Origin of the sequence: Aliidiomarina celeris, assembly GCF_003316875.1 — a bacterium.
In the GTDB taxonomy this organism is placed as follows: domain Bacteria; phylum Pseudomonadota; class Gammaproteobacteria; order Enterobacterales; family Alteromonadaceae; genus Aliidiomarina; species Aliidiomarina celeris.
Window position 1 is genome coordinate 691184 of the sequence record NZ_QMIL01000001.1, and the last position, 115343, is coordinate 806526.

General features: G+C 50.4%; 109 protein-coding genes, 11 tRNA genes, 1 other RNA gene and 1 pseudogene (2 of these 122 running past the window's edge). 39 read left to right on the top strand and 83 right to left on the bottom strand.

The genetic code is table 11. The features are described 5' to 3' along the window. The 6 genes from DQW12_RS03205 to ffh all read right to left on the bottom strand — a co-directional run. Positions 1 to 929 carry the start of a S8 family serine peptidase gene (locus tag DQW12_RS03205; RefSeq protein WP_113906402.1) on the bottom strand. It extends 3136 nt beyond the left edge of the window, so 929 of the gene's 4065 nt are visible here — the first part of the coding sequence; it begins with the start codon at positions 927 to 929; the stop codon falls past the left edge of the window. A gap of 178 nt (positions 930 to 1107) precedes the next feature. Next, entirely contained in the window at positions 1108 to 1467 is a 360-nt protein-coding gene (gene rplS, locus DQW12_RS03210) for a 50S ribosomal protein L19 (RefSeq protein WP_113906403.1), read from the bottom strand. A gap of 13 nt (positions 1468 to 1480) precedes the next feature. Further along, positions 1481 to 2263: a tRNA (guanosine(37)-N1)-methyltransferase TrmD gene (trmD, locus tag DQW12_RS03215; protein WP_113906404.1), complete on the bottom strand. Its 783-nt coding sequence runs from the start codon at positions 2261 to 2263 to the stop codon at positions 1481 to 1483. Further along, entirely contained in the window at positions 2263 to 2805 is a 543-nt protein-coding gene (gene rimM, locus DQW12_RS03220; protein ID WP_113906405.1) for a ribosome maturation factor RimM, read from the bottom strand. Before rimM ends, trmD begins: the two co-directional genes overlap by 1 nt. Before the next feature lie 14 nt (positions 2806 to 2819). After that, the gene (rpsP, locus tag DQW12_RS03225) at positions 2820 to 3068 is read right to left on the bottom strand and encodes a 30S ribosomal protein S16 (RefSeq protein ID WP_113906406.1); all 249 of its coding nucleotides are present in this window, start codon (positions 3066 to 3068) and stop codon (positions 2820 to 2822) included. A 113-nt stretch (positions 3069 to 3181) separates the two neighbouring features. Next, positions 3182 to 4549: a signal recognition particle protein gene (gene ffh / locus DQW12_RS03230; RefSeq protein ID WP_113906407.1), complete on the bottom strand. Its 1368-nt coding sequence runs from the start codon at positions 4547 to 4549 to the stop codon at positions 3182 to 3184. Positions 4550 to 4684: 135 nt separating this feature from the next. Between ffh and DQW12_RS03235 the strand changes: the two genes are divergently transcribed. Beyond that, on the top strand, positions 4685 to 5479 hold the full coding sequence (locus DQW12_RS03235; protein ID WP_157957838.1) for a cytochrome C assembly family protein: 795 nt from the start codon (positions 4685 to 4687) through the stop codon (positions 5477 to 5479). Positions 5480 to 5572: 93 nt separating this feature from the next. Beyond that, on the top strand, positions 5573 to 6880 hold the full coding sequence (locus tag DQW12_RS03240) for an HlyC/CorC family transporter (protein ID WP_113906409.1): 1308 nt from the start codon (positions 5573 to 5575) through the stop codon (positions 6878 to 6880). On the opposite strand, the gene DQW12_RS03245 is transcribed toward DQW12_RS03240, so the two are convergent. Together DQW12_RS03245 and gshA are read right to left on the bottom strand one after the other, a co-directional pair. Beyond that, positions 6857 to 7480: a transglycosylase SLT domain-containing protein gene (locus DQW12_RS03245; protein WP_113906410.1), complete on the bottom strand. Its 624-nt coding sequence runs from the start codon at positions 7478 to 7480 to the stop codon at positions 6857 to 6859. The two genes, DQW12_RS03240 and DQW12_RS03245, sit on opposite strands and share 24 nt — an antisense overlap. A gap of 96 nt (positions 7481 to 7576) precedes the next feature. After that, positions 7577 to 9178: a glutamate--cysteine ligase gene (gshA, locus tag DQW12_RS03250; protein WP_113906411.1), complete on the bottom strand. Its 1602-nt coding sequence runs from the start codon at positions 9176 to 9178 to the stop codon at positions 7577 to 7579. Between the two features lie 78 nt (positions 9179 to 9256). On the opposite strand from gshA, the gene DQW12_RS03255 reads away from it, so the two are divergent. Together DQW12_RS03255 and DQW12_RS13540 are read left to right on the top strand one after the other, a co-directional pair. Continuing rightward, positions 9257 to 11884, top strand: coding sequence for a response regulator (locus DQW12_RS03255; RefSeq protein WP_232819866.1), 2628 nt, complete (start codon positions 9257 to 9259; stop codon positions 11882 to 11884). Between the two features lie 45 nt (positions 11885 to 11929). Next, positions 11930 to 12100 (top strand): hypothetical protein, encoded by a 171-nt coding sequence (locus tag DQW12_RS13540; RefSeq protein ID WP_198683884.1) that lies wholly within the window; start codon positions 11930 to 11932, stop codon positions 12098 to 12100. Here DQW12_RS13540 and DQW12_RS03260 read toward each other — a convergent pair. The 15 genes from DQW12_RS03260 to DQW12_RS03330 form a co-directional block, all read right to left on the bottom strand. Beyond that, positions 12097 to 13227: a sodium ion-translocating decarboxylase subunit beta gene (locus DQW12_RS03260; RefSeq protein WP_113906412.1), complete on the bottom strand. Its 1131-nt coding sequence runs from the start codon at positions 13225 to 13227 to the stop codon at positions 12097 to 12099. The genes DQW12_RS13540 and DQW12_RS03260 overlap by 4 nt on opposite strands. A gap of 4 nt (positions 13228 to 13231) precedes the next feature. Then, a complete protein-coding gene (oadA, locus tag DQW12_RS03265) occupies positions 13232 to 15040 on the bottom strand; it encodes a sodium-extruding oxaloacetate decarboxylase subunit alpha (RefSeq protein WP_113906413.1) in 1809 nt (602 codons plus the stop codon). Further along, positions 15040 to 15330: an OadG family transporter subunit gene (locus tag DQW12_RS03270; protein ID WP_113906414.1), complete on the bottom strand. Its 291-nt coding sequence runs from the start codon at positions 15328 to 15330 to the stop codon at positions 15040 to 15042. The genes oadA and DQW12_RS03270 overlap by 1 nt, the downstream gene beginning before the upstream one ends. Before the next feature lie 159 nt (positions 15331 to 15489). Beyond that, positions 15490 to 15566 (bottom strand) — tRNA-Arg (locus DQW12_RS03275). 31 nt (positions 15567 to 15597) lie between these two features. Next, positions 15598 to 15674 (bottom strand) — tRNA-Arg (locus tag DQW12_RS03280). Between the two features lie 22 nt (positions 15675 to 15696). Continuing rightward, a tRNA-Ser gene (locus DQW12_RS03285) sits at positions 15697 to 15789 on the bottom strand. Between the two features lie 159 nt (positions 15790 to 15948). Further along, the gene (csrA, locus tag DQW12_RS03290) at positions 15949 to 16140 is read right to left on the bottom strand and encodes a carbon storage regulator CsrA (protein ID WP_113906415.1); all 192 of its coding nucleotides are present in this window, start codon (positions 16138 to 16140) and stop codon (positions 15949 to 15951) included. Positions 16141 to 16345: 205 nt separating this feature from the next. Further along, entirely contained in the window at positions 16346 to 18955 is a 2610-nt protein-coding gene (gene alaS, locus DQW12_RS03295) for an alanine--tRNA ligase (protein ID WP_113906416.1), read from the bottom strand. 84 nt (positions 18956 to 19039) lie between these two features. After that, on the bottom strand, positions 19040 to 19543 hold the full coding sequence (locus DQW12_RS03300) for a regulatory protein RecX (RefSeq protein WP_113906417.1): 504 nt from the start codon (positions 19541 to 19543) through the stop codon (positions 19040 to 19042). A 6-nt stretch (positions 19544 to 19549) separates the two neighbouring features. Continuing rightward, positions 19550 to 20638 (bottom strand): agmatine deiminase family protein, encoded by a 1089-nt coding sequence (locus DQW12_RS03305; protein WP_113906418.1) that lies wholly within the window; start codon positions 20636 to 20638, stop codon positions 19550 to 19552. Beyond that, a complete protein-coding gene (gene rluB / locus DQW12_RS03310; RefSeq protein WP_113906419.1) occupies positions 20635 to 21468 on the bottom strand; it encodes a 23S rRNA pseudouridine(2605) synthase RluB in 834 nt (277 codons plus the stop codon). The genes DQW12_RS03305 and rluB overlap by 4 nt, the downstream gene beginning before the upstream one ends. Beyond that, on the bottom strand, positions 21455 to 22033 hold the full coding sequence (gene scpB, locus DQW12_RS03315) for an SMC-Scp complex subunit ScpB (RefSeq protein WP_113906420.1): 579 nt from the start codon (positions 22031 to 22033) through the stop codon (positions 21455 to 21457). Before scpB ends, rluB begins: the two co-directional genes overlap by 14 nt. Then, positions 22030 to 22896 (bottom strand): segregation and condensation protein A, encoded by an 867-nt coding sequence (locus DQW12_RS03320; RefSeq protein WP_113906421.1) that lies wholly within the window; start codon positions 22894 to 22896, stop codon positions 22030 to 22032. Before DQW12_RS03320 ends, scpB begins: the two co-directional genes overlap by 4 nt. 5 nt (positions 22897 to 22901) lie before the next feature. Continuing rightward, on the bottom strand, positions 22902 to 23525 hold the full coding sequence (locus tag DQW12_RS03325) for an L-threonylcarbamoyladenylate synthase (RefSeq protein WP_113906422.1): 624 nt from the start codon (positions 23523 to 23525) through the stop codon (positions 22902 to 22904). A gap of 46 nt (positions 23526 to 23571) precedes the next feature. Next, positions 23572 to 24459 carry a PHP domain-containing protein gene (locus DQW12_RS03330; protein WP_113906423.1) on the bottom strand — a complete coding sequence of 296 codons (888 nt, stop codon included), beginning with the start codon at positions 24457 to 24459 and terminating at the stop codon, positions 23572 to 23574. A 374-nt stretch (positions 24460 to 24833) separates the two neighbouring features. Here DQW12_RS03330 and DQW12_RS03340 point away from each other — a divergent pair, with 374 nt between their 5' ends. The 7 genes from DQW12_RS03340 (at position 24834) to DQW12_RS03370 (ending at position 32340) form a co-directional block, all read left to right on the top strand. Continuing rightward, the gene (locus tag DQW12_RS03340; protein ID WP_232819867.1) at positions 24834 to 26474 is read left to right on the top strand and encodes an anthranilate synthase component 1; all 1641 of its coding nucleotides are present in this window, start codon (positions 24834 to 24836) and stop codon (positions 26472 to 26474) included. Then, positions 26471 to 27079: an aminodeoxychorismate/anthranilate synthase component II gene (locus tag DQW12_RS03345; protein WP_113906425.1), complete on the top strand. Its 609-nt coding sequence runs from the start codon at positions 26471 to 26473 to the stop codon at positions 27077 to 27079. Before DQW12_RS03340 ends, DQW12_RS03345 begins: the two co-directional genes overlap by 4 nt. After that, complete coding sequence (gene trpD, locus DQW12_RS03350; protein ID WP_113906426.1) at positions 27072 to 28076, top strand: anthranilate phosphoribosyltransferase; 1005 nt, start codon at positions 27072 to 27074, stop codon at positions 28074 to 28076. Before DQW12_RS03345 ends, trpD begins: the two co-directional genes overlap by 8 nt. After that, entirely contained in the window at positions 28073 to 29515 is a 1443-nt protein-coding gene (trpCF, locus tag DQW12_RS03355) for a bifunctional indole-3-glycerol-phosphate synthase TrpC/phosphoribosylanthranilate isomerase TrpF (protein ID WP_113906427.1), read from the top strand. The genes trpD and trpCF overlap by 4 nt, the downstream gene beginning before the upstream one ends. Then, positions 29512 to 30699 (top strand): tryptophan synthase subunit beta, encoded by a 1188-nt coding sequence (gene trpB, locus DQW12_RS03360; protein WP_113906428.1) that lies wholly within the window; start codon positions 29512 to 29514, stop codon positions 30697 to 30699. The genes trpCF and trpB overlap by 4 nt, the downstream gene beginning before the upstream one ends. Further along, positions 30699 to 31529 (top strand): tryptophan synthase subunit alpha, encoded by an 831-nt coding sequence (gene trpA / locus DQW12_RS03365; protein ID WP_113906429.1) that lies wholly within the window; start codon positions 30699 to 30701, stop codon positions 31527 to 31529. Before trpB ends, trpA begins: the two co-directional genes overlap by 1 nt. A 145-nt stretch (positions 31530 to 31674) precedes the next feature. Next, positions 31675 to 32340: a response regulator gene (locus DQW12_RS03370; RefSeq protein ID WP_113906430.1), complete on the top strand. Its 666-nt coding sequence runs from the start codon at positions 31675 to 31677 to the stop codon at positions 32338 to 32340. Here DQW12_RS03370 and DQW12_RS03375 read toward each other — a convergent pair. From DQW12_RS03375 to DQW12_RS03395, 5 genes are all read right to left on the bottom strand, one after another. Continuing rightward, positions 32314 to 34125, bottom strand: coding sequence for a hybrid sensor histidine kinase/response regulator (locus DQW12_RS03375; RefSeq protein WP_113906431.1), 1812 nt, complete (start codon positions 34123 to 34125; stop codon positions 32314 to 32316). The genes DQW12_RS03370 and DQW12_RS03375 overlap by 27 nt on opposite strands. 11 nt (positions 34126 to 34136) lie before the next feature. Beyond that, complete coding sequence (nosP, locus tag DQW12_RS03380; RefSeq protein WP_113906432.1) at positions 34137 to 35306, bottom strand: nitric oxide-sensing protein NosP; 1170 nt, start codon at positions 35304 to 35306, stop codon at positions 34137 to 34139. An 80-nt stretch (positions 35307 to 35386) separates the two neighbouring features. Next, positions 35387 to 36907 carry an acetaldehyde dehydrogenase ExaC gene (gene exaC / locus DQW12_RS03385; protein ID WP_113906433.1) on the bottom strand — a complete coding sequence of 507 codons (1521 nt, stop codon included), beginning with the start codon at positions 36905 to 36907 and terminating at the stop codon, positions 35387 to 35389. 112 nt (positions 36908 to 37019) lie between these two features. Continuing rightward, positions 37020 to 37271, bottom strand: coding sequence for a hypothetical protein (locus DQW12_RS03390; RefSeq protein WP_113906434.1), 252 nt, complete (start codon positions 37269 to 37271; stop codon positions 37020 to 37022). A 13-nt stretch (positions 37272 to 37284) separates the two neighbouring features. After that, a complete protein-coding gene (locus tag DQW12_RS03395) occupies positions 37285 to 38349 on the bottom strand; it encodes an AI-2E family transporter (protein WP_113906435.1) in 1065 nt (354 codons plus the stop codon). A gap of 144 nt (positions 38350 to 38493) precedes the next feature. Between DQW12_RS03395 and DQW12_RS03400 the strand changes: the two genes are divergently transcribed. After that, positions 38494 to 39396, top strand: a complete 903-nt coding sequence (locus DQW12_RS03400; protein ID WP_113906436.1) for a TIGR01777 family oxidoreductase — start codon at positions 38494 to 38496, stop codon at positions 39394 to 39396. 105 nt (positions 39397 to 39501) lie between these two features. Here DQW12_RS03400 and DQW12_RS03405 read toward each other — a convergent pair whose 3' ends face one another. The 3 genes from DQW12_RS03405 to DQW12_RS03415 form a co-directional block, all read right to left on the bottom strand. Further along, positions 39502 to 40353 (bottom strand): hypothetical protein, encoded by an 852-nt coding sequence (locus DQW12_RS03405; protein WP_113906437.1) that lies wholly within the window; start codon positions 40351 to 40353, stop codon positions 39502 to 39504. A gap of 190 nt (positions 40354 to 40543) precedes the next feature. Further along, entirely contained in the window at positions 40544 to 43048 is a 2505-nt protein-coding gene (locus DQW12_RS03410; RefSeq protein WP_113906438.1) for an ABC transporter permease, read from the bottom strand. Then, on the bottom strand, positions 43041 to 43718 hold the full coding sequence (locus DQW12_RS03415; protein ID WP_113906439.1) for an ABC transporter ATP-binding protein: 678 nt from the start codon (positions 43716 to 43718) through the stop codon (positions 43041 to 43043). The genes DQW12_RS03410 and DQW12_RS03415 overlap by 8 nt, the downstream gene beginning before the upstream one ends. Here DQW12_RS03415 and DQW12_RS03420 point away from each other — a divergent pair. Beyond that, complete coding sequence (locus tag DQW12_RS03420) at positions 43683 to 44348, top strand: arylesterase (protein ID WP_232819868.1); 666 nt, start codon at positions 43683 to 43685, stop codon at positions 44346 to 44348. The two genes, DQW12_RS03415 and DQW12_RS03420, sit on opposite strands and share 36 nt — an antisense overlap. Then, positions 44348 to 44794 carry a 2-amino-4-hydroxy-6-hydroxymethyldihydropteridine diphosphokinase gene (locus DQW12_RS03425; protein ID WP_113906441.1) on the top strand — a complete coding sequence of 149 codons (447 nt, stop codon included), beginning with the start codon at positions 44348 to 44350 and terminating at the stop codon, positions 44792 to 44794. The genes DQW12_RS03420 and DQW12_RS03425 overlap by 1 nt, the downstream gene beginning before the upstream one ends. Positions 44795 to 45095: 301 nt before the next feature. Here DQW12_RS03425 and DQW12_RS03430 read toward each other — a convergent pair. The 10 genes from DQW12_RS03430 to DQW12_RS03475 all read right to left on the bottom strand — a co-directional run bounded on the left by DQW12_RS03430 (position 45096) and on the right by DQW12_RS03475 (position 51846). Beyond that, a tRNA-Glu gene (locus DQW12_RS03430) sits at positions 45096 to 45171 on the bottom strand. 86 nt (positions 45172 to 45257) lie between these two features. Beyond that, positions 45258 to 45333, bottom strand: a tRNA-Glu gene (locus tag DQW12_RS03435). A gap of 76 nt (positions 45334 to 45409) precedes the next feature. Next, a tRNA-Glu gene (locus DQW12_RS03440) sits at positions 45410 to 45485 on the bottom strand. 23 nt (positions 45486 to 45508) lie between these two features. Then, positions 45509 to 45584 (bottom strand) — tRNA-Ala (locus DQW12_RS03445). Between the two features lie 152 nt (positions 45585 to 45736). Further along, positions 45737 to 46384, bottom strand: a complete 648-nt coding sequence (gene can, locus DQW12_RS03450; RefSeq protein ID WP_113906442.1) for a carbonate dehydratase — start codon at positions 46382 to 46384, stop codon at positions 45737 to 45739. Positions 46385 to 46460: 76 nt separating this feature from the next. Next, positions 46461 to 47882, bottom strand: coding sequence for a glutamate--tRNA ligase (gltX, locus tag DQW12_RS03455; protein WP_113906443.1), 1422 nt, complete (start codon positions 47880 to 47882; stop codon positions 46461 to 46463). A 130-nt stretch (positions 47883 to 48012) separates the two neighbouring features. Continuing rightward, positions 48013 to 48088: transfer RNA gene (locus DQW12_RS03460), tRNA-Val, on the bottom strand. A gap of 59 nt (positions 48089 to 48147) precedes the next feature. Next, a tRNA-Val gene (locus DQW12_RS03465) sits at positions 48148 to 48223 on the bottom strand. 162 nt (positions 48224 to 48385) lie between these two features. After that, on the bottom strand, positions 48386 to 50458 hold the full coding sequence (uvrB, locus tag DQW12_RS03470) for an excinuclease ABC subunit UvrB (RefSeq protein ID WP_370444346.1): 2073 nt from the start codon (positions 50456 to 50458) through the stop codon (positions 48386 to 48388). Next, a complete protein-coding gene (locus DQW12_RS03475; RefSeq protein ID WP_113906445.1) occupies positions 50455 to 51846 on the bottom strand; it encodes an MATE family efflux transporter in 1392 nt (463 codons plus the stop codon). The genes uvrB and DQW12_RS03475 overlap by 4 nt, the downstream gene beginning before the upstream one ends. Before the next feature lie 254 nt (positions 51847 to 52100). Between DQW12_RS03475 and DQW12_RS03485 the strand changes: the two genes are divergently transcribed. The 3 genes from DQW12_RS03485 to DQW12_RS03495 all read left to right on the top strand — a co-directional run bounded on the left by DQW12_RS03485 (position 52101) and on the right by DQW12_RS03495 (position 54262). Then, a complete protein-coding gene (locus DQW12_RS03485) occupies positions 52101 to 53285 on the top strand; it encodes a pyridoxal phosphate-dependent aminotransferase (protein WP_113906447.1) in 1185 nt (394 codons plus the stop codon). Between the two features lie 794 nt (positions 53286 to 54079). Beyond that, positions 54080 to 54156 (top strand) — tRNA-Asn (locus tag DQW12_RS03490). Positions 54157 to 54185: 29 nt separating this feature from the next. Then, positions 54186 to 54262, top strand: a tRNA-Asn gene (locus DQW12_RS03495). 50 nt (positions 54263 to 54312) lie between these two features. On the opposite strand, the gene DQW12_RS03500 is transcribed toward DQW12_RS03495, so the two are convergent. Next, complete coding sequence (locus DQW12_RS03500; RefSeq protein WP_157957839.1) at positions 54313 to 54660, bottom strand: phosphatase PAP2 family protein; 348 nt, start codon at positions 54658 to 54660, stop codon at positions 54313 to 54315. 341 nt (positions 54661 to 55001) lie between these two features. On the opposite strand from DQW12_RS03500, the gene rsxA reads away from it, so the two are divergent. Genes rsxA through nth form a run of 7 tightly spaced genes read left to right on the top strand, consistent with a single transcriptional unit; the run spans position 55002 to position 60929 of the window. Further along, positions 55002 to 55586, top strand: coding sequence for an electron transport complex subunit RsxA (gene rsxA, locus DQW12_RS03505; RefSeq protein ID WP_113906449.1), 585 nt, complete (start codon positions 55002 to 55004; stop codon positions 55584 to 55586). Continuing rightward, positions 55583 to 56200: an electron transport complex subunit RsxB gene (rsxB, locus tag DQW12_RS03510; RefSeq protein WP_198683885.1), complete on the top strand. Its 618-nt coding sequence runs from the start codon at positions 55583 to 55585 to the stop codon at positions 56198 to 56200. Before rsxA ends, rsxB begins: the two co-directional genes overlap by 4 nt. Further along, entirely contained in the window at positions 56197 to 57852 is a 1656-nt protein-coding gene (gene rsxC, locus DQW12_RS03515; RefSeq protein WP_113906451.1) for an electron transport complex subunit RsxC, read from the top strand. Before rsxB ends, rsxC begins: the two co-directional genes overlap by 4 nt. Beyond that, positions 57849 to 58925 (top strand): electron transport complex subunit RsxD, encoded by a 1077-nt coding sequence (rsxD, locus tag DQW12_RS03520; protein ID WP_113906452.1) that lies wholly within the window; start codon positions 57849 to 57851, stop codon positions 58923 to 58925. Before rsxC ends, rsxD begins: the two co-directional genes overlap by 4 nt. Continuing rightward, positions 58922 to 59578, top strand: coding sequence for an electron transport complex subunit RsxG (gene rsxG, locus DQW12_RS03525; protein ID WP_113906453.1), 657 nt, complete (start codon positions 58922 to 58924; stop codon positions 59576 to 59578). Before rsxD ends, rsxG begins: the two co-directional genes overlap by 4 nt. A 1-nt stretch (position 59579) precedes the next feature. After that, complete coding sequence (locus tag DQW12_RS03530) at positions 59580 to 60272, top strand: electron transport complex subunit E (RefSeq protein WP_113906609.1); 693 nt, start codon at positions 59580 to 59582, stop codon at positions 60270 to 60272. 21 nt (positions 60273 to 60293) lie between these two features. Then, positions 60294 to 60929 (top strand): endonuclease III, encoded by a 636-nt coding sequence (gene nth / locus DQW12_RS03535; protein ID WP_113906454.1) that lies wholly within the window; start codon positions 60294 to 60296, stop codon positions 60927 to 60929. Here the strand turns inward: nth and DQW12_RS03540 are convergent. From DQW12_RS03540 to DQW12_RS03555, 4 genes are all read right to left on the bottom strand, one after another. Further along, on the bottom strand, positions 60926 to 62170 hold the full coding sequence (locus DQW12_RS03540; RefSeq protein WP_113906455.1) for a sensor histidine kinase: 1245 nt from the start codon (positions 62168 to 62170) through the stop codon (positions 60926 to 60928). The two genes, nth and DQW12_RS03540, sit on opposite strands and share 4 nt — an antisense overlap. Before the next feature lie 2 nt (positions 62171 to 62172). Next, complete coding sequence (locus DQW12_RS03545) at positions 62173 to 62874, bottom strand: response regulator transcription factor (RefSeq protein WP_440582355.1); 702 nt, start codon at positions 62872 to 62874, stop codon at positions 62173 to 62175. 13 nt (positions 62875 to 62887) lie between these two features. Further along, the gene (locus DQW12_RS03550) at positions 62888 to 65302 is read right to left on the bottom strand and encodes a TonB-dependent receptor (RefSeq protein WP_113906456.1); all 2415 of its coding nucleotides are present in this window, start codon (positions 65300 to 65302) and stop codon (positions 62888 to 62890) included. A 174-nt stretch (positions 65303 to 65476) separates the two neighbouring features. Next, on the bottom strand, positions 65477 to 66388 hold the full coding sequence (locus DQW12_RS03555) for a flagellar protein MotY (protein WP_113906457.1): 912 nt from the start codon (positions 66386 to 66388) through the stop codon (positions 65477 to 65479). 123 nt (positions 66389 to 66511) lie between these two features. Between DQW12_RS03555 and rnt the strand changes: the two genes are divergently transcribed. Then, positions 66512 to 67135 carry a ribonuclease T gene (gene rnt, locus DQW12_RS03560; protein ID WP_113906458.1) on the top strand — a complete coding sequence of 208 codons (624 nt, stop codon included), beginning with the start codon at positions 66512 to 66514 and terminating at the stop codon, positions 67133 to 67135. 96 nt (positions 67136 to 67231) lie between these two features. Here rnt and DQW12_RS03565 read toward each other — a convergent pair whose 3' ends face one another. Together DQW12_RS03565 and grxD are read right to left on the bottom strand one after the other, a co-directional pair. Beyond that, entirely contained in the window at positions 67232 to 67837 is a 606-nt protein-coding gene (locus tag DQW12_RS03565; protein WP_113906459.1) for a peroxiredoxin, read from the bottom strand. A gap of 148 nt (positions 67838 to 67985) precedes the next feature. Next, on the bottom strand, positions 67986 to 68348 hold the full coding sequence (gene grxD / locus DQW12_RS03570) for a Grx4 family monothiol glutaredoxin (RefSeq protein ID WP_113906460.1): 363 nt from the start codon (positions 68346 to 68348) through the stop codon (positions 67986 to 67988). Positions 68349 to 68552: 204 nt separating this feature from the next. Here grxD and sodB point away from each other — a divergent pair, with 204 nt between their 5' ends. Continuing rightward, on the top strand, positions 68553 to 69134 hold the full coding sequence (sodB, locus tag DQW12_RS03575) for a superoxide dismutase [Fe] (RefSeq protein WP_113906461.1): 582 nt from the start codon (positions 68553 to 68555) through the stop codon (positions 69132 to 69134). 58 nt (positions 69135 to 69192) lie between these two features. Here the strand turns inward: sodB and fadR are convergent, their stop codons facing one another. After that, positions 69193 to 69903: a fatty acid metabolism transcriptional regulator FadR gene (fadR, locus tag DQW12_RS03580; RefSeq protein ID WP_113906462.1), complete on the bottom strand. Its 711-nt coding sequence runs from the start codon at positions 69901 to 69903 to the stop codon at positions 69193 to 69195. Positions 69904 to 70061: 158 nt separating this feature from the next. Between fadR and dsbB the strand changes: the two genes are divergently transcribed. Then, positions 70062 to 70613 carry a disulfide bond formation protein DsbB gene (dsbB, locus tag DQW12_RS03585; RefSeq protein ID WP_113906463.1) on the top strand — a complete coding sequence of 184 codons (552 nt, stop codon included), beginning with the start codon at positions 70062 to 70064 and terminating at the stop codon, positions 70611 to 70613. On the opposite strand, the gene DQW12_RS03590 is transcribed toward dsbB, so the two are convergent. From DQW12_RS03590 to yoaA, 10 genes are all read right to left on the bottom strand, one after another. Further along, entirely contained in the window at positions 70585 to 71070 is a 486-nt protein-coding gene (locus DQW12_RS03590) for a YcgN family cysteine cluster protein (protein WP_113906611.1), read from the bottom strand. The two genes, dsbB and DQW12_RS03590, sit on opposite strands and share 29 nt — an antisense overlap. A gap of 8 nt (positions 71071 to 71078) precedes the next feature. Further along, positions 71079 to 72056, bottom strand: coding sequence for a lytic murein transglycosylase (locus DQW12_RS03595; protein WP_113906464.1), 978 nt, complete (start codon positions 72054 to 72056; stop codon positions 71079 to 71081). An 11-nt stretch (positions 72057 to 72067) separates the two neighbouring features. Continuing rightward, on the bottom strand, positions 72068 to 72313 hold the full coding sequence (locus DQW12_RS03600) for a YcgL domain-containing protein (protein WP_113906465.1): 246 nt from the start codon (positions 72311 to 72313) through the stop codon (positions 72068 to 72070). A gap of 15 nt (positions 72314 to 72328) precedes the next feature. Next, entirely contained in the window at positions 72329 to 73480 is a 1152-nt protein-coding gene (gene rnd, locus DQW12_RS03605; RefSeq protein ID WP_113906466.1) for a ribonuclease D, read from the bottom strand. Beyond that, positions 73480 to 75141 carry a long-chain-fatty-acid--CoA ligase FadD gene (fadD, locus tag DQW12_RS03610; RefSeq protein ID WP_113906467.1) on the bottom strand — a complete coding sequence of 554 codons (1662 nt, stop codon included), beginning with the start codon at positions 75139 to 75141 and terminating at the stop codon, positions 73480 to 73482. Before fadD ends, rnd begins: the two co-directional genes overlap by 1 nt. A gap of 133 nt (positions 75142 to 75274) precedes the next feature. After that, positions 75275 to 76174, bottom strand: a complete 900-nt coding sequence (locus DQW12_RS03615; RefSeq protein WP_113906468.1) for an alpha/beta fold hydrolase — start codon at positions 76172 to 76174, stop codon at positions 75275 to 75277. After that, positions 76174 to 76830: a Slp family lipoprotein gene (locus DQW12_RS03620; protein ID WP_113906469.1), complete on the bottom strand. Its 657-nt coding sequence runs from the start codon at positions 76828 to 76830 to the stop codon at positions 76174 to 76176. Before DQW12_RS03620 ends, DQW12_RS03615 begins: the two co-directional genes overlap by 1 nt. A gap of 41 nt (positions 76831 to 76871) precedes the next feature. Next, positions 76872 to 77171, bottom strand: coding sequence for a hypothetical protein (locus tag DQW12_RS03625; RefSeq protein ID WP_157957840.1), 300 nt, complete (start codon positions 77169 to 77171; stop codon positions 76872 to 76874). A 21-nt stretch (positions 77172 to 77192) separates the two neighbouring features. Further along, on the bottom strand, positions 77193 to 77897 hold the full coding sequence (gene tsaB / locus DQW12_RS03630; RefSeq protein ID WP_113906471.1) for a tRNA (adenosine(37)-N6)-threonylcarbamoyltransferase complex dimerization subunit type 1 TsaB: 705 nt from the start codon (positions 77895 to 77897) through the stop codon (positions 77193 to 77195). A 54-nt stretch (positions 77898 to 77951) separates the two neighbouring features. Further along, a complete protein-coding gene (gene yoaA / locus DQW12_RS03635) occupies positions 77952 to 79880 on the bottom strand; it encodes a DNA repair helicase YoaA (protein WP_113906472.1) in 1929 nt (642 codons plus the stop codon). 56 nt (positions 79881 to 79936) lie between these two features. Here yoaA and DQW12_RS03640 point away from each other — a divergent pair, with 56 nt between their 5' ends. Further along, a complete protein-coding gene (locus tag DQW12_RS03640) occupies positions 79937 to 81925 on the top strand; it encodes a YfiR/HmsC family protein (protein ID WP_113906473.1) in 1989 nt (662 codons plus the stop codon). 32 nt (positions 81926 to 81957) lie between these two features. Here DQW12_RS03640 and DQW12_RS03645 read toward each other — a convergent pair whose 3' ends face one another. Next, positions 81958 to 82230, bottom strand: coding sequence for a hypothetical protein (locus DQW12_RS03645; RefSeq protein WP_113906474.1), 273 nt, complete (start codon positions 82228 to 82230; stop codon positions 81958 to 81960). Between the two features lie 376 nt (positions 82231 to 82606). Between DQW12_RS03645 and hisG the strand changes: the two genes are divergently transcribed. From hisG to hisIE, 8 genes and pseudogenes are all read left to right on the top strand, one after another. After that, positions 82607 to 83506, top strand: a complete 900-nt coding sequence (hisG, locus tag DQW12_RS03650; protein WP_113906475.1) for an ATP phosphoribosyltransferase — start codon at positions 82607 to 82609, stop codon at positions 83504 to 83506. Positions 83507 to 83508: 2 nt separating this feature from the next. Next, positions 83509 to 84816: pseudogene (gene hisD / locus DQW12_RS13545) on the top strand (histidinol dehydrogenase); the annotation flags it as partial. Positions 84817 to 84885: 69 nt separating this feature from the next. Then, positions 84886 to 85950: a histidinol-phosphate transaminase gene (gene hisC / locus DQW12_RS13550; protein WP_269800921.1), complete on the top strand. Its 1065-nt coding sequence runs from the start codon at positions 84886 to 84888 to the stop codon at positions 85948 to 85950. Continuing rightward, positions 85947 to 87020, top strand: a complete 1074-nt coding sequence (hisB, locus tag DQW12_RS03660; RefSeq protein WP_113906477.1) for a bifunctional histidinol-phosphatase/imidazoleglycerol-phosphate dehydratase HisB — start codon at positions 85947 to 85949, stop codon at positions 87018 to 87020. Before hisC ends, hisB begins: the two co-directional genes overlap by 4 nt. Positions 87021 to 87022: 2 nt before the next feature. Beyond that, positions 87023 to 87622, top strand: coding sequence for an imidazole glycerol phosphate synthase subunit HisH (gene hisH, locus DQW12_RS03665; RefSeq protein ID WP_113906478.1), 600 nt, complete (start codon positions 87023 to 87025; stop codon positions 87620 to 87622). After that, complete coding sequence (gene hisA / locus DQW12_RS03670; protein WP_113906479.1) at positions 87616 to 88362, top strand: 1-(5-phosphoribosyl)-5-[(5-phosphoribosylamino)methylideneamino]imidazole-4-carboxamide isomerase; 747 nt, start codon at positions 87616 to 87618, stop codon at positions 88360 to 88362. The genes hisH and hisA overlap by 7 nt, the downstream gene beginning before the upstream one ends. A gap of 1 nt (position 88363) precedes the next feature. After that, on the top strand, positions 88364 to 89158 hold the full coding sequence (hisF, locus tag DQW12_RS03675) for an imidazole glycerol phosphate synthase subunit HisF (protein ID WP_113906480.1): 795 nt from the start codon (positions 88364 to 88366) through the stop codon (positions 89156 to 89158). Positions 89159 to 89169: 11 nt separating this feature from the next. Next, on the top strand, positions 89170 to 89787 hold the full coding sequence (gene hisIE, locus DQW12_RS03680) for a bifunctional phosphoribosyl-AMP cyclohydrolase/phosphoribosyl-ATP diphosphatase HisIE (protein WP_113906481.1): 618 nt from the start codon (positions 89170 to 89172) through the stop codon (positions 89785 to 89787). On the opposite strand, the gene DQW12_RS03685 is transcribed toward hisIE, so the two are convergent. The 19 genes from DQW12_RS03685 to DQW12_RS03775 all read right to left on the bottom strand — a co-directional run bounded on the left by DQW12_RS03685 (position 89784) and on the right by DQW12_RS03775 (position 110460). After that, positions 89784 to 90299, bottom strand: coding sequence for a DUF6436 domain-containing protein (locus DQW12_RS03685; RefSeq protein WP_113906482.1), 516 nt, complete (start codon positions 90297 to 90299; stop codon positions 89784 to 89786). The two genes, hisIE and DQW12_RS03685, sit on opposite strands and share 4 nt — an antisense overlap. A 6-nt stretch (positions 90300 to 90305) precedes the next feature. Further along, positions 90306 to 91838: a methyl-accepting chemotaxis protein gene (locus DQW12_RS03690; protein ID WP_113906483.1), complete on the bottom strand. Its 1533-nt coding sequence runs from the start codon at positions 91836 to 91838 to the stop codon at positions 90306 to 90308. Positions 91839 to 91949: 111 nt separating this feature from the next. Continuing rightward, entirely contained in the window at positions 91950 to 93305 is a 1356-nt protein-coding gene (locus DQW12_RS03695) for an MATE family efflux transporter (protein WP_113906484.1), read from the bottom strand. Beyond that, a complete protein-coding gene (locus DQW12_RS03700) occupies positions 93302 to 94045 on the bottom strand; it encodes an alpha/beta fold hydrolase (protein WP_113906485.1) in 744 nt (247 codons plus the stop codon). The genes DQW12_RS03695 and DQW12_RS03700 overlap by 4 nt, the downstream gene beginning before the upstream one ends. A gap of 25 nt (positions 94046 to 94070) precedes the next feature. After that, positions 94071 to 94472: an MAPEG family protein gene (locus DQW12_RS03705; protein ID WP_113906486.1), complete on the bottom strand. Its 402-nt coding sequence runs from the start codon at positions 94470 to 94472 to the stop codon at positions 94071 to 94073. Positions 94473 to 94502: 30 nt separating this feature from the next. Continuing rightward, on the bottom strand, positions 94503 to 95147 hold the full coding sequence (gene adk, locus DQW12_RS03710) for an adenylate kinase (protein ID WP_113906487.1): 645 nt from the start codon (positions 95145 to 95147) through the stop codon (positions 94503 to 94505). 356 nt (positions 95148 to 95503) lie between these two features. Further along, positions 95504 to 97423, bottom strand: a complete 1920-nt coding sequence (htpG, locus tag DQW12_RS03715; protein ID WP_113906488.1) for a molecular chaperone HtpG — start codon at positions 97421 to 97423, stop codon at positions 95504 to 95506. An 86-nt stretch (positions 97424 to 97509) separates the two neighbouring features. Then, complete coding sequence (recR, locus tag DQW12_RS03720) at positions 97510 to 98115, bottom strand: recombination mediator RecR (RefSeq protein ID WP_113906489.1); 606 nt, start codon at positions 98113 to 98115, stop codon at positions 97510 to 97512. Positions 98116 to 98130: 15 nt separating this feature from the next. Next, positions 98131 to 98463 carry a YbaB/EbfC family nucleoid-associated protein gene (locus tag DQW12_RS03725; protein WP_113906490.1) on the bottom strand — a complete coding sequence of 111 codons (333 nt, stop codon included), beginning with the start codon at positions 98461 to 98463 and terminating at the stop codon, positions 98131 to 98133. A gap of 58 nt (positions 98464 to 98521) precedes the next feature. Next, a complete protein-coding gene (gene dnaX / locus DQW12_RS03730) occupies positions 98522 to 100825 on the bottom strand; it encodes a DNA polymerase III subunit gamma/tau (RefSeq protein WP_113906491.1) in 2304 nt (767 codons plus the stop codon). A gap of 83 nt (positions 100826 to 100908) precedes the next feature. Continuing rightward, positions 100909 to 101463 carry an adenine phosphoribosyltransferase gene (locus tag DQW12_RS03735; protein ID WP_113906492.1) on the bottom strand — a complete coding sequence of 185 codons (555 nt, stop codon included), beginning with the start codon at positions 101461 to 101463 and terminating at the stop codon, positions 100909 to 100911. After that, positions 101463 to 101837: a response regulator gene (locus DQW12_RS03740; RefSeq protein ID WP_113906493.1), complete on the bottom strand. Its 375-nt coding sequence runs from the start codon at positions 101835 to 101837 to the stop codon at positions 101463 to 101465. The genes DQW12_RS03735 and DQW12_RS03740 overlap by 1 nt, the downstream gene beginning before the upstream one ends. Before the next feature lie 410 nt (positions 101838 to 102247). Then, positions 102248 to 103573: a tetratricopeptide repeat protein gene (locus DQW12_RS03745; protein WP_113906494.1), complete on the bottom strand. Its 1326-nt coding sequence runs from the start codon at positions 103571 to 103573 to the stop codon at positions 102248 to 102250. Positions 103574 to 103576: 3 nt separating this feature from the next. Continuing rightward, complete coding sequence (locus tag DQW12_RS03750) at positions 103577 to 104188, bottom strand: TonB family protein (protein ID WP_113906495.1); 612 nt, start codon at positions 104186 to 104188, stop codon at positions 103577 to 103579. A gap of 2 nt (positions 104189 to 104190) precedes the next feature. After that, a complete protein-coding gene (locus tag DQW12_RS03755; protein ID WP_113906496.1) occupies positions 104191 to 104592 on the bottom strand; it encodes an ExbD/TolR family protein in 402 nt (133 codons plus the stop codon). 12 nt (positions 104593 to 104604) lie between these two features. After that, positions 104605 to 105132 carry a MotA/TolQ/ExbB proton channel family protein gene (locus DQW12_RS03760; RefSeq protein ID WP_113906497.1) on the bottom strand — a complete coding sequence of 176 codons (528 nt, stop codon included), beginning with the start codon at positions 105130 to 105132 and terminating at the stop codon, positions 104605 to 104607. Between the two features lie 3 nt (positions 105133 to 105135). Continuing rightward, entirely contained in the window at positions 105136 to 106524 is a 1389-nt protein-coding gene (locus tag DQW12_RS03765; RefSeq protein WP_113906498.1) for a MotA/TolQ/ExbB proton channel family protein, read from the bottom strand. Continuing rightward, complete coding sequence (locus tag DQW12_RS03770) at positions 106521 to 107309, bottom strand: DUF3450 domain-containing protein (RefSeq protein ID WP_113906499.1); 789 nt, start codon at positions 107307 to 107309, stop codon at positions 106521 to 106523. The genes DQW12_RS03765 and DQW12_RS03770 overlap by 4 nt, the downstream gene beginning before the upstream one ends. A 361-nt stretch (positions 107310 to 107670) precedes the next feature. Next, entirely contained in the window at positions 107671 to 110460 is a 2790-nt protein-coding gene (locus DQW12_RS03775) for a TonB-dependent receptor (protein ID WP_113906500.1), read from the bottom strand. A gap of 521 nt (positions 110461 to 110981) precedes the next feature. Here DQW12_RS03775 and priC point away from each other — a divergent pair. Next, entirely contained in the window at positions 110982 to 111518 is a 537-nt protein-coding gene (priC, locus tag DQW12_RS03780) for a primosomal replication protein PriC (RefSeq protein ID WP_113906501.1), read from the top strand. Here the strand turns inward: priC and DQW12_RS03785 are convergent. Beyond that, positions 111515 to 112603 carry a tryptophan 2,3-dioxygenase family protein gene (locus DQW12_RS03785; protein ID WP_113906502.1) on the bottom strand — a complete coding sequence of 363 codons (1089 nt, stop codon included), beginning with the start codon at positions 112601 to 112603 and terminating at the stop codon, positions 111515 to 111517. The genes priC and DQW12_RS03785 overlap by 4 nt on opposite strands. Before the next feature lie 83 nt (positions 112604 to 112686). Next, positions 112687 to 113445: an enoyl-CoA hydratase-related protein gene (locus DQW12_RS03790; RefSeq protein ID WP_113906503.1), complete on the bottom strand. Its 759-nt coding sequence runs from the start codon at positions 113443 to 113445 to the stop codon at positions 112687 to 112689. A gap of 200 nt (positions 113446 to 113645) precedes the next feature. Between DQW12_RS03790 and ffs the strand changes: the two genes are divergently transcribed. Then, positions 113646 to 113742: signal recognition particle sRNA small type (gene ffs, locus DQW12_RS03795), an RNA gene on the top strand. A 24-nt stretch (positions 113743 to 113766) separates the two neighbouring features. On the opposite strand, the gene DQW12_RS03800 is transcribed toward ffs, so the two are convergent. Beyond that, entirely contained in the window at positions 113767 to 114057 is a 291-nt protein-coding gene (locus DQW12_RS03800; RefSeq protein ID WP_113906504.1) for a late competence development ComFB family protein, read from the bottom strand. Between the two features lie 66 nt (positions 114058 to 114123). After that, a complete protein-coding gene (locus tag DQW12_RS03805) occupies positions 114124 to 115212 on the bottom strand; it encodes a ketoacyl-ACP synthase III (RefSeq protein ID WP_113906505.1) in 1089 nt (362 codons plus the stop codon). A gap of 96 nt (positions 115213 to 115308) precedes the next feature. Between DQW12_RS03805 and DQW12_RS03810 the strand changes: the two genes are divergently transcribed. Beyond that, positions 115309 to 115343: the 5' portion of a YajG family lipoprotein gene (locus tag DQW12_RS03810; RefSeq protein WP_157957841.1), read on the top strand. It continues 583 nt past the right edge of the window; only the first 35 of its 618 coding nucleotides appear in the window; the start codon lies at positions 115309 to 115311; its stop codon lies beyond the right edge, outside the window.

The window sequence follows — 115343 nt, forward strand, 5'->3', positions numbered from 1 at the left end:
ACAACGTTCCCAACCGGCTCTTCTGTTAATAAATGCGCTTCTACCTCGCCGTATTGTTCAGGAATATCGGAAAGTACGAGTTCTATTGCAGTTAATTCAGGAAAAACCGGAGTAATAGTTAAGATTACCGTGTCTGAATGCTCCGCTCCGTCGTTGTCGGTTACCGTAAGCTGGAACACTAAGCTGGTATCTTCGCTCACTTCAGGAGCCGTAAAACGAAGTATAGAATCGGAGGCATCGGCCACGTTTACACTGGTGCCGCTCACTTGCTCCCAAAACCAGTCAACAATTTCTCCGTCTTCGTCGGTAGCAGAGCCTGCTTGTTCTACTTCACTACCACTAGGGAATTCTTGGTCGGCGCCAGCATTCGCCACAGGCGCTTGATTTTCCTCCAGAGCGGCTTCAACTTCACAAGCGGACGTGATTGGGCCCGTTTCATACAAGGGTGCATCAAAGCTACCGGCACAGCCACTCACCGACAGAACTCGATATTCGGCAGGAACCCAAGCCAAGCTAAATTCAGCTGTGTCACCATGCACCACATTAGCGCTTTCAGGCGTCCATGTACCGCCCATGTTCACGCGAGTTGTAACAGTGTAAACGCGTGCCTCAAAGGTGGCGGTAACGGTACACGCGGAGGTAATCGCACCGGTTGTATAGGTTGAGCCGCTGAGCGAACCATTGCAGCCGCTTACTTGATCAATGTCGAAACCCTCATTTGGGGTAACGGTAAAGGTTGTTGTTTGCCCTTCGGTAACCGTACGTTCCGACGGCGAGATACTACCGCCACTTTCAGCATTTGCAGATACCGTATAGGTTGCAGGAGGTGTAGATCCACCAGAGTCGTTGTCTGAGCTACCGCCGCAGCCCACTAAAATAATAGCCGAGATGGCTAAAATGCTTAGACGGGAAAATGTTAATGAGTTCATCGCTAATCCTTACATTTGTAATCCATAGATTACAAAAATTAGCACAAAAACCTAACACATCAAGAAAAACGCTCAAATAACAACCAACCCCATGACTTATAGTATAGTTTTCTTGTGTTTGACTATGTATAAAAAAACCCAGCCGAAGCTGGGTTTGAGGTCTGTTGCGAACAAGCGCTTAAGACAGCTTTTCTTTAATACGTGCAGACTTACCGCTACGCTCACGTAGGTAGTAAAGTTTCGCACGACGAACCGCACCACGGCGTTTCACGGTAATGCTGTCGATTAATGGGCTGTGCGTTTGGAATGTACGCTCAACACCTTCACCGCTTGAAATCTTACGCACAGTAAATGCACTGTGAAGACCACGGTTACGCTTACGAATTACAACGCCTTCAAAGGCCTGTACCCGCTCACGGTTACCTTCTTTTACTTTAACATTGACGATAATGGTATCACCCGGAGCAAACTCCGGAAGATCACTTTTCAACTGCTCGTCTTCGAGCTGCTGAAGAATAGACTTATTAACTTTAGCCATTGCTTTTCTCCTCCTAGGATACACTACCCGAATCGTTTGCTTGCTTCGCGAGTATCTCGCTGAGCAATGCTTGCTGTTCGTCAGTCAGAGCTAGGTTATTTAGTAAATCGGGCCGCCGCTGCTGTGTTCTTAATAACGACTGCTGCAAGCGCCACCGCCTAATATCTTCATGGTGACCACTCAATAACACTGAGGGCACCGCTTTGTTGTCGAGAACTTCAGGGCGCGTGTAATGCGGACAATCCAACAGTCCGTCAGCGAAAGAGTCTTCCGCCGCAGAGTTTACATGCCCAAGCACACCCGGCACTTGCCTTGCTAACGTATCGATCAAAACCATGGCGGGCAATTCTCCTCCGGAAAGAACAAAATCACCAATCGACCACTCTTCGTCGATATCACTCTCAATCACCCGCTCGTCAATGCCTTCATAGCGCCCTGCTACCAGAACCAATGAAGCCGACTGACTCAGTTGCGCTACACCTTCATGATCCAATTTGCGCCCTTGCGGAGACAAATAAATCACTTTCGGTGTAACCCCACTTCTCGCGGCCACTGCACGTTTTGCGTCAGCAATTGCAGCCCTTAAAGGTGCAACCATCATCAGCATTCCAGGCCCCCCGCCATAAGGGCGGTCGTCTACCGTGCGGTGTTTGTCTTGCGTGTAATCACGAGGATTCCACGTGTCGACCGAGAGCACCCCTTCCTGCACTGCACGCCGTGTCACTCCATAGTCCGTAATCGCACTTAGCATTTCCGGAAATAAAGTAACAACACCAACGGTTAGCTTTTCTGCCATTAGAAATCAGCAGGCCAGTCGACCGTTATCACACCTGCTTCCCTGTCTACCGCAACCACATACTGCGATTGAATAAACGGAATCAAGCGCTCGCGCTTGCCGAAAGCGTCTTTCGCATTCGCAGTAACAACTAATACATCGTTTGCTACGGTTGCCAAAAGATGATCCACAACACCCATGTCATACCCTTCGGTATTTACTACACGCAGGCCTTGTAAATCACGCCAGTAAAACTCGTTCTCGTCTAGTTCCGGCAACAAATGTGCTGGAACCGCGATTTCCATGCCCGTGAGCAGCGCTGCTGCGTCGCGGTCATCGACATTCGCAAATTTTGCAACTAAGCCTTTATTATGCCAGCGCCATTGGCTGACTTCGGCTGGTTGCCAACTCTCGCCCTTGCCTATATACCAAGGAGCGTAGTCGAATATTCCTGAAGCTTCTTCAGTGTAAGCATTAATACGAAGCCAGCCTTTAATACCGTATACAGCACCAATGGTGCCCAGTATCACTCGCTCTGTTGTGCTTACCGCTGCTGAAGTCATAATGTTCAATGAACTCAGGCAGCTTTACGCGCGTCTTTAACCAGTTTCGCAACGCGATCAGAGAGCTGTGCGCCCTGTCCGACCCAATGCTCAACTCGGTCTAAATCAACACGTAGAGTTTCTTCCTGGCCACGTGCCAGTGGGTTAAAGAAGCCGACTTTCTCGATAAAACGCCCGTCACGAGCGTTACGACTGTCGGCAACAACCACTTGGTAGAATGGACGCTTTTTCGCGCCACCCCGTTGTAAACGAATGGTTACCATTACCGTCCTCAATCTATTTCAATGTTTCAAAGTTAAAGTAAAGCTTCCCAACCTAGATCGGGAAGCCGCGTAAGTTTACGGATTTTGAGCCGAATTGCAAGGTAAAAAGGCGGCTATCGCCCTCCGGGGAACATTCCAGGGGGCATCTTGCCCCCCATTTGTCTGAGCATTTTCGCCATACCGCCGCCTTTCATCTTCTTCATCATTTTTTGCATCTGGGTGAATTGCTTCAGCAACTTGTTTACATCTTGTACTTGAACCCCAGAGCCAGCGGCAATTCTGCGCTTGCGCGACCCTTTGATAATGTCTGGGTGCTCACGCTCTTGCGGCGTCATAGAGCTAATAATCGCTTCCATACGCACCGTTAACTTGTCGTCCATTTGCCCTTGCACTTTACCGGCCATTTGCCCCATACCCGGAATTTTATCCATGAGCCCCATCATACCGCCCATATTGCGCATTTGTTCTAGCTGTTCACGAAAGTCTTCCAAGCTGAACTTACCGCTTTTCATTACCTTTTTAGCGACTTTCTCGGCTTTCTCGCGGTCAACCTTCGCTTCCACCTCTTCAATAAGCGAAAGCACGTCGCCCATACCCAGAATACGGCCAGCAATACGGTCGGGGTAAAAAGGCTCAAGCGCCGTGTTTTTTTCACCCACGCCCAAAAACTTAATCGGCTTACCGGTAATATGGCGAATGGATAGTGCAGCACCGCCGCGCGCATCGCCATCTATTTTGGTTAGAATAATACCGGTGAGCGGCAAGGCTTCATTAAAGGCTTTTGCGGTATTTGCTGCGTCTTGTCCGGTCATGGCGTCAACCACGAACAAGGTTTCTATGGGGTTAATCTCAGCATGCAGGCGCTGAATTTCCGCCATCATTTCTTCGTCTACCGCTAAGCGACCAGCGGTGTCCACGAGTACCACGTCGAGAAACTTCTTGCGCGCATGGGCAATGGCGGCTTGCGCAATGGCAACGGGATCTTGCTCTACGGTGGACGGGAAAAATTCAACCTCAACTTCTTCGGCTAACCGTTCAAGCTGAGCAATTGCTGCGGGCCGATAAATATCGGCACTCACCACCAACACTTTTTTCTTTTGCTTTTCCTTCAAGTAACGCGCGAGCTTACCGACAGAAGTCGTTTTACCCGCCCCTTGCAAACCCGCCATTAACATGACTGCCGGCGGCTGAGTAGCAAGGTCGAGCGGTACATGAGCGTCGCCCATGGCCAGTTCGAGTTCGTTGCGAACAATTTTTACGAATACTTGGCCGGGGTTTAAATTCTTATTCACCTCAACGCCGAGTGCGCGTTCTTTTACTTTCGCAATAAAGGCTTTCACTACGGGTAAAGCAACATCGGCCTCTAACAACGCCATGCGAACTTCGCGTAACGTGTCTTTAATGTTGTCTTCTGTTAAACGCCCGCGGCCACTGATATTGCGTAAACTTTGCGAAAGGCGTTCACTTAAATTCTCAAACATGACTTCTTCCTGTCGGGAAACTTTGCGCTATTATACGTAAACCTGTTGGGTTTGGCGATGCAAGCCCGTATACTGATTTCAAGCGAGCAACTGTTAATTCTATTGCACTTCCTTACCGAAAGAGAGCTTACATCCATGCTAGTACAGTCACTTACAGCCCTCTGTATTCTACTGTATATTGCGGCCATTCTGTTTTTGAATCGCCGCCTGAGTGCCCCCAACACCTACACCAAACGGGTTTGGCTGTCGAACATTGCAGCTATTGTGGGCCATGGAGTGCTTATCGCCCTCTATTTATCGCAACACGGCTTTGAGCAACTTAATTTCTTGTCGGCGCTCACCATTATTGCTTGGTTGCTCGGGCTGTTTTCCGTAAGCCGAGGCAGCCAACTAGCCAGCCTTATGCTGCGCCCTGCCATTTTTGGCTTTGCTACGGTAAGTATTGCACTGCTGCAGGTTCTGCCCAGCTCGCAGCCCGTGAGTGGTAACATGACCGTAGAACTTGCCATTCACATTGTGTTGTCGTTATTGGCGTTCAGTTTGCTCACACTCGCCGCTTTATATGCGGGCCAAATTTTGTATCTCAACCGCGTGTTAAAACAAAGAACAGCACGTGTACTCGACGAACATCTGCCACCATTAATGGCGGTGGAACAATATTTCTTCCGTTTGTTAAGTGCCGGAACCTTACTACTCACACTCGCGCTTATTGCCGGTATGCTGTTTGTCGACGGCATGTTTGCGAAAGAACAACTGCATAAAACTATTCTATCTTTTACCGCTTGGTTCTGTTTTGGGCTCATTACCCTTCTTCATTACACCCGTGGTTTGCGAGGCCGCCCTATGGTATTGCTGACACTTGTCGCTTCGGTGCTGCTCACCCTCGGTTATTTTGGTAGCCGCATTGTGCGCGATATCCTGCTGAGTTAAGTAAAAAACCAATCACTCAGTTCTTATGGACACTTGAACATCTGAATAACACACCCTACATTAAAAGCCTTGCGGCATAAATAGGACACACTTTTGGACGAATTACCTCTGAGTACGCTGTTTATCGCCCTAGGCGTACTCCTACTGATCTCGGCTTATTTTTCCGGGTCAGAAACGGGCATGATGTCGGTCAATCGTTATAAATTACGTCACGACGCGCAAAGTGGGCATAAAGCAGCGAAACGCGTTAGCTATTTACTTGACCGGCCCGATCGGCTTATCGGCCTTATTCTTATTGGAAACAACTTGGTTAATATTGCCGCGTCGGCAATTGCAACCATTATTGGCATGCGCCTTTATGGCGACTACGGGATCGCACTTGCAACCGTAGCACTCACCCTCGTCGTGCTTATTTTTGCTGAGGTTACCCCGAAAACCATTGCCGCCATGCATCCTGAACGCATCGCTTACCCCAGCTCTTTAATTCTAAAGCCGCTCCTGAAGTTGCTTTATCCTGTTGTTGCCGCGGTAAACTTTATTACCAACAACCTCATGCGTTTACTGGGAATTCGGCCCGACGGGGCCAACCGCGACTCATTATCAGCGGAAGAACTACGCACTGTGGTGCATGAAGCGGGCTCCATGATTCCGTCTCGCCACCAAGAAATGTTGCTCAGTATTCTCGACCTTGAAAAAGTAACGGTCGACGACATTATGATTCCGCGCAATGAAATTACGGCGATTGATATTAACGCTGACTGGCAACAAATTATTCGAGCGCTGATGAACATGCAAAATACGTTAATTTTGCTCTACCGCGGCGAAATAGACGACGCCATCGGTTTTCTACATGCCCGCGATATTCTTCGGCTCATTCCCAAAATTGAAGATGAGCCCGACAAGCCTTCGTTGGTAAGGGCCGTGCGCGACATTTATTATATTCCGGAAGGAACACCACTTAGCGTTCAGCTGATTAAGTTTCAACACAACAAAGAGCGCATTGGCTTGGTGGTAGACGAATACGGGGACATTCAAGGCCTTGTAACACTTGAAGACATTCTCGAAGAAATTGTCGGTGAATTTACCACCACTATTACGGGGCAAGGCACCGACAATATGACACGCGAAGACGACGGCAGCGTTATTGTTGAAGGTACCGCGAACTTGCGGGAGCTCAACAAAGAACTGAAAATGAACTTCCCCACCGACGGGCCGAAAACCTTAAACGGGCTGTTAACCGAATTTATTGGCGATATTCCCGAGAACCCGCTGTGTGCCAAAATTTCAGGTCACGCTATCGAAATTATTGAAGTGTCCGACAGCGTGATCAAAACAGTGCGGTTATTACCTAAACCGCGCAAAAAGTCGTTATTAAGCTCAACCAAAAAGAAGGCGTCTTAACCAACCTCGGTTAAGGCGTTTTTCACAGCCTCTCAATTGTTCGGCATAACGTGTGGACCGTGCGTCTACTCGGCGCGACGTTTGCACAAGCCATTGTTTTTGGTTGTAAGTGCCACGCCGATAGCCACCCCACCCTTCGTGGTAATTCAAATACTGGCCGTAAGCGTCCCACTTTGAAACACCATTCACGCTATGGGTTTTGTCCATAAACCAGCCCATAAAGTCAATTGCGTCTTCAAAATTGTCGCGGCGCGCGCGCCGATTGCCGGTTTCGCGAACATAATCGTCCCAGGTCATGGTTTTCGCTTGCGCATACCCATAGGCGTCGCTGACTCGGCCCCACGGAATAAAGCCGAGTAAATACCGGCGCGGAGGCTGTGCGCGCGCCCGAAATGAACTTTCCTGATACATCATGGCCATAGGCACATGAATAGGAGAGCCCCACTTTTTATTCATTTTTTTCGCGTCTTTCCACCAATCTCTACGCTCTTCAAAAATATTACAAATATTCTCTGGATCCTGCGGTGGCGCTGTTGTACAGCCACTTAAAAGTGTGAGTAGACACAACGCGGTTAAACTAATCTTTAATTTTTTTTCCATACTCAGTGAACCTTTTCATGTTCCCTTACTCTGATGTTATGAAAGGTTGATGTTGAACCTTCATCCCCTGGAATCAAATGTTGTATTATTGCGCGCTTATTCAGCGCGCATTTTTTTTATCTGTGCTTGGGTAAAATAGTCGGCAATAAATTGCTCAAAGCTACCTTTAGAGCCTTCCTCAATATCCTTTTTCTTCGCTAACGATTCTTTTCGCATGCGCTCAAAGTCATCTTCGCTGTAATATTCGAAGGCCGAGTTCAAAAGCTGATCACGGTATTGATCCGCCCACACCATACCGGGGTTATTAGCAGCGCAGCTCGCGTTATTAAAGTGCTTCAACAGCTGCCCCGACAAAGTTTGCTCAGGATCGTTGATCGCCGGTTTAAGTTCAGCTAATGCGTGCTGATACACGTTTGAGTCTTCACCCGTGTCAAGCACTTGCGCAATGGGCAGCAACGCCTCAAACAATGCCGCTAAACGCTCAACAAGCGAGCGTACGCCCGAACTGTCCGTAAGGCACAAGCCCGGCTCTCGCCCACGTAATACCACTGTACTGAGCTGTTTTTCTGTGGCCACTTGGCCCTCAAAATCTAATTCAGGGCTCTCAGACAACAAACAATAAAGTAAGAACAGGTCAATAAAACGCATCTGCGTTTCCGTTATGCCCACTTCACTGAACGGATTAACATCGAGCGAACGCACCTCAATATATTCAACCCCACCGCGCTCAAGGGCTTGTGTGGGCGTTTCACCCGAGTTGGCAATTTGCTTTGGCCGAATCGGCGCATAGAATTCATTTTCTATCTGTAAAATATTCGCGCTCAACTGTCGCCAATTATCGTTTTCATGCACCCCTAACGACGCAAACTTCTTCGAAGGGGTAAATACCGCGCGTCGTAATCCGGCCACATAATCGTCGAGCGAATTGTACGTAATACCGAGTTCTGCCTGCTCACGGTTGGTATATCCCAAGTCACTCATGCGCAGCGACGTTGCATAAGGCAAACCTACTAACCCATTGCCCATGGGCTGTAAATTCAAATCCACGTCGGAATGGCGAATAAAGGAACTGCAGAGAATTGGCGACGCTCCGAAAAAGTAAGGAATAACCCAAGCGAAGCGCTTAAAGTTTCGAATCAGTGCAAAATATTGAGCAGAACGAAAGTCGACAGTATTGCGCTCTCCATAATACGCCGCCAAGGCTGGCCATAACGCGTCGTTAACCGAAAAATTATAGTGCACCCCAGCGATGGTTTGCATTACGGCACCATAGCGCAGCGTAAGCCCTTGCCGATATACCCGTTTCATGCGGCCGATGTGTGAATTCCCGTACTGAGCTAAGCGAATGTCGCTCACCTCATTCACGTAGCAAGGCATACTCAGAGGCCAAAGTCGCTCGGACCCGATAGCACCATAGGTGACGCGGTGCACGTCCCGCAGCTGCGCTAAGGTTTCTTGTACCGAGCGCGACACAGGTGTGATAAATTCAAGCAAGGCTTCGGCGTAATCGGTCGTAATAAGCGGATGCGTTAGGGTGGCACCTAGCGTTTGTTCGGGGTGCATGGCAACAGACAGTCGCCCTTCCTTCGTAATACGCAGCGCCTCTCTCTCGATTCCGCGCTGCACACGGGGTAAAGCGGAGCGTATTTCTGCGTGCCCCAAAATGGCTTGAATCTGTTGGCTCTGACCTAGCTGCATGGCGTCTCTTAAAATCTCTGATATGATGCCGCGTAGTTTGCCACAGTCTTGACAAAAATACAGTGAAAGGAGTGCTCGTTGAACCAATCTAATCGGCCAAAAATTTGGGCCATTTTGCAACACAGTTACTGGCTCTTTAATGCGCTGGGCTTAATCGCCGTTTTTGTTTTACCAAGAACCCCGGCTGTTGCGCTGCTTGTGCTGATGTTACTTACGGCCCTTCTTTATGGTTGGCGCACTTGGTTTGGTTGGCGCGAAAGCACACTGCATACGGGTACTGCGTCACCCGCATTTTTTGCGCCCGGCAGCACTCAGTTATTGCAGCAAGTGTTTAACGACCTGCCCAACCGGGTGTATTGGCGCGATCGAGAATTACGTTTTATGGGTGCAAATCAAGCCTTTCTGCGTGACTTCGGGCTTGATGATCCCGAACAGCTGATTGGCAAAACCGACACAGATTTACCAGAACTCAACAAGAACAAAACGCTTTTTGCTCGCGACCAGCTCACCTTTGAACAAGAATCGGCGAGTGGCCACCAAGAGGTGTCACTGCAAATGCGCGACGCACAAGACACCCCACGTTGGGTCGAACATTCCTCGGTGCCGCTTTATGACGAGTTTGGCGACGTCATAGGCGTGCTCGGCAGTTACTACGACATTAGTGGCGTTAAAGCCGCAACCGAGCAAATGGCGCGTGCTAAAGAAGCTGCAGAACAAGCAAAAGAAGAAGCCGAACAAGCCAACCAAGCAAAAAGTAACTTTTTGGCCAACATGAGCCATGAAATTCGAACGCCGATTAACGCGATTGTCGGCATGGCCAGCTTAACACTTAAAACCGACCTCAGTGACAAACAAAAGCGCTACATTAAAGTGATCGACAGCTCCTCGAAAGCACTACTGGGTGTTATTAACGACATTCTCGACTTCTCAAAAATTGAAGCCAACAAGCTCACAATAGAACGCATTCCTTTTGATCTCGACGAAGTACTCGCCACCCTCGCCGACATGTTTGCCTACCGCGCATACGACAAAGACTTAGAATTTATTATCAACTTGCCGGCCAATATTCCAACCATGTTAGTCGGTGACCCAATGCGCCTCAGCCAAGTGCTTATTAATTTGGTGAGCAACGCAATTAAATTTACCGAAGAAGGTGAAATCAACGTCACCTGCACCTTACTGGAACAAACAGAAGAGAAAATATACTTACGTATTTCGGTTACCGACACCGGCATTGGCATGAGTGAAGAGCAGCGTGCGAATTTGTTCCAAGCCTTTACGCAAGCAGACGCTTCAACTACCCGCAAATTTGGCGGCACAGGTTTAGGCTTAACCATTTCTAAACGGCTTATTAACCTAATGCAAGGTGACATGGGCATGACCAGCTCGTTAGGCCAAGGCTCAACATTCTATATCGAGCTGGCTTTACCCATTCAGCAGGCACAAGACATATCGCATCACCAGTTTTTACTGGAAAAGCTCAAAGGAACGCGCATTTTAGCGGTTGACGACAACCTCAGTACACGCGAAATGCTTTACGAAACGCTACGTAGTTACGGTATGGACGCCAAAGTAAGCCGCAGCGGTGAGCAAGCGCTCACCATTATTGAAGAGGCAGTGGCGCAGCAAAAACCTTATCAGGTAATGTTAATCGACTGGCGTTTACCGGGCATGGACGGCTTAACGCTAGTGGAGCGAATCAACCAAGAAATTCCAGAGCCCATGCGCCCACAAATGATACTTGCTACTGGCTATTACGCCGAGGAATTAGCGGAACGTGCCACGCAAGTTGGAGCCCGCGACTTTATTACCAAGCCGTATACTACCAGTACCTTAGCTCGGGTTATTTCAAGCGCAGTGTTTCGCACGCAAAACGCGTCCTCTGAACAGGGAACTCAAAAAACCGACTGCATTGACGAGCTTCGCAACGCCCCTGTTTTGGTGGTCGAAGACAACGAAATTAACCAACATGTGGCACGAGAAATGCTTGAGAGCCACGGCTTTCAAATCGACATTGCGGCACATGGCGAAGAAGCGGTACGGATGGTACAAAAAAAGCCGTATGCCATTGTACTGATGGACATTCAAATGCCGATTATGGACGGCTACCAGGCTGCTGAGCGTATTCGCCAGCAATATAGCTACCAACAGCTTCCTATTTTAGCGATGACCGCTAACGCCATGAGTGGCGACGTAGAACGCTCCCTCGCAGCGGGCATGCAAGGGCATATTCCAAAACCTATCGATGAAGACTTCCTCATTGCTCAGATAAACAAATGGGCTATTCATGGACCCTATGAGCGCACAGAAAATAGTGCCCCTGCGCCTAAACCGAAAAAGAAATCGCAGCGCTACCCGCAGGTACGCGGCGTCGACTTCGACGACGCTTTGGCACGGCTTAATAACAACATTGAACTTTATGTGCGCTTAGTGAATCAATTAGTGCAGCAATATCGCCAAAGCGCCATGAAGGTGGCAGACTTTATTGCGAAAGGAAAATACGACGAAGCAAAACGTTACTTTCATACCCTCAAGGGGGCCTCTGCGAATCTCGGCTTAACCGCACTGCGAAAGAAAGCCGAAGCACTGGAAAAAGCAGTTATTGAGGGCGATACCGGCGCCATGGCCGACCAAATTATGGGTCTTGAAGGCTTATTAGACATTGCAGAGCAAGCTGCACAAGACATCTCTTTGGTGCAACCCTAGTGAACAAACAGCCTGCATGATACGGAATTGAACTGGAGAACTTGAATGATACGACTACTTTTTCTAATCCCCGTGCTGCTTTGCCTTGCTTGGGCGCTCTACTTAACCAGTAGAGGTTTTAGCCTCAAGCAAGGAAAGCAAGGTTTTGCTTATATTCTTGGCTTTAGTGGGGTTATCGCTGCTTTTTATACGCTCATGTGGTTTGTCACCAATTAGCCGACCAGCGCCAACAACACACCAGCTGCGACCGCAGAACCCAGTACGCCAGCCACATTCGGTCCCATGGCGTGCATTAATAAGAAGTTCTGTGGATCGGCGGCCAAGCCTTCTTTGTTCACCACGCGCGCGGCCATGGGTACCGCAGACACCCCCGCCGCACCAATAAGCGGGTTAATAGGCACTTTGCTCACCGCATTCATCAGCTTTGCCATTAACACTCCCGCCGCCGTACCTAACACAAACGCCGCAGCCCCAAGCATTAAAATACCCAAAGTTTGCGTGGTTAAGAACGATCCGGCCGACAACTGCGCACCAACCGCTAAACCGAGGAAAATAGTAACGAGGTTAATTAACTCGTTTTGCGCAGTTTTGGTAAGGCGATCAACCACACCACTCTCGCGCATTAAATTACCCAAGCAGAACATGCCGACTAAAGGAGCGGCGGTAGGCAGCAGCAAGGCAGTGAGCAACAAAACTAAAATAGGAAACAGAATGCGCGCCCGCTTCGACACAGGTTTGAGCTGCACCATTTTAATTTGGCGCTCCTTTTTCGAGGTTAATGCGCGCATTACCGGCGGTTGAATAATAGGCACCAAAGCCATGTACGAATACGCGGCAACGGCAATCGGTCCCAATAATTCCGGCGCTAATTGCGACGAGAGATAAATGGCGGTCGGCCCGTCTGCTCCCCCTATAATGGCGATAGCTGCAGCCTGCGCTAGGGTAAAATCTAAACCTGGAACCCAATTTAACGCAATGGCACCAATTAAAGTGGCAAAAATACCGAATTGTGCCGCAGCTCCCAACAGCAGCATGCGCGGGTTCGCTAATAAGGCGCTGAAGTCTGTGAGCGCACCCACCCCCAAAAATATCAGTAACGGAAACACTCCAGACTTAATACCGACGGTATAAAATGCATCCAGTATGCCGCCCGGCTCATTCATACCAGCCAGCGGAATATTACTCAGAATGGCACCAAAGCCAATGGGCAACAGTAACAAGGGCTCAAACTTGCGAACAACCGCGAGATAAATAAGCACCATACCCACTGCAATCATGAGCAGTTCACCCGGGGTAAGCGCCACAATACCTGTGGTGTTCCAAAGCGTTGTAAGCATTTCCACGGCGTTACGCTCCTTTTAGCTCAATCAGCACGTCACCGGTGTTTACACTTGCACCTTCTGCAATTTTTACTTCGGTTACGGTTCCCGAACAATGGCTGCGTACCTCTGTTTCCATTTTCATAGCTTCCAGAATCATCACCACGTCGTCTTCGGCCACGGAGTCGCCGGCTTTCACCATCACCTTCCAAACATTACCTGAAAGGGGCGCTTTAACTTGTGCCGAAGCTCCATGTGCAGCTTCTTTAGGTTCTGTTTGTGATGATGCTTTGCTGGCGTTACTTGAACTTGCCGCTGAAACACTATTGAGTGAACCGTCTGGGCCCACCTCTACCCTAAATACTTGGCCGTCCACCCGTACGTCGTAGCATTCCACACCGGCTTCGCTTGGCTGCGCGGCGCTCTGCTCTTTATCGCCTGTTGTTTCTGTTTGAGGCTCAGGCTCAAAGGCGTCTGGGTTACCGCGATTTTGTAAAAACCGCAGCCCAATTTGAGGAAACAAGGCGTAGGTTAATACATCGTCCTCCACGGCCTCAGCTAAAGTAATTTGCTCTTCTTTCGCTTTACGCTGAAGGCTTTCACTCAAACTATCAAATTCATCGTCGAGTAAGTCCGCCGGCCGGCAGGTAATAGCCTCTTCACCATTCAGCACTTTCGCTTGCAGCTCCGCATTTACCGGCGCTGCCGTCGCACCATACTCGCCTTTCAACACACCCGCGGTTTCGCGTGAAATCGACTTATATCGTTCACCCGTTAACACATTGAGTACCGCTTGCGTTCCCACAATTTGCGAGGTTGGCGTTACTAAAGGGATAAATCCAAGATCTTCACGCACACGCGGAATTTCTTGCAACACTTCGTCAAATTTTTCACTGGCACCCTGCTCACGTAATTGGTTTTCCATATTGGTAAGCATGCCGCCCGGTACCTGTGCGAGCAAAATGCGGGCATCGACACCCTTTAAAGACCCCTCAAACTGCGCATATTTTTTGCGCACCTCGCGAAAATGGGTGGCAATGGGCTCAAGTCCTTCTAAATCTATACCTGTGTCGCGATCCGTACCCTCAACCATCGCCACTAAGGTTTCTGTTGCAGAGTGTCCATAGGTCATGCTCATCGGTGATATCGCCGTGTCGAGCATATCAATACCAGCGTCTATGGCTTTCATGTAGGTTGCCGTACTCAATCCGGTGGTGGCATGACACTGCATTGCAATGGGTACCGACACACGTTTTTTCAGTGCAGAAATAAGCTCAAAGGCGTCGTAGGGGCGTAATAAACCTGCCATGTCCTTAATACAAATGGAATGGCACCCTAAATCTTCCATTTCAGCCGCCATATCGAGCCACTTTTCTAAGGTATGAACTGGGCTCACCGTATACGACAAAGTGCCCTGTGCATGGCCATCATTTGCAATCGTTGCGGCAATCGCAGTTTTCAAGTTACGCACGTCGTTCATCGCGTCAAAAATGCGAAATACATCAACACCGTTTATTCGTGCACGCTCAACAAAGCGCTTTACCACGTCGTCTGCATAATGGCGATAACCGAGCAAATTCTGCCCGCGCAATAGCATTTGCTGTTTGGTGTTCGGCATGGCTTGCTTTATTTTCCGCAAACGTTCCCACGGGTCCTCACCCAAATAGCGAATACAACTGTCGAAGGTAGCACCGCCCCAGCTTTCTAATGACCAAAACCCTGCTTTATCGAGTGCTTCTGCCACGGGTAACATATCGTCGATCCGAAAACGGGTGGCGAGTATCGACTGGTGTGCATCTCTTAATACAAGCTCGGTAAGCTTTAATGGCTGGCTCATTAGGAATCTCCCTGATTATTATCATTTGTTTTGTGGGCGTTTGCCGCCACGTTTTTTGCACTGCGCTTTGCAGACGCACGAAAACGCTGAACCGCAACACCAATTGCGGCCACTTGGGCGGGTGTTGCTGAAGTTGAACGAGGCGACGCTGCCTCCACCTCCGAAGCCTCACGCTCCGGACAAAGAAAAACGAGAAGGTAGGTAACAAGAGTAAGTAAAACAAGAAAAACAAAAACCACCCCTAAGCCCACAAGCATAAGCTCAGCAGCGTTTGTTAGTAAGTCCTGCATAATGGCGCTCCGACGTCCTTTTACACGAATAGTTTAAGACTAAACCCTAGTGTAATGAACGTACAGAAATATGCGAGCAAATGCCCGATTTGATTGAAAATACTTGGTATAAATAAGGGTAATAGCAAACAAGAGGGAAAAGCAATAAAGCGAACAAAATGGCGCGCTCGGGAGGATTCGAACCTCCGACCGCCTGGTTCGTAGCCAGGTACTCTATCCAGCTGAGCTACGAGCGCGCTGTTTTGTTCTTTTTGCAAATTTGGAAAATGGCGCGCTCGGGAGGATTCGAACCTCCGACCGCCTGGTTCGTAGCCAGGTACTCTATCCAGCTGAGCTACGAGCGCGTTGCAATTCCAAATGTGTAACTGGCGGTGAGGGAGGGATTCGAACCCTCGATAGGGCTACAAACCCTATACTCCCTTAGCAGGGGAGCGCCTTCAGCCTCTCGGCCACCTCACCGCAACTTGTGGGCGTGAATTCTAGAGATTTTCACGCGTATGTCAACGGTTTTTATGAATCCCAGAATCAACTGCGGGATTATTGTTCAAATTGGTGATTTTGCCAGCGAATAATTGAAAAAACCGGCACAACGCCGGTTTTAACAGCATGGTTCAGCGTTTAGTCGTTTGACTCAGAAGAGTCGCCCTTTTCCTGCTGAATACGCATATAGATCTCTTCCCGATGTACCGAGACATCCTTCGGCGCATTGACACCAATACGCACCTGGTTTCCCTTTACACCCAGAACTGTCACGGTAACGTTGTCACCGATCATGAGTGTTTCACCAACCCGGCGGGTTAAGATTAACATTGATGTACTCCTTCAATACCGATTTACGACAAAACCCGCATACACGCATTTTGCCTTTCGCATAGTATCAATCTGAACACAAATGACACTATTACAGAGCTCATAACTTTCGTTCAAATGCAGGGGCTAAACTATAACATTACTCATCCAACAAATAGCATAGCACAGCAAAAAAAAAACGAAAGCCCGTTTGGGTGCATCCTTATCAGCTATTCAGTATGTCCGTTAACCACTGTTTTGCAGCCGCCAGTGCATTGTCCAACTGTTCAGGTTGAGTGCCTCCAGCTTGTGCCATATCTGGTCTACCGCCGCCTTTACCGCCAACAACTGCGGCAGCTACGTTTACCAGTTCGCCGGCTTTCAAACGGCTTGTTAAGCCTTTTGTTACACCGGCAATTAAACTTACTTTACCTTCGTCACGCATTGCGAGAAGCACTACCGCTTCTTGCAAACGCGTTTTTATGTCGTCTACGAGGTCACGCAATCCTTTCGGATCGCCGCTTGTCATTTCCGCCACAATAATCTTAACGCCACCCACAATTTCTGGATTAGCAGCTAATTCGGCCCCTACATTGGCCGACAACTTGCGCAATAACTCTTGGTTTTCACGCTCTAACTGTTTCTGCTTTTCCAGTATAGACTCAATACGGTCTACTACACCGGTTTGATCACTCTTCACTAACTGAGCAATTCCACGTAGTTGCTCGTGTTGGCTCTGTGTGAACGCTAATGCATTCGCTCCTGTAACCGCTTCAATGCGGCGCACGCCAGAAGCAATGCCAGCCTCACTGGTGATTCGGAACAAGCCAATGTCACCGGTACGCGCAACGTGGGTTCCACCGCACAGCTCCATGGAGTAGGTTCCCATGCGAACAACCCGCACATCGTCGTCGTATTTCTCACCAAAAAGTGCCATCGCACCGGCCGCTTTCGCTTTCTCAATCGGCATTACTGCGGTTTCTAATTCCCAGTTCTTGAGAATCTCGCAGTTCACTTCCCGCTCAATTTCAGTTAACTCTTGCACCGAAACGGCTTGAGCATGAGAGAAATCGAAGCGCAAACGCTGTTCATCTACCAACGAGCCTTTCTGCATCACATGCTCGCCTAAATGGTTGCGTAATGCTGCATGAATCAGATGTGTGGCTGAATGATTACGGCGAATCGCATTTCTACGCTCCGAATCAACCACAGCTTCAACTCGATCAGCTAAGCTAAGCTTCTGATTCGCCTTGCCAATATGCCCAATACCCTTGCCTAGATAGCGAGTGTCAGACACCGCAAATGCAACGACACCTGCTTTGCTGAAAAAGCCGGTGTCACCCACTTGGCCGCCACTTTCTGCATAAAACGGAGTACGTTGCAGTACTAAAGTAGCCTCCTCACCCGCCGCTACTTCGTGCACAGACTCACCATTCACATAGATTTCGACAATTTCCGACTCATCGATGTCGTGGGTGTAACCTTTGAATTCCGTTACCGTTGCAGCGGTAACTTGGGCATTATAGTCCACCCCAAATTGTGAAGCCTGTTGCGCACGCTGGCGTTGCTCGGCCATTGCCGCATCAAAGCCAGTTTGATCAATACCAACACCCCGCTCGCGCGTTATGTCTGCTGTTAAATCGTAAGGAAAACCATAGGTGTCATAAAGCTTAAACGCCACATCGCCCGCTAAGGTATCGCCTTCTTTTAGGTCCTGCATTGCCTCGTCGAGCAGTGCTAAACCGCGTTGAACGGTGCGTGCAAATTGCTCTTCTTCCTGCTGCAATGCTTTTACAATTCGCGTTTCTGCGGCTTTCAGCTCTGGGAAAGCGTTACCCATAAGGCGCACAAGCTCTGCAACTAACTTATAAAAGAATGCGTCGGTCGCCCCTAATTTATGCCCGTGGCGAACAGCGCGGCGAATAATACGGCGCAATACATAACCGCGCCCTTCGTTTGAAGGCGTAACACCGTCGGTAATTAAAAACGCACAACTGCGAATGTGGTCGGCAATAACACGCAGCGACTGAGCAGTGAGGTCATTGGTTCCCACTACTTTTGCGGCCTGTTCAATAAGCGCTACAAAGGTATCGGTTTCGTAATTTGAATGCACGTGTTGCATCACGGCGGCAATGCGCTCGAGCCCCATGCCGGTGTCTACCGACGGTTTAGGCAACGGCTCTAAGGTACCGTCTTTTTGCCGGTTATATTGCATGAAAACGAGGTTCCATATTTCAATATAACGGTCACCGTCTTCTTCAGGCGTACCAGGAGGTCCACCCCACACATCTTCACCATGATCATAGAAAATTTCCGAGCATGGGCCGCAAGGGCCGGTATCGCCCATTTGCCAAAAATTATCTTTCGCGCCAATTCGGCTTATGCGGTCAACCGGTACGCCAATTTCCTTTGCCCAGATGTCGAACGCTTCGTCGTCTTCTTCAAACACCGTTACCCACAGTTTTTCTTTTGGCAGCTGTAAGGTTTCGGTCAGAAATTGCCAAGCATACTGAATAGCCTCGCGTTTAAAGTAGTCGCCAAAGCTAAAATTACCGAGCATTTCAAAAAAAGTGTGATGGCGTGCTGTATAGCCAACATTTTCTAAATCATTGTGCTTGCCGCCTGCGCGAACACAGCGCTGAGAACTGGTTGCTCGCGTATAGCCGCGCTGCTCCGTACCTAAGAATACGTCTTTAAACGGCACCATACCGGCATTGGTAAAAAGCAAAGTTGCGTCGTTACCGGGAATTAATGAGCTACTGGGCACTATTTCGTGCCCACGGTCTGCGAAAAACTGCAAAAATGCAGAGCGAATTTCAGCGCTAGTCATACTCATGAAATGCTTTCCTGCTTCTAAATTCGAAAAATGAAATGGGATCAATAGGGTCATGAATGGTCAAAATATTACCACGGGCACAGCTCAAAAAATAGCGTCGTCCGGGTCGAAATCATCGCTTTCGAGCCACTCCATAGCTGCGCGAATATGCGCCATCGAAAACCCACGCGACGCTAAAAAACGTTGCCGGCGGGCTCGCTCCTTCGGGTCGGTGCCAGCCGGCACTTTAAACTTTCGGTACAGGGCTTCACGCGCGAGCGCAAACCAGTCTATATTTTGCGCTTCTAATTCCGCTTGTACCGCTTCGCCTTGCACGCCGCGCTCGCTCAACTGCGCGAGAATTTTACGCGGCCCTTGGCGTTGTTGCGACTTTTGCCGAATAAAGCTACTCGAGAAACGCGCATCGGACTGCCAGTTGCGCGCCTCGAGTTGCTCAAGAACCTGCGCGACAGCGTCTGGTTCGAAGCCCTTTTGCGTCAACTTGCGCTGCAGCTCCATCCGACTATGTTCGCGGCGGCTAAGGAGATAAACCGCGCGCTCTTCTATTGCTTTTGGGTCGGCCGGCTGTTCAGGAAGCTTTCGCACCATAACCCTTTACTCACTCGACGCAGTTGAACTAAGTTCTGGCTCAACCCAACTAGCACAATGCAGTCCGCCGCCACCTGCCAGCAATGCGCGCGCGGGCGATTGGCGCACGTCCACGTGCGGCAACGCCTGTTGCATAATGGCTAACGCCTGTTGGTCTTCGGCAATTCCAAATGTGGGCAGCACAACAAGATTACCGGCGCGAATAAAGTTCAAATAGCTCGCCATGAGAGGCATTCCCGCTATGCGCCGACGTACACCTGCTCGCGCTGCAATCGAAGTTGCCTCCGAATTCGACAGCCGCAATGGCGTTGGCAATGGCAACGCTACACACTGATAAGCCCGCTCTTTCGCGTCGCGCGCCTCGGTTAAATAACGCTCCACCCGTTTACAGGTGGCATAATCAGCATGCCCAGGTTTGGCCATGGCATAGGCTATTACACCCGGCGCTAAAAAGCTGGCCACGTTATCCGCATGGCCACCGGTTTCGTCGGCGCTAAATTTGCCCGGTAACCAATGGATGCGCTCAATCCCTAAGCGTTCACGTAATTCAGTCTCAAAGGCTTTTACCGACCACTCGCTATTGGCAGCACGAAACAAGGTACCGCCGGCACATGCCAAGCCTGTGCCTTCGCCATCGGTGTACAGTGCCCCACCTTCTAACACAATATCGTGCGCAGAAACCTTGGCCTGTAAATACTGCGACAGCCAATCACGCGCATCGACGTCTTTTTGCCATTGATCATCGACGCCGCTCCAGCCGTCGAAACCAAAGTGTTGGTGCAGCCCATTGGCGCAAACGAAAGGCGCACAGTCGCGCAACCAAATATCGGCATATTCAACCTCGTGGAGCTGAACCCGCTGCGCGGCGCTCCCACCAAGAGTTGCCTCGAGCTTTTCCGTTGCCGCCGACAGAGCCGCTTTAGGAACCATCAAATGCAATTCCAACGCTGTGTCGTTTAAGGTCGACAACAATGCCAGAATGTCGCCTTGCGCGGCGTCACCGGCCATCGGCCAAATGTCACTTCGGTAAGGCCAACGCAGCCAAATACCCTTAGCCGCATGCCATTCCGGCAGCCATTGTTGCTGTTCCGTCATGACCGCTTACGCCCTTTATTTGCCCGCCGAGCGCGTTTCAATTGGCGCTCTTTATCGTCTTTACTCAATACCGGTGCCGATTCCAACTTCGGCAGCTGCACCAGCTCGCGAAAGTAATTAGTGTCGGTCATATCAAGGTCAACCCAACCGCCTTGCACTAAGCCTTTTGGTAAGGTTTGTTTGCCGTAACGAATTCGAATAAGTCGGCTCACCGTTAAGCCTTGCGAATCCCAAAGTCGACGCACTTCGCGGTTACGCCCTTCGGTGAGGGTAACATGGAACCATTGGTTCATACCCTCGCCGCCTTGGCGCTTAATTTTCTTGAACTGAGCAAAGCCGTCTTCGAGCTTCACCCCCTTACGCAGCTTCTGAATATGAGCGTCGGTTACTTCACCAAAAACCCTAACTGCGTATTCACGCTCTACTTCGTATTTCGGGTGCATTAAGCGGTTCGCTAGCTCGCCGTCGGTGGTAAACATAAGTAACCCAGACGTATTAATGTCGAGCCGACCAATCGCTATCCAGCGCGCTCCTTTCAAGTACGGCAAACGGTCGTATACAGTAGGGCGCCCTTCCGGATCTTTACGGGTCACCACTTCGCCCTCGGGTTTGTGATACACAATAACTCGGCATGGAATACTTTCTTCCGACTGCACTTTTACGCGGTGTCCGTCCACCCGAATATCCGCCTCTGCGGTTACACGCTCGCCTAAATGCGCCACATGATCATTCACGCGAATACGCCCCGCGCTGATCATCGCTTCAATTTCACGGCGCGAGCCCACTCCAGAACGCGCTAAGATTTTTTGTAACTTTTCACTCGTGTCCACTTTCACTTACCTCTTTATTGTCACGCTCCCGCGTGTCGGATTCAGGCGGCTCTGCAAGCGCAGGAATATCAACCACCGACTGAATAGAAAAATAGTCTAAAAATGCTTTGGTAGTTGCATATAGAGCCGGCCTACCCGGCACTTCTTTATGCCCAACCACTTTCACCCAGCCTCGTTCTTGCAGGGTTTTCATAATTTGCGTGCTTACCGACACCCCACGCACAGCTTCAATTTCGCCACGGGTAACAGGTTGCCGCCACGCGATCATGGCCAATGTTTCCAATAATGCCGGTGAATACCGCGGTGCGCGTTCCGACCACATATGGGCTAGTGCCGGCCCAAGTTCAGCACGTGTTTGAAAGCGAAAACCAGACGCCACCTCTACTAATTGCACGCCACGCTCTTTGTAGTCTTCTTGTAATTGGTCCAATACCTGCCGAAGGCGCGGTTTATTCATTGAAAAATTTGCAAGCACACCGGTAAGAAGTTGGTCTAAGGTTACCGGCGCTTCTGCAGTAAAAATAGCCGCTTCAACCAGTTGCTTGAGTTGCTTTTCGTTGATCATCTTAGTGTGGCCTCGCCTGGCTGCGAAACTTCCGACTTCGCACTAATATAAATACCGGAATACGCTTCGGCTTGCGTTAGTACCAGCAATCCTTCTTTGTTTAACTCCAAGATCGCTAAAAAACTGACCACGACTCCCGCTTTACCCTCGCTCAAGTCAAACAGCTCAACAAAATCCAAACGCGCACACTGCGACAGTTTTTCGAGTATTCGGCTCATGCGCTCGCGTGTGGACAACGCTTCTCGCTTAATTTGGTGATGCGCCTGCACATTGACCAGTTGCATTACGCGTGACAACGCCAAACTCAACTCGGCCAGTGATACGTCGGGCGGCGCTTGCTCTGCCCATGTTCTAGCGTCGGTCGCGGCACTCGCCACAAAATAATCACGATACTGCTGCGGTTGGTCGTCTAATTGGCGAGCACCCTCACGCACTACCTCATAGGCTTGCAGCCGACGAATTAACTCGGCGCGCGGGTCCAATTCTTCCTCGTCTTCACTCGGTGCTTTGGGTAACAACAAACGGCTTTTTATCTCCGCCAACATAGCGGCCATAACCAGATAGTCGGCGGCGAGCTCTAACTTGAGCTCACGCATGAGCTCCACATACTCCATGTACTGGCGCGTAATCTGCAAAATAGGCAGATCCAGAATATCCATTTTTTGCCGGCGAATTAAGTACAACAAAAGGTCCATAGGCCCGGAAAATGCTTCCAACATAATTTCCAATGCTTCTGGCGGAATGTACAAGTCTTCAGGCCGCTCCAGCACCGGTTCACCACGCACAAAGCCAAGCGGCAAACTTTGCTGTTCGCTCGGCCCTTGCTCAACAGCCTCGACTGTCGTTGGTTCTGGATTGTCCATGCGTGCTAAAAATCGAAAGGCGACGGGTCGCCTTGCCCTACGCGTAAAATATGCACTCCACCGTCGGCCATATCCACCACTGTGGTCGGTTTTTCTCCAATTGCACCACCGTCAATAATTACGTCAACAACAGATTCAAGCTGCTCACGAATGGCTTCTGGATCCGATTCAGCAAAGTCATGCCCCGGCAAAATGAGCGTGGTCGACATCAGCGGCTCACCCAGTGCTTCGAGTAGCGCTTGCGAAATTCGGTGGTCTGGCACACGTAAACCAATGGTTTTCCGCTTTGGATTCAACAACCGCTTGGGTACTTCTTTGGTGCCCTTCAGCACAAAGGTGTAAGGACCTGGCGTATTATTTTTCAATAACCGAAAGGCTTGGTTGTCGACCCGCGCGTATTCAGAAAGCTCCGACAAATCACGACACATGAGGGTGAAATTGTGGTTTTTGTCGATATTACGAATTCGGCAAATTTGCTGAACCGCCTGTTTATTTTCCAGTTGGCAGCCAATGGCGTAGCCCGAGTCGGTCGGAAACACCACCACTGCGCCGTCCTGAATAAGTTTGGCAGCTTGCGAAATTAATCGGCTCTGGGGATTCTGTGGGTGTATTTCAAAATAATGACTCATTGTTTTACCTTGCTTCTTTTGTGCTTATTCTATCATTTCGCTGGGTTTAAATTTGCACTGTCTCGTTCAAAATATCAGTGTGTTGCCAAACAGGCTTACAGTAATCCGGTAGCTGCAAATTTCGCCCTAATTCACGCCAGCGCCCAGGCCGATGAAAGTCTGAACCCACTGACGCCAACAAGTCATAGTTTCTGGCCAACTCTGCTAACTGCATGCGCTGTTGTTTGTCTTGCTGGCCACTCGCCACTTCTAGGGCTTCACCACCGCTACTTTTAAAAAACTCCACTAAACGCTTTAACCATTTGTTCGTCATTTGGTACGCCAGTGGGTGCGCTAAGCCAGCAACACCGCCGGCCGCATGAATACTTGCTATTGCTTCATCGATGTCACACCAAGGAGTTGCCACGTACGCACATTGGCCTTTGCCGAGATATTTGCGAAACGCTTGCTCAATGGTCGGTACATAACGCCCCTGCACCAGTGCTTCAGCAAAATGTGCGCGCGTGTACACTCGGCTTTCGTCTGTCATGTCAGGCAAATCGGCTCCGCTCATGCCATATTTCACGAGCTTGTCGGCTATAGCCTGTGCGCGCTCTCGGCGAATGCGCTGCTGGCTTTCCACTCTACTTTTTATCGCTTGGTGCTGCGGGTCAAATCCCCAGCCCAAAACATGAATTTCATAGCCATTCCAACGGCAACTGAATTCAACCCCCGCTATAATTTCCGGCGCGCCTTGGCCATAGGTATTCGCAGCATTTCGCGCCAGCGCTACTGCGGCTATGGCATCGTGATCAGTAATAGCGAGATACGCGAGCTGCATTTGCGCCGCCCGCATCACTAATACATCGGGTGCTAAGCTGCCGTCTGAAATATGGCTATGGCAATGCAAGTCGATGCGAAGTGGCGTAGATATGTTTTTTTCAGCAATTTTCATAACCCTTTATACTACGTGTTTTCCTGTTTAAAAACACGTTCTGTTGGTTAAAAACAAGCCCAAGTTCACTTTTCCTGTTGACAGCCTCACCGGAGAAATGTAACTTGCGCTTGTACAACTTGGCGGCGCACATATAAAACCCGCTGTTTTTCAAAAGGATCAAGCCCATGTTCGTTACTCAACATGCACAGTCAAACAAACATCAGTGGTGGTGGCATCTGCAAAATTGCGGGTGGAACACTGTTGTGGGCGAAATCAAAAAACAAGCGTAAGCTAAGCCAACACAAGAGAAAATTCCGAAACCCGCTGCTACAGCGGGTTTTTTTTTGCCATGTAAACATTGAAACCGTAAACAAACTTGAAGAGAACTTAATATGCCCGACTCAGTAATGCTCGAACATATACAACTTGGAGAGGTTGTTCCCGTAGTGTTGTCTACACCCTACCACCAGGACCCGCTAGCCACACTTGCAAGCTTGCGCGACGGCGGCGAACATCTTCTGCTGGAGTCGGCGGAGATCGATTCTCGTGAAAATTTAAAGAGTATCTTACTGGTCGACCCTTCCGTTCGTTTAGTTTGTAATCAGCAAACTGTTCGGGTAACCGCGCTAACCGACAATGGCCGTTGCATTGTAAGCTTTCTAGCCGAGCACCTCGCTCCCTTAGTGGCAGAAGGAAGTGTTGCGCTAGCATGGATAACTTCCGCTGAACTTGAGTTGGAGTTTCGTTTGCCCGCCGCGCATTTAAATGAGCGTGAGCGCTTGCAAGCCGTGAGCAATGTCGCGCCGTTGCGTATTTTACAGCAACAACTGAAATCCCTGCGCGAGCACCCTTTTGCCATATTTCTCGGCGGAGTGTTTGCGTATGACTTTTACGCCACCTTTGAGTCGTTGCCAGCGCCCAGTGAAACACCTGAAAATACCTGCCCCGACTATCAGTACTATTTAGCGGAAACCCTGTTGGTTATTGACCATCAACAACGTTCCGCAGAGTTGGTCGGCTCCCTCGCTGGCGGTGAACTCAGCGAAAACGGCGTAGTGAGCAAACCACAACAACGTTACCAAGGATTATGCCAACGCATGGGCGAAATTCTAAGCCGCGTGCAAATCGTTAGCGCGCCCGAAACGAAGGGGCACAGCACCACACCAACGCAGGTAACCGCAACGCCGAACAACAGCCAATTTGTGCAACACGTACGCGAACTCAAAGAGGCGATTGTTAATGGCGACATTTTTCAAGTGGTTCCCTCCCGTCGTTTTCGCCTTGCCTGCCAGAACGGTCTTGCCAGCTACGCCGAATTGAAAAAGAACAACCCAAGCCCTTATATGTTCTACCTGCAAACTCAAAACTTTGAGCTATTCGGCGCTTCACCCGAATCGGCACTCAAGTTCACCGCAGCCTCGCGCCAAGTCGAGCTTTATCCCATAGCTGGAACCCGAAAACGAGCACGCAATGCACAAGGTGAGCTATTGGCCGACCAAGACTCTCGTATTGAGCTGGAACTACGCATGGACAGTAAAGAAATGGCCGAGCACATGATGCTTGTGGATCTCGCTCGCAATGACCTTGCCCGCATCGCCGAAACGGGATCGCGTTATGTAGCAGACTTACTCAAAGTCGACCGTTATTCCCATGTAATGCACCTCGTGTCACGAGTGGTGGCAACACTGCGGACTGAGTTCGACGCGCTCGACGCATACCGCGCCTGTATGAATATGGGCACACTGGTGGGCGCACCTAAATTAAGTGCGGCAGCGCTGATTCGTGGTGTCGAGCGTCAGCGTCGTGGCAGTTATGGGGGCGCAGTAGGCTACCTAAAAGGAAATGGCGACATGGACACCTGCATTGTTATTCGTTCGGCGTTCGTTGCCAATGGCGTTGCCATTGTGCAAGCCGGTGCTGGGGTAGTGTTCGACTCCAACCCGAACTTGGAGCTCGCGGAAACAGAACAAAAAGCAGCAGCCGTTATTGCCGCTATTCAAACGGCGAATCAACAACAGGAGGCTGCATTATGAGCCGTGGAACTTTGGTAATGCTCGACAACCAAGACAGCTTTACCTACAACCTCGTCGACGAACTTGCGCAACTTGGCTATGCACTCGAAGTGTATCGCAACACTGTGTCGTTGCAGGTCATTGAGCAACGGCTAGCGGAACTCAAGGCACAAGGCCAAGTTGCGCTCATTCTGTCGCCTGGCCCGGGCCACCCCAACCAAGCGGGCGTGCTTATGGAATTAATTGCCAGTGCGGTTGGCCGTTACCCGATACTCGGTATTTGCTTAGGGTTTCAAGCACTGATTGAGCATTTTGGCGGTACTGTTGGGCGCTGTTTTGAAACGGTGCACGGCAAGTCTGCCCTTATTGAAACCCAAGAGCATGCTATTTTCAAAGCGCTCAGCAGCCCGCTCAGCGTAGCTCGCTATCACTCATTACAGGCACTCACCGTTCCACCCGCGGTGAATATTGTGGCACAAGTGAACAACATTCCCATGGCCTTCGTACATGAACACAAACCCGTCGTAGGATTCCAGTTTCATCCTGAATCGATAATGACCATTCATGGCAGCGCCTTATTGAAAAATACGATCGAATATTTATTACAGGAGAAGGCTCATGCATGAACTTGCTGTGGTATTGAGCGGACATTCCCTCTCGCAAGCACAAACGGAAAAGCTCTTTGGGCACTTGATCAGCGGTCAGCTTACCGACGCACAAATCGCCGGTTTATTAATGGCAATGAAAATACGCGGTGAACTGCCCGAAGAAATTGCCGGCGCAGCACGCGCGTTGCGTGCGGGAGCAAAGCCATTCCCGCGCCCAGAACAGCGCCTTGCAGACACCTGCGGTACTGGTGGTGACGGCAGCAACACCATCAACATTTCTACGTCAGCCGCGTTGGTTGCGGCCAGCATGGGCATGCCCATTGCAAAACATGGAAACCGCAGTGTGTCGTCACGCTCCGGCTCTGCCGACGTACTCGAAGTACTGGGTGTGCCGCTAGAAGGTTCGCCCGACGACAACCGTCGGTTGCTTGACCAATATGGTTTTTGCTTCTTATTTGCCCCGCATTACCACCCTGGGGTACGCTACGCCATGCCGGCGCGGCAAGAGCTCAAAACCCGTACACTGTTTAATTTGTTGGGCCCATTAATTAACCCAGCGCGGCCAGACATTCAATTACTCGGGGTTTATGACCCAGCGCTTTGCGCACCCGTTGCCGAAACCTTGCGTTTACTGGACTGCCCGCGGGCCATGGTGGTGCACGGTAGCGGCCTCGACGAACTGGCGCTGCACGGACAAACTACAGTGACTGAATTACAAGACGGCGAATTAACCCATTACCAACTTAGCCCCGAAGACTTTGGCGTTCCGCGCAGCGACATTAGCGCCCTTCGCGGCGGTGACGCGGAAAAAAATGCCCGCCTGCTAAGCGCAGTGTTTGGCGGTGCCGGCGACGCCGCCCATCGGCATGCCATTGCCATGAATGTTGCCGCAATTTCCTTCATGAATGGTCGAGTGTCGTCGCTCAAAGAAGGCACCCAAGAAGCACTCGAACATTTATCGAGCGGCAAAGCCCTCGAACACCTTTATGCATTACAAGAGGCAGCACGCGCATGAGCGATGTATTAACAAAAATTGTCAAGCAACGAAAACAATCGCTGCAGGCCCTGCAACAGCAGTATCCCGAAGCACAAGTGCTCGCGGCGGCGCAGCAATCTGTTTTGGCTCCCGCCCAGCGCCAACCGCGGAGCTTAACCTCAAGCATACGCGCCCATGCACCTGGTTTTATTTTAGAGTGTAAAAAGGCGTCGCCGTCGAAAGGGATCATTCGCCACGCGTTTAATCCGGTGGCTATTGCAAAAACCTATGCGCCCTATGCGGCCGCAATTTCAGTACTCACCGAACCCGATTTTTTCCAAGGAAGTTTCGACTACCTTCAGGCGGTCAGTGAGCAAGTGCAGCTACCGGTATTGTGTAAAGACTTTATATTCACGCCATATCAAGTTGCACTGGCTCGGTATTTTGGTGCCGACGCCATTCTGCTCATGCTGTCTGTGGTATCCGACGAACAATATCGATCATTGGCCGAGCTCGCTCGCTCCTTGCAGCTTGAAGTACTTACCGAGGTGTGCAATGAAGAGGAAATGGCACGCGCAACCGCGCTTGGAGCAACCCTCATTGGTATTAACAATCGTGATTTAAAAGACCTTAGTATCGACTTAAAACGTACGCAAAAACTACGCGCCAAAGCGCCTCAAGGCGCGGTTGTTATATCTGAATCAGGCATTGACAGTAACCGCCAAATTCGAGAACTCAGCGCTTTTGCTGACGGCTTTTTAGTGGGCAGTTCGCTCACTAGCCAAGCCGACGTTGGCCGCGCCTGTCGTAAGCTTATTTACGGTGAAAATAAGGTTTGTGGGCTCACCCACCCGCATCAAGCATTGGTGGCGGCTAGCAGCGGAGCACTCTACGGCGGCTTTATTTTCGCCCAGCGTTCACCGCGTGCAATCGAGCTCACGCAGGCGGCACTGATTGCCAACGAAGTACCACAGTTAGACTATGTGGGTGTTTTCAGCGCCGACGACTTTAACGACACCGACATGGTAGCGGCCATTACCCGCCACCAGCGAGAACTGCAATTAGCCGCAGTGCAACTGCATGATTTAGAGCCGAATAGTGAGCGCTGCACCCATATTCTTGGCTTACTTAAAAATCAGTTACCTGCTTATTGTGAAATTTGGTTTGCACTCTCGGTTCGGGCGCCGCTCACGGCACTTCCAGAACTGAAAGCAGACCGCTATGTGCTCGACCATAGCACGGGCGGAACGGGGCAAACTTTTAATTGGAACTTTTTACCCGAAACCGAACGCCACCGCATTTTCCTTGCCGGTGGGCTTGGTATCGACAATGTTGAACAGGCCATAGAACTTGGCTGCAAAGGGCTCGACTTTAACTCCAAGTTAGAACACAGCCCCGGCCAGAAAGACAGCAGCAAAATTCGTCAGTTATTTCGTAAAATACGCCACTATCGCGCAACTTCGGAGCCGTTATCATGACTCAAATACCCGCTTACTTCGGAGAGTTTGGAGGCCAGTTTGTGCCTGAAATTCTCTTGCCTGCGCTCGATCAACTCGAGCAAGCATTTTTAGATGCTCAGCAAGACGAAAGCTTTCAAGCCGAGTTTAAGAATTTATTGAAAACTTACTTAGGGCGCCCAACACCACTTACACTGTGCCGAAACATTACTGCCGGAAGCCCCGTAAAACTTTACTTAAAGCGTGAAGATTTACTCCATGGCGGCGCTCATAAAACCAACCAAGTACTCGGCCAAGCGCTACTTGCTAAACGCATGGGCAAAACCCGCATTATTGCTGAAACCGGGGCCGGCCAACATGGCACTGCTACAGCACTGGCGTGCGCACTATTAGACCTTGAGTGCATTATTTACATGGGTCGAAAAGACGCCGAGCGCCAGCAGCCCAATGTGTTTCGAATGGAACTCATGGGCGCCAAAGTAGTGCCGGTCGACACGGGCAGTGGCACCTTGAAAGACGCGGTTAACGAAGCCATGCGTGACTGGACAGCAAGCTACCCCACCACCCACTATTTACTCGGCACTGCAGCAGGCCCTCACCCCTTCCCCACCATTGTGCGTGAATTCCATCGCATGATCGGTGCCGAAGCCAAAGCGCAGGTTTTAGACGCCGAAGGCCGTTTACCCGACGAAGTGATTGCTTGTGTAGGCGGCGGTTCGAACGCTATTGGTATGTTCGCTGAGTTTATAGACGAGCCAAACGTGCGCTTAACGGGTGTAGAACCTGCGGGCCACGGTATCGACAGCGGCGAGCATGGCGCCACACTGAGCGCGGGTAAACCGGGCGTATTACATGGTTGTCGCTCATTCTTAATGCAAGATACCGACGGCCAAGTGGAAGAAAGCTATTCTGTTTCTGCCGGTCTCGATTACCCAGGGGTAGGCCCGCAGCATGCACATTTGAGTAGCATTGGCCGCGCGCAATACACCAGCGTAACGGACCAAGAGGCCTTGGCTGCTTTTCGGCTGATATCGGAAAAAGAAGGCATTATTCCTGCACTAGAGACCGCTCATGCGCTCGCTTATGCGCTGAAGCGCATTGAGTCGGCGACCAAGCCCGAAATTTTAGTGGTTAACTTGTCAGGCCGTGGCGACAAGGACATTGATCATGTTCGTCGTATTTTCGCAGCAGAAGGAGATGCATAATGGCGAGTGAACGTTATCAACAGATGTTTAGTCGTTTGCAAGCTCGCAATGAAGGCGCTTTTGTGCCCTTTGTGACCCTTGCCGATCCAAATATAGAATTATCCGAGCGTATTATTGAATGCTTGCTCAGCAATGGAGCCGACGCCCTCGAGCTCGGTTTGCCCTTTTCCGATCCCGTCGCCGACGGACCGGTTATTCAAGCAGCCAATATTCGCGCGTTAGCCAACGGTGCTAAAATGAGAGCCTGTTTTGAGCTCTTAGCACGGGTTCGCTCACGCCACTCAGAATTGCCCATTGGTTTGCTGGTGTATTGCAACTTGGTGCATGCTCAAGGCGTTGAGGCTTTTTATCAGCGTTGTGCTGAAGCCGGTGTCGACTCGGTATTGATTGCCGACTTACCGTTGCGGGAGCGCCAGTTTTACCAAAGTGCCGCACAAAAACATGGCGTACAGTCAGTATTTATTTGTCCACCAGACGCCTCTAGCGAACTGCGCCAGCGTGTGGCCGAGGCAAGTGAAGGCTACGTGTATTTATTAAGCCGAGCGGGCGTAACCGGCGCAGACACAGCGCTTCATTTACCCGCTACTGAGGCGATTGCCGAGCTTGCGGCAGCAAAGAGTGCACCGCCGTTACTCGGCTTTGGTATCAGCCAGCCCGATCATGTGAAGCAAGCGATTAAAAGTGGTGCCGCAGGTGCCATTAGTGGTTCAGCCGTGGTACGCATTATTGCCGAGCACTTGGACAATCCAGAGCGGTTACTCGAACATCTGGGTGAATTTGTCGTTCGTATGAAAGCGGCTACGTTAATCGATCACGAAGCCGCCGATTAGTCTTGTTCTGAAATTTATATGTACGGGAGCCTTGGGTTATCTCACGCGCTCCCGATCAGGCTTGCGGCATCATCTAAAGGTTTAAGTTCTGCATAAACTTGTGTAAAACAAGGTTCGAAAGTAAACGAACAAACACGGAGTTGGTGTGAGTACCATTATAGTGGCCGATGATCATCCCCTTTACCGCGACGCGGTAAAGGATGTCATCGAAGGATACATAGAGCACGATCGTTTGCTACAGGCGGGCAGCCTCGAGCAAGTTTTTCAACAACTGAGTGTACATCCGGACACAGACCTGGTGTTACTCGACCTCAATATGCCGGGCATGAACGGTCTCGCCGGTTTGAGCGCCCTGCGTACACGTTATCCGGCGACGGCTGTGGCCATGATGTCGGCCCACGACGAGAAAGCAACAGTGCTCGATGCCATACAGCGGGGTGCCGCGGGTTATATTTCCAAGTCACTGGAACGCAAAGCGCTTGCGCATGCATTACAGCAGCTACTTAAGGGTGAAATGTATTTACCGGCGGCAAGCTTTACTCACTCAGCTGCGACAACGACAAGCCCGGCCAGTGAAAGCACTCAACGCGAACTACAACGCGCCCAACAATGTCTTACCGAACGCCAGTATGAGGTTTTTTTAATGCTCGCTGAAGGCGCAAGCAATAAGGCGATAGCGGAGCGCTTACATGTTGCAGAAACCACTGTAAAAACCCATGTATCAGCTATTCTGGAAAAGCTAGCGTTGGAAAACCGTATGCAAGCCGGTTTACTCGCGAGTCGGTTACTTGCCCAAATCCGTACCGAGTAACTGTTGTAACTGCGCACGTAGCTTTATGGGGCGCACTGGTTTGTACAGAACGGCAAGCTGCTCGGTATTCAATTGCTGCTTAAGCTCAGCACTGTGATTTGCAGTAATCATAAGAAACCGTGTTACCGTGTGTTGCCGCCATTTTTTAATCCAAGCCAGTCCATTGCCTTCGCTGGTAAAACTAGTGTCGAGCTCTTGTGCCTGCTTTAAGTGAAAGTCAACCAGCACCACGTCGAATCCAGCCACAGACGCAGGTGCCACGGTGAACACCTCTACCTGATACCCCCAGCTTGTAAGCAAGGTTTGCATCGCCCGACACACCACCGGGTCATTGTCGACCACAGCGATTCGCGCACCGCCAGTGCCTTGAGAAAGCTTATTTAACGACAGTGCTAACGCTGCTGCTTGCCCCTGCGGGGCATCAATAATAGGAACGCGCACCGAGAACATTGAGCCTTCAGCAGGCCGCGACACCACCTCAATGGAATGACCAAGCAGCTGCGCTAATTTCTCAACGATCGCTAAACCTAGCCCTAAACCATTTTGCGAGGCAGCTTCTGCATTCGGCAAGCGATGAAACTCGCGGAAAATATGAGGAAGCGCCTCTGCAGAAATTCCTGCACCATTGTCGAGCACTTGTATTTCTACATAGCGCTTACCCTCGATTACGCGGCGCCTGCTGCCAAGCAAAACCTTCCCATTCGTGTTGGTATAGCGAAACGCATTGCTGAGCAAATTTCGTAATAACCGATTCAATAGCGCGGGGTCCGTTTTTACCCACAGCTGTTGCCCGAAGCAACGAAACTGTCGTTGCTTTTGCGCCGCAATGGGCGCATGTTGTTCCGCTAGATTGGCCAACAAGTCGGCAAGCAACACGGGCTCTGGATGCGCTTGCAACACACCAGCGTCGAGTTTCGAAATATCAATCAGGGTGCGTAACAACTCTTCTACCGCATCTAAAGAACGTGCTGCGGATCCCACCAATTGTTGCATAGGTTCCGATAAGGGCTGCTCTTCCATTGCACCATGAAAGAGCCGTGCGGCATTAAGTGGTTGTAATAAGTCATGGCTTACCGCCGCCAAGAACTTTGTTTTCGATAAATTTGCCTGCTCCGCCGCCTGCTTGGCTAGCTCTAGTCGGCGTCGGCTTTGCTCTTCACTGCGCTTTAAATCAGTAATGTCGGTGTACAGTAATACCCGACCGCCGTCGCCGGTTAAACGCTCACTCAGTTGTATCCAATGGCCATTGGTGAGCTGGTATACACGGCTCTTATTTTCGTTGTCACGTTGCCACTGCCGTACCAAGTCGTATTCTTTTGCCTGCAATTGCAAGCGGGCACGCGGCATACCAATTTCAACTTTTAAACCGAGATCCTGCCAGTATTCACGAAACCGATGATTAAACAACCGAATGCGTTGCTCTGCATCAAAGAGTACAAAGGCATCAGAAATACTTTCAATGGCATCTACTAAGCGCCGATGCGCTGTGCGTGCTGCAAGATTTGCACGCCGTAAACTCTCATTCGAGCGTCGTAACGCGTCGGAAGTATGCGACAACTGTGCGGTGCGTTCACGCACTTGCTCCGCCAGCACCGCAGCATGCTCAAAAGCAGCATAGGGGGCAGCGGCGGCACTTGCATTGCCACCCGCGCCGCTTTCTTCAATACGCTCTATGAGTGCATGATTAATTTTCTGCAAACGCCGCAACGCCTCACGCTGCTCTGCAATGACCATGTAGGCGTCGGCTAAGTTGCTCGGCAATTTTTCTTGCTCAATGTCTTTCATGAGTTGTCGCCTCAGCGCGAGTGAAACGCGGGTTGCGCCAGCACCACCCCGGTAAAGGTTTGATTCACATGAACACCCTGAATATGCTCGCCATAAGTGGTAAACCCTGCCACTCGGTGTGCTTGCAATAATGTGGACGCAGTATCGAGCTGATCTAGAACTTGGCTTTCTAACCGGCGTAAAACGCAGTCACAGGCAATCGTCATCAACGGCGTACCCAACCGCGACTCAATGTCGATTAACTTCGCTTCAAGTAACGGCAATAACGGCTCACATTGCATACGTGTTAACACTGCGCCATTGCCCACTGCACAATAAAAGGTAAGGCTGCCGTCGTTGTTCACGCGCTGAATCGAGCGCACATAGAATTCTTGCCCCACCTTCACCGCCAATGGGTGCAAGGCGAACAACTCCGCACTCAATTCATGTTCATCCACCCCTAACGACTTTGCATAAGCGCGGGCGGCGGGCTCCGCATTCAGCTCGAACACGGTACGGGTTTCCGCATCGGCTTCGGTCACCACCAGCTTCTCTGCAAGCGCCGACATGTGCTGGGTGGAAAAAACCTCGAACGCCAGTTGCGTTCGCACGAATAGAATGACCGCTGCGTCGGTGTGAAAGCGGCCATTAAAAAATACATGGGTCGTTCGCAATTGGTTATCGTCGCCGGCTGAGCCGCCAAAATGGGGGATCTTCCCCAGCGCACTTTGCAGCGCAACCAGCACCGTTTCTTCTTGGCTCGACAAGCCGTCGAGTAGTGTAATCGCAAATACATTGTCATCGCTTACCCGTTGAGGGTCCTCGCGGCTACTCCGTAATAGGCGATCGACAAGTTGCTGTCCGCGCACCAAATTAAAGTCGTGTAAATGCGAAATCCCTTCAATATGCAATTGAAAGCTAGACTGAAAGAAAATCACCGCACACAAGGTTCCATTTTCGTAGCCTTGCTCAGTAATTTCACCCGCGGTCGTGCAACCCGCCACAGGGAGCTCAGCAAAGTAATCGGCGAAACCTTGTTCAAGCTGTTGCAGATCGTATTCTGCGCTACAAAAAAACAAGACACCGCAAGGGCTATCGCTCTTGTATTCCTTCACCAGTGCGAGTTGCTCTGCGATATCTTGTACTGCGTGATAGCCGTTCTTCTTCGACGACCGCACACTCACTAAATGGGCTTGGTTCACATGATACCTCGGGCGAAATGGAATGCACTCAAGGTAACCTACTCGCTCACCAATTTAAAGCACGCGGCCGCAGGCTTGGGTTAGAAAAAGCCCATAGGATCGGTGCTATAACTCACCAGCATATTCTTGGTTTGCTGATAGTGGTTGAGCATCATCAGATGGTTTTCGCGCCCCACACCCGACTTTTTATAGCCACCGAAAGCAGCATGCGCCGGATAATGGTGATAACAGTTCGTCCACACCCGACCCGCTTGGATGCCACGGCCCATGCGATACGCCCGATTCATGTCACGTGTCCACAAACCCGCTCCCAAGCCGAACTCACTATCGTTGGCCAATTCCAAGGCTTCCGCTTCGTCTTTAAAGGTCGTCACCGACACCACAGGACCAAAAATTTCCTCTTGGAACACCCGCATTTTGTTGTCGCCTTTAAACAACGTAGGCTGAATGTAGTAGCCACTCGCAAAATCGCCGTCGAGTTGTTCTTTGTCACCGCCCATCAGCACTTCTGCGCCTTCTTCACGACCAATGTCAAAGTAGCTCATAATTTTCTCGAACTGCTCTTGCGACGCCTGAGCACCTACCATCACTTCTGTGTCGAGAGGGTTACCGCGTTTAATTTTTTTAGTGCGTTCAATTACTTTTTCAATGAACTTGTCATAAATGGTGTCTTGTACCAACAACCGCGACGGGCAGGTACACACTTCACCTTGGTTAAAGAAGGCCAACACCACCCCTTCAATACATTTGTCGAGGTAGTCGTCTTCGTAGTTGTAAATGTCGGCAAAGAATACGTTTGGCGACTTACCGCCAAGCTCTACCGTAGAGGGGATAATATTTTCTGCCGCGCACTTCAGAATATGCGCACCCACAGGTGTAGATCCGGTGAAGGCAATTTTTGCAATCCGTTTACTGGTGGCTAGTGCTTCACCGGCTTCTGCCCCAAAACCGTTCACCACGTTCAGCACACCTTTGGGTAATAAGTCCTCTATCAGCTCAATAAACTTAAGGATAGACCAAGGCGTTTGCTCTGCTGGTTTGAGTACCACGCAGTTACCTGTAGCCAATGCCGGCGCAAGTTTCCAGGCGGCCATGAGCAACGGAAAGTTCCACGGAATAATTTGCCCCACCACACCTAGCGGCTCGTTAAAATGATACGCCACCGTATTGTGATCAATCTCACTGCTGGTACCTTCTTGTGCACGAATAACACCAGCGAAATAGCGGAAGTGATCAACCGCCAATGGAACGTCGGCATTCAGAGTTTCACGTACCGCTTTACCATTGTCCCAGGTTTCAGCGACAGCAATGGCTTCAAGGTTTTGTTCCAGCCGGTCGGCAATTTTAAGCAGCAAGTTAGAGCGCTCGGTTACTGACGTTTTGCCCCAAGCGTCTTTCGCAGCATGCGCAGCATCAAGTGCTTTGTTAATGTCGTCTGCGTCTGAGCGTGGAATGCGACAAAAGGCTTTGCCGGTTACCGGCGACACATTGTCAAAATAGTTGCCGTTTACCGGCGCAACCCATTCACCATTGATAAAGTTTCCGTAAGTTTCTTTCGCGTTAATTAACGCACCCTCTTGGTTCGGTTGTGCATAAATCATTTGTACATGCCTCTGTTAAGCTGAAAATGAACTACAAATTCAGCCTAATCAATCCACTTCGGCGAGGCTATTGTGCGAAAGAATGATTTTACTCTCCTCCCAAAGGAGGAGATTAAACAAAAATATTGATTACAGACGGGGGTTGCTGAATGTTAACTGTGCTTTTCAAATTATCGAAGGGGTAGCGCACGTCGGCGCGATTTAAGTCTTTGTTGGCTTTTAAATAGTCGGCCACACGGGTACGTTCGCGGGACGGCAGTTTGCGCAAATTCTCTTGCTGCTCAAGCTGCCCTTGAAAACTATTGCGCTCAGCAAACACTGCACTTGCCGTGCGCCACAATGGTCCCGTCGACACATCAATCATTCTTCACTCTCTTTTAGTTGTCTTTCAGCTCTTTTTCAGCGTCGCTACCGAGCATTTCGTCGCCACCAAGCATAATAGCTATCCAGCGGGTACTGGGGTTGTCTTGTAAGGCAATTTTAACCAGCATGGTAAGTGGAACCGACAACAGCATACCCACAGGCCCCAATAACCAGCCCCAGAATATCAAGCTCAAGAACACCACCAGGGTAGACAACCCCAGTCGTCGCCCCATTACTTTAGGCTCAACTAAGTTGCCCATAATAACGTTAACGACCAAAAACAATAAAGCTACAGCGCCAGCCATTGCTGGGTGAAACTGAACCAGTGCCAATAACACCGCAGGAATAGCAGCAATAATGGAACCAATATTAGGAATATAGTTGAGTAAAAAGGCCAGTACGCCCCACAACACGAAGTGATCAATACCCAATACCCACAAGCCAAAACCAATCGACAGCCCGGTAACAAGGCTTATTACGGTTTTAAGCGCTAGATACTTGTTAATCGAATAGAGCAAGGCGCGTAAAGACTCTAAATTCTTCTCTGCACCGTCGAAAGCAAGCGCCAACTTTCTTGGCATTTGTGCCGCCTCACCCAAAATAAACACCACGATCAAAATCACCAAAAACACGTTGGTCATCATACCGCCAAGGCCCGACAGCATGTTCATCATCAGGCTCATAATGCGGCTTGGATCGAGTTGGTTTTGCAGCACCTCTTCATTCACGTCTATATTCACATGCGCCAAGGTTGCCACAATCCAATCGAATTGGTGTGTAAGCCCCTCACGATAGGTTGGAAAACTTGCCGTAAACTCACTCACCGACTGCACGATAAGCATAGTGAGCGCAAAACCAAACACCGAAATAATCAGGAACACCGTGGTAATCGCCAGCCAGGTGGGTAATTTGCGTGAACTGAACCAAAACAGCACGGGCTGCATAATAATAGAAATAAATACAGCAAGCAGGAGCGGAACAATAATGATACTGGCAGCTTTAACCCCAGCTAACACAATAATGACCGCAGCAGCGACTAGAAATACGCGACTCGCAGAGCTTAAAGACGAGCTATCCACCGGTTTATCTCCTGAATATGTTTAATCACGCAAGATACGTGATCTTGGAAATAACAGCAACTTGCACCGCATGCTGTTAACTTTTACAGTGACACTTTTAGTAGCGATACATAAGCAACGACTGAGCGCCTAGGAGCGCAGGCTATGAATATTCTAATTACCGGTGGTACTGGCCTTATCGGCTCCGCATTTATCCATGCTTTTCACGAGCAGCATAAATTTACCGTGCTCACTCGCCGTCCTGAGCATGCTCGCAGTGCTTTGGGTAGCCATATTTCTGCAATTCATAGCTTGTCTACGCTAGCGAATTTAAACGCCTTCGACGCCGTTATTAATCTTGCGGGTGAAGGTATAGCCGACAAACGCTGGAACGCAAAGCGAAAACGCCGCCTCGAGCGCAGCCGCTGGCAAATTACCGACGAGCTGGTCGCCTTGTTTGAGAAGTCCTCGCGCAAGCCTGCGGTGTTTATTTCCGGCTCAGCGGTGGGTTATTACGGTCGACAGTCAGAAAAGCCCGTAACCGAACGCGACTATATCGCGCACGACGAATATAGCCACCAATTGTGTAAAGTATGGGAAGACAAAGCCCGCGCTGCAGAGCCGCATACTCGCGTTTGTATTTTACGAACGGGAGTTGTACTGGCTGCCGAGGGTGGCGCACTGAAACGTATGGTACCGCCCTTCCGGTTTGGTCTTGGTGGCCCCATTGGTAGCGGCACGCAAATGATGTCTTGGATTCACCTCAACGATATGATCCACATTCTCGACTTCCTCTTACACCACAAAGATTGTTCAGGTGTTTACAACGCTACGGCACCAAACCCTGTGAGCAACGCATTGTTCAGCCAAACAATTGCCAAGGTGTTGCACCGACCCTGTGTGTTCCGTGTTCCCGGTATTATTATGAAATTAGCCTTTGGCGAAATGGCGGACTTGCTGTTGACGGGCCAAGCCGCACTCCCTGAGCGCTTGCAACAAGCTGGCTATTCGTTTCACTATCCCGAGCTAACAGAGGCGTTAACCCAGTGCTTAGTGACTCGGCGTTGAGTTCCTTTAGCCAGTAACAGTGAACACTGACAGAAAAAAATGCCGCGCTCGATGGTTAGCAAACGCGGCATTTTTTATATTCTGCGTATCTATTGCTCGCTGCACTTATTGACAGGCATAAACCACGCTACACGTATTATCTTGATGGCAGGTCATTGAAGTTGTGCATGACTGCTGTTGATGTGAGAAATAATCGAAAATAAATTGACCTAGACTGTAAACGTCCTGTTGTGCAACATTATGAAATTCAGCGCCGCCTTGGAATACCTCGCCGTCGAACGCAGGGCAGGCAAAATCATTCTCGTATTTGCACACTATAGAATCACCATTAATTTGCACAATAATAATTTGGCCGTCGGTTGCCACGTTATTGGCAAATTCTCGGTTTGACAACAAGGTATTTGCTGCAAGGTTGACAACCTGCACACCCAGCTCTTGCGCAGCGCTTTGCACTACTTCTTTTACCCATTGCCACTGAAATTTATAGCTTGAAACAAGGCTCCCTTGATTATTTTGATGATGCTTAACTTGATTGCAGTTGTTGTCGTCACAGCAAACCTGCTCAGTTGAATCGCAGTTCTGAACCACGTAGGTATACAAGGTGTTATTCGCTATAGCTGTGCGAAACTCGGAGAAATAGCTGGCAAGAAAGTCTTCTTGCTCTTGGCTACACAAACCATATTCAGAACATTGCGCTACAAAATCAAAGCTTGCTCCTACCACTTCTCCGGTGCTTTTTTTTACTGCGGTGTAGGCAACAAACGACTGTTCTCCCATGGTATCTGAGTTAAAGTAGAAGCGCTCGGTGGCGTACGAATAATCAGCCAAACACGAAACAAAAGTGCGTCCTTCATAGCTTTCACAACTCGGTTCACCGGCAACCGTCGCTCCGTGATAGATAATCGACAACAACATCAACAGAATAGTGGTCCAAAATAAGCGAAAAGATTTCAACATAATCAGCATCCTTATCGTTAGTTTCACTTACGTTACTTTTTATCACTTTGTATCACTTTTTATCACTTTGTATTTTTTGTTAATCTTTGCATGTGCTTCAATTTATTAGCGAAAATTGCAAAGCAAAAAAAATATACTCAGAAGAACATAACAAGTCAACATCACCCCTATGCTATTTGTCTAGTGCGTATTACACCAAATTTCGGATCAGTGTTGCAGTGCGCTGCCGTAACAATCGTCTGCACGTTAATCCGCCTAACACGGCCACCACGCCAGCCCCCAGCAAAGGACCGAGCAGCCAAAACCGCCAGTGAACACTAGGCTCCATGCTAAACACTTGAGTTTGAAGGAGAAAAATAATAATCTCCATGGCTAGCGTTGCTATTAAGCCGGCTAAAGCACCTAAGATCAGGAATTCATAAGTGACCGCCCGGCTCAGTAAATGGCTCCGCGCCCCTAACGTGCGCAGAATAACAAGCTCCTGCTCGCGCTCCTCTAAGGTTGCTTGAACTTGCGCAACCAACACTAAAGATCCAGCCAAAACCACCAAAAACATAACAAAAGTTATAGCTAGAGAAACATGCCCGATCACTGAACGTATTTGCTGAATAATGTCGTCTACATCAATCAAAGACGCCTGCGGAAAATCGCGAAATAGGGTGTAGAGTTCATGCTTACGCTCTTGTGGTAAGTAAAAACTGGCAATATAGGTAGCCGCAGCATTGTTTACCGCTTCCGGACTGAAAATCATAAAGAAATTCGGTTGCATGGTGTTCCAATTCACCTCACGAATACTGGTAATGGGCACCGTGAACTCATCAGCCCCAATCCGAAAGGTTAAGGCGTCGCCAAGCTTTACATTAATTCGCTCAGCAACTTCCGATTCGATCGACACCCCCTGCTCACCCGGCTCAAACCAGCGGCCGGCGATAATGTCGTTGTCGGGCGGTAAATCGTTGCGCCATGTTAATTGCAACTCACGGCCAAAGCCGTCACGAACATTCGAGTCGTCACGCTCCTCTTTACTCACGGCGTCGCGCACTAGGTCACCATTGATCGCCATTAAACGCCCCGGCGTTATTGGGTATAGATCGGTTGCTACAATGTTTTCCGCTGCAAACATAGCATTCATGTCGTCGACTTGACGCTCTGCAACGTTCACCACGAAATAATTCGGTGCAGTTTCGGGCAGCTGACTCTGCCAGTCGTCGAGTAACTCATTGCGTAATGCAAGTACCAGCAGAAACAACATAATCGCTGTGGCAAAACTTAGCATTTGCACACTGTTTTGCCGCGCCCGCCGCTGCATGCCCGCCATGGCTAAGCGCCAGCTACTGCCCGCTTGCATTCCCGCTTGTCTACTCGCCCGAATAAATAGCCGACCGATCCCGAGCAACAGCACCGTTGCAAGCAAGCCACCGGCAAACAGCGCCACCGACAAAATCAAGCTTCGGCTATACAGCCACATAAGCAGCAACACGGTGCCGCCACTCACAATCCAATGCAGCCAACGGGCAAGCTCACTGCCGTCTAGCTCTCGACGCAGTACACGCAGCGGTGGAATGCGCATTAACCGTAACAGCGGATAGAGGCTGAACATTAAGGCACACAAAAAGCCCGTGAGCGTTGCTAACCACCAAGGGCTCGCACTGGCCGCAGGTAAACTGTACTCCAATTGGCTTTGCACACACCAAACCACCACTGCCTGCACTACAAAACCGAGCGCTAAACCCGCTGCCACACTAAAGAGCGTTAGTAACAACAAATGGGCAGTGAAAACACGGCTCACCAAAGGTCGCGTGCCGCCCAAGGTTTTCATTATCGCCACCGCGTCGTAGTTTCGCTGGCAATATCGCTGCGCGGCAACCGCTACCGCCGTTGCAGCTAAAACCACGCCGAGTAGACTCGCCAACAACATAAAACGCTCAGCACGCTCGAGAGCACTCGACAATGGCGACTCTTCGTCGCGAACACTACGCCAACGCTGAGTAAGCGTGTCCAATTGCGGCAACAGCCACTCTTCGTAGCGCTCTAGGTTGGATGGCTCGCCCGCAAATAAATAATTAAAGCTGACTCGGCTACCGGGCTGAATAAGCCCTGTGGCCGCTAAGTCCTGATAAGGAATCAATACCGTTGGGCTGTCGGTGAATACATTAAAACCGGCGTCTGGCTCTTGCGTTAGCACGCGCGTAATAGTGAAGGTTTTTTCCCCCACTTCTATAACGCCACCGAGCGCGAGTGGCAGCTGCTGAAATAAGCCCGAATGCACCCACGCTTCGCCACGTTGCGGAAGCACTTGGGTCACTTCACCTTCAACGAAAGGCTCTAGCGCTGTTTTTAATTCGCCACGTAACGGATAGAGCTCGGACACAGCCTTCACGTCGGCTAATGCTAGTTCATTATTGGCAAACACCATCGAATTAAAGGTAACCCGCTGGGCAACTTCAAGGCCTTCCTGTTCTGCCTTCAATAACCACTCGGAGTCTATCTCCTCGCGTGAGCGAAGCACTCGATCAGCAGCCAAAAACTCAGCACTGCGCTCTAACAGTCCCGCTTGCAGCCGCTCGCTAAATATCGACAAGCTTAATACTGCTGTTACCGACAGCATGACCGCGAGCGCCATTACGGTTAGCTCTCCGCGGCGTAGTTCATGGCGCAGCAAACGCCAGGAAATCGCTAGCCAAGGCTTACGCATATTCGGCCTCCTGCAAACAGCCGCTTTCAATGCGAACAATACGGTCACACTTTTGCGCTAAGCGATCATCATGGGTCACCATAATCAAGGTTGTGCCGTGTTTTTGGTTAAGCTCAAACAATAAATCTTCGATGGTCGCGCCTGTAGCGCGATCTAGATTTCCGGTCGGTTCATCGGCAAATAAAATAGCTGGCTTACCAATAAAGGCCCGCGCAATGGCTACGCGTTGCTGCTCACCACCCGACAGTTGATTCGGGTAATGGGTAAGGCGGTCGCCGAGCCCTACCTGCTCGAGCAGCTCGCGCGCTTGTTGCTCTGGGTTCTCAGTCCCCGCTAGTTCTGCGGGTAACATCACATTCTCCAGTGCGGTTAAACTTTGTATTAGGAGGAAAGACTGAAATATAAAGCCAATCTTGTCGCCGCGAAGAATTGCACGCTCTTCTTCATCCAAATTCGACAAATTCACGTTATCTATACTAACGTGGCCCTCGCTTGGTAAATCGAGTCCCGCAAGCAGAGCGAGCAGCGTAGACTTACCCGAGCCCGACGCGCCAACAATAGCAACGGTCTCTGCTGGCTCGATTGCCAGATTAATTTCTGCGAGAATGTCTAAACGCCCAGCAGAGGTTACAACATGTTTTTTAATCGAATGAGCCTGAATAATCGCCATAAAATGAAAAAGTCCTTTATTGTTTTCTTAGTTTTTTGCGCACTGTTGTTCTCTATACGTCCGGCAGCGGCAAAAGTTTCATTATTAGTACTCGGCGACAGCTTAAGCGCAGGTTACGGTATTGCTGAGGCCGACTCATGGGTTCGTGAAATTTACCGCTATTGGCAGCAAAACTACCCAGAGCTCGAAATTATTAACGCCAGTATTAGTGGCGAAACCACTCAGGGCGGCCTGAATCGCTTGCCGCGGTTGATTGAACGCCACCAGCCCGACTGGGTTTTTATTGAGCTCGGCGGTAACGACGGTCTGCGCGGTTTCAATTTAAACAGTATGGCGAGCAACATACGCGAAATGGTCGACATGCTCCAGCAACAAGGCGTTCGGGTGGCATTAAGCGAAATAGAAATCACGCCGAATTTAGGGCGCCGTTACACCGACATGTTTCGTCAAACCTTTCATGATATTGCAAAAGAAAAAGAGATACCTTTAATTCCGTTTTTTATGCGGGAAATTGCGGTGGTTCCGGAATATATGCAGAACGACGGTATTCATCCGAGCCTTGCAGCGCAGCCTCGCATTGCAGAAATTATGGAGCCACAGCTGCGTAAATTGTTGGAGACTAGCCTGTAATGCCCTACTACTATTTAAGTTTGGGTTCCAATATTGAACCGGCAAAAAATATTGCGGCGGCTCTTGAGCGATTACGTACCGACTTTGGTAACCTTCATGTTTTTCCGGTGGTACGCACTGAGCCTACGGCGATGTCGAGCGCACGCAGCTTTCTCAACACGTTGGCGGTGATTCAAAGTCATCTCGACGCCGGTGCATTGAAAGCTTACTTTAATGCTTTGGAGGAGTCTGCGGGGCGTGACCGCTCTGATCCTGATCGTAGCGTTAAAGATCGTCAGCTCGATATTGATATTTTAACCGAGAGTTCGGTATTGGATTTCGAGCTTTTTAAGGCCTTTGATGAACCTTACACCCAAAGCTGTGTTGAGGCTCTGCACGACGACCGTGACACCGTTACCCTTCACATTCACAATCAGCCTATTGGCCACGCGCTAGTCCGTCTGTAGGCGCTCCCATGGGGCGCGCCTACAATTTTGGGAAAATTGTTCCCGCGCTGTGGGGTCGCTTGGCAACTTCCGCTCCACATTATTCGTAGGCGCGGCACTGCCGCGCTAACATCCACATTTAAATTCAACGCCCGTGCCCCGCGGCACGTGCTGCGGTGCAGCACGTACAAGGGATTCGAACCCCTGTTACCGCCGTGCCGAAGGTTTGGCGCGGTGTCCTAGGACATCGCCCGCGATGGCGCAGCCAGCGCCTCACGGCGGGCACAAAAAAACCGCTGCAATGAGCGGTTTTTTGTATAGATGGCGTCCCCTAGGGGATTCGAACCCCTGTTACCGCCGTGAAAGGGCGGTGTCCTAGGCCTCTAGACGAAGGGGACCCTGGACTTTCTGTTTTACCTGCGGTTTCCTGCGGCCTAAGCAGTTTCCCGCTGTAAGTGCTGCAGTGCAGCACCTACAGAAATAATGGCGTCCCCTAGGGGATTCGAACCCCTGTTACCGCCGTGAAAGGGCGGTGTCCTAGGCCTCTAGACGAAGGGGACCCTGGACTTGCTTTGTGCGTTACACCGGTGATGGTGCGACGCCTGTAAGTGCTGCAGTGCAGCACCTACGAATGATTGGCGTCCCCTAGGGGATTCGAACCCCTGTTACCGCCGTGAAAGGGCGGTGTCCTAGGCCTCTAGACGAAGGGGACGCTACATTTCAATTTAGCAAACTTGGTGGAGCTAAGCGGGATCGAACCGCTGACCTCTTGCATGCCATGCAAGCGCTCTCCCAGCTGAGCTATAGCCCCGAAGTTCTGCTATACGCTGCTGAGGTTCCCCTCAACAGCGACGCGCATTCTAAAAACAGCGGGGGTGAGTGTCAACTGTTTTTTCGGAAAACCCGTTCAACTGGCTATTTTTATAGCGTTTCATACCAAAACCAGTTTTTTCTTGCTTACCGCTAATCATCCGACTCGGTATCGGGGCCGAATTGATAGATAGGGTCGAGGCCGTCCATTCCACGAATAGTTACCCCTAAGTCGCGTGCAAGGCCGTCTTTGATGGAGTATATCCAGCCGTGGATTGCGAGCTGCTGCCCTTTTGCCCAGGCTTCTTGAATAATGTAATTTTTAGCAAGGTTATGCACTTGCTCCATTACATTGAGTTCGCACATGCGATCAAATTGCGCGGGTGCGGGTAAGTCGACAAGCTCACTTTTGTGCTCACGATACACGTCTTTAATGGGGTGCAACCAATGGTCGACGAGTCCATGCCGCACTGACTCCATAGCTGCGGCAACGCCGCCACACCCGTAATGGCCTACAACCAGTATATGTTTTACCTTCAGTTGCGTTACCGCGTACTCCACTACGGCTAAACAGTTGAAGTCGGTCTGAATAACTTGATTCGCCACATTTCTGTGAACGAACAGTTCCCCGGGGTCCATTCCCACTATTTCATTGGCGGGAACGCGGCTGTCTGCACAGCCGATCCAAAGGTATTCGGGCTTCTGCTGGTTTGCTAAACGTTCAAAGAACTTGGGGTCTACTTCTGTTTTTTGTTTCGCCCAAGTCACGTTGTTGGCGAGTAGCTCACGGATTTTTGGCATTGCCCGTTTCCTTTTGTATATTTTTTCGGGTGAAGTCCGTATTACATGAATTTATAAAAGCGCGGCAGTGCCGCGCTTACGATGCTTCTCGGGCTGCGATAAAGTCCAATGCAAGGCCAATACGCGCAACCACAGCCTGTTGATCCAGTAGCGCTAGCGTGGCATCAAGAGAGGGTGAATTCCCCCCCCCAGTTGCCGCTACTCGAAGTGGCATACCCACTTTACCCATGCCTACCTCAAGTGCGGCGCAGGTATCTTGAATCGCTTGGTGAATCGATTCCGCATTCCAATTCGTCAACCCCGCCAAGCGTTGCTGAATATCGGCTAATGGCTCCTTCGCCACTGGACGCAAATGTTTTTTAGCGGCATCGGCGTCGAACTCTGTTACGGCTTCAAAGAAATAGCGGCTAATGTCTGCCATTTCTCGCAAAGTTTTTACACGCTCTGCTTGTAATTTAACAACCTCGACCAGTGCTGGTCCGTCCTCTGTAGCAACGCCGAGTTCTTCAAAGTGCCAAGCCAACTCAGCCGCTACTTGCTCAACTGGTAAGGTTTTCATGTAATGTTGGTTTAACCAGTTAAGCTTTTCAGTGTTAAAAGCCGACGCTGCTTTATTAATGTCACTGAGTTTGAATATTTTGATCAGCTCTTCGCGGCTAAATACTTCCTGATCACCATGCGACCAACCCAAACGAACGAGATAGTTGATCATGGCTTCTGGCAAATAACCTTTATCGCGGTATTCGGTTACACTCACTGCACCATGACGTTTAGAAAGCTTCTTCCCATCGTCGCCTAAAATCATCGAAACATGCGCATATTCTGGAATTGGGGCGCCAAGTGCAGCCAAAATATTAATCTGCCGTGGCGTATTATTAATGTGATCTTCACCACGCACCACATGCGTAATGCCCATATCCCAATCGTCTACCACGACGCAGAAATTGTAAGTGGGTGTGCCGTCGGTCCGCGCAATAATCAAGTCGTCCAACTCTTGGTTCGAAATCTCAATGCGGCCGCGAATATGGTCGTCGAACACCACGGAGCCTTCTTGCGGGTTGCGAAAACGAATGACAAAAGGTTCGCCGGCGCGCGCCTCATGCTCGGCCGCTGTTAAATGGCGACATTTACCGTCGTAACGCGGTTTCACACCTGCAGCCATTTGCTCTTCACGCATTTTTTCTAAGCGCTCTTGTGAGCAATAACACTTATAGGCTTTGTCTTCTTGCATCAACTGCTGCGTTAACTCACCATAACGCTCGAAGCGCTGGGTTTGATAGATAGGCTCTTCGTCCCACGTTAAACCCAGCCACCGCATACCTTCAAAAATAGCGTCAATCGCTTCTTGGGTAGAACGTTCACGGTCGGTATCTTCAATTCGCAACACAAACTTGCCGCCAGCAGCGCGCGCGACTAACCATGCGTAAAGTGCTGTACGCGCACCGCCCACATGTAAATACCCGGTTGGGCTTGGAGCAAAACGAGAGACTACCGACATGAAAAATTCCTTATTAAAAATAAAAAACAATAGGTGCGATTATATCAGAAGAATGCACACTCGACAGGGCGATTAAGCGAACAAAACGCAGGTACAAAAAAGCCAAGCAACGAGGCTTGGCTTTTTTATTTGGTGGATGGTACTGGGTTCGAACCAGTGACCCCCGCCTTGTAAGGGCGGTGCTCTCCCAGCTGAGCTAACCATCCGAAGTTGGTTGTTTGCCGCTATTGCAGTGCAAAACATGCAAAGCCACAAACCTGGAATGTGGTGGATGGTACTGGGTTCGAACCAGTGACCCCCGCCTTGTAAGGGCGGTGCTCTCCCAGCTGAGCTAACCATCCAAAGTGTCCTGCTTTGCTGCCGAAGCAGTTTAAGTCTGTCCCTGAACACGGAGCGCTATTATAGGGCGATGAGAAAAGCTGTCAACACATTCTCTTGCGTTTTTTGCAACTTCTCGTGCGTTTGCCGAAAAAAGAAACAATCCGCTGAAAGAAGCAGCGCTCTCACCCTGCGCCGTAGGTTTTGAGTGTTTCTCGCAACTCATGAAGCTCATCGCGCAACGACGCCGCTTTTTCAAACTCGAGATCTTGCGCCGCTTTATACATAGCTTTTTCTTGTGCGTTAATTTTTGCCAGCAAATCTTTTTCAGACTTAAATTCCCGCATGGCAATAACTTTACGCGCTTCTTTTTCGCGCTCACGCCGTTTCTTCCGATTCGGGTCACCCCCTAAATCCATAACGTCGGTTATCCGCTTGTTTAAGCCTTGCGGGGTTATGCCGTGTTTTTCGTTGTGTTCAATTTGTTTTGCGCGGCGCCGAGCTGTTTCATCAATGGCTTTTTGCATGGAGTTAGTAATGCGGTCGCCGTAAAGAATGGCTTTACCGGCAACATTTCGCGCAGCCCGACCAATGGTTTGAATGAGCGAACGTTCTGCGCGTAAAAAGCCCTCTTTGTCGGCATCGAGAATGGCGACTAATGACACTTCGGGCATGTCTAAACCTTCCCGCAACAGGTTAATACCAATCAAAACGTCGAATTCACCAAGCCGCAAGTCGCGAATAATTTCCATCCGCTCCACGGTATCAATGTCGGAGTGCAAATAACGCACTTTAATGCCGTGTTCGTCGAGGTAATCGGCTAAGTCTTCCGCCATACGTTTTGTCAGCGTGGTTACCAACACCCGTTCGTTACGGGCCGAGCGCAATCTAATTTCCGACATCACATCGTCTACTTGCGTTGCAACTGGGCGTACTTCTATTTCGGGGTCAATCAGGCCGGTTGGGCGTACGACTTGCTCTACAAATTCACCATCACAACGCTCAATTTCATATTTGCCCGGCGTTGCCGACACGTATAAGGTTTGCGGTGAAATTCCTTCAAATTCCTCAAACTTTAACGGTCTGTTGTCGAGTGCCGAGGGCAACCGAAAGCCGTAATTGACCAAATTTTCTTTGCGCGAGCGATCCCCTTTATACATAGCCCCTACTTGCGAAACGGTCACGTGTGACTCGTCAATAATCAGCAGCGCGTCGTCGGGTAAATAGTCCATCAACGTCGGTGGTGGATCGCCCGGTGCCCTGCCGGATAAATAACGCGAGTAGTTTTCAATACCGGAGCAGTAACCGAGCTCTAGCATCATTTCAATGTCAAATTGTGTGCGCTCCCGAATACGCTGCTCTTCAATTAACTTCCCTGCTTCCAAAAACTGCTCACGGCGCACTTTCAGTTCGTCTTTAATTTTCTCCACTGCGTCTACAATTTTCTCGCGTGGCGTAACATAGTGGGTTTTCGGATACACGGTGTAGCGCGCTACGTCGGCCTGCACCACTTGCCCGGTAAGGGGCTCAAATACACTAATGCGTTCAATTTCGTCGTCGAACAGTTCAACCCGCACGGCAAGTTCGTCAGATTCGGCAGGAAAAATATCGATCACTTCGCCACGAACTCGGTAAGTACCGCGGCTAAAGGCTTGATCGTTGCGGGTGTACTGCAAGGTTGCCAAGGTACGCAAAATGTCGCGCTGGTCAATAATGTCGCCGCGGCGCAAATGCAGCATCATTTTCATATACGAGTCGGGGTCGCCCAAACCGTAAATTGCCGACACTGAAGCAATCAGCACTACGTCGCGCCGCTCCATAAGTGCCTTGGTCGCCGACAAGCGCATTTGCTCGATGTGTTCATTTATAGACGCGTCTTTTTCAATAAAGGTGTCGGTGGTTGGCACATAGGCTTCAGGTTGGTAGTAGTCGTAATAAGAAACAAAATACTCTACGGCGTTATTGGGGAAAAACTCCTTCATTTCGCCATAGAGCTGCGCGGCAAGGGTTTTATTGTGGGCCAAAATAAGCGTTGGCCGGCCCGTGCGGGCAATTACGTTCGCCATGGTAAAGGTTTTACCCGAACCGGTTACGCCCAATAATGTTTGCTGAGCAAGCCCCGCGTCGAGGTTATCGATAATTTTTTCTATCGCGGCCGGCTGGTCACCTGCGGGTTGGTAGTCCGACACGAGCTCAAAGGGGCGGCCCTTTTCTTTGCTCTCTTCAACCGTTATCTGCTGCTTTGCTTTACTCATCATTTAGCTCCTGCGGGCATTATCGGTGGGTGCTCATGCGCTTGTTGCGCTTTCCCAAGCGCTTGCATAAACCATCGATAGGCAAAAAACGCGGTGAGTATATTCGCAATCACACCACCCACAAACAACCCTACTAAGCCATAAAAGTAGTTTCCTACCATGGCAAAGGGTACAAAGGTTACAAACAAGCGCACCACGCTGAGTAAAAATGCCCGCGACGGTTGATGCAACGCATTAAACGACGAATTGGTCAAAATAATCGCACCTTGGAATCCGTAGCCGAGTGGAAGTGTCCACACAAACAACGCCAAAACCTCAGCAACCGCCTCTTCGCGGGCAAACGCCAACTGCAAGCCGGGCAGCATGAGTACCAACAATAGGTAGATACCAAGCTGAAAGAGCAGCACGAAGGCTAACGACTTGCGATAGGCCTCTTGCACCCGGTCCCAACGGCCAGCTCCAAAGTTTTGACTGATAAAAGGAGGCAAACTCATAGACAAAGCTAAAATAACCACCGACGCCAACGACTCTAAGCGAATTCCTACACCAAATGCTGCCACTGCAGCTGCACCATGCGTGGCCACCACCGCCGTTAATACACCCATCGCAATGGGTGTCATCATATTGGCCGCTGCGGCAGGAATGCCAATACGTAAAAGTTTGCGACATGAGGTAACGAAAATAGCGAACTCGGGCGGCCGCCAATCGATCAGCTTACTGCGCCCCACCAACAAATAAATAATGAGGCTAAAGCCAATGGCCCACGCTAGTACACTGGCCAGCGCCGCCCCTTTTACCCCCATGGCCGGTATAGGCCCCCAGCCAAAAATTAAAATGGGGTCCAGAATGGCATTGAGCAAGCCGCCTAGCCCCATAATCATTGAGGGCGTTTTAGTGTCGCCAGACGCACGCAAAATACTGTTACCCACCATGGGCATCACGAGCAGCACTGCGCCTGCGTACCAAATATACATATAGTCTTTAATAATCGGCATGAGATCGTCGGTTGCACCCAACAGACTAAAAATAGGTACGGTAAAAATAAAGGCGATAAATGCCAAGGTACCCACCAACAAGGCAGCCAAATACAGGGCGCTGCTGCCCACTTGCCGCGCCCCCTCAATATTGTCTGCCCCCAATTTGCGGGCGATCACCGCAGAGGTGCCAATACCTAAACCAATGGTAAGGCTAATAACGGTAAAGCTGACCGGAAAAGTAAAACCAACAGCGGCCAGCTCTTGGGTACCAATTAAACTAATAAAGAAAGTGTCGACCACATTAAAACTAATGAGCGTGAGCACGCCAAAAATTACCGGCCAAGTCATCGACCAAAGCGTAGCCCCGACTGGCGCTGTAAGTAATTGCGCACGAGAGCCTGAAGAAGACGACATGTACACTCCTGTTTGCGAGAAACAAATTAAAAACGAAACCTGATGAGCAACGGTTACAAGGGTGCCCTACAGGGTAAAGAATTGAGTCGTGTAACGCTTGATAAGAAGAACCGAATACTAACAAGATTTCCTTCAAACATCCACGCAGAACAGCTTGGCAACTGGACATTTACGGCGTCGTTCAATATAGTTCTTAGTGCTTCTAAGCAGCCACATTCGGCCCTTATTCTTCAACTACGTCGCTAGGTATCTCTGTGGATTACAATCTGTCGCACCGTGTAAATGCAATACAACCCTCTCCCACATTAGCTGTGAGCCAGAAAGCCGCTGAACTCAAGGCGCAAGGCCACAACGTAATTGGTCTTGGCGTTGGTGAGCCCGACTTTCCAACCCCCGACTTTATTTGTGAAGCGGCCAAGGTCGCTATTGATCAACGCCATACCCGTTATACTGCAGTCGATGGTATTCCCGCTTTAAAAGAAGCGGTGATCGCAAAGTTTAAGCGCGACAACCAGCTCAACTATCAAGCGAATGAAATTTTGGTTTCCGCGGGTGGCAAGCATAGCATCTTTAATCTACTCACGGCTTGGATTAACGACGGCGATGAAGTCATTATTCCCGCCCCATACTGGGTTTCGTATCCAGACATGACCACCCTTCTTGGCGGGGTGCCCGTGGTGGTAGAAGCCGATATTAAACAGGCTTATAAAATAACCCCCGAGCAACTGGAAGCGGCAATTACCGAAAAAACCCGCATGCTGTTTCTCAATAGCCCGTCAAATCCTACAGGAATGGCCTACACTGCCGCCGAATTGAGCGCCTTAGCGGAGGTTTTACGCAAACACCCGCAGGTACTTATTGCCACCGACGATATGTACGAACATATTCTGTGGACCGACGAAGCCTTCCACAACATTGTAATGGTGGCGCCGGATTTAAAAGACCGCACCGTTATTCTGTCCGGTGTGTCGAAGGCTTATGCCATGACCGGTTGGCGGATTGGTTATGCAGCCGGCCCTGCTCCTATTATTGCAGCCATGAAAAAGATTCAATCGCAAAGCACCTCAAACCCCTGCTCCATTGCTCAACATGCGGCCGTAGCAGCGCTGAATGGTGAGCAGCATTTTATTGCGGAAATGGTAACTGAGTTTAAGCGTCGCCACGACACCTTGGTTGCGGGTCTGAACAACATTGCGGGCATTCACGCTATTGCCGGTGACGGTACCTTCTACACGTTTCCAAATATTGAAGTGTTAATGGCGGCAAAAGGCTTTGATACCGACGTAGCACTCTGTGAGGCGTTGCTTACCGAGCAAAAAGTTGCACTGGTACCTGGCACCGCTTTTGGCGCCCCAGGCCACTTTAGGCTTTCATTTGCCGCCTCACAAAGCGTGCTCGACGAAGCCGTTGAGCGTATTGCAGCTTTTGCGCGTGAATAAACCCACGCAAAGAGCCCGCTCATCAGCACGCTAAGCAATGTTCAACAACCGCTTGAGGCTAACACTAACTCAAGCGGTTTTTTCGTTTTAAGGGGCTTTCCGTGCGAAATAGCACTGAGTACAGCCAACAGAGAAACACCTACGCATATTTTGGCTTTTTGCAACCGATTTAATTTAAAAAGTTTCCAACGAGTAAAAATACCGAAGTACAATCCAACAGGTCCTTTTGCCCTGTTCGCTCTCGATACAGCTTTGTACGCTATGTCTCACGTAAGTAACCGCTCACTGCATAATTTCAAAACTGTTTTCCACTACTGAAGCCGTCGATCACTCACAATATTGCAACTTTTGTGTCACACAGCCTTAACATTCGCGCATTTTCCGTCCAGCCCGCACTGCTGTCATAACCTATTGAATTAATTGGTTAATAAATAAAATGCTAATAATTAACCAGATCCTGAATCGGGCCGGATCGCCTACGGTTGCGCTGATCTCACAGACTTAACCACAAAGTTATCCACAGAAAACGTGGATAAGATCAGCTAGCCCCCATACATCAAGGGTTTGTGTTCGATGTGGATAAAAATCGAGAAAAAACTTGCATTATCTAGAGCCCTTATTTTTCAAGACCTAGAAAACAAACATGATAAAACAGCCAACTCAGTACAATTTGTAGCCCAAAGCATAGAAAACGCTTGTTTTTTACCCGAACGGACCGCTTTTCATAAATTTTGTTTCGCTCAATGGTTGACAGTGCTGCGGTCTAGCATTAACATTCCGCCCCGTTAAGCGTTTCCCCAGTAGCTCAGTCGGTTAGAGCGGTGGACTGTTAATCCATGTGTCGTTGGTTCGAATCCAACCTGGGGAGCCAAACGCCTAGACCTACCAAAGCCTTTCAATTCCCCAGTAGCTCAGTCGGTTAGAGCGGTGGACTGTTAATCCATGTGTCGTTGGTTCGAATCCAACCTGGGGAGCCAAAAGCTCCAAGCAATATTCAATACACACCTTATCGATGAATTACAGCAAGCTAGTGAATGAGCGTGATGAATACCGCGCCAATGCCTGTACCCAATAGAGCACCCGCAATAACGTCACTCGGATAATGCACGCCAAGTGCAACGCGTGATACCGCCACCAGCACTGCCCACAGATACACTGCCGAACTCCACAACGGAAAGCTCGTTACCACCAGCGCAGCAAAAAGAAATGCGGCCGTTGAATGGCCAGAAGGGAAACTGAATTTGTCGGCTGGCGTAATAGCCGGACGAAACTGCGGCCGTATTGCCGGACGGTTTCGCTTAAGGGTATTTTTCAGCCAAATAAACAAGGGAATTTCAAGCGCAAACGAAAGCAACAAGCGTTGCACAAACAACATACTGCCCTCAACGGTTGCCACCACAGCGAGCAAAGCAAATAACGCATAATAGGGGCCGTCGCCGCTACGCGAAAACCAGAACGCTAGGCGCGACTTCCGCAGTGGCCGAGTGCGTTTGAACAGCCAATAGAATGCAGCTTCATCTGCTGCGCGTAGCTGTTGGAAAATATGTTGCAGAGTTTGCTCCTTGCCGACTTAAGTCTATGCGCTAAGCTGCGTATGTTAACGAAATTCTGACGAAAACGCTTGCATAAATGTAACGTTGTTAAATGGTACCGAAATCAGGATAATAGAGGCCAATAAGTGAATGCCAAATCCACGCCTAAGATCATCGGAACCTCATGACTGAAATTCTGTTATTACTGATCGCAACAGTGCTTGTAAATAACTTTGTATTGGTGCAATTTTTGGGCCTTTGCCCTTTTATGGGCGTTTCCAATAAGTTAGAAACCGCCATAGGCATGTCGGCCGCCACTACCTTTGTGCTCACACTCGCTTCCGTTTCAAGCTATTTAGTGCATCATTACATTCTTTTGCCACTCGAACTACAAGCCTTACGCACGCTAAGTTTTATTTTAGTGATCGCAGTTGTGGTGCAGTTTACTGAAATGGTTGTGCACAAAACCAGCCCTACACTCTACCGTTTACTCGGTATCTTTTTACCGCTCATTACGACCAACTGTGCGGTTCTTGGGGTTGCGCTATTGAATATTTCCGAGCAACACAATTTTATCGAGTCTATTTTTTATGGTTTAGGGGCCGCTATTGGCTTTTCTTTGGTATTGGTGCTCTTTTCTGCGTTGCGTGAACGCATTGCGGCCGCCGACGTGCCTATCACTTTCCGCGGCGCTGCTATTGGCATGATCACTGCAGGGCTAATGTCGCTCGCCTTTATGGGCTTTACAGGGCTTATTACAACATCATGAGTATTCTCAGCGGAATTCTTGTACTTGCCGGTTTAGCGTTGCTCTTTGGCCTGATCCTCGGCTTTGCTGCCATTCGTTTTAAAGTAGAAAGCGATCCTTTGGTAGATCAAATAGATGAAATCCTGCCACAGACCCAGTGTGGCCAATGTGGCTATCCCGGTTGCCGCCCTTATGCGGAAGCCATTGCCAACGGCGACGACATTAATAAATGCCCACCCGGTGGTGAAGCAACAATTCAGAAGCTGTCCGACCTTACCGGGCGTGAAGCGAAACCTCTCGACGCTGCTCACGGTGTTGAAGACGTGAAGAAAGTTGCCTACATTCGCGAAGACGAATGCATTGGCTGCACAAAATGCATACAAGCCTGCCCGGTCGACGCCATTATGGGGGCAAATCGACAAATGCACACGGTTATCGCCGACGAATGCACGGGCTGTGATCTTTGTGTAGAACCCTGCCCTGTTGACTGTATTGATATGCTGCCGGTAACCACAAAGCCCGAGCGCTGGCGTTGGCAGCTTGACAGTATTCCCGTAACAGTAGTCGATGCTACACAGGCCCTTCCAGAGCAGAAGGCAGAGCCAAAGGAAGAACACAGCGGGAGCCAAGTATGAGCAAACAGGCAAGCAACGCGGTGCAACTCTGGGACTTTCCCGGCGGTATTCATCCGCCGGAGCGCAAGCAGCTGGCAAATCGCACGCCGATTGCTCATTTGCCGTTACCCTCAGTGCTTTACATTCCACTGCGTCAGCATTTAGGGAGCGCTGGCAATATCCTTGTGCAGCCGGGAGATACCGTTTTACGCGGCCAAGCGCTTACAGAGCCCGGCCATACGGGCGGGCTGCCGGTACATGCGCCAACCTCGGGAACAGTGCAAGCCATTATCGACCACCCGAGCAATCATCCGTCGATGCTCGCAGAACCCTGTATTCAACTTATTCCCGACGGGCTTCACAACAGTGTGGCGTTTGAGCCTATATCGAACCCATTTGAAGCTACCGCCCTCAGCCTACTTCAACACATACAGCAAGCAGGCATTGCCGGCATGGGCGGCGCAGGTTTTCCGACGGCACAGAAGCTGGCGCAATCTCGCCGCATTGAGTTGTTGATTATAAACGGTGTGGAATGTGAGCCCTATATTGTGTCCGACGATCGCCTCATGCGTGAACACGCCGCCACTATTGTGCGCGGTTCATTGTTGATTGGGCATATTCTCGGCAACCCTGCTATTGTCATTGCCGTGGAAGACAACAAGCCCGAGGCTATTCAAGCACTTGAACATGCATTAACACAGCTCGACAGCCAACAGGCAGAACAAATTTCACTTAGGGTTGTGCCCACTAAGTATCCATCTGGTGGTGAAAAGCAACTTATTCAAGTGCTTACAGGTAAGCAAGTGCCCGCGCGGGGTTACCCTGCCCATATTGGCATTATTATGCAGAACGTCGGCACCGCTTTCGCCGTAGCCCGAGCAATTGACCACGGCGAACCGCTTATGGAGCGTGTGGTTACCCTTACGGGTGAAGCCTTTGCTCAGCCGGGTACGGTATGGGGGCTACTCGGTACGCCTATCGCTCATTTACTTACACATGCGGGGCTGCAAACGGAAGCCCAACAACGGATCATTGTCGGTGGCCCCATGATGGGCTTTACTGTTACCGATTTACAAATTCCCATTACCAAAACAACCAACTGCTTATTGGCACCGACAACAACAGAAATACCCGCCAAACGCCAAGAGCTGGCATGTATTCGCTGTGGCGCATGTGAACAGGTTTGCCCCGCAAGTATATTACCGCAACAGCTTTATTGGTTGGCGCGGGCCAAAGACCACGACGGCTTGGCACAACACCATTTGTCGGACTGCATTGAATGCGGCGCCTGTGCTTACGTATGCCCGAGCGAAATTCCTTTGGTGCACTACTATCGGCAAGCGAAAGCCGATATTCGGGAAGCACATATTGAACAACAAAAAGCAGAAATCGCACGACAGCGATTCGAAGCCCGTCAAGCGCGGCTCCAGCGCGAAAAAGAAGAGCGCTTAGAGCGCCACCGCCAAGCGGCTGAAGCTCGGCAAAAGGCTTTAGCAGCGCGAGAGCGCGAACACGCGCAGCAAGCGGAACCTGCCGCGCCCAATGCACCTGCAGCAGCCAGCGACGACCCACAGAAAGCCAAGGTTGCAGCGGCAATTGCCCGCGCCAAGGCCAAGAAAGCCGCCCAGCAAGTGCAACAACAATCACAGCAAGGAGACTCTGAATCCTCATGAGTTTTTACATCGCCTCGTCTCCGCACGCCCACCAACGGCGCACCACACAACACATTATGTTGTGGGTATTGCTGGCGTTAATCCCCGGGCTCGCCGCACAGTGCTACTTTTTCGGTTGGGGACCGCTATTGCAAATTACAGTTGCGGTCACCGTCGCTCTCATTACGGAAGCCGTTATTCTTATTGTTCGTGAAAAACCATTACGCGCAACGCTCGGCGACTTTTCCGCAGTAGTTACGGCCGTACTCTTAGCGATCAGTATTCCGCCCCTAGCGCCGTGGTGGGTTATTGTTATTGGTACCTTGTTTTCCATCGGTATTGTAAAGCACGTTTACGGCGGTATCGGCCAGAATGTTTTTAATCCCGCAATGGCTGGCTATGTACTGCTACTTATTTCTTTTCCGGTACAAATGACTTCATGGATGCCACCTAGCACACTAGCAACGTTCGAACTGAATTTTATCGACAGCCTGTGGCTGTTTTTTACCCAATACACCAGTGAAGGCTATAGCTTAGAGCAAGTTCGCCTCATTGAGCTTACGCAAAGCCTCGACGCTATAGTAATGGCGACCCCGTTAGATGAAATTAAAACCCAACTCAGCCAAGGTTATACCTTAACGGAAATCAAACGGTCTGATGTGTTTAGCGGCATTGCCGGTACTGGATGGTTATGGGTCAACCTCGGCTATTTAGTCGGTGGCCTGTTACTTTTATACAAGCGCATTATTCAATGGCATATTCCGGTGGCTCTGCTTGCTTCACTCGCATTCTTTGCTGCGCTCGGCTCGCTGTTTGCCGCCGACCAGTTACCCGGCGTAAGTTTGCATTTACTCAGTGGTGGCGCCATGCTGGCCGCTTTCTTTATTGCCACAGACCCCGTTTCTGCCGCCACTTCAAACCGCGGCAAGCTGGTTTATGCGGCGCTTATTGGTATGCTCATTTATATTATTCGAACTTGGGGCGGATACCCAGACGCTATCGCATTTGCAGTCCTTTTAGCCAATATGTGCGTGCCGGTGATCGACTATTACACACGGCCGAGAGCCTATGGCCACGGAGGGAAAGCGCTATGATTTTTTCATCCATGAAACGCAACGGTATTATTCTCGCCGCTTTTGCTGCAGTGGCAACCGCGCTGCTTATTGCGGTGCAATGGGCCACCGCCGACCGTATCGCCGCCCAGCAACGCAATGAAGTGATGCGTACTCTCAATGAACTGGTCCCGCGCTCCACTTACAGCAACGATCTGTACCGCGACTGTACGCTGGTGACTAACCCAGACGCACTTGGAATCGACAGCGCACAACCGGTTTATCGCGCTCGGGATAACAATAATCATGTCGCCCTAGTGGTTAGAACCACAGCGCCAGACGGCTACAGCGGTGCCATTCATTTGTTGGTGGCCATTGCCCCATCGGGCACTATTCTTGGCAGCCGCGTGCTCCAACATCGCGAAACACCTGGCTTAGGCGACAAAATTGAACTGCGAAAAAGTGACTGGATTCTGAGCTTCACCAACCAGCGGGTGAACGGCGAAAACGATCCGCGCTGGGCAGTTCGCCGCGACGGCGGCGCCTTTGACCAGTTCACGGGGGCAACCATTACGCCGCGCGCGGTGATCAATGCTATTCAACGCACTGCTTTATGGGCACAGGCCAATAGCAACGCGCTTTTTACTGCGCCAGCAAACTGCGACGCTGCCACGCAAGGAGTCGGTAATGAGTAACGTGAACGAATACAAAACCCTTACCGCAAATGGATTATGGGAAAACAACCCCGCGCTCGTTCAATTACTAGGGCTCTGCCCACTACTCGCGGTTACCGGAACTGTCACGAACGGCTTAGGCCTTGGCATTGCTACGCTATTAGTATTAATGGGCTCGAATATTACCGTGTCTTTAGTGCGCGACTGGGTGCCCAATGAAATTCGAATTCCTGTATTCGTTATTGTTATTGCTACCTTTGTAACCCTTATTGAACTATTAATGAATGCGTTCACCTATGGGCTTTACACGGCCTTAGGTATTTTTATTCCACTTATTGTTACCAACTGCGCCATTATTGGTCGCGCCGAAGCCTACGCGTCAAAGAATCCGTGGCACAAAGCTGGCTTCGACGGTTTTGTGATGGGTTTAGGCTTTGCTTTGGTACTGGTGCTTTTAGGTGGACTGCGTGAAATAATTGGCCAAGGCACGCTCTTCGACGGTGCCGACTTGTTGCTAGGCCCGTGGGCGGCGTCACTGCGTATGGAGCTGATTCAATTCGACTACCCATTGCTGGTTGCCATTCTGCCGCCAGGCGCCTTTATTGGTTTAGGATTAATCATTGCGGTGAAAAATGGCATCGATTTGCAACGCAAGCGGCGCGCAGCCAAACAGCCGATAGCGAAAGCGCAACGCGCGCGCGTTACTTCACAATAACTGCAAAGGGAAAACGAAGCGATGAACAAAGCAAAACGCGTTGAAATTTTAACTCGATTGCGCGCGGCGAACCCAAATCCCACGACTGAGCTCAACTTTTCCAATCCATTTGAGCTGCTTATTGCTGTACTTTTGTCGGCACAGGCCACCGACGTAGGCGTGAATAAGGCAACTGGGCCGTTATTTGCGGTAGCAAATAACCCAGTCGACATGCTGGCACTGGGCGTAGACGGGGTGAAACACTACATTAAAACCATCGGCCTATTTAATACCAAAGCAGAAAACGTGATCAAAACCTGCCGTATTTTAGTGGAGCAACACCAAGGTGTTGTTCCCGAGAACCGCGAAGCGCTTGAGGCTCTGCCCGGTGTTGGCCGAAAAACCGCAAACGTAGTGCTCAATACCGCCTTTGGCTGGCCGACCATTGCTGTCGACACACATATTTTTAGAGTGAGTAACCGCACCAAACTGGCCACTGGCAAAAACGTTGATCAAGTCGAGCAAAAGTTACTGAAAGTGGTGCCCGCAGAATTTAAAGTCGACGTACACCATTGGTTGATACTACATGGCCGCTACACCTGCGTGGCGCGAAAACCACGGTGCGGTTCATGCATTATCGAAGACCTTTGCGAATTTAAAGAAAAGACCGAAATTTAAGCTTGCTGCGGGGTTTGCTTCGCTGCAACTTTCCACGCTACAGAGGCCGCCGCACAATTATCCTCGACTTGTAAAGTAAACGACCAGTCATTGCGTTCGCACAGCCGCTGAACAATACCCAAGCCTAATCCATAGCCGCGGGAAGAGCTTGCCGAGGCGGCCTTAGACTCATTAATAATGACCAACTCATGCGCCTTAATATGAATTGATATGGGCTCCTGCCCCGCCAGCTTATGTTCAAATGCATTGCGTATTAAATTATTCACCACAATAAAAAACGCTTCGTTATGCCCTTGTACGCGCGGTGACGCCATCTCGTGAATGGCAACTTCAATAGGCTTGTCGTTTCTTAATTCGCGCTGTAACTCCAAGGCTCTTTGCACCAAAGGCTTCACCAAAAACGGTTGATGTTGCGACCAAGGTTCTTCTTCTCGGGCCAAGAATAGAAAAGTTTCAATGGTTGCTTTCATATCACGTGTGGCGCGCCGAACACGTTCTAGTATTTTTTCGTCGGCCGGCGACACGTTACTTTGCTCGAGTAATTCAAGCGCGCCGGTTATCACCGTAATTGGCGTGCGTAGTTCGTGGCTTGCAGAGCTGGTAAAGTAACGCTCGCGCTCAATAAAAGCGCTAATTCGTGCGAGTGTTTTCTCAATGGCTCCCGCCAATACTGCGACCTCGTCATTGCCAAATCGCTCAGGCGCTATGCGTTTATAGTCGTCGCCCGACAAGCGTTCCAAGTCAATTTCAGCCACTTGCTTCGCCAAGTGCGCAACCGGCGCAACTGCCCGACGCATAACGAGAATACCAAGCCCAAAGCCCAACACGCCAAGTGTGGTCACCACCCCTGTGATCACCAGCACCAACCACCAATCTTCTGAAGACGCGGCCTCAATACCGGCTACGTCGAAAACAACGAATCCCGGCGCTTGGACGTCGTCAACAGGAGCGAGCACTGCAACATGTAATTCTTCAGCTTCAAATTCATAAATACCTTCAGCAGGATTACTCAACGCCCAAGCTCGAATGGAGTCCGGCAACTCAGCCGCTCCAGAATAGGCTCTAATCGTTTGCTGCAGTTGTGGATAGCTTTGAGCTGCATGCTGCAACTGCTGTGTTAACACCCTGTCTTCACTCAAGCGAACGGCACCAAGAAACGCAAAGCCCCACACGATACTCAACACCGCAACACAAGCGGCAAACGCAATAGCAACCCGTGTGCGTAAACTGTGTCGGTACATTTCTACTGTTCCTCGGAAATTCGATAACCGATACGATGAACGGTATGGATTAATGGCACCGCAAAGGGTTTGTCGACTGCTTGTCGCAGTTTGTACATGTGCGAGCGCAGCGCGTCACCGTCGGGCCGTTCGTCGGCCCACAACAAAGTTTCCAATGTTTCACGCAACACCACCGACGGCGACGATTCCATTAACCGTTGTAATATTTTTAAACTGGTGGGGTTAAGTTCAATACGCTGCCTCGCTCGCTGCACTTGTAGTGTTTGTAGATTAAGCGAAAGGTCACCAATGCTGAGCACTTGCGCCTCTTTACCATGACCGCGTTTATGCAAAGCTTGCAATCGCGCATGTAACTCCTGCAAAGCGAAAGGCTTCACCAAATAGTCATCAGCACCTGCCTCGAAGCCCTTGAGCTTGTCGGCAAGTGTGTCTCTCGCCGTTAACATTAATACCGGCGTGTCGATGTGAACTTCGGTTCTCAGCTTGTTACAGAAATTCAAGCCATCCATGCCAGGTAGCATGAGATCAAGAATAATCACGTCGAAGGGTTGCGTGAGCGCTAAATGCATAGCACTAATGCCGTCGTAGGCAAAATCGAGCAAATAGCCCTGCTTTTCTAGGTATGCAGCAATGTTCTCGCAAATATCGCGGTTGTCTTCTACAACTAAAGCTCGAATGGGCGCCTGCCCATGCTTGCATACCATTAGCGCTTCTCCCTTACCATGCATAATCCAAGCGCAAACCAATTAAAGGTTCGGCTTCGCTGCCATCTTTTACGTCGAATCCTCGGCGGTAGTCGAACTCAACATCGTCACCCGACGCTGCAGCGGTCACATTAATTACGTCAAGAAACGCAGTGACGTCGAAAGGACCGAACGCGCGACGGTAATCGACACGAACATTTAACGATCCCGAGCCACTTTTACGCCCCACGTTACGCGCAATAATCTCTTTCGAGTAACGCAACGGCTGGCCAGGGCCTAACACATCTTCGTGCACAATATAGGCGTCGTCTGGAGTGCCAGAAAGGTATTTGTAACGACCCGCAACTTTCCAATGGTTGTTGATCTCCCATGTGATACCCAAGGTGGCAACGTGCTCACGGTTAAAGTCGGCAGGAAGTTCTCCACGACCATCTTTTTGATCAACAACCGCGTCATTATAGGAATAAGTAGCAGTGGCATAAAGCCCTTCACGCAGCATGCCATTTAACACAAAATCGACACCTGCTGAGCTCCCCTCTCCGCGGTTTGCAAAGGTGCCGCTGGTGCGATCCAAATCCACCACTAAATTGTCTAAGCGTTGATAATAAGCTTCTGTTAAAAGCGACCAACTCGGCGAGAAGAAATACTTAAAGCCAACACTGCTGTGGGTAATTTCCTCATTCTCCAGTGTATTGGCTTCGTTTGCCGCCAACTCTAAATAACGCGGTGACTGGTGAAACAAACCCACCGACGCAAAGTAACGAAGGTTATTCCGAGCCTGCCAGTTTACGCTAAAACGAGGTGAAACAAGGCTTTCATCGGCAAAGCCGTCACGCTCAAAACGTAAACCTGAACGTAAACTCCAGTCGTTAAACTGAAACAACTGGTCTACATAGCCCGCATAGCTGGTTTCTTTTCGGTTCAACGACGCATTCAAACTTTCTGGCGTTAACACTATATAGCGCTGCTCTGGGTCCGGTCTAAAGTCGTTACTGTCGTAAACAAAACGATTCCAGTCGTCGGCCAGTACCGTGAAGTAGTCCAATTCAAGTTGCGTTACCCGCACACCGGCACTCAATAAACCCCAGCTATTCATTACCTCAAAGTCACTGCGCCAACCTATTTCGGTTTCAGCTTCACCCACCGTAATAATATCTTCGCGAACAGGAAAGCTCGATGCAGGTGACCCCGGTGGTACAAGATCCGGATAGGCTTCGCCTTCAGAGCTCACCTTGTCGCTGTTACGATAATAGACTCGGTTGGTCCACACGGCCGTTTCGCCAATTAACGAGCGTAAGGTTAAACCATACAGATCACTATCTTGTTCAGATTTTTGTAAAGCCACATCTTCAAAATTCGGCGACTCAAACACATGGGCAACATCACGAACATAGTCTTCGTGGGTGTCCATTAACAACACTTCAAGGGTATTTGTTGAATTTAGCGGGATCACCGACTTCACAATAATGTCGCGCAAAACTGGTTCACCAATGTCCAGCTCTTCAATGGTTTCAAAGAGCGCGCCAAAATCTAAACGGCGCGCCGACACCAACACAGTTGCATCTTCGCCAATGCCTAGCGGGCCGTCGTAGCCCACCTCGAAACCGGCTAAATCATAGCGAAAGCTGGCCGAAGGGCTCGGGTTACCGCCGGCTACGTCGAGCTTTAATAAAGAGGCAGCACGTCCACCATAGGCAGCTTCCCATCCTCCCGGTGAAAATTCAGCGCCCGCAATGACATTGGGCGCAAAAATCGAAAATCGACCACCACCCCCTACATCTTCGTCCTCGCCTAAGGTTGCGTCGAAATGCACGGCCTTATCGAACGGAAAGTCGTCTACTAAAATAAGGTTGTCGCGAGGTCCACGCCCCCGAACACTGAAGCTGGCAAATTCACTCGCAGACGCTAAACCGAGCAACCCGTCGAGAGACAAGAGCGGATCAGCGCCCCCGCCGACGGCACTGCGCAATCCTTCTCGGTCAATATAGGTGCTTGAGGTTGAGGAGAAAGCGTCCGACTGGCGCGAGCGCACTTCGATCACTTCTACAGCCTGTTCTCGCAATTGAAATTCCAACTGAATATTTTTCCGCGTGACCACCCGAATACTCGACTCCACCAAGGTGGTGTATCCGCTTTTCGCCATCGTAATGGCGTACAGCCCCGGATTAAGCGCAGTAAAGGTTACTCGCCCTTGCGCGTTGGTTTGTAGCGTTTGAGAATTGCTGGTGGCCCGTTCTACCACAGTTATGGCGACATCCGCCACAGCCCGGTCGGTGTACTGGTTCTTCACCACAAGGGTGAGTTCGCCCGGCTCCTCTGCGGCATGAGTAAGTAACGGAAAACTCAGACAGAACATCCACAACATCACCCCCAATACCACCTTTAAGGGAGTAGCGCCATTCTTACAAATACGGATTCTATAACTCATCATTCATTCCTTACGCCCACTATTTTTATCATGGCCGTAAGCGTAGCAAATAGAATGTCGCTAAAACGTCGCCAAAACGTGAATATATCGTTCAACTGTATTCAAAGATTAAAAAAGAAAACCCCCGACACTGGAGGCCAGTACCGAGGGTTTTGATTAAAAGTGCTCACGCAATTAACGGCTACCGAGCAGCTCTTGATTAAAAGGCCGGCTTATTTGTACTACAGCTCTACGGTTTTGCGCCCGCTCCAGTTCAGTATCGTTCGCTGCTGCATGACGCATTTCGCCATAACCGCGTACTGAAATTTGTTGGTCGGAGAGCCCCTGTTCAATCAAGAACGACTTCACCATCTCGGCGCGCGCTTCAGACAGCGCTTGATTTTCGTCGCGCGTACCGTAAGCGTCTGAGTAGCCCACAACCAACACCAATTCGATGTCTTGATCATGGCGTAGGTATTCACCCACCCGCATAAGTTTTCGTTTTGACGCATTGGTAAGCTCAGCTTCCTGCGGCTGATAGTTCAGCACCGTAAAAGCAATGTCGTCGAAACCAAAAGGAAGCAGGTTCGACACACACTCCTGAAAATCTTCGTAACGCTCGGGAAAGTTGATCGCAGACACTTTCACCTGCACGCGATCGTTTGCATTATGCCAGTCTTGATAGGTAATAGTGGGCACCATGCCTTTCTCAAGTTCAGTGAGCAAAACCCAAGACATTTGTTTGTTGATGTCGCTGTCGTATTGTTTATAAAGCGCCAGCTCGCCAAGATGGCGCGGGGCAATACCCGGCCGCCAATCTGGCGCTGTACTATAAATTTGCGCTTGATCGTAGGTGTCGGGCTGACGCCGCATGTCTAACACCATACGCATATTCATTTCACGGCTTGCTTCGCTAAGAAAACGAACTTCACCATAACGGGGAATGTCATGCGTTAATGTGCACTGAAGCGGTGAGTACTCGCTGACTCGCCATTCAGAGCGTTCTAGATGCGCACCATAACTGCGCAACGCTGCATTGGCGGTAAACTGGCTTGCGAGTAATCCTAAACTCAAGGTGTACGCCAACCAAGGAATGGGTTTCCACATAAGTTTAATGGCCTCGCTCTATTAAAATGAACTCATGCTAAACATATCGGCAAATTACCGCTAGGCTTTAGCATTCAGTTTCGCTTTCTGGCATACTTCTCGCCTGAATTATAAGGAGTTTGCATGAGCGCTGCAGAGCATTTAATGAAGTCTCGATTTCGCGGCTATTTACCCGTGGTTATCGACGTAGAAACCGGTGGCTTTAACCCCAAAACAGACGCTTTATTGGAAATCGCAGCCGTGCTTCTCGACTTTGACGACAACGGCGAATTAATCCCTATTGCCACGCATCACGCTCACGTTGAGCCTTTTGCCGGCGCCAATATCGAGCAGGCCGCCCTCGACTTTAACGGCATTAAACCCGATCATCCGCTTCGTGGCGCTGTGCCAGAAGGCGAAGCATTGCGTGATATTTTTCGTGCGGTTCGTAAAGCGCAAAAAGACGCGGGTTGCCAACGCTCGGTTTTGGTTGGCCACAATGCAACCTTCGACCACAACTTTATGATGGCGGCAGCAGAGCGTGCCGGGCTGAAACGGAATCCCTTTCACCCCTTTGTAACCTTCGACACTACCTCGTTGTCGGCTGTAGCTTTAGGGCAAACCGTATTGATTAAAGCGTGCCAAGCCGCGGGTATTCCCTTCGACCAAAATGAAGCGCATTCGGCCGTATACGACACCGAACGAACAGCAGAGCTATTCTGTTGGATCGTCAACCAATGGCAGCACCTAGGCGGCTGGCCCCGTTAAACGCAGTCCCCGTTAAAAGGAGCCGCGTAAAAAAAGGGTCAGAGTAAAACGTTACTCTGACCCCAATTCCGTTTTATCGCATTTACCAATTACAGGTTACAGGTTAGCAACGTTCTTCTTCAAGTACGCGGCTACGCCTTCTGCGTCTGCTTTCATGCCTTCTTGGCCTGCGCTCCAACCGGCAGGGCACACTTCGCCGTGCTCGTCGTGGAAGTTTAAGGCGTCAACCATACGCAGCATTTCGTCAATGTTACGACCCAGTGGCAAATCGTTCACCACTTGGTGGCGCACCACGCCTTCTTCGTCAATTAAGAACGACGCGCGGAATGCTACACCCGCTTCTGGATGCTCTACGTCGTATGCTTTACAGATTTCATGCTTCACGTCGGCAACCAGTGGGTATTTCACTTGGCCAATACCACCGTTGTCTACTTCAGTGTTACGCCATGCTGTGTGGCTGAACTGAGAGTCGATTGAGCAACCAATAACGGTTACGCCGCGTTTTTCAAACTCAGCTAAACGCTTGTCGAATGCGATCAGTTCTGAAGGGCATACGAAAGTGAAATCGAGCGGGTAGAAAAACAATACCGTTTTTTTTCCTTTTATCTGCTCGCTAAAGGTGAAATTCTCTACAATCTCACCTGTCCCCATAACAGCAGCAGCGGTAAAATCAGGGGCCTGACGGCCAACTAATACAGCCATGATTAATCTCCATGTTTAGTTGATAAATGTTTAGTTGATAAAAGCTTTGTTAATCAAAGCTCCGTTGATAAAAGCTCAATGTTCGCTAGCGAGCTATAAAAAAGCCCGTAATAAATACGGGCTGAAATTGAAATTTTTCAATTTTGCCCTAGTCGGTGCCTTCTTGCTCTGGCACTGCCTCGGCGATGAGCGTTTGTAATTCGCCCTGCTGGAACATTTCCAGAATAATATCGCAGCCACCAATCAATTCACCTTTCACCCACAACTGTGGGAATGTTGGCCAATTGGCAATTTTCGGCAGCTCTGCGCGAATCTCGGGATTTTGCAAAATGTCCACATACGCAAACGGCTTACCACAGCTCATTAGCGCTTGCGACGCTTGTGACGAAAATCCGCAGCTTGGCAGCTTCGGTGAGCCCTTCATATAGAGCAACACCGGATGCTCCGCAATTTGCTCACGAATACGTTGATGAACCTCTTCTACAGAATGACCCAAACCTTCGTTTTGCATCTCGAAAAACTCCACATCGGAAAAAGTGGCGACAGTATACCATATTTAATTGCGTGTCGCGCCCTTGAAAACTGATTCAGTCATCCCTACGTAGTGGTATTGAACATTGAAAAGAATACCCATTGTTAAACTAGAGCAGCGCCCCTTGGGTGCGCTATACTAGTTGGGTCTTTTTTCTAAAACAGCAATCAACGGAGAGCTAACATGGCATTTGAATTACCTGCTTTGCCTTACGAGAAGAACGCTTTAGAACCACATATTTCTGCCGAAACTTTAGAGTTTCACTACGGCAAACATCACCAAACCTATGTCGACAAATTAAACGGTTTAGTAGAAGGCTCTGATCTTGCGGGTAAGTCTCTAGAAGAGATTATTCGTAGCTCAGACGGCGGCGTATTTAACAACGCAGCACAAGTATGGAACCACACGTTTTACTGGCATTGCCTAAGCCCAAATGGTGGCGGTGAAGCTACGGGTGCACTCGCCGACGCCATTAACGCCAAATGGGGTTCGTTCGAGAAGTTCAAAGAAGCCTTTACCAACAGCGCTGTGAACAACTTCGGCTCGGCTTGGACTTGGCTTGTAAAAACTGCAGACGGCGGCGTTGACATTGTGAATACCAGCAATGCACAAACCCCGCTTACACACGAAGGTGTTACCCCACTGCTCACAGTAGACGTGTGGGAACATGCTTATTACATCGACTACCGCAATGCGCGTCCTAAGTATATGGAAGCGTTCTGGGCATTGGTGAACTGGGAATTTGCAGCGAAGAATTTCGGTTAATCTAACCGCTTTGCTAACAAAAAGGCCTTCGAACGAAGGCCTTTTCTATGTCTGCTCTCTATTCAACTAAATTTTCCGGAATAGAGTCGCGCAGCACTTTCCAAATTTCTGCGGAGTCATAACCATATTGACGCACCGCATTCATCGCTTCGTTATGCTGACCGGCTTCGGCTAATTGCGCCAACTTGGCGTAATATTGACGCGCGAGCTCACGTGCTTCGGGCTTGGAAAAATAGAACTGACCAATACGTGCATAAAGGCCCTTAAAGCCGTTTAATACCAGCACATAAATAGGGTTTTCCGACGCCAGTGCCAATTCGTGGTTGAGCGCGTAATCGTATTCGGCGAAAGCGCGACCCGAGTCTTCCAACGCCGCTGCGTCGGCCAACACCGACTTCACTCGTTCCGGGTTGTGGCGTAGCGCCGCACGAATGTATATCGCGCTAATGTTGGTACGGGCAGAAAGCAAGTCATCAATTAAGTCGGGCATGCCCTCTTCGTCGAGGCGCGCCAAGGTTTCTAGAATGTTGAGTCCAGACGTTTCCCAGAAGTTATTCACTTTGGTGGGCTTGCCATGTTGAATAGTCAACCAGCCGTCACGGGCGAGCCGCTGCAACACTTCACGCAAGGTGGTGCGCGTTACCCCGATTAACTCCGACAATTCGCGCTCTGCAGGTAAAATAGAGCCGGGCGCGAAATCCCCCTTCCAAATCGATTTAACGATAAATTCTTCAGCAAATCCCGCAGGACTCTTTGCTTTTATAATCATGTGAGTCAAATTTTGTTCCCATCACTCGAGCATTGCGTTGTAGATTGTAACCTGTGCGTAATGGTCGGACAAGCTCGAATACTACCCTACCCTAGGCTCGCTGTTACCGATCAACTGTGGTAATTTAGCCGCACGTTCTTTCTTATTCGTTACTACTTATGCATCGTTCTTTATTTCAATCACTCAGTTCTTGGCCGCTGCAAACTTTGCCGTGGCTTGCACTCGCGCTGTCCAGTACAGCGCTTATTCTCACCGCGCTGTATTTTCAATATGCCATGGGGCTCGAACCCTGCGTACAGTGTATTTATCAACGCACGGCCATGCTTGCAATAGCGCTGGCGGCTTGGCTAGCGGTAATCAACCCGAACCACAGCCTGCTACGTGGAATAGGCTTTACCGGTTGGCTCGTCGGTGCTGCGGCTGGGCTTTCAAGTGCCCATCATCATGTTTGGCTGCAAACTGCGAGCAACCCATTGTTCGCAAGCTGCAGCCCTTACCCAGACTTTCCAAGCTGGCTTCCATTACACGAATGGCTCCCCAGCTTTTTCGCTGCCGGAGGCCTGTGTAGTGACAACAGTTGGAGTTTTATGGGGATGTTTATGAGCGAATGGATGCGCATTATCTTTGCCGTTTATTTACTCTTCGCCCTTATTTTTCTTACCTTACACGTTAAACAACAGGTTACGGGGCGTCGTATAAAGGCCAAGTGATAATCTGAAGCTGGTCTTCGGTTAACGAGGGATCGGCTTCATTGCGAAGCGGATAGCCGGTGGTGGCCATACCCGCCGCTTCCATGGCCTGGCGTGAGCCCCCGTGTAACAGCGGGTGCCAGCTCGGCAATCCACGCCCTTCATAAACACGGCGATAAGCACAGCTTGCGGGCATAAAGAGAATCCGCTCGAGGTTCTCTGGCGACAGCACCACGCAATCGGGTACGTGCTTTAAGCGCTCAGCATACTGAGTACACTGGCCGGTCTCCGCGTTCAAGAGCTGGCAAGTCACATTCACATAATGCAATGTGTCGTCACTGCGCATGGGTTCGTCGTCTTCTACATCGTCACGCGCATCGAGAATTTTATGCAAACAGCATTTTCCACAACCGTCGCACAGGGCTTCCCATTCCTGCGACGACAGTTCATGAAGTTGCTTTTGTTGCCAAAATTGCACTGACAAAGCTACCGCCCCATCATAATGCGATCGGCTAAATGCCCCACCACAACTACAAAATAGTTAGACCGATTCCAATCCATCAGAACGTCCCAGTTGTGGTAGCTTAAATACACGCGACCGTCCTTATCGTCAGGAATCACTAAACCAGCTTCAATATCTCGAGTCGGCAAATCGCCACCATCGTAGCGGCGTACGCCCAATGCTTGCCACTCTGCCAAGCTGCGCTTGTTGTTACGGCCTGCTAATTCCGTATCGAAATTCTCTGGCAGGCGCACTTGCCGCCCCCAGGTTTTCGTATTGTCCCAGCCAACACTGGCTAAATAGTTGGCTGCAGAAGCGAATACGTCGCCTTGGCTGTTCCAAATATCAATTTTACCGTCTTGGTCGTAGTCAACGGCGTAGGCTAAAAAAGAGCTCGGCATAAACTGGGTTTGCCCCATAGCACCAGCCCAAGAGCCACGCATTTGCGCCGGCTCAATATGCCCTGCGTCAATAATTTGCAGCGCCTGCATTAACTGCCGCTTAAAAAATTCCTCACGGCGGCCTTCATAGGCCATCGTGGCTAACGCCGACACCACACTAAAATTACCGGTGTAGCTGCCGTAATTGGTTTCTACCCCCCACAGGGCAACAATAAAGCGCGGTTGCACGCCATATTTTTCACCAATTTCTTCTAGCAATTCTCGGTGTTCGTTGTACTTTTCTATACCCTGGCGCACCTTCCAGTCGGGTACAGCGCGCGGTAAATAGGTGTCGAGCGTAATCGTAAACTCGGGCTGGTTTCGGTCGGCGGACACCGCCCGCTGATAAAAACGCGCACCTTCAAACGCTCGCGTCACCGCTCGCTCAGAAATACCCTGCTCGAGAGCTTCTTTCTTAAGTGTTTCCACATAAGCAGGAAAACCCTCTGGGTCTGCTGCATGAGCAACACCGCCGGCGAATACCGCCACGGCCAAACACCAGCTCTTCACTACTCGTTTCATCGTCGGTCTCCTTATACCACCGCGTCGTGGGCCGGTGGCAACTGCAAATAATAACCTTCTTCATTCAGCTGCTCGAGAAGTTGAGCGCCTGAAAATCGCGCAAATTTACGATCTGCTTTTACTAAAATTCGCATCGCCTCTTGGCGCGCGCTAAACAAATGCTGGAGCCCTTCTGGCAATGCTTCAAAGTCTCCGTCTACCGGCATATAAAGATAAGTGTCGGCCTTTCTGGTTGACTTAAATACCACACACAACATGTTTTAAAGTCCTACTTACAAAGAATTTGCGAGCGCTTCGAGTTCCCGCCCTGCCACTTCGTGTCGCCAACTACTCAGCAATTCTGGTTGCGACACTTCCTGCTTTACCGCGTTTGCTGTGTACTGACTCCAAATAAACACTTCATTAATTTGCTTTCGTGAGCCAAGCAAGGTGGGGGCAAGGTTATGAGACTTCGCCCGCTCTGCAATCAAAGCCTTTGCGTCCTTAAACCACTTTTTGTACGCCGGATGATCGTCGAGGCGCGGAATAGCGAGCGGCCACTCGGCTTCTGGCCATGCTTTGCCGCGCTCAATTGCTGCCACAATGTCTTTGCCCCGTTGCCGTAACACCCGCGGATGAATACCTTCTATTTTACTTAACTCGTGCACCGAGCTCGGTTGCCTTAGCGCAATGTCGGTCATTACCGGCTCTTTCAGCAAAAAGGGTAAGGCGATATTCTCTCGCTGCGCCGTGGTCATACGCCATTTGGCCAACTCTGCCATAATGGCGCGTTGCACACCTTTCATATGGGCAAAACCACCCACTTCTCGCCATGCATAGTCTGGGTTAATCACGCGGCTACGCTTTTCAATTTGAAAGGCGCATTCTTGCTGAAAAAAAGCATAAAGCGGCGACTGTTCAATATCTTGCTTAATTTGCGGGAACATTTTCGCCAAATAAAGCGCGTCTGCCGCCGCATAGTCAAGTTGCGCTTGGCTCAGCGGACGCGCCAGCCAATCTGTCCGCGACTGCGACTTGTCGAGGGTTACGCCACACAGCTTTTCAACCAGCCCCGCATAACCAATTTGATTGCCTTCATGCAAAAAAGCCCAAGCAATTTGCGTGTCGAACATGCGCGCCGGCGCCTGCGCTGCAAACTGGCGGTAATGGCCAATAATTTCTAAGTCTTCTCCTGCCGCGTGCATTACCGTGAGCACGTCGTTGCGCGCCAACAATGCCCACAATGGCGACAAGTCCACGCCATTTAGTGGATCCACCAGCACCCATTGCTCGGCGGACCATAATTGTACCAACCCGAGTTCCGCATAAAAGGTTTTTGTACGCACAAACTCAGTGTCTAAAGCGAGCCAGCCGAACTCAGCCGCCTGATCGCAAAACGCCACCAAATCTTTGGTGGCGTTAATCAAACGATAACCTTGGGTCATTATTTCTGTTCGTCTCGTAATTCTCGACGCAAAATTTTACCTACGTTGGTTTTCGGAAGCTCATCTCTAAACTCAACTAACTTCGGTACCTTGTAAGCGGTGAGGTTTTCACGACAGTAATCCCGCAGTTCTTTTTCCTCCAGTGAAGCGTCTTTTTTCACTACGAAGATTTTAACGACTTCACCACTCGACTCATGCGGCACACCAACAGCAGCAACTTCAAGAACCTTTGGATGGCTCGCTACCACGTCTTCAATTTCATTGGGATACACGTTAAAGCCAGACACTAAAATCATGTCTTTTTTACGGTCTACAATACGGAAATAACCATGTTCGTCTACCGTGCCCATATCCCCGGTTGCAAACCAGCCGTCTTTAATCGCTTCGGCAGTTGCTTCAGGGCGGCCTAAATAACCCGCCATCACCTGCGGGCCTTTCACCCACAACTCGCCCGGTTCACCCATAGGTACTTCGTTGCCGTCTTCGCCCACAACCTTTACCTCGGTGGACGGAACCGGTACGCCGATACTGCCGGTGTAATGTTCTATATCGTAGGGGTTCACGGTCACCACAGGGGAACATTCGGTAAGCCCGTAGCCTTCTAACAAGGTGGAGTTCGTTACTTTCTCCCAATGTTCAGCCACCGCGCGCTGCACGGCCATGCCGCCACCTAACGCTACTTTTAACTTAGAGAAGTTCAAGTCGCTAAAGCCTGGCGTGTTCACCAAACCGTTAAAGAGCGTATTAACCCCAGAAATTACTGTAAACTCGTACTTTCCGAGCTCCTTCACAAAGCCCGGCATGTCGCGTGGATTAGTAATCAACACATTCAAACCGCCGTACTTCATAAAGGTGAGGCAGTTCGCGGTCAAAGCAAAAATATGGTAGAGCGGTAACGCGGTAATCACTACTTCTTTGCCGTCTTCAACCAAGGGGTCAACCATTGCCGACACTTGTTCGAGGTTCGCCACCATATTTCGATGTGTGAGCATGGCGCCTTTCGAAACCCCCGTGGTGCCACCAGTATATTGTAAGAATGCAAGATCATCGCCGGTCATTTCATGGCGCGTAAACGACTTCCCTTGCCCTGCCGACAAGGCAGCATTAAATTCAATAGTGTTACTTAAGCTATACGCAGGCACCATTTTCTTCACATGGCGCACCACAAAATTCACAATCCAACGCTTGGGCGCAGGTAACATATCGCCAATCGCCGTTACTATTACTTTATCAAGCGAAACGTCTTGCTGAATTTTCTGTAGCGTAGTGGCAAAGTTCTTCAGAATAACAATGGCTTTCGCTTTCGAATCGTTCAACTGGTGCTTTAACTCACGGGCGGTGTAAAGTGGATTCACATTCACCGCCACCATGCCAGCGCGCAAAATGCCAAATAATGCTACTGGATATTGCAGTAAGTTGGGCATCATCACAGCCACTGCATCACCTTTCTTCAGGCCGATGCTTTGCAAATAGCTGGCGAACTGCGCTGTTAACCGGTCGAGCTCGTTAAATGAAATAACTTGATCCATATTTACGAATGCAGGGCGGTCACCATACTTCTGAATACTTTCTTCGAGAATGTCGACTAACGATGCGTAATGGTCCGGATTTATTTCGCCCGGCACGCCATTTGGGTAACTTTTCAGCCAATTTTTTTCCACAGTGAATGCTCCTGCTTTCCGCTTATTCTTCTATTAGTTTTACTATTTTTATACTATTTAAGGGCTTTTCGAAACCTAGTCACCCTCGATTTTGCAGCTATATTCGCATATCCGACCAGTGAATCCTAGCGGTTCAACCGCTCTCGCGTAAAAACGCGTTCACCTGCTCGGCAACTGCGGCTGGATGCTGTAAATGCAAGTGATGCCCGCCCGGCAACCGTTCTTGTTGTCTTAAATCAACCATCTTTTGCCACCGGTTCAGTGTGTCATGCAGTGATTGAAACCCGCTTTCGCCGCGAATTAACTGCACAGGGCACTCTATACCGGCCATTAAGTCGTCCGCTTGCTCAAGCGTGAAGCGAAACGGTGAACCTAACCGCACACGCGGGTCAACACGCCAACTCCAGCCGCCAGCCACAGATTCGAGGTTACGCTCCACAATGTTGCGTACCAACGCGGGCTCAAGCGCACTCGTTTGCGCTCTCAACGTAATAATACGCTCCAAGTCTGGATAAACGGGTGCTGTTTTTTCAGCTAAACGCAACCGTTCTGTTGCCGCTTTGCGCAATTTCTCCAATGTTTCATTGGCCTCAAAGGTAAGTAAACCAAAGGCCTCTATTAGGGTTACTTTTTCAATTCGCTCAGGGATCACTGCCGCAAGCAATTGTGCTATAAAGCCCCCCATGCTATGCCCCAGTAAGTGCACCTGCTGCCATTGTTGCTGCTCGATCAACGCCACTAAATCCATTACCCATTCAGTAAAATAATAACTACCAGCAATTGGGCGATGGTCCGAGTGTCCGTGCCCCGGCAAGTCAAGAGCAATCACCGGGCGCTCGGTTAAATACGGCAACAATGGCCAAAAACTGGCGCAATTGTCGAGCCAGCCATGAAGGGCGAGTGTTATTTTTTCAGATTGGTGAGGGGTAGAGTTGTTCGTTTCAGCGCGGTTGATTTTGCTCACTCCGTTCGCGTTTGCGGAGCGCACACCGACCAGTCGCATCCCTGCGACTTTGTACTCAACAGCCTGCATTAGTTTTCCTGTTGGCGCCGAGTGCTTGGCGGTTTACCTTGGCTGCGCGCGCCGCGCTCAAGCGCTGGCTGCGACTGTTGGTTACTGCTTGCTGGCTGCGACCCTATAAAAGGATGTGGCGAGCGATAAATACGGGTAGGCCGATAGAAAGGTTGGCGATAATAAAAATGCCCTGGCGAGTACAGCAACACGTCGACCCGCGTAGACTGCTCCTCTTCGCGCCATAAATGTACGCCCGAAGCAGCGAGCATTGGAAATTCGTATTCAAATTCACCTATGGTACCGGCCTCAAGCCCGGTAAAGGTGCCATAGGCAGTAATCGAACGCCCTTGTGCGTAGATTTCAGGGTCGAGAAACTCATTTACAACCACACGAAACCGACCTTGGCTGCGGTCGGCAATAATAGGCCTACCGGTTCCCCGTAGTTCAAAGTGAACAATTTCCAGTGTCGAACTGTCGGCGCTGTGGGTAACTTCGGCAATTACACCGCCCCAGCGCGCCGGACTGCCAACACTGGTTTCTGCGCTGTGAGCAGCTTGACTATAGCTCACCGTGTTCGCACCGTCGCCGCGAATATCTTCCGGTAACCTTGAGGCGCAGGCCGTGAGGCTCAGAGCTAAGGTTATGAGCGCTAGCTGTCGAATTATCGTAAACACTGGTACCTCCTACAAGCAAAAGCTTGTTTGTGCGCATTCGGTTAGGCGAAAGTATCTACACCTACCATTTGCTGAATCTGGTCGCGCCGCTCAAAAAGTGCGACTTGTTGATACTGCCCGATGGCCTTGCGTTGTGTATCCGCTGGCTCGTCGTAACTCAGTTCTTGCCGTTCTTGCACTGCTGCTTCAAACTCAAGGCCACTGGCTTTACGCATCGGCCCTTGGGCATTTCCCGATGCATCATTTTTACTACTGTTTGCCGGCTGTGGTTGCATCGATTGTGGTTGCACAAAAGGCGCGGCTTGGTTTGCAACACTACTGTTCGTAATTATGCTACTCATACTCACCATTCACACATTTGGCTAATCTCGGCCCGGCAACTTCTGCCAGGTTACTTCGTTGCGCACATAATGCACCTCGAACGCCGTAGCGGCAATACCTTGCCCAGCTTCAAATTGAGCCCGCCCGTGAGTGAGCATGTCTTCAGCATGAGGAAACCATACGCCACCGTCTTGCCAACGTGGCCCCGGCAAGGCGGCTTCTAGTGCGGCCGCGTACGTTTGCCAGCCAGTGCCAACCCGGCACCACGTACCTTCGGCTTGTTGCCCTTCAACATCCATCTGTACGGTTTCGGGAGTGCACACACGCTCTTCATGCCTTGCAACCATCAGACCGGACACACAATGGTAAGTTCCCCAGTAAACCTCGCCCATACGCGCGTCAATAGCAGCCGCAACCTGCTCTGCCGCGCACAACCGATAAGCTCTTTGTGCCATAGCTTGTAAGCTGGATACACCCACTACAGGTAAATTTTTGCTAAAAGCTAAGCCTTGGCCAATACTGGCGGCTATTCGAACACCGGTAAAACTACCGGGGCCACGGCCCAACACAATACCGTCGAGTTGCTCCAGCGTTATGCCCGCCTCTTGTAATACGTCGCGCACAAACGGAAGGATTAAATCGGCATGTTGCCGTGGCGCCTCTTGGCCTCTAGAAATAATCCGTTGGCCGTCGCTATAGGCAACTGAACAAAACTCAGTGGCGGTGTCGAGTGCAAGTAAATGCAAGGGAGTGCCTCATTCTGTAACTGCGAAACAAGCGGCTATTTTATCAGATTTTGCTTATTCTGCATTGCTTGTTGGGGTTTTCTGCAAAAATGCTATGGCCTCGGCCAAACTGCGCGTACGCGCCATGGGTGGCAAACTGGCGAGAAAGGTTTTGCCATAGTTGCGTGTTACCACTCGGTTATCGCAAATAATTAACACCCCTTCGTCGTTCACCGACCTGACTAATCGCCCCGCGCCCTGCTTCATGGCAATAACCGCTTGTGGCAACTGCACCTCTTGAAACGGGTCGCGGCCTTGGCGCCGACAGTCTTCGACGCGCGCCTGTAATAACGGATCGTCCGGTGAGGCGAAGGGCAGTTTATCAATAATAACGCAGCGTAAGGCTTGGCCGGGTACGTCTACACCTTCCCAAAAAGAGCTGGTACCTAACAAAACGGCGTTGCCCTCTTCACTAAAACGCGCCAACAACTCCCGTTTTGAGGTACTGCCTTGCACATAGAGCGTTCGGTCGACGCGATCGTGCAAGCGTTTGGCTACCGCTTGCAGCATTCGGTGGCTGGTAAACAACACAAACGTTCCGCCATGGTTTGCAGCAACCACTTGCTCCACAATATCGGCCAGCGCGGTAAACATTTCGCGCTCATGGGGCTCTGGCAAATAACGTGGCATACAAAGCATGGCTTGTTCAGCAAAGTTGAATGGACTTTCAAGTTGTAGAGTTTTGGGTTTGTGCAAACCCAAACGCGCATTAAAGTAATCGAAACTGTGGTCAACCGTGAGCGTAGCCGACGTAAACACCCAGCGCGCTTCCTGATCGGCCATAGCTTTGCCAAAAGGCTCGGCAACCGACAAGGGTGTTCGGTGAAAGCTCACATGCCGCGGGCTGCTCTCATACCAAAAACTATACCCGTTACGGGCCGTGGTAAACACGAGCTGCCAGCGTTTGCGCAACAATTCAAGGCGCTCAATACACTGATCTAGGCCCTTGTCTCGCCCCACTAAGGTTTCACAAATACGCGTCAGCTGTTCAAGCTTTTCTTCCAATGCTTGCACTGCTTTTGCAACTTCGTCACGCGCTAAAATTTGGCGCGAATTGCCGCGCTCGGTGTCGAGCGGAAATTGCAGCCGCACTTCTTTGGCAAAGCGCTCTACCTGCGTAGCCATTTGCGACAAAGCGCGCGCGTCGCGTACCGCCGTATGATAAATCACCTGTAAATCACGACACAGCTCGGTAATTTGCCGCGTCGATAAGGTTTCGCTGAAATACTGGCTGGCAATTTCGGGTAATTGGTGCGCTTCGTCGAACACCACTAAATCGGCTTCGGGAATAAGCTCACCAAAGCCCGTGTCTTTTAACACCAAATCGGCACAAAACAAGTGATGATTGACCACCACAATGTCCGCTTCCAACGCTTCTTTTCTCGCCTTCACCAAATAACAGTCTTCGTAGTGTTTGCAGTCGCGCCCTAAACAGTTATCTTGCGTGCTCGTTATGCGTGGAATGATAACCGCGTCTTCTGGTAAAGCCGACAATTCGCCGATGTCGCCATGCTTAGTGCGGTTGGCCCAATGCCTTACGGTTTGCAACTGCTTCAGCGCGTCTTCGTGCGCGTCGCCTGGGTGCGCGCTAAACTGTTCGAGCCTTAATAAGCAGAGGTAGTTCGCTCTACCTTTCAGTAGCGTTACAATTTTTCCTGGCGCCAGCACTTCGCGCAATCGTGGCATGTCACGGTGGTAAAGCTGCTCTTGCAAATTACGCGTGCCAGTAGACAGAATTACTTTGCCCGACTGCAGCAGAGCCGGCGCTACGTACGCAAAGGTTTTGCCGGTGCCGGTTTCCGCTTCTACTACCAACTGCTCACCCACGGTGGTGAGGTCGGCAATGGCGCTGGCCATTTGCTGCTGTGCAGGGCGCGGCTGAAAGCCAGGCAAGGCTTTACTCAAGGCACCGTCGGTGCGAAATACATCAGCTATTCGAGTCATAGACAATTGTGGTAGGATCAGTTCGGTTCATCATTGAAAGGCACAGGGTTACACGCATGATTGCTCGCTGCAAGCAGCTTGTTATTGGTTTTTGGCTTATTTTAACATGCCTCGGGTCGGTAGGCGCGGTTGCGGCCATGGATATTATCGACATCAGCGACGAAGAATTACGTGCCGCCTATCTTACAACAGTAACACGCTACGTAACTTGGCCAGACGAAAGTGGCCGCAATACACTGGTTATCGGTGTTATGGACGCGCCTGAAGTTTACAATGTTTTGCGTAGCTCGCCGCCCACTCAAGTGCGCGGCCTTACCATTGAAGCGCGAGAGATCAGTCGCGTTACCCAAATTACCGACGTTGATGTGCTGTATGTGGGTCCTCGCGCACTCTCTCAACTCGGCTCTATCGCTTCGTCAGCGCGCAATAATCAGATTTTAGTGGTGACTGAAAGCTCGCCCGTACGCGAAGAGCTTATGATCAACCTGCTGCCAGCCGAAAGCTCGTCAGAACTTAAACGCGTGGCTTTTCAAGTCAATACCGATCGCATTGTCGAGGCCGGTATGCGCCCCTCTAACGAACTCTTAATGCTCGGCGGTGTGGAGCTCGAAGCAGTTGTCGCGTACCAACGTGGCCAGCGTGAATATGCAGAGCTGCAGCAACAAGTAAGCCAAATAGAGTCAAACTTGAGCGCGCGTGATCAAGAGTTACGACAAAGCCGCGAACGCATTGCCATGCTAGAAGAAGCAGTGGCCGAACGCGACTCTGTGTTGCGTGCGCAAGCAGGTACCCTTGAAGATCGCCAACAAGTGATGGATTCTCAGCAAGCCACGTTGAATCGGTTATTGCGCGAACTCGACGAACAGCGCCAACGCCTCTTTGTGCGCGAAGAGCAATTGGTGCAAATTCAGCAACAGCTCTACAACTCGGAACAAACCCTGCGCCGACAACATCAGTTATTGACCGAACGAGAGCGCCAGCTCGAACAAAAGCAACAAGAAAGTGACGCGCTGACTCAGCGCATTGCGCTCAATCGTGCCACACTGGCGAACCAACAAAATATTTTACAGGAGCAGCGCGAGGCGATTGCTGAGCAATTAGAGTTGCTCGAGCGCCGAGAACGCACCATAAACCGCCAACGCGAATACTTAATTTATGTGGGTATTGGGCTGTTTGTCGCACTCTTTTTTGCGCTCTTAAGTATTGCGCTTTACCTTAAGAAACGAAAAACAGCAGCAGAGCTTATGCACACCCTAAATGAGCTGCACAATGCGCAAGATAAACTTGTGGAATCAGAGAAAATGGCGAGCCTAGGTAATCTTGTTGCTGGTGTTGCCCACGAAGTGAACACTCCGCTTGGCGTTGCACTCACTGCCACGTCGATGTTGAATGACCGTCGAGAACACCTAAAAGAATTGATTGCCGACAACCAGTTAACCAAAGAGCAGCTGAATAACTTTTTAAACAAGGCGCAAGAGTCGCTCGATCTCACCGAGAAGAATTTAAGCCGAGTGGCACGGCTTATTAGTAACTTTAAACAAGTTGCCGTAGACCAAATGATTACCGAGCAACGTGAAATTGACCTCGCCACCTACTTAGAAGAAGTCATGTCGACCCTTTCTATTGAATTGCGCCGGGCTGGTGTCGACTACAAAATTCGCGTTGAAAAAGATATACAGATGGTCACCATTCCGGGCGCTATGGCGCAAATTATTACCAACCTCACGACCAATGCGATTCGCCATGCCTTCGAGAACCGCGAGGGCACCATTACCATTGAAGCGAAAATGATACAGGGTGACAACGTGCGCCTTACCTTCAGCGACGACGGGTTGGGCATGAGTGACGACACCCTACCGAAAATCTTCGAGCCGTTTTTTACCACCAAGCGTAATGTCGGCGGCACTGGCTTAGGTATGCCCATTGTTTATAATTTAGTAAGGCAAAAAATGCAGGGCGACATTAGCGTAAAAAGCAACGAAGGGGCTGGCACGCAATTTATTCTCACATTCCCTCGCGTATTGCGCGCTAAATCCATCGAGTGAACACAGAATAGCAACGCGGCGCCGAACAATTGCTAGGCGTACGTGTCGAGATTTTGGCCTTTGTGATCATCGGGATCAGGCTCACTGTCTTGCTTTTGTTGTTTCGACCGCTGCTTACTCTGCTGTTGTTGCTCTTTCTGCCGCTCTTCAACACGCGCATGCTGTGTTTCGCTCGCGTCGTCATCTTCAGAAATTTCTTTTATTTTCTGTTTTTTTTCCAACTGCACCACACGGTCGGTGTCGCTGTTTAACTTCACCGACGTATTTCTCGGTAAGAGCGGAAAAATAAAGTCCTGACTCGCCATCACACTGCTCCTGTATTTATGCCCACCTTCTCCTATTATCGACCGAGTTGAACAAAAATTAAACACAATCAGAAGAACCGAGGTGATTAGCCGTTGCGAGCCGGTTTATGCTCTGGTAGTATTTATACAACTCAAGCTTAAACACGCAACAACATAGCGACACAAAAAGGCTTTTACGATGAATTGGCTATACAACTACAGCTGCAGCGCTGCGCAAGCAGTGAACAAAGCAAATATGCACCATCATCATCATCCGAATTAGCGGCCTTTTCGTTATTGTGAAAGGTCCAAACATGTGGTGCCTTTCAGGAAAACTTTAATCCCCCCGGAAGCGTAACCACTCCCGGGGGGATTTTGATTTTAGAGGACAAAAAAGATGACAACGACCGGAAGACTAACCATCGCCATGCAGAAATCAGGGCGACTCAGTAAAGAAACTCTTAGTTTGCTCGAAGCATGCGGTATTAAGTTCAATTTACACGAGCAGCGCCTCATGGCACACAGTACGAGTCACCCGGTAGATCTACTGCGTGTGCGCGACGACGACATTCCAGGTTTGGTCATGGACGGCGTAGTTGACCTTGGCGTAGTAGGCGAAAATGTACTTGAAGAAGAGCGTTTAGAGCGTGAAATTAAACGCCAACCGAGTGCTTTTAAATCGCTACGCCGGCTCGACTTTGGCTTTTGTCGACTCAGTATTGCCACGCCAAAAGAAGGCGACTACCAAGGTTTAACAAGTATGGAAGGCAAGAAGATTGCCACCACCTATCCGCGCCTTACGGAAGACTTTTTGCGTCAGCAGGGAGTGAACGCAAAAACCGTAATGCTTACAGGCTCTGTTGAAGTAGCCACCCGCGCCGGCCTTGCCGACGCCATTTGCGACCTTGTTTCTACCGGCGCAACACTTGAAGCCAACGGTTTAGTGGAGCAAGACGTTATTTTTCGTTCACAAGTGCAGCTGATACAACGCAGCGACACCCTCGACAGCAACAAACAAGCCTTGGTTGATAAAATTCTAACCCGCTTAGACGGCGTGCAACTGGCCAAAGAAAGTAAGTACATTATGCTGCATGCGCCAAAAGCCAAACTGGCAGAAGTAGAGCGTATTCTCCCCGGCGCAGAACGGCCGACAATTTTGCCACTGAGCCACACGAATGAGCAGGTGGCCGTGCACGTGGTGAGTACCGAAAACCTGTTTTGGGAAACCATGGAACAACTAAAAGCTTTAGGCTGTAGTTCCATTCTTGTGATGCCAATAGAAAAAATGTTGGGGTAACCATGAACCAAACCATTCCTACCGCCGTGCGTTGGCAGTCACTCACCCCGCCAGAGCAAGCCGCGCGGCTCGCACGGCCGGTGCAAAGAACCAGTGCGGAGCTGAGTGCGCGGGTCGCCGACATTTGTGCCACAGTGCGCGAACGCGGCGACGCGGCACTGCTCGACTACACTGCGCAATTTGATCGGGTTAACCTGACCCAAGTGGAACTGCCACAAGAAACCTTCGCCGCCCTTGCCGAAAGTGCGCCAGCGGCAGTCAAAGCAGCGATTGATCAAGCGTACAGCAACATTCGCGCTTTTCACGAGGCGCAAAAGCCAGCCAATGTGCAAGTGACCACGATGCCAGGTATTGACTGTGAACTGCGTTACGCGGCCTTGGAAAAAGTAGGGCTCTATATTCCCGGCGGTACCGCTAGCTTACCCAGTACCGTGTTAATGCTTGGTGTGCCGGCACAAATTGCCAACTGCCCTGAACGTATTTTGATGAGCCCTCCGGCAGCCGACGGCACCCTTACTCCGGCTATTTGCTATGCGGCGAAAAAATGTGGCGTAACCCGTGTCTTCTTAGCGGGCGGCGCGCAAGCCATTGCAGCGCTTGCCTTTGGTACCGAAAGCATTCCCGCGGTCGACAAAATCTTCGGTCCCGGTAATATCTATGTTACCGAAGCGAAACAACAAGTAAGCCAAGTGGCTGGTGGCCCTGCTATTGATTTACCCGCCGGCCCCTCGGAGCTTTTGGTGATTGCCGACGACAGCGCGGAACCAGCTTTTGTGGCTGCCGACTTACTCTCGCAAGCAGAGCACGGCGCCGACTCGCAAGTCATCTGCCTGTCGCCGTCTGCAGCTTTGCTCGAAAAGGTCCGCACGGCACTGGCCGAACAACTCGCCGCCCTGCCGCGCGCAGCCATTGCCAGTAAAGCATTGCAAGCGAGTAGTTTGATTCTCACCGAAGATATGGCTGAAGCCGTTGCCATTAGCCAAGCCTATGCACCCGAGCACTTAAGTATTCAGGTGAGCGACGCAGAGCCCTTAGTGGCACAGTTAACCCGCGCCGGCTCGCTTTTTGTGGGCCACTACACACCCGAATCGGGCGGCGACTATGCCACCGGCACCAACCATGTGTTGCCCACCTACGGTTTTGCACGTAATTACAGCAGCCTTGGTTTACTCGACTTTTATCGCCGCTACACGGTGCAGTCGGCCACAGCCGCTGGCTTACAGGCTTTAGGGCCAACCATTGTCGCCCTCGCCGGGGAAGAAAAACTCGACGCTCACTTACGCGCGGTTTCGCTGCGCTTGGACAGTGAGCGTTTTCAGCGTGACATCGCGACCGAGCAGCCGCAGACCGCAACCACAAGCAACCTACTACGCCCGCACTTGCGCAACATGACACCCTATGCGTCTGCCCGCCGCAGCATGAGCGGTGGCAACCTATGGTTGAATGCCAACGAATCACCCTACAGCCGCGACTACATGGTCGACAGCCAATTTTTGAATCGTTACCCGAACTTTCAATCTCGCACGCTCAACCACGCCTACGCCGATTATGCCAAGGTAAAGTTTGAACAAGTGATGAGCCATAGAGGCAGCGACGAAGGCATAGAGCTGTTGATTCGTGCATTCTGTACCCCGGGCCAAGACGCCATTTTGACCTGCCCGCCCACCTATGGCATGTACAAAATCTCGGCACAGCTGAACCAAAACAATACCGTTGAAGTACCACTCATCGGCGACGGTCAGCTGGACTTCGATGGCATTGCACAAGCGCTGAATAACAACGCTATTAAAATAGTGTTTCTGTGTAATCCGTCTAACCCGTTAGGCAATACCCTCCCCCGTAGCGCGGTAGAACAGGTACTGGAGCTGTGCAAAGGTAAAGCCTTGGTAGTCTCCGACGAAGCTTATATCGAATTTGCGGAGCAGTCAGGGGCACAGGTGTCGGCAACCGACTTACTGCAGAACAATCCGCATTTGGTGGTTTTGCGAACTTTGTCGAAAGCCTTTGGTTTAGCCGGTGTTCGGGTTGGCTTTACCTTAGCCAATGAAGCGCTCATACAAGCGCTGGTGCCAGTGCTTGCACCTTATCCATTGCCGGCGCCCAGCCTGCAAATCGCTGAGCAAGCGCTGACCCTCGACGGGCAAATTGAACTACGCCAAAACGTTATTGAAATTTGCGCCGAGCGCGATATGCTAGCCCGCGCACTTACCGGCTATGGTTGGGTAAAACGAGTTTACCCCAGCGTCACCAACTTCATACTCTGCGAAGTAACAAACGCCGAAGCCGTTATGCAACACTGTATGCAAGCGGGAGCGCTGATTCGTAATCAGTCAAGCCAACTCGGGTTAGCCAACTGTGTACGCATTAGTGTTGGCAGCCCAGAAGAAAACAGTGAACTTATCCGTATTTTGGATTTATATCGTGCCGAGGAGATACCAGCATGAGTAACGCCCGCCCTATTCTTTTTATCGACCGCGACGGCACCTTAATTGAGGAGCCCGCTGTAGATAAGCAGGTCGACTCCTTAGCCAAACTCGTATTCGAACCGAATGTTATTCCGGCCCTATTAGCCTTGCAAGCCGCAGGTTTTGAACTGGTAATGGTGAGTAACCAAGACGGTTTAGGCACCGACAGCTTTCCACAGGCCGACTTCGACGCGCCGCATAATGCCATGATGGCTGTTTTTTCCAGCCAAGGCATAAGCTTCGCCAATACTCTCATTTGCCCACACTTTGAGCACCAAAACTGTAGCTGTCGCAAACCTAAACTCGGTCTCGTTAAAGACTATTTACAGCAAGGAGCTGTCGACTTTACTCGTTCCTTCGTGATTGGCGATCGCAGCACCGATTTACAACTCGCCGAGGCGATGGGCATTCGTGGACTGCAGTATAACCGTGAGACGCTGAACTGGAATGCCATTGTCAACCAGCTCACTCGTGCCGACCGGAGCGCAGAGGTGGTGCGAAAAACCCGCGAAACCGAAATTGAAATTAAGGTGAATCTGGACCAACCCGGCCCGCTTGTCTTCCACACGGGCATTGGCTTTTTCGACCACATGCTCGAGCAAATCGCGACCCACGGCGGCTTTTCGTTACAAGTAAACGTGCAAGGCGACCTCCATATAGACGACCACCACACGGTAGAAGACACCGCTTTAGCACTTGGAGAAGCCTTACGTCAGGCGTTAGGCAATAAACGCGGTATTGGCCGTTTTGGCTTTGCTTTGCCTATGGATGAGTGTCGCGCGGAGTGTTTGATCGACGTTTCGGGGCGCCCGTGGCTTGAATTCAATGCCGACTTTAGCCAAGCCAAAGTGGGTGAATTGAACACCGAAATGGTCTCTCATTTCTTCCGCTCACTGGCTGACACCATGAAAATCAGCCTGCACCTGAGCACCACAGAAGGCAACAGCCACCACCAAGTGGAAAGCCTGTTTAAGGTGTTTGGTCGCGCCCTACGCCAAGCCATTCGCAAAGAAGGCAATGAAATGCCGTCGAGCAAAGGGGTGCTGTAAGCATGCGTTTAGCCATTGTAAATACCCGCTGTGCGAACTTAGCCTCGGTTAAGTTTGCCTTCGAGCGCTTAGGCGAAACACCCATTATTACCGCCGACGCCAAGGTGCTTGAGAACGCCGAGCATGTAGTGCTGCCGGGCGTAGGAACAGCAGGCGAAGCCATGCGTGCGCTTGAGGAATTGGCCATTGTAGAAACTCTGCAAAACCTTTCCCAACCGGTATTGGGTATTTGTTTAGGCATGCAGCTACTTACTCGCTCTTCCACAGAAAGCCGCCAACAACCAGTGCCTTGCTTGGGGCTCATTGACACCCAGGTGAACCGGCTCGTTAGCAAAGACCAACTGCCATTACCGCACATGGGCTGGAACCAAACGAGCGTGAGCGATCACCCGCTGTTTAAAGGCCTCGATAACCCGTGGTTCTACTTTGTGCACACCTACGCCGCACCAGTGGGGCCAGCGACTATTGCCGAATGTGAATACACCCAAGCCTTCTCGGCGGCCATTGCCCAACAGAACTTCATGGGCGTTCAATTTCACCCGGAACGCTCGGGCCCCGACGGTGCTAAAGTGCTGAAAAACTTTATGGAGCTTACATGTTAATTCCCGCACTCGATCTGATTAACGGTCAGGTTGTTCGCTTGCTGAAAGGCGACTTTAACCAACAAACCGTCTACCACAACAACCCCGTAGAAGTGGCCCAAAGCTACCAGCGCGCCGGCGCTGAGTACATTCACTTGGTTGATCTTGACGGCGCCCGGGATCCGAACCAGCGCCAGCTCAAGCTGCTCACCCGTATTACCGAAGAAACGGGCTTACCCGTGCAAACCGGCGGTGGTGTGCGTACGCGTCGTGACGTTGAACAGTTGCTTGGCAGCGGCGTTAAACGTGTCGTCATCGGCTCACTTGCGGTCACCGACCCGCGCACCGTGCTGGCTTGGATGAACACCTTTGGTCCCGAAGCCATTGTTCTTGCTCTCGACGTAAATATTGATGAGCATGGCGAGCGCTGGTTGGCCACTCATGGTTGGCAACAGCAGTCCAGCGTTACCCTTGAGGCCTGTTTGCAACCCTTCGTGGCCGAAGGCTGCACGCATGTATTGTGCACCGACATTAGCCGCGACGGCACTTTAGCCGGCAGCCATGTGGAGCTCTACCGAGCACTGAAACAAGATTTCCCGAGCGTTCAATGGCAAGCGTCTGGTGGTGTGGCTTCGCTCAACGATCTCACTGCCCTGAAAGCCGCAAACTGCGACAGTGTTATTCTGGGTAAAGCATTGCTTACCCAACAATTCACCCTCGAAGACGCGCTCGCCTGTTGGGCGCAATCAGTCGGAGCTTAGTATGTTAGCAAAACGCATTATTCCCTGTCTCGACGTACGCGACGGGCAAGTGGTCAAAGGCGTGCAATTCCGTAACCATGAAATTATTGGCGACATCGTACCCCTTGCCAAGCGCTACGCCGAAGCCGGCGCCGATGAATTGGTGTTCTACGACATTACGGCAAGTGCCGATAACCGCGTGGTCGACAAGTCTTGGGTGAGCCGCGTGGCAGAAGTGATTGATATTCCCTTTGCTGTAGCAGGTGGCATTCAAAGCGTGGCGCAAGCGCGCGAAATTCTTGCCATGGGTGCCGATAAGATTTCCATTAATTCACCTGCGCTGCGCGATCCTAACTTGGTTGATGCCTTAGTCGACGCCTTTGGCCAACAATGTGTGGTGATTGGCGTTGACAGCCACTTTAATGAGAAAACCGGTCATTATGAAGTTTATCAATTTACCGGCGATGAAAGCCGCACACAGAAAACCAATTGGCAAACCCAAGATTGGATAGAAACCGTTATTCAACGCGGAGCCGGCGAGATCGTTTTAAACTGCATGAATCAAGACGGTGTTCGCCAAGGCTATGACATTGCCCAACTCAGTGCGATTCGTGCCGTATGCCCAGTACCCCTGATTGCCTCGGGCGGCGCCGGCGCCATTGAGCACTTCACGAGCGTATTTAAGCGTGCCAATGTAGACGGCGCGCTCGCCGCGTCTGTGTTTCATAAAGGCATTATTGCAATGGATGAACTGAAAGACACACTGCGCGCTGAAGGCATATCCATTCGCCCAGCGGTAGCGCGTTCCGTTTCCTAAGGAGTTTTACCATGTTAACCGCAACCCAACTCAGCGCCTTGGCGTGGGAAAAAATGAACGGTCTGCTGCCTTGCACAGTGCAAGACGCGCTCACCGGTAAGGTGTTAATGCTCGGCTACATGAATAAAGCCGCCGCAGAGCACAGCGTGAATTCAGGCTTGGTTACCTTTTATAGCCGCAGCAAAGAAAGGCTTTGGACCAAAGGCGAAAGCTCGGGGCACACGTTAACGCTGGTTGAGTTAAGCGCCGATTGCGATCAAGACGCACTATTGGCTCTCGCGATTCCAAATGGCCCCACTTGCCATTTAGGCACCGAGTCGTGCTGGCAAACCGAGAACGACCCAGCAAGTTACGAACTCGGCTTCTTGCAGCGCACTATTTTACAGCGTGCAGCAGAGCCTGCAACAGCAAGTTACACGGCCAAGTTACTCGCCGACGGTGTACGCCGCTGTGCGCAAAAAGTAGGAGAGGAAGGGGTTGAAGTGGCATTAGCCGCGGTAGCCCAAGACGACCAAGCGCTATTGAATGAAAGCGCCGACTTGCTTTACCACCTGTTGGTCGTGCTGGCTGCCCGCGACTTGTCGTTAGCCGACGTTACTGCGGTACTTAAAGCGCGACGCAAGCCTTAAGTTATACACCGGCAGGCTTTAATGTTGCCATTAAACCACGCGCCTGCCGGTTCTATCGTTTCGTTCAATAAGCTCGGCAACACGCTATTGTCGACCGAACACAAAGGGCCACTGGCGTAAGGCCCTGCGTACTGCAAGTGCGCTTCGGCTTTCACAGACTTAGTGTCGAATAACACCACCATCGGTGTGGCAGGAACCACAAGCCCAGCCTGTTCGGCCTCAGCCACAGTCATAAACACGTGGATCAGTTGGCCCGCGAAGTCCGTATCAAAGGTTTCAATATGGGCGTCGGCAAGCCGATTACAACGGCAGCCCTCGGCGCGAATGTGAACGAGCAGCCACTGCTTTTGCGGCGCATGAGTGAGCGTGCTAACGGGCAAGGTCACTGGCATCGTATTGCCGAGCCATGTGTTGTCTTGGTCAAAATAGCCATAACTGCTGAATCCCCACACGAAAAGCGCGACCGAGGTGCCCACTAACCAGAGGGCAAACACCAGCCCCGACTTTTTCATGGCAGCCTACTCGTAAACAAAGCGCTTCGCTTCCTGATTCAAATGATCGGTAATGTCATTCACCTGGTGTGCGGTTCTCAACAATGCCTGCGCCTGCGCTTCATGCTCTTCAGAAAGGCTGTTGAGGTATTGCGTGCTTTCCGTTACCTCAACACTTGCTGCACTTTGCTGTTGTAACGCGTTGGTAATTTCTTGAATGGCTTGGCCAAGCTGCTGCGACTGCGTTGCAATGTCGCTCAACCAGCGGTCGCTTTGCTCTGAATACTCTTGCGTTTCGCTAATTTGCTCTAAACAACGGGTTACCGCCTGCACCGACTCCACACTGGTTTGCGTTAAGCGTTCAATGCTTTTTTCAATTTGATCGGTAGAGCCTTGGGTTTTACTGGCTAAGCTACGAACTTCGTCGGCAACAACTGCAAAGCCGCGCCCCGCTTCACCCGCACGCGCTGCTTCAATAGCCGCATTCAAGGCCAATAAGTTGGTTTGGTCAGCAAGCGCGTCAATAACTTGCAGCACCGAGCGAATTTCTTTCGCCGAATCGGCCATACCTTCCACTTTGTGGCGCGAGGTTTCAAGCTCTTGCGCCAAGGCTTCTACCGAGCCTCGAGTTTTGCTCACCGACCCCTTGCCCTGATTCGCAGCTTTTTCAGCTGCAAGCGCAACCTCCAATACCGCCAAAGATCGCTGTTCGGTATTGGCGATGCTTTGCGTCATTTCTTCACTCGCAGCGGCAATTCGGCCTACTTCTTTTTGCTGTTGCAACATGCCACTGCCAAGTTTTTCACCCTCTGTGAGCAGGTGATCAGCCGCATCGCCATTCTCGTTGGCCGAGTTAGCGACCCGGCCAATGCTCTCGTTGAGTGTCGCAAGCACCTGATTAAAACGTTTTAACAATCGCGAGCCCTGCTCCGGCACACGCTCAGTTAACAGAATAGAGCCGTCGGCTTGCACGAGGCGTTCGGTAATGTCGAAGAAGGCTTGGCTCACCTGCGCTTCACGGAAGCTTGCCCGACAAATCACCACCAACACTGCCGCTTCAATCACCACATAAATGGCATGAATCAACACAATAGAAAGGCGCGCGTTTTCCGCCGGCACCAAGTACACCGGCGCGCCATTGGATTGTAAATACATAAACAATAAATGATGCACGGCAATAGTGGCTGCAGCCACCACAATCACCAGCCAGTCGCGAAACGCAATTAAAATAGCCAGCAACACAAAAATACCGAAATGGACCTCGGTGAACCCCATACTCTGATGAATATGCAGCGCAGCAAACAACATAAAGCTTACGCCATAAGCAATGCGGGCAAGGCTTTGATCACCTAAAGTACGGTGTAGCCAAAAAGGCACCAAAAACGATGGCACACCAACAATAATGGCCAGCCACCAGGTATTGGCCATAAAAGCCAAGCCAAAGGCAACCAACAACAACAAAAGGTTGATTAAATTACCAATGCGAAAGGCTGTATGGCGAAATGCATAGCCTTTTCCTGAACGATCTGAAGAACGGTGTGCGGTTGCGGCCAACGTCATAGAGTTACTCCGAGCCTAATAATAGAGATATAACGTTTGTTAATACGTTCACACGCGCATTTGGTTCACTACGTCGCGAACAAATGGCGCACGCATAAGTATAGCGTGAAATTATCTCGCGCTCGCCAAGGTTCGCGCATGTACGCGAAAGAGTCGCCGAGTGAGCAGTAAGGCTGCAACACTAAGCCCAACAATAAACCCAATCCAGAAGCCCGCCGCACCCATTGCAGGCACCACCCAGTCGGTTAAGGCTAGTATGCAGCCGACGGTCAAACCGAATGGCCAGTAAGCAATAAAGGTCACCACCATAGAAGCACGGGTGTCTTTATAGCCGCGCAGTGCACCAATGGAAATGGCTTGAAAAGTGTCCGACAAGGTAAAAATAGCAGCAAGCCCCATTAACGTACCCGCTAAGGCAATAATTTCTGGGTTGTCGGTGTAAAACCCAGCCAGCCAGCGCCCGCCTAACCACATAATCAAACCATTCACAGTGGCAAAACTCACCCCCATTAACAACGCTACTTTATAAGCGTTTAAAGCCTCATCTATATGCTTGCTGCCCAGTGCAAAGCCCACCCGTAAGGTAACGGCCATGCTTAAACTCATAGGGAACATGTAAACGAGGGAGGTGATATTGAGCGAAATTTGGTGCCCAGACACCACCACAGGGCCAAGCGGAGCCAGCAAAATCGCTACCGCCGCAAACAGGCTGGTTTCGAAGAAAAGCGCCAGCGAAATAGGCATGCCCAAGCGAATAAAGTGCCAAATATCGTCCCACGCCGGTCCGTAAAAACGAGTAAAGGGCCCTCGCCCACGGTAGCGTTTCGCCAGTAGCATATAGGCCAGTAACGCGGCGGCCATAGCCCACAGCACAATTGCCGACGCCACACCGGCACCGGCACCACCAAGTGCAGGCATGCCCAATTTGCCGTAAATAAAAATGTAGTTGGTGGGAATGTTCACCAAAAGCCCAATAACACCAATCACTAACGACGGCATGGTATGGCTTAACCCTTCACAGAAATTACGCAATACAATGTACAGAACAAACGCGGGTAGGCCCCATAAAATATAGCCGAGGTAATCGAGCGTCATGGTGCGAAATGCGGGTTCCACGTCCATCAACGCGAGTACATTGGGCGCGAACGAAATGAGCCCGAAGGTCATCAGCGCACCTATTGCGCAGGTATAGAGAGATTGTTGCGCATGCCGCGCCATTTGGCTTTCGTCGCCCGCGCCATGGCAATGCGAAATAACCGGTGCCAACGCCATACCTAGGCCAAACACCAGCAAGGTGAGTGGAATCCAAAGTGCACTTCCCACCGCAACCGCAGCCAAATCAACAGCACCCACTCGCCCCGCCATCAGGGTGTCAACTACACCCATCAGCATTTGCGTTAACTGCGCAATAAGAATAGGTCCAGTTAACCGTGCAAGCTTTTTACTTTCAGGACGAAGGTGTTTCATAACGCCGCTTCAAGCGCTTTAAGGAGTACAGGTAGCACTAATCGTGGTTTGGTAATGGGTCCCATGTGCCCCGCATCGAGAGTTTGATGTACAACCTGCGGTAACTGCTCAGCAAGCAAAGCCGCCACCGTTCGGCTCGACAACGGCGACTGTTGACCACTAAAAAGATACACAGGTACATCCACCTTCTGGTAATCGGCCAAGGTTGCAGGGGTATCCAGTAAGGCATGAAAGTCGGCTGTAACTTTCGCTTGTTGTTCAATCATAAGCGCCTGCGCAGCAGTGGGTAGTGCCTGAAAATAACCAGGGCTATTCCAGTAGTCGACAAAATGAGCACAGGCTTCAGCACTATTCATTTGCTCCATCGCTTCTGCGACCGCCACAATCTCTGTACGCGCAGGGTGGAGCTCGGGCAAAACGTGAAAGGCAACGGGCTCGTACAACACCAGCGCCTTTACCGCCTTAGGAAAACAGCGCGCCCAATAAAGCGCTAATGCGCCGCCGTAAGAATGGCCTACTAGAACATACGGGCCACGCTCGGGCTCTATATTTAAACGGCGAAGGTGAGCAAATTCATGCTCAAAACGAAAATCAGCGGCGTTGCCCTTAAATGCCTCAGAACCACCATACCCGATGAGATCGGGAGAACTGAACGGCGGCGACGACGGCGACAGTATTTTTGCCAATCCTCGCCATTGCCCACCATGACTTTGTGAACTATGTAACGCCACACACTGCATTTTACTTCTACTCAACGCAACCGTTTTAAGCCATGGTTAAGCCGAGCACAAAACCAAGCAAGTAGGCTGCTTGCACAATCAACACAGCAAAGGTGCCGAGCACGCCAATGGTGCGATACAGGCTGGTACCAATCGAGCGGGTTAAGCCAATTGCATGGCAAACCCGCGCCACAAACAACAACCCGCCCAAGCCATAAAGTAGGCCTGCGCCGGCGTTCGCCAGCTCCATAAGCGCCAACAGAATCAAAGCCAGAGGCACATATTCAACAAAGTTACCGTGCACGCGCACGGCAACTTCAAGGGCTTTGCTCTCACCAATACCGAGCCCAACGCGCTCTTGCCAGCGAATGCGGATAATGCGAATCGACAATACTAAGAGCAACAGCGTCAAGAGCGCTGCATACAGACTGGTAACCGGTAAAAACATAAGCGTGTCCTCTGTTGTGGGTGCTAAAGGTTAACCCAGCAATGCTTTTAATTCGGTATGAATTGCATCTACTTTTTGGGTGCCGTCTACTTTGTGATAGTGCACAATACCTTGTGCCGCGAGATTCCGGTAATAGTCAACGAGTGGCTCGGTTTGCTCGTGATAAATCGCCAAGCGCTTGCGCACCGTTTCTTCTTTATCGTCTTCGCGAATTACCAAGCTTTCGCCAGTTACGTCGTCTTTACCCTCTTCTTTCGGTGGGTTGTGCTCAACATGATAGACACGGCCTGAACCGGGGTGTACACGACGGCCCGCCATACGGCCGACAATCACGTCGTCTGCCACGGCAAACTCCAACACGTGGTCTATTTCAATACCAGCCGCCTGCATGGCGTCTGCTTGTGGAATAGTGCGAGGAAAACCGTCCAGCAAAAAACCATTCTCGCAGTCGCTTTGGGTAATACGCTCTTGCACCAAACCAATCATAATGTCGTCGGAAACAAGCTGGCCAGCGTCCATCACCGCTTTCGCTTGTAAACCCAGTTCAGTGCCCGCTTTAATCGCCGCCCGGAGCATATCGCCGGTGGAAATTTGCGGAATATTATAGGTATTCATAATGAATTGGGCTTGCGTGCCCTTGCCTGCGCCTGGCGCACCCAGCAGGATAATGCGCATGGTTCTTCCCCTAGAAGTTATAAAATGAATGCGAAACTTAAGACTACGCAACTTTAACCGATAGCCCGCCTTGAGGCAACGACATACCACCCTCGACCTTGGTCGAACCACCAACCATGGGGTCAGATAACGATACAACGCCCCATCCTCAATAAAACCGCAGCCCGCAAGCAATGGGGTCAGAGTACATTTTACAAGTCACTCCGAAAAATGAAGATAACCCTATGATTAAACTGACATTACCGTTTTATCTGACCCCAGTTTGATGTGTTCTGACCCCCTGGTTGGGGTTACAGGTTATGCTCGGGGTTGCACAAAAAACCCGGCGCGAGGCCGGGTTTTGAGCTGCTCGCTGGTTAGGCGAGTTTGAGCATAAGTTCATTCAAACGCTTCACAAAGCTGCCTGGGTCTTTCAAACTGCCACGCTCGGCTAAGGTTGCTTGGTCAAGCAGCACATGCGCCCATTCCGAGAACCGTGCTTCGTCTTGCTCATTGGCAATTCGGGTTACCAATGGGTGATCAGGGTTGAGTTCGAAAATGTATTTAGTTTCTGGCACCTTCTGCCCCGCCGCTTCCATGAGTTTTGCCATTTGCGTACTCATGTCATTGTCGTCGGTTACAATACAAGCCGGCGAGTCGGTTAACCGGTGGGTTACCCGCACCTTTTTCACTTTGTCGCCGAGCGCTGTTGTGAAGCGCTCTACCACAGGCTTGAGTTTTTCTTCACTGGCTTCTTGCTCTTGTTTCGCGTCGTCATCGTCAAGCGCGCCAAGGTCTAAATCACCCCGCGTAACCGACTGGAATGCCTTTTCTTTGAATTCCGTTAAGTGGCTCATTAACCACTCATCAATGCGGTCAGACAACAGCAACACTTCCACGCCTTTTTTGCGGAAAATTTCCAACGCAGGGTTATTGCGCGCCGCTTCATAACTGTCGGCAACAATGTAATAGATCTTTTCTTGGCCTTCTTTCATGCGACCCAAGTAGTCGTCGAGCGACACCCGCTGCGAGGCACTGTCTTCATGGGTTGACGCAAAGCGCAGCAACTCGGCTACCTTTTCTACGTTAGCAGGATCGTCGGCCGGGCCTTCTTTTAACACATTGCCAAATGCGTCCCAAAACTCGCCGTAGGCTTCGGCGTCGTCGCGAGCAAACTTACTGAGCATACTCAGCACTTTCTTGGCGCTGGCCGAACGCATGGCGCGGGTTACTTTGTTGTCTTGCAAGATTTCACGCGACACGTTCAACGGCAAATCATTCGAATCAATCAAGCCACGCACAAAGCGCAAGTACGTTGGCATGAACTGCTCTGCATCATCCATAATAAACACGCGCTGCACATAAAGCTTAATGCCTTTTTGCGCGTCGCGGTTCCACAAGTCCCAAGGGGCTCGTTTCGGTATGTAGAGCAGGCTGGTATATTCGTGCTTGCCTTCTACCTTGTTATGGCTCCACAGCAACGGGTCTTCAAAATCGTGGGCAAGTGACTTATAGAACTCTTTGTACTCGTCTTCGCTTACATCAGATTTGTCACGTAACCATAGGGCTTTACCGGCGTTCACGGTTTCCCACTCGCCCGCAGTTGCCGCAATCTTCTCTCCGTCTTCGCCTTCACGCTCCGGCGTCCCTTCTTTCCAGGTTTGTACCGGCATGCTCAAGTGGTCTGAATAGATGGTAATAATCTGGCGTAATTTCCAGCTGTCGAGGAATTCGTCAGCGTCGTCGCGTAAATGCAGAATAATATCGGTACCACGGGCCTGCTTTTCTACATTGGCAATGGTGAACTCACCGTCGCCCGCAGACTGCCATTCCACACCTTGGTCGGCCGCGACACCCGCCGCACGCGTACGCACCGTTACCCGATCTGCAACAATAAAGGCCGAGTAAAAGCCCACACCAAACTGGCCAATGAGCTGGGAATCTTTTGCTTGGTCACCGGAAAGTTGGCTAAAGAACTCCTTGGTGCCTGATTTAGCAATAGTACCTAGGTTGCTCATCACTTCATCTTTGGTCATACCAATACCGTTGTCGCTCACGGTAATGGTTTTGGCGTCTTTGTTTACGCTTACACGCACAAATAAGTCCGCGTCACCTTCAAATAAGCTGTTGTCTTGCAATGCCTTGAAGCGCAACTTATCGGCTGCGTCGGACGCATTGGAAATCAGTTCGCGAAGGAATATCTCTTTGTTCGAATACAAAGAATGGATCATCAGGTTCAACAGCTGTTTTACTTCTGTTTGAAACCCGTGTTTTTCTGCTTGATGTGTCTCAGCCATGGCTGAATCTCTCCTGATTAAAAGCAAGGTTGATCAACAATGCTTTTATAGGTGGGGCTTTAGCCAATGAAATTCAACCCAAAAACTTACGAAAAGTGCTTACGCCCTTGGAATGCATGCCCTAAGGTTCGATGGTCAACGTATTCAAGCTCTCCGCCTACTGGCACGCCATGCGCAATACGGGTGGTCGGAATAGCGTACTTCGCGGCAGTTTCGGCAATAAAGTGCGCTGTGGCTTCGCCCTCAACGGTTGGGTTGGTGGCCAGAATCACCTCTTTGGTATGGCCTTTTTGTAATTGTTGTTCAAGCAGGTCCAAACCGATGTCTTTAGGACCAATGCCGTCGAGCGGCGACAAGTGCCCCATCAGTACGAAATACTGGCCGCTAAACTCACCGGTTTGTTCCACGGCGAGCACGTCCGCGGGCGACTCAACAACACAAAGCACACCATTTTCTGCACGCTGCGGGTCATCACAAATGGAGCATAAGTCGCCCTCGGTAAGGGTGCGGCACTGCTGACAGCGCCCCACCACCTCAAGTGCATGTTGAATGGCTTCAGCGAGCCTCTGCGCACCACCACGTTGACGTTCCAATAATTGAAACGCCATGCGCTGCGCGGTTTTTTGCCCTACCCCGGGTAATACTTTAAGGGCTTGAATAAGTGCCGCAATTGCAGGGCTAAAGCCAGCCATACAGAACCCTTTATGTTAAAAAGGAAGTTTAAAGCCAGGCGGTAAACCCATACCACCCGCAACCGCACCCATTTTCTCTTTCGAGGTTTCTTCAACTCGGCGTACCGCGTCGTTGGTTGCTGCGGCAATTAGATCTTCAAGCATTTCACGATCGTCTTCATCACCAAATAGGCTTGGGTCAATTTCCACCCGCTTCACGTTATGGTTACCGTACATGGTTACCTTTACCATACCGGCACCGGCTTCACCCGTAACTTCCGCTTTCGCTATTTCTTCTTGCACTTGCTGCATACGCTCTTGCATTTGCTGCGCTTGCTTGAGCATATTGCCCATTCCGCCTTTAAACATAACAACTCTCTCTGGTTAAAATGGCACATTAATAGATACGCGACGCATGATATCAGCCTCAATCGCGCGGTTGAATACTTCCCTGAACCCAGTCTAGGGCCAAGGTGTCTTGCAAATACTGAATTGCGCTATGGCTCTGCACCCGCTCTTCCGCGCGCTGCTGGCGATACTGATCAATCCGTTGTTGAATTAAAAATGGTGTTTGTTGAGGCCTACCAAATTCAATGCTGAGTGGGCTATTACCCACTAAATGCTGCAATTCCGCACGCAAATGCTGCTCACTTTGCGGCGAAAACAATGCCTGCTGCTGCTCGCTAATAACCAACGTATAACCGCCACCTTGTTGCTTTAACTGGGAATGCAGCAACAACTGGCGGGCAAGGCCCTGCACGCCTAATCCTTCAATGGAGGCACTCCACGCGTCTATGTCAGCGGCGCTGCGCACACTGTCGTTAATCTTTGCAGCAAAATTTTCATTCGCTGCTGCACGCGTTGGGGCGGACTCTATTGGGTTTTGCTGGGCCTCCTTTACCGGAGTTTCTGCTTCCTCTCCTCGCTCCGGCCCACGGCCCGACACCTGAGTGACCGGCTCAGGTGTCGGTTCAGCCTTTGGGTAGCGATACTCCACATTACTTGGCTCGTGCATTTGCGCGGTGCCAAGATTTTCAGTACCTGCCGGCGCACTGTGCCTGTGTTGCACAGCTTTAAGGTTCTGCACCGCGTTAACGGGTCCGCTTGCAGGTTCACGGGGTTCTGTAAGCATGTCGCGAGTAGCGAGCAATGCTTGCAGTGGATCTTCATTTACTACGCTTGCCTGTCGCATTTGCTCAGCCTGTTGCTGAATATGCGCCTGCTCTGCATGCAACTGCGCTTCGCTTTCCTCCTGAGCTACGCTTAGCACCTGAGCGGCGTTCTCCGCCGCGCTTCCTTCACCCCGGCCCTGCAGGCTTTGGCTGTGTTGAAAAGCGTTGTCTTGGTGTGAATCGGGTTGTTCAACGCTCGGCTGCTCGGCACGTGGCTGGCCCAGACTTGGTTGCCCTGAGCCCAATTGCTCGGTGTTGAGCTGCGCTGTGCTTATTTGGCGCGAACCTAGCTGCTCCATACTAGGCAGGGCTTCACTTGGGTGGCTTGGGCTAGGCTGGTTTGAGCTTGGCTGCGCAGTGCTGAGGTGTTCCGCGCTGGAAGCGGCCGCAATAGGCTGCTCGGGAGCACCGCTCACAATGGGTTCTTGACCACTATTCGCTGGGGCAACACTCGGCGTACCAGCACCACTGCCAGCAGGGCGAAAGGTAAGCAAACGCAGCAAAGTCATTTCTACCGCGGTAAAGGCGTCTGTGGCCAACGGAAGCTCCTTTCGGCCTTCCAGCACCATGCGGTACCACACTTGAATTTGCTCCGGCCGAAGTTGTTCTGCCAATTGCTTCATGGCCTCGCGATGACTAACCAACCCCGAGTCGAGGTATTCCGGCGCCAACTGTAACAACGCGAGCTGATGCAACATATTCTGCAGTTCGCCAAGTACGTCACTAATGTCGGTCATGCGGTCAGGCAATGCGCGCAAATGGTTCAGTGTTTGCTGGGTGTTCCCTTGGGCAAGAAAGCCAAGCAACGCAATATTGTCTCGTGGATCAAGGCTACCGAGCATTCGCGCAACGGTCTCCTCGCGCACTTCGTTGTTCCCTTGGGCAATCGCCTGATCAGTCAAGCTCAGCGCATCGCGCATACTACCCCGCGCGGCACGTGCAATGAGGTCGAGTGCGCCTTGATCAAAGGGCATTTCCTCCGCGCTTAATACTTTGTGTAACTGGCCGCTGATTTCTTCGCGCGTTAAAGCCCGCAAATTAAACTGCAAACAGCGCGACAAAACGGTAACCGGCAGCTTGTCGGGGTCGGTCGTTGCGAGTAGAAATATAGCATGAGGTGGCGGCTCTTCTAAGGTTTTCAACAAGGCGTTGAAACTGTGCCGAGAGAGCATGTGAACTTCGTCAATAAGGTAAACTTTGTAACGACCCGACGTTGGCCGATATTGCACATTTTCGAGAATCTCGCGGGTGTCTTCTACTTTGGTCCGCGAGGCTGCATCAATCTCGAGTAAGTCGACAAACCGCCCTTCATCGATTTGTTTACACGCGTCACAAACACCACAGGGTTCAGCGCTAATGCCTTCTAAACAATTTAAGCTGCGAGACAGAATACGGGCAATAGTGGTTTTCCCAACACCACGGGTGCCGGACAATAGATAGGCATGGTGCAACCGTTGGTGACGAAGCGCATTCGATAGTGCTGACAGCACATGCTGTTGGCCTACCACATCGGCAAAGGTTCGAGGGCGCCACTGACGGGCTAAAACCTGGTAACTCATGTTCACTCCCTTGGCGTTCCGTGCTGGCCGCACAAAGCATGCGGCCGCTGAACGCGGTAAATCAGAGTGCTATCCTACTGCAGTTAATCGTAGGCGACAATGGCGTAACTGTTTACGCCTTTTTCTGCCAGCTTTTTGCGGCCGGGTAAATACAACAGCTCAGCAACAAAAGCCGCCTCCACAATAGTGGCCGGGGTCTTTTGTATCAAATCAATCGCCGCACCAATGGTACCGCCGGTGGCGAGCATATCGTCCATCACCACGACACGATCGCGCTTGCCTAAGCCGTCTTTATGCAGCTCAAGTTGGTCTGTGCCATATTCAAGTTGATACTGCTCCGTGTACACTTCACGGGGTAATTTACCCGGCTTCCGAATAAGTGTGAGCCCAACGCCAAGGCGGTCCGCTAGCGCCGCAGAAAAAATAAACCCGCGCGCTTCAACAGCGACCACTTGCGTAAGCCCATAGTTTTGGTAACGCTCATGAAACAGGTCAATACTATAACGAAGCGCTTTTGGGTCAGCCAACATGGTCGTGATGTCACGAAACACCACTCCATCGTGTGGGAAGTTGGCAACATTAGTTATTGCCCGTTCAATATAGTTACTGCGCAAGTCCGCGCACACATAATGAGTCATTAGGCTACGTCACGTTGTTGTAGATGGGTAAGAATATTTCGCAATACATCCTGCTCTAGGGGCTTGGCCAAAACTTGGTCGGCACCCACTCGTTGCGCACGGTCTTGCACAGACTGCAACTCGTCAGTAGTGAGCAACACTAAAGGCGTGTCTGCGTAATTATCCATCTCACGCAAATTTCGAATGAGCGTAAGGCCATCCATAAGCGGCATTTTATGGTCGGTTATTACCATACTAAATTGGTGCTTCCGAGCAAGATTCAACCCCCCTAAACCGTCATGAGCGACTTCAACCTGCTGTGCCATCGTCGACAGCATCTTGAGTAGCGCTTCGCGTGTACGAGGGTTGTCTTCAACCAGTAAAACCGACTGCATGTTGTTTCCCTTTCTCTTTCCAATGTCGAGTGAGGCTTACACTTGTTTATGTATATTCAACAGCGTAATCCTCAAGCAGGCTAACCTGCAAAAATCAAACTTAGGGTTCTTAGCAGTGGGCTTAGTAATGCCACCCCAACAAACACTGCGGCGCCCAATAACACAAATAGAGGACTTGTTTGATCCTTAAAATTTTCGTTCGCTGCCATAGTTAAGTACACCTTAATCTTAAAAGTAACAGAGTCTATACAGGCTCAACGAGAGACCATCTGTGGCCCCTGTGCAATCTTTCTTTGAATACCTATGTCGAATCGGCGTGGATCATATATGATCCCAACCCTTTTTAAAAGTTCAATAAAAAAACCCCGCGGTTTAAAACGCGGGGTTTTTAAGCCAATTTCACTTATTCGTTACAGGTTTACGCCACGGCGTTCCGCTGTTTGACGAATATACTCCATCCAACTTTCCGCGTTACGACGTGTTGCGTCATAACGTGTGGCATTACGCATTGCGTTAATTGCCGAACGGTATTGGTTCGAGTTGAAATACGCTTCTGCAAGCGACATATATAACCGACCCATCAAGTCATTATCGGTCGTGCCAATGTCGAGTGCAGCTTGGAATGAAGCCGCTGCGCGACGATATTCCTCAGCAAGTACATACGAATCACCTTGCGAGCGATAATAACCTAAGCGATCTTCATCGGTTTCCGCCAAAGCAATCGCTTTATTATACACGTCACCGGCACGCTCAAATTCACGTGCTGTGTAGAAGTTACGTGCAGTCGACGCCCAGTACTGTGGAGTTTCGTCGATATCGCCATTGTTCATGTGGCGTTCCATTACCTCAGCTGCATAGAATGGAATATTTTTATTCGCATACATTTGCACTAAATAACGGAAATCGGCCGACCGGTCCAAATACCCGGCGTCGTAAGCAATTGCCAAGGTTGAAAGCGACTTGTCGAGCTGCTCATTCAGTGCGTAGAAAGCACCAAGTTGGCTCCACCAGCGAATTTGAGTTGGGATCTCTTGGATTCCTTCTTCAAGTACCGCTATCGCATTCGGAATGTCTTCCTGTTCGAAATACGCACCGATCATCAACACATAAGGGTTGTGGTTTGGCGTTTCGTAGTTCTCTATGGCTTTACGTGCATGGGTAATTACTCTTGGAAAATCTTTCAATTCCATGTAGCCCACAGCCATGCGGAACAGAACGTCTGGTTCCCACACCCCTCTGAATTGCAGGTAGCGGCGGAATGCACTGATAGCGTCCTCATAACGCTCCGCTTGCAAATAGAGGTTACCCAATAATTGCAACGAAGACATTTGGTCACTGTAGCTCAGTACATCCTTCTCTACGGCGGCTTCAAGCAGGTCTGTCGCACGATCCATATCGGCTTCTTCTTCCGGCAACGACGCCCACATAGTACCTAAGAAGCGACCAATGTAGGCCTCTTCATATTCAGTACGTGGCGTTACCGACTCCAAGGTCGCAATGGCGTCGCGAATGAGCTCTTCTTCGTACTGCTCAAAGGCCGTGACAACGGCCCGACCTAAGCGCTCGCCTAAGGCGTACGAACGACGATTCTCACGCGCAGCTGCAACTTCTTCTTCGGTTGGAATAGTAAAACCAACGTCCGCAGAACCTTGCGCCATTGCTTGCATTGGAGCGCCAATGAATAAACCACCGATTAGAGCGACCGCAGCAACAAAAGTGCTATTAATTACTTTCATGCTTTAGCTCCCATCAATGTTAAAGTCGAGCTGAACAGTCATACCTTCTTGACGCTGCGCTACACCGTCTACAACCTTCGGAGCATACCGCCAGCGCATCAGCGCTTGGCGAGCTTCGCGGTCGAATACCCGGCGTGGCTCTGCATCAATGATCTCGATATCTTCCACACCACCTACTTCGTTAATGGTAAAGCGCAGGCGAACCCACCCTTGAATACCATCACGCGCAGCAGCTGGCGGATAACGCGGCTCTACACGCACCAAAGGTTGTGCATCACCGTCGCGGCCAAGACCCGTTTCCGGACCTGAAAGACCCACACCAGCGTCGCCTACATCAACTCCAAAGTCGAAGTTGTAGCCCACAGAATCGTCTGACGCGTCAGGCTCCTGTGGTGGCGTTTCTGGTGGCGCTTCAGGTGGCGGTGGAGGTGGAGGCGGCGTTCTGCGCCGCGTATCCACATCCTGGTCGGCCTGTGTTTGTACGATATCGATTGTGGCTGGAGCTTCAGGCGGCTCGTTCCGCGTCTCTCCTCCACTGATCAGGAATGCCATTAAGACAAACAGAGCGAAGGTGACTGCAGCGCCTAGTAATATTGATACTAATACGCGCACCATAATTAATCGTTCTCCGCTGCTATTGAAATTTGGGCAATGCCTGCTTCTTTAACTTGGTCCATAACTTTCACGACCACGCCATGACGAGCGCCTTCGTCGGCTTGAATGACCACCATATCGGTAGGTTGTTCAGCTAACAAACGCTCCAGGTTTGCCGCAACGCGCTCCACGTCTACCATCCGGCGGTCCATCCATACTTCGCCATTCTCACGAATCGCAATAAAGATGTTAGCCGAAGGCTTACTGGTCGCTTGTGACGCTTCAGGGCGATTCACATCGATACCTGCCTCTTTCACGAACGAAGTCGTTACGATAAAGAAGATCAGCATGATAAACACGATGTCGAGCATCGGTGTCATATCTAGCGTCGCTTCTTCTTCTTCGCGTAAACGTTTACGTGCCATAATTCTTCTCTCTTAATGATGCGGCAAGCTGTCGATAAGCTTCGATTTTTCGCGGTTAGAACGTTGCTCTAAACGCTGTACGAAGAACATACCGGACAACGCTGCCACCATTCCCGACATGGTCGGAATTGTCGCCATTGAAATACCACCGGCCATCAGACGAGGGTTACCTGTACCCTGTACCGACATAATTTCAAACACTGAAATCATCCCGGTAACCGTTCCCAAGAGCCCGATTAACGGGCAAATGGCAATGGTTGTCTTTAGCAGCAGCATGCGCGCTGATAATTTATCGGACGCTTCGGAAATCCATGCATCACGAATTCTATGTGCGTACCAGGAGGTGGTGTCTTCACGCTCGTTCCACTTCTTGATGATTGCATCCCGTTCCTTCGGAAATACACCAAGAATGTACCAGTAACGCTCTACCATCACGATCCACATGATGAGAAGTGCTACGGCTACGAGGTATAAAACGTCACCACCTGTGCCAATAAAATCCCTGACAGTTTCCCAAAGTCCCATCAGGTACAATTGCATGGCTTACTCTCCTTTCGCAGCTTTTGGAGCGCTCGCTTTTTCAGCGTGCTGAGCTACGATACCCGCAGCTTGCTCGTCCAAAATGTGCAAGATAGACTTGGCACGGCTCGCTACGATGCTGTGGATAATAATCAATGGTAATGCTGCGATTAGACCCAATGCAGTGGTTACAAGTGCCATCGAGATGTCACCCGCCATAATACGAGGGTCACCCGTACCGAATAGCGTAATCGATTGGAAGGTACCGATCATACCGATAACCGTACCCAATAGCCCCATCAATGGCGCAATCGCTGCAAGAATCTTAATAATGTTCACACCTGCGTCGATACGTGGAGTTTCACGTAAAATCGCTTCGTCGAGTTTAAGTTCAAGGTTCTCAACGTCAGTGTTTGGATTCTCATGATACACCTTCAAAATACGGCCCAACGGGTTATTGTTTGAAGGGTTGTTGGTGTTCTTCAGCTGCTTACGAATTGCTCCGCCAACCGCAGTCAGGGTCACAATTTTGTAGAGGGCAATCAAGAAACCAAGAATCAACAATGCAGTAATGGCATACCCTACGGTATCACCGTTGTGGTAGTGCTCAGCAAGTGTTGCTTTTTGCGTTAACAAGCTCAAGATCTGACCACGTGAAGGGTCAAGGAATACACCCGCATAACCTGAATTAGTCGCTTCGAACTTCTCAAGGTCGCTTAACACATAACCCGCCGGTTGACGCGCAATCGGTTGAATTTGATTTGTAGTATCGCTGTACAATAAGTATTCGCCGTCAGACACAAGGTTGAACGAACCAATACGAATTACGTCGCGAACTTCAGAGCCACCTTCAAGCAAGGTTACTTCAGACTGGAAGCGAGCAACTTTACCCGACTCAGTCATTTCAGTAAGCAACGCTAACCATAGTTCTTCAAGCTCAGAAATGTTTGGCAGCTCTGTTGCTTCCGCAAGGGTTTGCAACACTTCATGACGGCCTGGATACTGAGCACTTACAATCGAGGTAGAAATACGACCGATAGTGTCCGCAGCGGCACCACGAATTACACCAAAGATTTCACCTAAAGTACCGATCATGTTGTCCAGTTCGGTTTCTTTATTGGCTAAATCAATTTCGTTTTGAGCATATTGCTCTTGCAAGCGCTGGCTGCGTGCTTGTTCGTCGGCAAGTTGTTGCTGCGCACGGCGCAATAATGCCTGCTTGTCTGCACGCTCTTGGCGGAATTCCGCTTCACGCTGTTGGTCGATACGCTGTGCAGCTTGGCGGCTCTGTTGAACCTGTTGCAACAGCTCTTCTAGGGTTTTGGCTTCCTGCGCCGAGGCAGAAAACGCAGCACCAGCTACAAGGCTTAAGCCTGCAATGGCGCTTAGTACTGTTTTAGCTACTTGTCTCATTCTGCACTCTCCGCGGCAAATACTGGCAAGCGCACGATATCAAACGCAGTTTGACGACGTGACATACGAATGGCCTGCGTTAATGGGCTTAGGTAAACATCGTCAACCTGTGTCCATTCACGCGCGCCGTTGTCCCATAACCATGCACTACGGCCGTCAAGCGACTGCGCCATTAATACCACACGGCCCATGTGGAAATAGTCCACTGCAATTTCTTCGCCGTTCCAGCTGAGGTTACCACTATATGAATTCGGGCCAACACCGTAGTCCATTTCAATTTGATACGCTTCCATGATCAAACGGAACTTCTCTGAGTCAGTTACGTTTGAACGTGTCATTACGTCGCGTAAGCGTTCCACACGGCGATCGCGTGCTTCACTGTGAATTGGAATATCAAGCTCAACGAAATTGTCTAAGGAGTCAATCATTTTGTACATCAGAGGAACAACACCTTGACGTGTTTCTTCAATGCCGTCGATTTGACGTTGCAATGAAGCTAATGACGCGTTCTGGTCGTCTACTAACGTTTGAACATGGTCATTGTACACTTTGAGCGCCTCGTATTCGGCTACCACTGCGCGGTAGTCGGCGAGTAAATCACGGCTCTGATCGAACAGTGAATCAATACGCTCCTGCGAGGCTGCTTGATTACGATGAGTCTGAAGTTGTTCAGACTGCAGCTGCTGCAGGCTTGGGGTATTAGCTGCTGCTAAACCGCTTCCCGCAAGCGCCATCACACCTACCATAGCGGCGGCGATTTTGCTTCGTTTGATAACTGTGGTCATAGTTCCCAACCAATTTGACTTAACTTTTATCCCCAAAACATTTCACAGCTCTTTTGGCCTGTGTGTTAAGAGGTCCCAGTTGTGTGAGTGATGAAAAAAATTTTACACCAAATTTAGCTATTTTTTTGAAAATAGCATTGTCTGAATACTCCCACGATCCCGCCGAGGCTGTCAACCGAGCATTTAGCTCATCCGAGGAATTCAGTGGGTTAAAAATGAAAATGTCACGAATTCGAAACATCTTTACCAATTATTAACAGATTAAAACCGACGAATCACATTCGGTACAAAAGTCCATAAAAAAAGCCAGCACCGAGGTGCTGGCTTCGTATTTACGTTGTCCTAACTTCTAAGCGTTGGCTTAGAAACGTTGGGTGTAACGTACATACATAGTACGTCCCCAAGGATCGTAAAGGTATGTGTCAACTGTGTCTGAACCATAAGTTTGATAGTAGTTATCATACTTAGGATCTTCGTCAGTTAAGTTACGCACACCGAAGGTCACTGTCGCGTTCCAAGGAGCGTTGTAGTTAACCTGTAGGTTATGAATAATGTGTGCGTCGATCTCTTTACCTTGTAAACCTTCACTGTAGTCACCGAAGGTTAAGCCAGTATCCAGGCCTTCTTCAAGCGCTGGAGCACCCCAAGTGCTGTCAGTCAACCATAAGCGGTATACGTTAGACTCAGTGCTGTGGATGTAGCTAATGTTCCACGCCACGTTAAAGTCGCCGTATGCCCAGCTGTTGTTGATACCCGCACGAATGCGTGGGTAACCAGCACGGCCAGTAACGTTCACACCAGAGCTACCACTGTAGTTCTCAACATAAGAACCGGTAATAGAGGTGTTCAGTGTACCCATGCTGCCGAAATCGAAGTTCATGTTTGCTGAAACGTCGAAGCCGTCAGTGTTGGTTTTACCTAAGTTACCCGCACCTGTTTGTGCGTAAACAATACCACCAGTGTCTGGGTCAAGCTCAACACCTAAGCCAAGTGATTGATCTGGCGCATTGGTGATACTTCCTGATGGGAACTGAGTAATGCCTGGAGGACATACGTCGATTAATTCACGGAAACAGCCGATAACAGTACCGATACCGATAGAGCTGATCTGGTTAGTAATCTCGATGTTATAGTAATCGAAAGTTAAGTTTAACCAGTCAGTCGGTTGCCATGCAACACCTAAACCGTACTGAGTTGAGTTCTCAGAATCAAGGTTAGGGTTTGCGATGCTGTATGTACTAACCTGCACGCTACACGCTTCTTGGCCAACCATCATGATACAAGTTTCACGGTCAGACGTGAACGCTGCACTGAACGACGGCTGCTGAGTCAAAATGCTCAATGAAGGAGCACGGAAGCCCTTACCGTAGGTACCGCGAATAGTTAGGTTTTCTAGCGGCTGATAACGTACACCCACCATTGGTGAGAAGTCGCTACCGTAGTCGCTGTACTCATCGTAACGGCCGGCTACGCTGATTTCGAGGTCAGCAAGTACAGGCAACAATGCTTCAGCATAAACAGCTGTAACATCACGGTCGCCGGCAGCAGAGTTACCTGCAGAACCTACGATTTGGCCTGAAGAGCTCAGTGGATCGTAGTTATCTTGGTAATACTCTTCACGGTACTCAGCACCGAATGCTACCGCTGCGATACCACCAGGTAATTGGAACAAGTCCATGTCACCGCTGAAGTAGAACTCTTTTACGCTAGTTTTCATGTCACGTAAAATGGTTGCAGTAAAGCCAAGTGACTGAGGATCGCCATCAAACGGGTCATAAACATTGTATGCACCGCTTGTAATCGCTGCCTGCGCCAAACCACCCACTACGTAGTTATAGCCAAGGCTAACTGCACGTGCTTGTGAGTAACGGAAGCCCGCGTCTAGGTTAATGTTACCTACACGGCCTTCAACGCCCATTAACAAGTTATGGGTAGTTGTTTCGTCCAGTGAGTCACGGTTACCTAACGCCGCAAAGCGGTGGAACATGAACAGGTCAGTGTCTGCTAGATCTTGATAGTAGGGGTCATCCCACTCAGGGTTCAAACCACCGTTATCAGGATTTGTTGCAGGGTGGTTTGGAGAGCCTGCAGGCAATGAAATCGCGCCACCGGGGAATGGGCTTGAAGGTACTGGCGCATAACGACCTTTAGACTCAGACTTAGTTACGCTCGTGCTTGAGTATAACGTCCAGTCGTTGTTGATTTCATAGTCACCGTTAGAGAACACTGAGTAGTTGCGCACACTGGTCAAGTTTGCAGAAGTAGCAGCGTGGTCGAACTGACAGTTACGAGTCGCTTCGTTGAACCAGAACAAATCTGAATCATCGCCATTTGTACATAAACCAGGTACCGCAGTACCGTACTCAGGGTGTTGCAGACGGCTAGCCGCAGCAGTAGACGTGCTTAAGCTGAAGTTGTTCGAGAAAGTTGAACCCGCACGAGTTCTATACCAGTAGTCACGGTCACGAGTATATACAGTGTCGCGCCAGTTCATTGAAGCACCCGCTACGATACGGCCGCGCTCACCAGAGGCACCCATAATCAAGCTGAATTCTTCAGTATCACCGCCTTCAGCGTCTGGACGGCCGATGCCGTAAGTCGCTTGAACGCCTTCAAAGTCTTTACGCGTGATGATGTTTACAACACCACCTAATGCGTCAGAACCGTAGATTGCAGAAGCACCGGCAGAAAGTACTTCAATACGCTCTACTGCTGCTAATGGAATTGAGTTCAAATCTTGTGATCCACCGGTTTGTGGTGCAGTAGGTGCACGACGGCCGTCAACAAGAATAAGAGTACGGCCTTCACCCAAACCACGTAAGCTTACGCCAGAGAAACCAGCGAAAGAGCCACCTGAGCTTGACTGATATGAACCGAATGAGTTACCCGCTGTATCACGGATAAAGTCTGCAACTGAAATGTCACCACTTGCGTCGATGGTTGCACGGTCGAATACTACAACCGGTAACGCACCTTCCAAGTCGGCGCGGCTTAAGCGTGAACCAGTTACCTGGATACGCTCAACGCGTTCTTCTGCTGCTTCTTCGTCGCTCTGCTCTTGCGCCTGGGCTACGCCAGTCATTGCAGTCGCAGTTGCGCCAAACATTAGCGCTAAACGAATAGACTTAGCTAATTTTGAATTGATGTGCATGTAAGTTCTCCCTGGATCACTTATTGTGATTTTTAGGTTTATATAGCCTCTGGTTTTACCCTTCGGCGTAAGCTTCGATCAGCAAAAGCCAACCAATCGTTCTCGATACTAATCAAAAAAAAACATAGTGGCAACACTTGTAACGCACGGAATGTCATAAAATTGTGCATTATTTTCAAGTGGTCATTTTGTAGCCATAATGGGCTGTTGTTCTTATTATTACCCTAAATAACCACAAAAAAACGACTATTTTCAGTTAATTAGCAACAAATTCAATGTTCACCAGCAACGCAAATTGGTTAAAAATAGAACAAAACCACCGAAATACTGTTGAAATTGCCCGCCCACTATAGCAAAGCGCATAAGGGTTGCAAGGCATTTTACTAAGCTTTCTGTAACTTAGGTTACGAATGTGAAATAATCTTGTTACTTTATCTGTACAAACGCGGTGTAAGTCGATGTTCCGAGCTGGAACTTTCAGCGGTGGATTTTAATAGATAATTTCAGTAGGTTATAAAGTAATGAGTGAAAGCAGCATCGATACCGCCCACCAAACCCACGAGTACACGCGCGTTTTCGAACAACTTCGTGAGCGCGCACAGCAACAGCCGGAACTGCAACGACATTGGTTCGACCTCACTTTATTTCAAAGCCGTAGCACGCAGCTCAAGGAATACATTACCGAAGTTGAGCACAATGTCACGCAGTTGCGGCAGCTGGCAGCTAACAGCGAACGTTATACATGGCTGCTTAGCCGTATCGAACAACAGCTAAGTACGCTGGTACAAGCGCTGTATCGAAATGAGAAGTCTTTTCCAAGTGAGCAAGCGCAGAAACAAGCCGAAGGTTCCGCAGTAAGTGAACTTCAGCGGCTTCACTTGCAGTTAAAAACCTATCGCGGTTACGAAGTTCGGCTTGCCGATCAACTTCGCAGTGAACAAGCGGCTCCGAACAGTGCTGCACAGCAACAACGAGTAATCGCTGCGCGGCAGCGGCTGCAGCGCTGCCAGCAAGCCATTACCCAAGTGGAAAAGAAAATTGCGCGGTTAGAGCGCTAACGACGCTGCCGGCCTAGTGCTTGCTCCACAGACGAAGGCAAGGGTGGTAGTGCCGATTTCGGTAACAAGTACGTGGCTAAATTCATAAAGTCCGCAAAAATTCGGTTTCGTTCCGTGGTTTTGCGCAAATATTCGTGCCCAGAAGAGCCACCCGTACCAATTTTGCTACCCAACATGCGCTGCACCATCATCACATGACGAAAACGCCAAATAGTAATTTGTTCGTCGATATCCACAAGGCTATTGAGCACCTGCCACGGCAAATTGAACACCGGTTGCTCTCGGTACATGTATATAAACAATGCTGCCTGCATGGCTTTTTGCGACAAACGCACCCGCCCTTCGCGCTGAATTTCGGCGTACATTTCAGGGTCAAAAAGTGCTGCAAAACTATTACGTGTTGCTGCAATACCCGCCAACTCTTGTTCGCGCTCCTGCGCAGAGAGCAATGCATTATCGGCAATTATCGCCTCTTCATGCTTAAGTTGACCTTCAATTGCCTGCTGATAATGTTGCCAGAAGGAAAAGTCTGGCGTTTCCATAAACGGCATGCGGCTCAGCCACGCGTCCACACACGTGAAAAGGTCGGGCTCGCCCTCTAATTTCTCGAGGTAAGCGCGGTCCGCGTCGTTGATTCGGTTATAGAACGAAGCTTGATCGAACGCGATGCGCTGATTTCGGTGAAGCCCTAGGGAGATTTCTAGCTCTTTAAACTGAATGCTTTGAAAGCCACTGGCGGGCACCAAATAGTCGCGAAACTCAAGAAAGTCTTGCGGCGTCATGGTTTCCAACACTTTGATTTGCTGGTTTAACAGCTCTTGAATTGTCACCACGCGCTGCAACCGGTGCACCACGGTCATTAGTTGCTCGTCGGGTAAATACTCGGCCCTAAACAACGCATGCACAGAGCGTAGTTCGTGCAGCATTTGTTTGAACCACAGCTCGTAGGCCTGATGCACCACAATAAATAAGGTTTCGTCGTGGGCTTCAGGGCCATACTTTGAGCTTACCGGCTGTTGCGCCGCTAATAATTTGTCGAGGTGAAGGTATTCACCGTAATAAACCGGATCGGGTTTCTTCGCCATTGCGCAATACTCTTATTTTGATTGTGCAGCGATAGTACGAAACCCGCGCTTGGCTTACAACTCACAAGCGTACAGAAACGCTTTTATTTTGCCGCCCCTTTGCCCGCTGCTTTACCGGCAATAATCGCCTGTGTTTCAGGGCTAGCGAGCACCTGCAAAAAGTCTTGCAACTCAAGCTGAATACGCTCTTGAATGGGCTGGAAGGGAGTTTTCAATAACTTTTTGCTCAACCGCAAACTGCGTTTCGGCTTGGCCGCTAGCTTTTCCATCACCGCCATTACCGTTGGCTCAAGCTGCTCAGACGATACAACTTTATTCACAATGTTGTAGCGCTCGGCGTCGTGCGCATCTATGGCTTCACCCAGCAGCAGTAACTCCGACGCCTTGGTATGGCCACAAAGCAGCGGCACCAACTGGCTGGAGGCAGCTTCTGGCACTAACCCCATATCCACAAACGGCATCACAAATTGTGCATCTTGCGTGGCGTACACAAGGTCGCAGTGCAGTAATAAGGTGGTACCAATTCCCACCGCTGCACCTTGCACGGCGGCAACCACAGGTACATGAACCGAGGAAATAACCTGCAAAAACTGAAACACCGGTGAATCGGGTTTGAGCTCTCCGTGGCGCAAAAAGTCACCTAAGTCATTTCCTGCGCAAAATAAACTCCCTTCACCGGTAATCAACACCGCCGACACTTCTGTGTCTCTTTCGTCAGCACTGCGCAGTGCGTCAGTCATTTGCTGATACATAGCCTGGGTTAGCGCATTGCGTTTTTCAGGCCGGTTCAAATGAATACGTACAATACCCTGCTGCTCTGTTACCACCACATGATCGGTCATGTTGTTGCTCCCACTACTTTCTACTTGTTCTGTTTAACGGCCTTTCCGTTTAACAACCATGCTTTGAGCTTAGCACTGGTCTGGCCAGAAAAGAACCTTAAGCCACGCAAGTTCGGCTATTAAATAAGCAACTGAGCAGGAAACCCAGTACAGAGGTTGAAGCGCAAGCGGGGATAGCGCATAATGCGCGGCGGTGGCCCCACGGGTCCCCTCGCAACGCGAACCAGCGAACCCGGTCAGGCCCGGAAGGGAGCAGCCGTAGTTGGGGTAGCGTGTGCCGGGGTGTGGCTGGTGGGGTTCACCACTTTCTGTTAAAGGGCCTTAGGGTCTTTTCTCTTGTTCGTCTTCTTCGCGCCGGCGCTGCTCTAAAAACGCAACCCCTTTCGCCACAGCAGCTTCCACTTGCTGATTCATTTCTAGCCGTTGTTCTTTCGACAAAAAGAACGCCATATCAACTTCATAGCGAATATATTTAGCAGGAAGCTGATTCAGAACCAAACAACACAGGTCGGCAATAAATTCGCCGTCGTAGCGGTTTTGTAAACCAAGCGCTTCAATATGTTCCGCCACCACATGTTCATAGTAGTTGTGAATATCGTCATTTAATTTCATCGCTAATCCTTGATCATACGTCGGCGTTCACACCGAGTGAATGCCACTTGCGAGCAAAAACGCGGCTTATTTCGCCGCGCGTTGCGCCCATGCGGCCTGTGAGCCGTCAAACAACGGCTTCACTAAGTCCAAAGCCGTTAAACCATTGTCGGCGAGCGTGGTTTGGTTGTCGCCCAATGGCGTTACCCGTTGCCCCCAACGAATCAGCCCTGCACCACAGGTAAGCCCGCCGCCAAATACAGCAGAAACAATAGTGTCTCCGGGTTTTACCATGCCGGTTTCTAATGCTTCACAAAACGCGATAGGCAAGGTCGCCGACGAAGTATTACCATATTTTTGAATATTCACCATGGTTTTACCTTCTGGCACTTTACACATTTTCGCCAGAAAATCGATTAACCGCTTGTTGGCTTGGTGTGGAATCAGCGCGTCTACATCGTCCATGCTCTTGCCGGTTTCCTGAAACACCGCTTCAACCGCAGCACTCATACCCTTTACCGCACGTTTAAAAATTTCTTGGCCTTCAAAGTTAAACGGCATCACGCCGTCAAAGTTATAGCGGTCGAAACTCATACCAAAGTCGAGCGACAGCACATCACGCGCGTCGGCGTCGCAGCTTACCTTAGAGGCCAACAAGCCCGCTTCTTCGGTGCTCGCCTCTAAAATCATTGCGCCAGCGCCGTCCCCAAATAGCACCGCGCTCTCCCGCTTGGTCCAGTCTAAAATACGGGTAAGCCGCTCGGCACCAATAATCAGTACCCGTTTATGCATACCCATACGAATACTCGAAGTGGCAAAGTGCATGGCATATAAAAAGCTTGAACAAGCAGCGTTCAAGTCGAATGCTGCAGCGCCGGTTGCACCAATTTCTTTTTGCACCTTCGAAGCTACATTCGGAATAATTTCGTCGGGCGTACAGGTACCAACAATAATCAAGTCTAATTGATCCGCTGCTAAACCTGCTGCTGCTAACGCATTACGTGCGGCAACAGCTGCCATCGTAGAGGTGCCGACCGCGCTTACTCGGCGCTCTTCAATACCCGTTCGCGTGCGAATCCACTCGTCAGACGTGTCTAGAAAGGTCGCAATATCGTCGTTGGTTAATACCGCTGGCGGCACACATTTGCCCCAGCCGGTAATGTCAGCATAAAACATTCGTAACTATCCTCTTTCTACGCCCTCTCGGGCGTGACTCAATGGTGTTAATCGTATACCTTAATGCTCAGAACAGGAACCCTGATCGAGGCGAACATGTCACGGCACCTTCAAATTCTTTGTATCGCGGC

Bases quoted from the DNA above. Each gene is read 5' to 3' on its own strand.
- rplS (WP_113906403.1), bottom strand. From the start codon at position 1,467: ATGGCTAAAGTTAATAAGTCTATTCTTCAGCAGCTCGAAGACGAGCAG.
- trmD (WP_113906404.1), bottom strand. From the start codon at position 2,263: ATGGCAGAAAAGCTAACCGTTGGTGTTGTTACTTTATTTCCGGAAATG.
- rimM (WP_113906405.1), bottom strand. From the start codon at position 2,805: ATGACTTCAGCAGCGGTAAGCACAACAGAGCGAGTGATACTGGGCACC.
- rpsP (WP_113906406.1), bottom strand. From the start codon at position 3,068: ATGGTAACCATTCGTTTACAACGGGGTGGCGCGAAAAAGCGTCCATTC.
- ffh (WP_113906407.1), bottom strand. From the start codon at position 4,549: ATGTTTGAGAATTTAAGTGAACGCCTTTCGCAAAGTTTACGCAATATC.
- DQW12_RS03235 (WP_157957838.1), top strand. From the start codon at position 4,685: ATGCTAGTACAGTCACTTACAGCCCTCTGTATTCTACTGTATATTGCG.
- DQW12_RS03245 (WP_113906410.1), bottom strand. From the start codon at position 7,480: ATGGAAAAAAAATTAAAGATTAGTTTAACCGCGTTGTGTCTACTCACA.
- gshA (WP_113906411.1), bottom strand. From the start codon at position 9,178: ATGCAGCTAGGTCAGAGCCAACAGATTCAAGCCATTTTGGGGCACGCA.
- DQW12_RS13540 (WP_198683884.1), top strand. From the start codon at position 11,930: ATGATACGACTACTTTTTCTAATCCCCGTGCTGCTTTGCCTTGCTTGG.
- oadA (WP_113906413.1), bottom strand. From the start codon at position 15,040: ATGAGCCAGCCATTAAAGCTTACCGAGCTTGTATTAAGAGATGCACAC.
- DQW12_RS03270 (WP_113906414.1), bottom strand. From the start codon at position 15,330: ATGCAGGACTTACTAACAAACGCTGCTGAGCTTATGCTTGTGGGCTTA.
- csrA (WP_113906415.1), bottom strand. From the start codon at position 16,140: ATGTTAATCTTAACCCGCCGGGTTGGTGAAACACTCATGATCGGTGAC.
- alaS (WP_113906416.1), bottom strand. From the start codon at position 18,955: ATGAGTATGACTAGCGCTGAAATTCGCTCTGCATTTTTGCAGTTTTTC.
- DQW12_RS03300 (WP_113906417.1), bottom strand. From the start codon at position 19,543: ATGGTGCGAAAGCTTCCTGAACAGCCGGCCGACCCAAAAGCAATAGAA.
- DQW12_RS03305 (WP_113906418.1), bottom strand. From the start codon at position 20,638: ATGACGGAACAGCAACAATGGCTGCCGGAATGGCATGCGGCTAAGGGT.
- scpB (WP_113906420.1), bottom strand. From the start codon at position 22,033: ATGATCAACGAAAAGCAACTCAAGCAACTGGTTGAAGCGGCTATTTTT.
- DQW12_RS03320 (WP_113906421.1), bottom strand. From the start codon at position 22,896: ATGGACAATCCAGAACCAACGACAGTCGAGGCTGTTGAGCAAGGGCCG.
- DQW12_RS03325 (WP_113906422.1), bottom strand. From the start codon at position 23,525: ATGAGTCATTATTTTGAAATACACCCACAGAATCCCCAGAGCCGATTA.
- DQW12_RS03330 (WP_113906423.1), bottom strand. From the start codon at position 24,459: ATGAAAATTGCTGAAAAAAACATATCTACGCCACTTCGCATCGACTTG.
- DQW12_RS03340 (WP_232819867.1), top strand. From the start codon at position 24,834: ATGCCCGACTCAGTAATGCTCGAACATATACAACTTGGAGAGGTTGTT.
- DQW12_RS03345 (WP_113906425.1), top strand. From the start codon at position 26,471: ATGAGCCGTGGAACTTTGGTAATGCTCGACAACCAAGACAGCTTTACC.
- trpD (WP_113906426.1), top strand. From the start codon at position 27,072: ATGCATGAACTTGCTGTGGTATTGAGCGGACATTCCCTCTCGCAAGCA.
- trpCF (WP_113906427.1), top strand. From the start codon at position 28,073: ATGAGCGATGTATTAACAAAAATTGTCAAGCAACGAAAACAATCGCTG.
- trpB (WP_113906428.1), top strand. From the start codon at position 29,512: ATGACTCAAATACCCGCTTACTTCGGAGAGTTTGGAGGCCAGTTTGTG.
- trpA (WP_113906429.1), top strand. From the start codon at position 30,699: ATGGCGAGTGAACGTTATCAACAGATGTTTAGTCGTTTGCAAGCTCGC.
- DQW12_RS03375 (WP_113906431.1), bottom strand. From the start codon at position 34,125: ATGAAAGACATTGAGCAAGAAAAATTGCCGAGCAACTTAGCCGACGCC.
- exaC (WP_113906433.1), bottom strand. From the start codon at position 36,907: ATGATTTATGCACAACCGAACCAAGAGGGTGCGTTAATTAACGCGAAA.
- DQW12_RS03390 (WP_113906434.1), bottom strand. From the start codon at position 37,271: ATGATTGATGTGTCGACGGGACCATTGTGGCGCACGGCAAGTGCAGTG.
- DQW12_RS03400 (WP_113906436.1), top strand. From the start codon at position 38,494: ATGAATATTCTAATTACCGGTGGTACTGGCCTTATCGGCTCCGCATTT.
- DQW12_RS03405 (WP_113906437.1), bottom strand. From the start codon at position 40,353: ATGTTGAAATCTTTTCGCTTATTTTGGACCACTATTCTGTTGATGTTG.
- DQW12_RS03410 (WP_113906438.1), bottom strand. From the start codon at position 43,048: ATGCGTAAGCCTTGGCTAGCGATTTCCTGGCGTTTGCTGCGCCATGAA.
- DQW12_RS03420 (WP_232819868.1), top strand. From the start codon at position 43,683: ATGTTTTTTAATCGAATGAGCCTGAATAATCGCCATAAAATGAAAAAG.
- DQW12_RS03415 (WP_113906439.1), bottom strand. From the start codon at position 43,718: ATGGCGATTATTCAGGCTCATTCGATTAAAAAACATGTTGTAACCTCT.
- DQW12_RS03425 (WP_113906441.1), top strand. From the start codon at position 44,348: ATGCCCTACTACTATTTAAGTTTGGGTTCCAATATTGAACCGGCAAAA.
- can (WP_113906442.1), bottom strand. From the start codon at position 46,384: ATGCCAAAAATCCGTGAGCTACTCGCCAACAACGTGACTTGGGCGAAA.
- gltX (WP_113906443.1), bottom strand. From the start codon at position 47,882: ATGTCGGTAGTCTCTCGTTTTGCTCCAAGCCCAACCGGGTATTTACAT.
- uvrB (WP_370444346.1), bottom strand. From the start codon at position 50,458: ATGATGAGTAAAGCAAAGCAGCAGATAACGGTTGAAGAGAGCAAAGAA.
- DQW12_RS03475 (WP_113906445.1), bottom strand. From the start codon at position 51,846: ATGTCGTCTTCTTCAGGCTCTCGTGCGCAATTACTTACAGCGCCAGTC.
- DQW12_RS03500 (WP_157957839.1), bottom strand. From the start codon at position 54,660: ATGTTGTTTGTGCAACGCTTGTTGCTTTCGTTTGCGCTTGAAATTCCC.
- rsxA (WP_113906449.1), top strand. From the start codon at position 55,002: ATGACTGAAATTCTGTTATTACTGATCGCAACAGTGCTTGTAAATAAC.
- rsxB (WP_198683885.1), top strand. From the start codon at position 55,583: ATGAGTATTCTCAGCGGAATTCTTGTACTTGCCGGTTTAGCGTTGCTC.
- rsxC (WP_113906451.1), top strand. From the start codon at position 56,197: ATGAGCAAACAGGCAAGCAACGCGGTGCAACTCTGGGACTTTCCCGGC.
- rsxD (WP_113906452.1), top strand. From the start codon at position 57,849: ATGAGTTTTTACATCGCCTCGTCTCCGCACGCCCACCAACGGCGCACC.
- rsxG (WP_113906453.1), top strand. From the start codon at position 58,922: ATGATTTTTTCATCCATGAAACGCAACGGTATTATTCTCGCCGCTTTT.
- nth (WP_113906454.1), top strand. From the start codon at position 60,294: ATGAACAAAGCAAAACGCGTTGAAATTTTAACTCGATTGCGCGCGGCG.
- DQW12_RS03540 (WP_113906455.1), bottom strand. From the start codon at position 62,170: ATGTACCGACACAGTTTACGCACACGGGTTGCTATTGCGTTTGCCGCT.
- DQW12_RS03545 (WP_440582355.1), bottom strand. From the start codon at position 62,874: ATGGTATGCAAGCATGGGCAGGCGCCCATTCGAGCTTTAGTTGTAGAA.
- DQW12_RS03550 (WP_113906456.1), bottom strand. From the start codon at position 65,302: ATGAGTTATAGAATCCGTATTTGTAAGAATGGCGCTACTCCCTTAAAG.
- DQW12_RS03555 (WP_113906457.1), bottom strand. From the start codon at position 66,388: ATGTGGAAACCCATTCCTTGGTTGGCGTACACCTTGAGTTTAGGATTA.
- rnt (WP_113906458.1), top strand. From the start codon at position 66,512: ATGAGCGCTGCAGAGCATTTAATGAAGTCTCGATTTCGCGGCTATTTA.
- DQW12_RS03565 (WP_113906459.1), bottom strand. From the start codon at position 67,837: ATGGCTGTATTAGTTGGCCGTCAGGCCCCTGATTTTACCGCTGCTGCT.
- grxD (WP_113906460.1), bottom strand. From the start codon at position 68,348: ATGCAAAACGAAGGTTTGGGTCATTCTGTAGAAGAGGTTCATCAACGT.
- sodB (WP_113906461.1), top strand. From the start codon at position 68,553: ATGGCATTTGAATTACCTGCTTTGCCTTACGAGAAGAACGCTTTAGAA.
- fadR (WP_113906462.1), bottom strand. From the start codon at position 69,903: ATGATTATAAAAGCAAAGAGTCCTGCGGGATTTGCTGAAGAATTTATC.
- dsbB (WP_113906463.1), top strand. From the start codon at position 70,062: ATGCATCGTTCTTTATTTCAATCACTCAGTTCTTGGCCGCTGCAAACT.
- DQW12_RS03595 (WP_113906464.1), bottom strand. From the start codon at position 72,056: ATGAAACGAGTAGTGAAGAGCTGGTGTTTGGCCGTGGCGGTATTCGCC.
- DQW12_RS03600 (WP_113906465.1), bottom strand. From the start codon at position 72,313: ATGTTGTGTGTGGTATTTAAGTCAACCAGAAAGGCCGACACTTATCTT.
- rnd (WP_113906466.1), bottom strand. From the start codon at position 73,480: ATGACCCAAGGTTATCGTTTGATTAACGCCACCAAAGATTTGGTGGCG.
- DQW12_RS03615 (WP_113906468.1), bottom strand. From the start codon at position 76,174: ATGCAGGCTGTTGAGTACAAAGTCGCAGGGATGCGACTGGTCGGTGTG.
- DQW12_RS03625 (WP_157957840.1), bottom strand. From the start codon at position 77,171: ATGAGTAGCATAATTACGAACAGTAGTGTTGCAAACCAAGCCGCGCCT.
- yoaA (WP_113906472.1), bottom strand. From the start codon at position 79,880: ATGACTCGAATAGCTGATGTATTTCGCACCGACGGTGCCTTGAGTAAA.
- DQW12_RS03640 (WP_113906473.1), top strand. From the start codon at position 79,937: ATGATTGCTCGCTGCAAGCAGCTTGTTATTGGTTTTTGGCTTATTTTA.
- DQW12_RS03645 (WP_113906474.1), bottom strand. From the start codon at position 82,230: ATGGCGAGTCAGGACTTTATTTTTCCGCTCTTACCGAGAAATACGTCG.
- hisG (WP_113906475.1), top strand. From the start codon at position 82,607: ATGACAACGACCGGAAGACTAACCATCGCCATGCAGAAATCAGGGCGA.
- hisB (WP_113906477.1), top strand. From the start codon at position 85,947: ATGAGTAACGCCCGCCCTATTCTTTTTATCGACCGCGACGGCACCTTA.
- hisH (WP_113906478.1), top strand. From the start codon at position 87,023: ATGCGTTTAGCCATTGTAAATACCCGCTGTGCGAACTTAGCCTCGGTT.
- hisA (WP_113906479.1), top strand. From the start codon at position 87,616: ATGTTAATTCCCGCACTCGATCTGATTAACGGTCAGGTTGTTCGCTTG.
- hisF (WP_113906480.1), top strand. From the start codon at position 88,364: ATGTTAGCAAAACGCATTATTCCCTGTCTCGACGTACGCGACGGGCAA.
- hisIE (WP_113906481.1), top strand. From the start codon at position 89,170: ATGTTAACCGCAACCCAACTCAGCGCCTTGGCGTGGGAAAAAATGAAC.
- DQW12_RS03685 (WP_113906482.1), bottom strand. From the start codon at position 90,299: ATGAAAAAGTCGGGGCTGGTGTTTGCCCTCTGGTTAGTGGGCACCTCG.
- DQW12_RS03690 (WP_113906483.1), bottom strand. From the start codon at position 91,838: ATGACGTTGGCCGCAACCGCACACCGTTCTTCAGATCGTTCAGGAAAA.
- DQW12_RS03695 (WP_113906484.1), bottom strand. From the start codon at position 93,305: ATGAAACACCTTCGTCCTGAAAGTAAAAAGCTTGCACGGTTAACTGGA.
- DQW12_RS03700 (WP_113906485.1), bottom strand. From the start codon at position 94,045: ATGCAGTGTGTGGCGTTACATAGTTCACAAAGTCATGGTGGGCAATGG.
- DQW12_RS03705 (WP_113906486.1), bottom strand. From the start codon at position 94,472: ATGTTTTTACCGGTTACCAGTCTGTATGCAGCGCTCTTGACGCTGTTG.
- adk (WP_113906487.1), bottom strand. From the start codon at position 95,147: ATGCGCATTATCCTGCTGGGTGCGCCAGGCGCAGGCAAGGGCACGCAA.
- htpG (WP_113906488.1), bottom strand. From the start codon at position 97,423: ATGGCTGAGACACATCAAGCAGAAAAACACGGGTTTCAAACAGAAGTA.
- recR (WP_113906489.1), bottom strand. From the start codon at position 98,115: ATGGCTGGCTTTAGCCCTGCAATTGCGGCACTTATTCAAGCCCTTAAA.
- DQW12_RS03725 (WP_113906490.1), bottom strand. From the start codon at position 98,463: ATGTTTAAAGGCGGAATGGGCAATATGCTCAAGCAAGCGCAGCAAATG.
- dnaX (WP_113906491.1), bottom strand. From the start codon at position 100,825: ATGAGTTACCAGGTTTTAGCCCGTCAGTGGCGCCCTCGAACCTTTGCC.
- DQW12_RS03735 (WP_113906492.1), bottom strand. From the start codon at position 101,463: ATGACTCATTATGTGTGCGCGGACTTGCGCAGTAACTATATTGAACGG.
- DQW12_RS03740 (WP_113906493.1), bottom strand. From the start codon at position 101,837: ATGCAGTCGGTTTTACTGGTTGAAGACAACCCTCGTACACGCGAAGCG.
- DQW12_RS03745 (WP_113906494.1), bottom strand. From the start codon at position 103,573: ATGAAAGTAATTAATAGCACTTTTGTTGCTGCGGTCGCTCTAATCGGT.
- DQW12_RS03750 (WP_113906495.1), bottom strand. From the start codon at position 104,188: ATGGTGCGCGTATTAGTATCAATATTACTAGGCGCTGCAGTCACCTTC.
- DQW12_RS03755 (WP_113906496.1), bottom strand. From the start codon at position 104,592: ATGGCACGTAAACGTTTACGCGAAGAAGAAGAAGCGACGCTAGATATG.
- DQW12_RS03760 (WP_113906497.1), bottom strand. From the start codon at position 105,132: ATGCAATTGTACCTGATGGGACTTTGGGAAACTGTCAGGGATTTTATT.
- DQW12_RS03765 (WP_113906498.1), bottom strand. From the start codon at position 106,524: ATGAGACAAGTAGCTAAAACAGTACTAAGCGCCATTGCAGGCTTAAGC.
- DQW12_RS03770 (WP_113906499.1), bottom strand. From the start codon at position 107,309: ATGACCACAGTTATCAAACGAAGCAAAATCGCCGCCGCTATGGTAGGT.
- DQW12_RS03775 (WP_113906500.1), bottom strand. From the start codon at position 110,460: ATGCACATCAATTCAAAATTAGCTAAGTCTATTCGTTTAGCGCTAATG.
- priC (WP_113906501.1), top strand. From the start codon at position 110,982: ATGAGTGAAAGCAGCATCGATACCGCCCACCAAACCCACGAGTACACG.
- DQW12_RS03785 (WP_113906502.1), bottom strand. From the start codon at position 112,603: ATGGCGAAGAAACCCGATCCGGTTTATTACGGTGAATACCTTCACCTC.
- DQW12_RS03790 (WP_113906503.1), bottom strand. From the start codon at position 113,445: ATGACCGATCATGTGGTGGTAACAGAGCAGCAGGGTATTGTACGTATT.
- DQW12_RS03800 (WP_113906504.1), bottom strand. From the start codon at position 114,057: ATGAAATTAAATGACGATATTCACAACTACTATGAACATGTGGTGGCG.
- DQW12_RS03805 (WP_113906505.1), bottom strand. From the start codon at position 115,212: ATGTTTTATGCTGACATTACCGGCTGGGGCAAATGTGTGCCGCCAGCG.